The organism is Propioniferax innocua (assembly GCF_006716235.1).
GTDB lineage: Bacteria > Actinomycetota > Actinomycetes > Propionibacteriales > Propionibacteriaceae > Propioniferax > Propioniferax innocua.
Map to the genome: position 1 here is coordinate 1,323,189 of NZ_VFOR01000001.1, position 98,501 is coordinate 1,421,689.

Consider the following 98,501-nt stretch of genomic DNA (forward strand, 5'->3'; position numbering starts at 1 on the left):
CGACAAAGCCAAGAAGGCCGCTGAGGCCACCGAGAAGGACGTGGAGAAGTCCGTGAAGGCCGAAGAGACCCCTGACGCGACGCCCGATGCCTCGGAGACCCCGTCCGAGAAGGACAACGCGTCCAAGAAGGGTTCCTCGACCACGAAGAGAACCAAGAAGTCAGCGTCCAAGGACTCCGACAAGGAAGCTTCGGGCAAGGGGGCTTCGAGCAAGGAGTCCTCCAACAAGGGGGCTTCGGGCAAGGCGTCCTCCAACAAGGGGGCTTCGGGCAAGGCGTCGAAATCCTCCACGCGCCGGAAGTCCGAGAAGAAGGACACATCCGACACAGGCGACGAGGCCACAGCTCAGCTCCACGCCCCTGGATCCAACCGCTGGGTGGTCCCCACCTTCGTGACGCTGGCACTCCTCGGCGTCCTCTGGATGGTCGTGTTCTACATCAGCAGCACGGCCAACATCGACATCCCGGTGATGAGCGACATCGGCTACTGGAACCTCGCCATCGGCATGGGACTCCTCGCCGTCTCGCTCGGGCTCACCACGCAGTGGAAGTGACGCCGAACAGAACTGCAGGCCTGTATCGCGAACGGACCTGAGGGTTTGTGGCCGACATGGGCCACAAACCCTCAGGTCCGTGACGAAGGTCTCGGGCCGACCAGCCCTGTGCCAACCAGCCCCGCGCCAACCAGCCCAGGGCCGATCAGCTCTGCGGCTTGAGCAGCGGGAACAGGATCGTCTCGCGGATGCCTGCTCCGGTGAACAGCATCACCAGACGGTCCAGGCCCAGACCCATGCCGCCCATCGGCGGCGCACCGAACTCCAACGCGGCAAGGAAGTCCTCGTCGAGCTGCATGGCCTCGGGGTCGCCCGCCGCAGCCGCCAATGACTGCTCGGTGAGGCGTTCACGCTGGATCACCGGATCGATCAGCTCCGAGAAGCCCGTGCCGCGCTCCATGCCGCCGATGATGAGATCCCAGGCCTCGATCAGGCCCGGCTCACTGCGGTGCGGACGCGCCAGGGGCTGCGCAAGCGCCGGATAGTCACACACGAAGGTCGGCTGCACGAGCGTCGGCTCCACGATGTGCTCGAACAGCTCCATGGCCAGCTTGTGATCCACCCATTCGGGATCGACTTCCAGCTCATGGGCCCCGGCCAGTCGCTCGAGCACCTCACGCGGGGTGTCGATGCCGAGCTCCTCACCGGTGGCCTCCGACAGCGTGGGGTAGAACGGCGCCCAGCGCCATTCGCCGTCGAGATCGATCTCCTGGCCGTCCACCACGACCTGACGCGACCCCAGCGCGTCGGCGGCGTCCACGATGAGCTGTTGCGTCATGCGGGCGATCGTCGTCTGATCACCCCATGCCTCATAGGCCTCGAGCATCGTGAACTCCGGCGCATGCGAGGAGTCGACACCTTCATTGCGGAAGATGCGCCCGATCTCGTAGACCTTCTCGGCCCCGCCGATCATCGCCCGCTTCAGATAGAGCTCGAGGGCGATGCGAAGCGTCATCGGAATATCGAACGCGTTGAGATGGGTGTGGAAGGGACGCGCGGCCGCGCCCCCGTGGATCGCCTGCAGAACCGGCGTCTCGACCTCGAGGTAGCCGAGGCCGTGCAGCGTCTCACGCAGGGAACGGGTGATCGCGGCACGCGCCCGAACCATGTCGCGGGCTTCCTGACGCACCGCCAGATCTGCGTGGCGCTGACGCACCCGCGTCTCCTCCGAAAGGTCCGAGTGCAGGTTCGGCATGGGTCGCAGCGCCTTGGACGCCAGCACCCAGCTCGACGCCATGATCGACAGCTCGCCCCGCCGCGAGACGATCACCCGACCGGTGGCCGAGACGTGGTCACCGAGGTCGACATCCGCCTTCCAATCGGCCAGGCCCTGCTCACCCACCTCGGCCAGTGAGAGCATCACCTGCAAACGCTCACCACTGGACCCCTCGGTGAATCCGCTCTGAAGCGTGGCGAAACAGAGCTTCCCGGTGTTACGGATGAACACGACGCGGCCGGCCACCGAGACCACGTCCTGAGTCTCCTCACCGGTCTCCAAGTGGGAATACGCCTCGCGGACCTCGGCGAGCTCATGGGTGTGGGGCACCTCAACCGCATATGGTGCGATGCCCTTCTCGAGGAGTCGCTGCCGCTTCTCGCGGCGGATCTGCAGCTGTTCGGGCAGGTCGAGTTCGGAATCAGTCACGGCAGCAGGGTAGCCGCACGCACCGGTGGCTCCAGAACTCCGTCCACCCAGACAGCTCGAGGGGGCTGCACACACGGCCCGTCGCCAAGTAGTGTGACCCGCATGAGCTACGGACAGAACCCCTACGGCGACAACCAGCAGTACGGGCAGAACCCCTACCAGAGCCAGAACCCTTACGCCCAGCAGCAGGACCAGCAAGGCGGACAGAACCCGTACGCTCAGGGCGGCTTCGGGCCAGACGCCGGCCAGCAGAGCGCCAACCCCTACAGCCAGCCCAGCGCCTCACAGCCCATCGGCCAGCAGAGCGCCAACCCCTACAGCCAGCCCAGCGCCTCACAGCCCTTCGGCCAGCAGAGCGGCCAGGATGCCTTCGGCCAGCAGGGCGGCCAGGATGCCTTCGGCCAGCAGGGCGGCCAGGATGCCTTCGGCCAGCAGGGCGGCCAGGATCAGTTCGCACAGCAGCAGAACCCCTACGCCCAGCAGCAGGACCAGTTCGGTCAACAGCCCCAGCAGGATGCCTTCGGCCAGCAGGGCGGCCAGGACCAGTTCGCACAGCAGCAGAACCCCTACGCCCAGCAGGGCGGCCAGGATCAGTTCGCACAGCAGCAGAACCCCTACGCCCAGCAGCAGAATCCGTATGGTGAACAGCAGTACGGCCAGCAGGCCTCCGCTGCGGCTCCCGATATGAGCTGGCAGGAGATCCCCGATCACGGCATCAAGGTCTTCACCCTGGAGTCGATTCCCGGGGAGTCGGACATCACAGCCCTCGGCGAGGTCGTCGGTGTGGCGCAGCGTCCGCGTCACCGCAACGAGGAGACCCTGACCCGTGCTCATCAGGAGGCTGTTCAGGAGGCCGTCATCATGGCCAAGAACAGCAACGCCGACGCCATCATCGGTCTGCGCTACACCGAGGGCCCCGAGTCGGTCGTCGCCTACGGCACGGCTGTGACCCTCGGCTCATCGGCGTCATCCGATGAGGCCCCGGCCGACGTGAGCGTCGGGACCCCGGCCGCCGAGGCGGAGACCGCCAGCACCGAGCAGGGCGATTCATTCGCCTTCAGCAACGACCGCTCGCCGTTCGAGCAGCCGTCGCAGGAGACCGACTCGTTCGGGACCTCCCAGCAGGACGAGAACTCGTTCCAGTCCGGCTCCGCAGCGTCCGATCAGTTCGGTGCCGATTCATCGCAGAGCAGCGACGGTGGTTTCGGGGACCAGTCCTACGGCGATCAGTCGTACGGCTCACAGTCCTACGGTGACCCGAGCCAGCAGCAGGGTCAGGAAGCGTACGACAACCCGTACGAGCAGCAGAGCGGCGAGTGGCCGTTCCGCGGCAACTGAACCGGCCTCGGATCGCAGAACACAGGTCGGATCCCAGAACAACGGGCAGGGCGTGAGCCTCAGCGCAGGCTGAGGCTCACGCCCTCGTCGCTCACATGCCAGGAGACCGCCGAGAGGTCATCGACGACGAGGTCAGCGAAGGCGAGGGCGTCCCGCTGCGTGGTGGTCACCACCGCGAGGGTCGACGCTCCTGCAGCCTGGCCCGCACGGATGCCGCTGGTGGCGTCCTCCACCACCAGGGCGCGACGCGGGTCGATACCCAGACGTTCAGCAGCCAACAGGAAGGGCTCGGGGTCGGGCTTGCCATGCGTGACGTCCGACGCGGTCACCACCACATCCGGGGCCGGGATGCCCGATGCCGCGATGCGTCGCTCGGCCAGATCGCGAGTGCAGCTCGTGGCGATCGCCGTGACCGGCAGGGTTGCGAGCGCTTCGACCGCGCCGGGCAGTGCCACGATCCCCTCGACGTCATCCAGCTCGAGTTGGGTGACCCGAGCCAGCGATTCCTCATGCAGTTCGGGCGGCATCAACTTGGCCACGATGGAGCGGGCCGGCATCCCGTGGAAGTCTCCGAACTTCTCCTCCGGGATCTCATATTCCTCGGCCCATCTCGTCCATGACCGCACCACCGCCGGCGTGGAGTCGATGAGGGTGCCGTCCATGTCGAAGATGACACCTGAGAAACAACGATCGGTCAGCGCAGTCATGGCCCCCATTCTGGCAACTCGCCACGCCGGGCGCACATGGGAGCGAATCGGTAAAATCACGCAGGGCGGCTAGACTGCCACATTGGCCCTGCCCATTTGCTGGTGAATTCCCGGAGGATCTCCATGAGCGACACCTGGCCCGGACCTCATGACGGCACCGAGTCCACGGACTCCCCTGCCCTCGGCCGACGCGCCGCTGGGCCGTCACCGGACCGAGAGGAAACTCCCCCACCCCTCCGCAATGCCGCCGCCAACTCCTCCGGCTCGGCCTCATCGGCGGATGCCCAGGAGGCCGAGTCTTCGGCCAGGACCAGCCACGGGAGCTCCGGCGAAGCGTCGCCCTCGTCCACGGACGCGGAGCCAACCGGCGCGGAGCCGGCGAACGACTCCACGCAGCAGGCATCGACGCCTCCTCCGGCGCATGCCCTCCACAACAGTGAACCGACGCCGGCCCCGGGCTCACCGCTGACCCAACGCAAGGAACGTCCTCGCAATGACCAGCCGGTGGACCGCCGCTACGAGGCCAATGAGCTCATCGATCAGCTGACGCCCAGCAAGAAGCGCAAGTCCAGACGCGGCTGGCGCGCTCGCTTGGGCTTGAAGCCCTCGCAGAAGGAACTCGACGAGCTGCGCGATCTGCGTCTGGCGCAGACACCCTTCGACCTGCCGGTCACCATCATGGTCGCCAACCCGAAGGGTGGCGTCGGCAAGACGCCCACATCGCTGCTGCTGGCGGCCGCCTTCGGCGTCGCGCGTGGTGGCGGCGTCATGGCATGGGACAACAACGAGCTTCGCGGCACCATGCCGGACCGTTCAGAGTCTCCGCATCGACGCAACGTCCGCGATCTGTTGGCTGACATCCACATCCTGCGTCAACCCAGCTCGCAGTTCACCGATCTGGCTCACTTCATCAACCACCAGGCCGCCGGCACGTTCTACACGCTCGGATCGGCACAGAGCACCGGCCGCATGGTCTCCAAGCTCGATTTCGAGCTCGTGCACGAGCTGTTCCGACGCTACTTCCAGGTGATCGTGGTGGACACCGGCAACAACGAAGCCGCCCCCAACTGGATGGCTGCCGCCCAGGTGGCCGACTGCCTCGTGGTGCCGACCAAGTGGCGCAAGGACAGCCTCATTCCCGCCGCACGCATGCTCGAGGGCCTCCAGGATGTCAACCCCGGACTGCTGCGTCGCACCGTGATCGCCGCCACGAACGGGCCCTCCGACAGCCAGGCCGAGGTGAAGTCGAACGGTGCCTCCTGGTTCGGGTCCAGCCATCCGATCGTCGAGCTGCCCACCGATCCGCACATCGCCGAGGGTGGCGTCATCGACTACACGAAGCTGTTGCCGGCCACGCAGCGGGCCGCACTGCGTCTTGCCGCAGAGGTGGCCAGGCGCATCAACGAGGAGTGACCCCAACGGCGCCGACCATGCCGCACCACTCCGGCGGCCGCCGTGGCCCCGCCCGTGACGCTCGTGCGTCCCACCGGGCGGGGTTCGCTGCATTCTGAGCACCCCTGATGCGGAATCGACCGGCAGGCGAGGGAGTTCGTCCGCAGATGCAAGCGGAAATCGCCACCGGAAAGTGACGCTGTGACCCAATTGTTACTCGCCGGATCTCTTCCTAATTTGGTGGCAACGCAGTCCCTCCACCCCCCAGGAGATCCTCAATGACATCCAAGAAGCTGATCCTGACCGGCATCGCAGCCGTCACCGTGACCGCGACCGCCGCCATCGGCGTCCCTCTCGCCAGTGCCTCATCCGGGACCACCGGAACCTCCTACTCCTTCAACGGCACCTCGGTGAACATCCGCACCGCCCCCAACACCTCCAGCGACGTCGCGGGTTCCCTCCAGGATGAGGAATCGCGCGCCATCCACTGCTGGACGCACGGCGAGACGGCCGGTAACCCCCGTGGAGACCAGACCGACGTCTGGTTCCAGATCGACGCGGGCTACGTCTCCGGCGCCTTCTTCTTCCAGGACGACCTCGACGTCACCGTCCCGCAGTGCGAGGAGTCCGGTGGCGACCAGGGTGAGAACCTCCCGGGCGAGCCCGGCGTGTATGCAGGCGTGGAACTCGACGCCGAACAGGTCGGCAATGCCCGCACCATCATGTCGGTCGCCAAGGGTCATGGTTTCGGACGCGATGCCCAGATCATCGCGCTGATGACCGCCATGCAGGAGTCGCAGATGTACAACCTCGACTACGGCGACCGTGACTCCCAGGGCCTGTTCCAGCAGCGCCCGGAGACGGGCTGGGGCACCGTCGAACAGGTCAGGACGCCGGTCCTGGCCACCCGCGCCTTCTTCGGCGTCGCCGACCACACTTCGAACCCCGGCCTGCGGGACATCGAGGGGTGGGAGTCGATGCGCAAGACCGAGGCCGCACAGGCCGTCCAGCGTTCAGCCTTCCCCGAGGCCTACGCCAAGTGGGAGGAGATGGCCACCGCAGTGGTGGACGCCAACTCCGACGTTGAACCCCAGCAGTGAACATCTTCGGAATCGGAAACACGACCATGCGCAGAATGATCCGAAACTCCTTGATCGGCGCGACGGCTTCCCTCGCCCTCGCCCTTCCGGTGGCCCTGCCCGCGGCCATGCCCGGCTCGGTCCCCGTGGCCGCCGCCGCCGGCCAGAACATGGCCGAGGGCGCCCATGGCGCCGAGGTCTCCGCAGTGCAGGTGTTGTTGAACCGCCACGACGCCGGCCTCGAGGTTGACGGCCACTTCGGCCCGAAGACCACGGCCGCGGTGGTCGCCTTCCAGAAGACCCAGGGTCTCGAGGCCGACGGCATCGTCGGTCCCAGCACGGCAGCCGCTCTGGCTCCGAAGCTCCGGGCCGGTGACACCGGCCCTCAGGTCCAGGCGGCCCAGCTGGTGCTCCAGAGCCACGACAACGCCCTCGCCGTCGACGGCGTATTCGGTGACAAGACCGCAGCAGCGACCACGTCGTTCCAGAAGGCCCAGGGCCTCGAGGCCGACGGCATCATCGGACCGAAGACCTGGGCGGCCCTCCTCGGGATCGAGGCGGAGTCGGGTGACGACACCACCCCGCCCGAGGGCGTCGACACCTCCAGCCCCGACGCCTTCATCGCGTCGATCGCGCCATTGGCCCAAGAAGGACAGCGTCGTCATGGCGTTCCGGCATCGGTGGCGATGGCGCAGGCGATCATCGAATCCGGGTGGGGAACGTCGAGCCTGACCACCGAGGGCAACGCATTCTTCGGTATCAAGTGCAATGACTCCTCCGAATATGCCAACGGATGCCTCATCAAGGAGACCAAGGAGTTCGAGAACGGCCGCTGGATCACCATTCGGGATGGCTTCCAGACCTACCCCGATGCACAGTCCTCGTTCCTCGATCACGGCGATTTCCTGGCCCAGCGTGAGCACTACGCCCCCGCGTTCAACCATCAGGACGATCCCGATCAGTTCATTCGCGAGATCCACAAGGGCGGGTACGCCACCGCCCCCGACTACGCGGACAAGATCATCAACCTGATGCAGGAATACGACCTCTACCAGTACAACCTCTGACCCTGCTCCCACTTTTCGGTGAACCGCCTCGCCCGCACCCGGGCGAGGCGGTTCGTTGTTCACTGCCCCGATCCCGGCACAGGCAGGTCATGCAAGCTGGCAGGCCCACATCACCATCACGGTTTTGATAACGAAATGGTCACAGGTACGGTGGCTCGCCGCCGAGAGAAACGACGAGACCCACAGGAGAGCCATGCCCAAGTGCAGCAAGCCCTTGCTCCTCGGGAGCCTGGCCGCCGCCACTTTCGCGGCCACCACCGCGATCGGCATCCCTCAGGCCGCCGCCGCACCGGACAATCTCCCCGACGGATACACGGCTCCGGCCCAGGCGATCGATTCACACTCCAGCATCGAGCATGACGCGACCGACGACGTCGAACGCTGGATCGGCGAGGCCCGGCGGATCATGATCGAAGCCGGCATCGAGCCCCAGGACATCGACGCCAACGACCTGGCCATCATCGCGATGCACGAATCCAGCGGTGACCCCGACGCGGTGAACGACTGGGACAGCAACGCAGCCATGGGCACACCCTCCACCGGCCTGATGCAGACCATCCAACCGACCTTCGACGCCTACGCACTCGAGGGGCACACCGACATCCATGACCCGGTGGACAACATCATCGCCGCCTCCCGGTACGCGATCGACCGCTACGGCTCGGTGTCCGAGGCACCGGGCCCGGAGTCGGTCAACAAGGGCGGCGAGTACAAGCCCTACTGACCGACACCCTCACCGCGCTTCAGCCACGACGCGACGAGGCCGCCTCCCCTCACCGGGCGAGGCGGCCTCGTCGCATGCTTTCACTCGACAACACCCCAGGCAGCAGCCGACCACCGGCGTCAGGCCGGATCGATCGACACCTCGGGCACCCGGCGGGCCAGCTCCTCCAGAACCTCACGACGCGACTCGACATCCTTGCCGAGCAGCACCTCAACCTGATCGGCGATCAGTGACGCGCGATCCCGCGCCGGCGTGTAGATCCACTGACGCCCTTGGCGTTCACGAGAGACGATCCCCTTCTTCGCCAGCCTGTCCAGCACGGTCATGACCGTGGTGTAGGCGAGCTGTTTCTCCTCGAGGAGGACGTCCAGCACCTCACGCACGCTCATCGGTCGCATGGTCGCCCACAGCACGTCCATGACGCGCTGCTCCAGCTCGCCAAGTGTTGGCATGTCATCTCCCCTTCATCGTCGAACAGCATCTTACTACTACACGAGACGTAGACAACAAGAGCGAATCGGGTGCGAAGTACGACAATGGGTAGTAAGATGCGCGGCATGAGCGCCGAAACACTCGCCCGATGGCAATTCGGGGTCACGACGGTTTACCACTTCCTGTTCGTGCCCATCACGTTGGCACTGTCGTTCTTGGTGGCCATCCTCCAGACCATCTGGGTTCGGACCGGCCAGGAACGCTTCCTCAAACTCACGAAGTTCTACGGCAAGCTGTTCCTCATCAACTTCGCCATGGGTGTCGTCACCGGCATCGTGCAGGAGTTCCAGTTCGGCATGAACTGGTCCGAGTACTCTCGCTTCGTCGGCGACATCTTCGGCGCCCCACTGGCACTCGAGGCACTGCTGGCCTTCTTCCTCGAGTCCACCTTCCTCGGCCTGTGGATCTTCGGCTGGGACCGTCTGAACAAGAAGGTCCATCTGGCGACCATCTGGCTGGCCGCCATCGGCACCAACATCTCGGCCATCTTCATCCTCGCGGCCAACGCCTGGATGCAGAACCCGGTGGGCTTCCGGTTCAATCCCGAGACCAACCGCGCCGAGCTGACCAATTTCGCCGACGTCATGCTCAACCCGGTGTTCCTGGCCACATTCCCGCACCAGATCACCGCTTCATGGCTCGTCGCCGGCGCCCTCATGGCCGGCATCGCGGTCTGGCATCTGCACCGCATCAGCCGCCAGACCGGCGCGCGCAGCAACGCCGACCTCACCGGCGAGCACGCCACCAACGAGAAGGCCTTCCGCTTCGCCGCGGTCCTGGGCGCGGTCAGTCTGCTCGCGGGCGGCGTCGGCGTCATCGCCAGCGGCGACTTCCAGGCCAAGGTCATGTACGAGGCACAGCCCATGAAGATGGCCGCTGCCGAAGCCTCCTTCGATGACGACGCGGACTTCTCCATCCTCACGATCGGCGATCTGAATCAGGAGGAGGTCTTCTCCATCAAGATCCCCGGCCTGCTCGGCTTCATGGCCACCGGCGAGTGGGGCAAGCCCGTACCCGGCATCAACACCCTGCAGGAGCAGTACAGCGTCGAGCTCCGGCAGCAGCTGGAGAGCGAGTACGGCCCCCATGTGGCCGCAGCGATCCCCGATGACTACTCACCGAACCTGCCCATCTCGTACTGGACGTACCGCATCATGATGACGCTGGGCTTCATCGCGATGGCCGTGGCCGCCGTCATCTTGTTCGCACTGCGCAAGGGCCGCCTGCCGGTGAACAGGCTCTGGACCCCCCTGATGGTCGTCTTCCCGCTCATGCCACTGTTCGGCAACTCGTTCGGATGGATCTTCACCGAGATGGGACGCCAGCCCTGGCTCGTGTTCGGCGTGATGCCCACCGCCGCCGGCGTCTCCCCCGGCGTCTCCCCCGGCATGGTGCTGTTCTCGCTGATCCTGTTCACCCTCGTGTACGGAATCCTCGCGGTGATCGAAGTGGGACTGCTGCTCCTGTACATCAAGAAGGGGCTGCCCGAAGTCGAGGAACCCAAGGTGGTCACCGACGACGACGAACCCCTGTCGTTCGCTTACTGAGAGGCAATCATGGAACTGTCAACACTCTGGTTCATCTTGGTCGCCGTTCTCTGGATCGGCTACTTCGTCCTCGAGGGCTTCGACTTCGGCGTCGGCATGCTCGTCACCTTCCTCGGCAAGAAGGAGGACAACCGCCGTGTCATGATCAACACGATCGGCCCGCTGTGGGACGGCAACGAGGTCTGGCTGCTCACTGCCGGTGGCGCCACCTTCGCCGCCTTCCCCGAGTGGTACGCCACACTGTTCTCCGGCCTGTATCTGCCACTGTTCCTGGTGCTGCTGGCCCTCATCGTCCGCGGCGTCGCCTTCGAATACCGGCACAAGCGCCCTGGTCTGAGCTGGAAGCGCGGCTGGGACTGGTGCATCTTCGCCGGCTCCCTGGTGCCCGCCCTCGTGTTCGGCGTGGGCTTTGCGAACTTCGTCCGCGGCCTGCCGATCGAATCGCAGGAGGGGCGCCGCTGGGTCATGGACACCACCGTCGGGAACTTCTTCGGACTGTTCCTGCCGTACGCCCTCATCGGCGGCCTGCTGTTCGTGACGCTGTTCCTCATGCACGGCGGCATCTTCATCTCGCTGAAGACCAACGGTGGGATCCGCGAAACGGCCCGCAACCTCGCCGGAAAGATCGGCCTGGTCGTTCTGGCGCTCATGGCCGTCTTCATGATCTGGACCGCTGCGGTACACGGCACCGGTGCACTCACCTGGGTGGCCGCCGTGATCGCGATCATCGCTGTGGCGCTGGCATGGTTCGCCAACTCCAAGGCGCGTGAGGGGTGGGCCTTCACTGCCACGAGCCTGGCGATCCTCGGGATGATGGTGGCGCTGTTCACCTCGCTGTTCCCCTACGCCATCAAGGCGCTGGACCCGGCGCACCACATGCTGGCCAGCGACGCGGCCTCCAGCGCCCTGACCCTGAAGATCATGACGATCGCCTCGCTGGCAGCACTCCCGGTCGTCCTCGGCTACCAGGCATGGTCGTTCTGGGTCTTCCGCAAGCGCATCAGCGTCAAGAATCTGCCGGTGGAAACCCCGGAGACCAGCGACGCACACTGATGTGACCCACCGCCTCCACACCCGGGCCCGCGCGGCACTTGCCGTTCGGGCCCGGGCCGTTTTCGCACTACCGTCGGAACCGGAACAATTGAGCCGACGCCCACCCCGCGCAGCAATCCAGACAGAACAGCCCCCAGACAGAACAGCCCCCAGACAGGACAGAAGGACGCAGGATGCCTGGACCGATCGACCCCCGGTTGTGGAGCCGCGCATCGGCGACGAAGACGTACATGGTGGCCGGCGTCGCGGTCGGGACAGTCACCTCGGTCGTTCTGGTGGCTCAGGCGTGGCTGCTGGCCAAGCTCATCTCGACCGCATTCCACCTTCAGGGGCTCCCCGGTGATCTGAACGCCGTTCTTCCGGGTTCGGAGAACGCGGCCTATCCACTCGGCGGCCTTGCACCGTCACTCGGTGCGCTCGGCGGCATCATCGCAATACGTGCCGTGCTCATGTGGTTCAACTCGTGGCTCGCCCATCGTTCGGCCGCACGTGTGAAGTCACAGTTGCGCACCGACATCATCGCCGCGCGGCTCGCGTCCCCGCACGATGCGACCCTGACCACCGGCCAGCTCGTGCAGGTGGTCACCAAGGGACTGGACAACCTCGATGGTTATTTCGGCCGGTACCTGCCCCAGCTCGCCCTGGCCATCACCGTGCCCGCAGTCGTGGGGACCGCCATCCTGGTCACCGACTGGGAGTCGACACTGGTGGTGATCCTGACGCTTCCGTTGATCCCGCTGTTCATGATCCTCATCGGGCTCGCCACACAAGCCAAGATGGATCGTTCGTGGCGCACCCAGTCGCGGCTCGGCAATCACTTCAACGATCTCGTGGTGGGACTTCCCACGCTGCAGGCGTTCGGACGGGCCGCCGCGCAGCGCAAGGGACTCAAGATCAACGAAGGAAACCACCGGGCGCAGACGATGTCGACGCTGCGGGTCAGCTTCCTCAGCGGCGGCGTCCTCGAACTCGTCGCCACCTATTCGGTGGCACTCGTCGCGGTGCCGATCGGGCTGCAGCTGGCCTTCGGCCACATGGATCTGATGACGGGCCTGTTCGTGCTGATCCTCGTTCCCGAGGTATATCTGCCGGTGCGGCAGGTGGGCGTCCACTACCACGATTCGGTGGATGGCATCACCGCTGCCGAGGAGGCCTTCGCCGCGATCGACGCCGGATCCCACCCCGCATCACAGACGGACCCTGCCGACCCCTCACCGGCCAATCCCTCACCGGCAGGCATCATCTTCGACGCCGTGACCGTCGGTTACAGCGAGAACACGGTTCTCGACCGTCACAGCGAGAACACGGTTCTCGACCGTCACAGCGAGAACACGGTTCTCGACGAATTCTGTGAGCACATCGCCCCCGGCGAGGTCGTCGCCCTCGTGGGGCCGAGCGGCTGCGGGAAGTCCACCGCCCTGCACGTTCTCATGGGATTCCTGACCCCTGCGTCCGGGACGGTCCATGCCGGTGGAATGTCACTGGGGGACCCACGGTGGCGTCGGCAGTTCGCCTGGGTGGGCCAGACCCCCGGCATGATCAATGGGACCGTGGCCGACAACGTCCGGCTCGGGGACCCCGACGCCTCCGACGACGCTCTCCAGAACGCATTGCTGCGAGCCGGGGCCGGCGATATGGCGCTGGGGCATCACGTCGGTGATGGCGGCGAGGGCCTGTCGGCCGGTGAACGGCGGCGGGTGGCGATCGCGCGGGCGCTGTTGCGCGTCGACGCCGGGTCGGACTGGATGATTCTCGACGAACCCACCGCAGGTCTCGATGCCGACACCGAGGCTTCGGTGATCGAGACGCTGCGTGGCTCGGGCACCGGCGTCCTCGTCGTCACCCATCGCCCCGCCGTGATGGAGGCCGCCGATCGTGTCATCACGATGGAGCGTGCGGAGGACCGGATGTCGGAGGTGGCGCGATGACGGTCGCTGCTCCACGACGCAATCAGTGGCGCCTCGTGCGGGAGCTTTTCGATGATGTCCCGTGGTCACGCACATCTTTCGCCATGTCGGTGTTGTGCTCGGTGCTGGCCAGCTTCTCGGCAGTGGCGCTGATGGGCATTGCCGGTTGGCTCATCAATCGGGCCGCGGAGCAGCCACCGGTGATGCACCTGACAGCGGCCACGGTCCTGGTGCGGGCCTGTGGTCTTGGCCGCGGTGCCTTCCGCTACGTCGAGCGCCTGTTCAGCCATGACCTGGCGCTGCGACTGCAGTCGGTGCTGCGGCTGCGCACCTACGATGCATTGGCCCATACGACACTGCTGAGCCGCCGTCGTGGAGATCTGCTGGTCCGCATCGTCAGTGATGTGGAGGCCATCATGGACGTGGTGGTGCGCGTCCTGCTGCCCTTCGCGTCGGCGGGCATCGTGGTGATGGCCACCACCATCATCATCGCGACGATGTCCGTACCGATCGCCGCCGGGCTGTTCCTCAGCGCTCTCGCCGCCGGTGTTGCCGTCCCCCTGCTGGCCCGTACAGCCTCCCGAGCGGCAGATCGCGCGCTGATCCCGACCCGTGGCGAACTGGCCGGGATCGTCGCCGAGATCAACGACGCCGCCACCGATCTCGCCGCCTATGAGGACACCAGCCGCATCCGGGCCCTGCAGGAGGTCGACGAGCAGCTGCGCCGTGCCGAGGAACGCGCCGCTGCGGTGCGCGGGTTCGCCGCCGCAGCCCAGGTGGTGGCGGCCGGAGTGGCGGTGCTGTGGTCGCTGGGGTTCGGCATCGCCCAGGTGGAGGCGGGGACGCTGTCCCGCGTCGAACTCGCCGTGGTGGTGTTGACACCACTGGCGCTGCATGAAGTCCTGACCACATTGACCCAGGCCGCCCAGACCGGCACCCGCGCTGCGGCGGCTCTGGATCGCGTCGGCCAGATCCTCGATGCTCCCCCGCTCGGTCAGGGCGATGCCGTGGCGGGATCGCCGTCCGAGGACCCCGGCATCTCCGTGACCGATGCGAGTATCGGCTGGAGCCCAGACGAACCGGTTCGCACCGGTGTCGATGTGCACGTGGCCCCCGGCGAATGGGTGGCTCTCACCGGGCCGAGTGGCTGCGGCAAGACCACACTGGCTGCAACCATCATGGGGCTCATCCCGTCACTCGGCGGACACGTCGAGGTGCGCGGCACCGTGGGTTATCTGGCGCAGGATGCGCACGTGTTCAACACCTCGATCCGAGAGAACGTCCAGATCGGTGATCGTGACGCGACCGACGATCAGATCCTCGACGCCCTGAGCCGCGCGGGGCTCGCCACCCCGGCCGGGGTGCTCGATCGCATCGTCGGCGAGGAGGGATCGATGCTCTCCGGCGGTGAGGCCCGGCGTCTGGCAATCGCACGGCTGCTCGTGGGCGGGCGTCAGACCTGGATCCTGGATGAACCCACCGAACATCTGGACACCGAAACCGCCGCGGCCCTGCTGAACGATCTGCGAGAACTCACCGCGGACGCACCCGTGCTCGTCATCACGCACGATCCCGCCGTCATGCAGATCGCCTCGCGGCAGATCGCACTGGACGCCACGCCCGCCGGCGAGTGACCCGAACGGCTCAGGGCTTCACCCATCAACGATCATGACCGCCAACGTACGTGGCCGGGATTCGTATCATGAGCCCATGGCAGCCACCGTTCTGATCCTGGGCAGCACCGGCTTCATCGGTGCGCGGATCACCTCGCATCTGGCCCGCACCGACACGACCGTGACGGTGACACGTCGCCCCGCCGCGGGGGCCGGGCATGTCAACATCGTGCTTCCCGAATGGGTGGACGAGCCCGCATCAGTGGCGGAGGCCGTGGCCGAGCATCCGATCGACACCATCCTGGTGTCGGTGGGCGGATGGAGCGAGCCAGGTCCCCTCGCCCGGCTCGGTGGCCGTGACCTTCTGGAGTACACCTCCTCACATCTTCTTCCTCACCACGCCGCGCTGGTGATCGCCGACCTGCTCGGGCAGCGCCGTGGCCGCCCGGTGCATGTCATCTGCATCAACGGCGACGCGTCACGGCGCGTGGCCACACACAGCGGCCCGGTCTCGGTGATGGGCTCGGCGCTCACGATGCTGTGCGGCGTCGCAAGCGCGGAGGCGAACATCGATCCGACGCTGCCGCGCGTCACCGAAGTCGTCATCAACGGACCGATCGCCGAGGACGACCGCAATGAATCAGCAGACGCCCACGTGACCACCGAGCGCATCCTGCTGGCTGTGGATCACGTGCACAGACTGGGAGCGGATGCACCAGCGAGCATCGTGCTGGATCCTCAGTCACAGCCCTGAGTTTTCCCCGGAAGTACCCCACCGGGCCACTTCGTGGCACCGCATGCGGTAGAACTCCCCCATGGCCCTTCTCCAGCATGACCTTCTCATCATCGACCAGATCCGAAGTTTCCTCAGCAACGACTTCAGCATTCTCGACGCCCACGGTCAGCCTGCCGGTTACATCCGCACCGAGGGCAGCGGCCTGAACCGCTTCTTCATGGGCAACCGTCAGTTCACGGTGCTCGACGTCGACGGCACCCCCATGGTCCGACTCGACGATGTGGTCACCTTCGGGCGTGACCGCATGAACATCATGGCCCCCAACGGTCAGCCGCTCGCCGAGTTGGTTCGTCACTTCAGCTTCCTGCGGAGCAGGTTCACCATCACGCTCGCCGATGGGGCCGTGATGGAGATCGAGGGCAAGATGTTCGATCGGGAGTTCCAACTGGCCACGGCCCAGATGGGCGAGATCGCCCGTGTGACGCGCAGCTACTCCGGGATCGGTCAGGCTCTGCTGGGGCGCGAACGCTACGCCCTGCAGTTGGCCGGCTTCACCGAACCCTGGCTCCGAGCCACGATCATCGGCTGCGTCATTGCGATCGACCTGTGCCGCCAGAAGGACAGGAACAGCAGCTGACCTGTCCTGGAATCGAGAGGTCCATCGGCAGGAACGCAGCCGAACCAGACGGGCCCCGCCGCGCATCGTGCGCGACGGGGCCCGTCGGTATCAGTTCATGTCTGCGTCAGCAGGTCACTTGAGGACTTCGACCTTCACCTGGGCGACACCGGCGTTGGGGCTCGCGATCTTGGAGAACGATCCGCGCGAGAGGTCGATGCAGCGCCCCCCGACGTAAGGGCCGCGGTCGTTGATGCGCACCACCACAGACTTTCCGTTCGCCTGGTTGGTGACCTTCACCTTGGTGTTGAACGGCAGGGTCTTGTGGGCGGCGGTCATGGCATCGGGGTCGAACTGTTCACCGGTCGCCGTGATCTGGCCCTGCCAGTAGTTGGACGCTTCACAGGTCTCTACCTGGCCGGTTCCCGACAGGCCCGAGTCCGCCCCCGAGTCCTGGGACTTGGACCCGGCGTCGTTGCTGGAACCCGAATCTGCCGATTCGGTGTCCTTGGAACTCTCATCATCGGAGTCGTCACCGGAGGTGGCAGGCTTCTTCTCGCCCGTCCCCACCAGGACCACGCGGTCCTCCGGCTCCTCGACAACGGTGCGCTTGACGCGTTCCTTGCCGACCGACTTGCCGTTGACGAACTTCTCGACCCATTCCTCGACCGCGGTGCCGTCCTTGCCCTCGACCTCGACCTCTTCGGTCCCCTCCGGCAGGGAATCGGTCTTCTTGCGCACGGTCTCGTTGGGTATCGAGACGTCCTTCTTCGTGCGCTTCTCCTTGTGGTACTCGACCTCGACGGTCATACCCTCTTCGATCGACGCATCCCGCTCGGGCGTCACCTTGTCCTGGTCGGAGAGCTTGATCCCCTGCTCCTCGAGGGCCTCACCGACGGTCGACGCCGTGGTGACGCTCTCCTGCGCCGGATCATCACCCGAGACGACGGTGATGCGCTTGGCGCTGTTCACCTCCAGAGCGAGCCCTTCGCGACCGATCTTGGTCTCGTGAGGCTCGGAGACCTTCGACTCGGGGCGCACACCGAGTTCGTCCACGAAGTCGCCCACGGTGAGCGCCGTGGTCCACTTCTCCGACGAGTTGCCGTCGAGAGTCAACTTGACCGGACGGGCGAAGCTGACCGTCACATCCTGATCCGCGGTGAGCTTGGCTCCCATCGAGGGGCTCACGACGTCCCGGCCCGCCACTTCGATCTCATGGGCACGCAGCAGGCCGCCGACGGTGCCCTGATAGGTGCGGACGGTCCGGGGTGCGCCGTCGACGATGAGATCGACGTTCGTGGCCGACGCCTCGATGGCACCGAGAGTGCCACCTGATGCCAGAAGAGCACCGCCGGCGACGATGAGCGGAACGACCTTGCGCATGTGACTCCAACCATGGTGTGAGGGCCGCGGGATTCGTGGCTCGGGCCATCAGACCCAAACATCACGGAATGGTAACCGTACGCGCGTCACCTTCCAAACCCGCGGCCCACTGTGCACACACCGCGCCTGTGACTCGAGGGAGCCACGAGGCTCCCTGGACCAGGCGCCTCGGAGAGACTGGAGCCCCTCGGCTCAGGCGGGCTTGACGGTGTAGTCACCGGCCTCTGCGACAGCAGCCTCCACGACCGACAGATCGACGGGATTCTCGCTGGAGAAGGACATCGCGCCCGAAAGCTCGACCTTCACATCGCTGACACCCTCGATCTCGCCGACCTCCTCGGTGACCGCCTTGACGCAGTGCTCGCAGGTCATGCCGGTGACGGTGTAGTTGCTGATCATGTATACCCCTTGACACTTCGGTGACTCATATCTTGTCGATGCCACAGAGCCGCATCGATGCGCCGCCCCTGATCGGAGCGACACCTTCACCCAGGCTCTCCGGCGACGCTCGGACCATGACGCCCGAACGCCCGTCAACGATACCCCACCAGGGTATACCCTCGACGGGACGCACCCCCCAGACAGGCCATCCCATAGCGCGCTCCCACCCCCGTGGACAAGCTGGGGATAACTTCCGCCGAGGAACGCATGACACCGTCCCCACGGCGCTTCAACACCCCCATTCCCGCCCTCGATCCACTACCCACAGTGGTCTTATCCACTGCAAGAATCGGGCGTTTCCCCTAGTCAGAGCGGGGTTCTCGAGCTTTGGGCAAATCCATCCCCAGAGTTATCCCCACGTCTCCACCGATGCCGCCGCCATCACCCACAACCCATCCACATGCCCTGTGGATAACCCGGGTGGCGCGCGTCACGTTCTCGCAGTACGGTGCGGCCTTCATCCGGCCCGGGACGGATCCGAACAACCTCCGCCCGGCGGACAGGCGCTAGTGTGAGGCCGTGGATTTCGGAAGGGAGGCGACGTGACCGACAGATTCGACGAACCTCCCCCGCCGCCAGACGAAGGCGGCGGTTCACAACTCGACCGCACTCCTCCGCAGGACGTTCTGGCCGAGCAGTCGGTGCTCGGCGCGATGATGATGAGCAAGGACGCCATCGCCGACGTCGTGGAGATCGTGCGCGGCCGTGACTTCTACCTGCCCAAGCACGAGTTCGTGTACGACGCGATTCTCAGCGTCTACGGACGAGGCGACCCGGCCGACGCGATCACCGTGGCTGACGAGCTGGGCCGCACCGGGCAACTTCAGCGCGTCGGCGGCGCGCCCTACCTGCATGATCTGCTCTCGTCGGTCGCGATCGCAGCCAACGCCAGCTACTACGCCGAGATCGTCCGCGACAAAGCGATCCTGCGGCGTCTGGTGGAGGCGTCGGTGCAGATCGCACAGATGGGTTACGCCGGCGAGGGTGAGGTGAACGACATCGTCGACGCCGCCCAGGCTGCGGTGTATGGCGTCTCGGACGGCAAGGCGAACGAGGACTACGCACCACTGGCCGACCTCATGGAGGAGACCCTCGACGAGATCGAGGCCATCAGCGCCCAGGGCGGCGAGATGGTGGGCGTACCCACCGGATTCACCGATCTCGATGAACTCACCAATGGCCTGCACCCGGGACAGATGGTGATCCTCGCCGCCAGACCCGCGATGGGCAAATCAACCCTCGGGCTGGACATGGCCCGGTCGTGTTCGATCAAGAACAACATGGCGTCGGTGATCTTCTCGTTGGAGATGAGCAAGGTCGAGATCGTGATGCGTCTGGTCTCCGCCGAAGCGCAGATCCAGCTCTCGTCCCTTCGCAAGGGGTCGATGAACGAGGACGACTGGCAGCGTCTGGCCAACAAGATGGCCGACATCTCCAGCGCACCGCTGTTCATCGACGATTCGCCGAACCTGACGATGATGGAGATCCGCGCCAAGGCCCGCCGCCTGAAGCAGAAACACGACCTGCGCCTGATCGTCATCGACTACCTGCAGCTGATGACCTCGGGCAAGAAGGTCGAGTCGCGTCAGTTGGAGGTCTCGGAGTTCTCGCGTCAGATCAAGCTGCTGGCCAAGGAGCTCGGGGTGCCCGTGGTGGCTATGTCGCAGCTCAACCGTGGTCCCGAACAGCGCACCGACAAGAAACCGATGGTGTCCGATCTTCGCGAGTCGGGTTGCCTGACGGCATCCACGCGCATCCTCCGCGCGGACACGGGCGCGGAAACCACCATCGGAGAGATCTATAGTCAAGGCCTCCGCGACATTCCGGTCTGGTCGGTCGACGAGAACCATCGCGTGGTTCCCATGACGATGACACATGCGTTCTCCAGCGGCGTCAAGGACGTCTTCCGTATGCGCCTCGCCTCGGGCCGAGAGATCGAGGCGACCGCCAATCACAAGTTCCTCACCATCGACGGCTGGGTTCCGCTCGAAGATCTCGCTCCGGGACACCGGCTGGCAGTGCCCCGGCACGTGCCGGACCCGATCGCCACGAAGAGGGCCGACGATGACGAGGTGGCGCTACTCGCTCACATGATCGGCGATGGGTCATTCGTCAAGAAGCAGCCCATCCGTTACGCCAGTGTCGACGAAGCAAACCTGACACGTGTTGCCGAGGCCGCGTCGCGTCGTTTCGGCATCAACGCCAAGCGGGACGAACATTCGGCTGCGCGGGTGACCACGCTTCGGCTGCCCGCGCCCTTCCGCCTCACGCACGGTAAGCGCAACCCCATTGCGGCTTGGCTCGATGGATTGGGGCTCTTCGGGTTGCGTAGCCACGAGAAGTTCATCCCCGAGTGGGTCTTTGCACTACCCCTTGATCAAGTGCAGGACTTCATCGGCCACCTGTGGGCAACGGACGGTTCGGCCCGTTGGGACGAACAAGCCCGACAAGCGCGGATTTACTACGCCACCTCAAGTCGGCGACTCGCCGACGGTCTGTGCCAGCTCCTGCTGCGCTGTGGCATCGTCGCCAGAATCAAGATCGCACAGAAGAGCGGCTTCCGAGATGGCTATCACGTGCACATCTATGGGGCGGCGCAGCAACTCACCTTCTGCCGCACCATCCCTGTGTGGGGCGCTCGGGGCGTTTCTGCACGGCAGATGGTTCCACGGCTGGAAGCGATCAAGGGAAACACCAACGTGGACACCGTCCCTCGCGAAGTCTGGGCCTCTGTCAGGACCTCACTGACTGCGCAAGGCATGAGCCACCGAGCCTTCTCGGAGGCCTTGGGAACAGCCTTCTGCGGATCGGCGTTGTGGAAGCGCTCACCGAGCCGAGAGCGCTTGGGTCGTGTGGCGACCTTGCTGGAAGACCCCGATCTGCAAAAGCTGGCCGACAGCGACCTGCTGTGGGACTCGGTCGTTTCCATCGAGCCCCTGGGACAGCAGGAAGTGTTCGACGCAACGGTTCCGGGGACGCATTGCTTCGTGGCCAACGGCGTCGTGGCCCACAACAGCTTGGAACAGGACGCCGACATCGTGATCCTGCTGCACCGTGACGACGTGTACGACAAGGAATCGCCCCGCGCCGGCGAAGCCGACTTCATCATCGCCAAGAACCGCAACGGCCCGACGCGCACGGTGACCACGATCTTCCAGGGCCACTACTCACGGTTCGTGGATATGCAGCACTGACATCGAGTGACACTGATCAAACTTCCACCCATACTGACAAAAAGTGTCACTTCCCAGTGGATTGTCACCATGCGGTGGTCACTGGACGACTTGACTCGTGCGCTGGAGGCCATGCGCATCCGCCGAGGGACACCACCACGACCATTGAGGTGAAGCGCGCCTCCGGAGGCGTTCCGTCCATGCCGGAGACCTTGTGCGCGTTCGCCAACATGCCCGACGGCGGGACCATCATCTTGGGGGTCGACGAGGGAAATGGCCGCTTCGAGGTCACCGGACTGACAGATCTCGCAGCCATCGAGTCCGGCATCATCTCCCAAGCCCGGCAAGCGGTGACCCCGAGCCCCCAGCTTGTTCCCCAACAGTTCATCGTGAACGGGAAACAGCTACTGGTGCTCCACGTGGTCCCCTTGCCTGCAACAGACAGGCCAGCCACCGCCGACGGGGTCGCCTATCTTCGACAACCCGACGGCGACTGTCCCATGCACGAGCACGAACTCCGAATGCTGGAAGTGGCAAAGCTACATCTCGATGAGCAGGTCGAGTACGACCTTCGGGCCGCATCCGGGCTCGACATCGACGATCTGGTACCCGAACTCGTCGACCAGTACATTGCAACGGCCAGAAGCCGCGATGGTCGGCTACGCAATGACTCCCGGGAGCAGACCCTGCGCAACACCAGCGTGCTGACCCGAACCGGCGAACCCACATTGGCAGGCCTGTACGCACTGGGCGATTATCCCCAAGGTCGCTACCCAGCCCTGACCGTGACTGCGGCCGTCCAACTTCCAGGCGGGGAAGGGCAGCACCGAAACACGGTCTACCGCCGTGCACCATGGACCACAAACTGACGGGATACTTCCACTCGCGTCGGCAGTCTTCGTCAGTTCCGATTCCGAATCGCCATCTCAGCGCAGCTCTGGCTGTGAACCAACGGATCCATGGGAGCGAAAGCAGCCAGATGAGCCCAGATGGCAGAGTAGCCCCAAGTCATCCGAAAGCGAGGCCCCATGTCATCGTTGGGAAACCTGATCTGGAACATCGCCGACCAGCTGCGCGGGGTCTACAAGCCCGCGCAGTACGGTACGGCCACGCTGCCGTTCCTGATCCTGCGACGAATGGAGTGCGTCCTCGCCGACCACCGCGACGAGATCAACGCGATGGCCGCGAGCACACCAAACGACATGGTCCTCGCCGCGAAGCTCCGCAAGCAGTTCAACCTGCACTTCTGGAACCGCACGAACTACACGCTGAAGTCGCTGCTAGGCGATCCGGAGAATCTGGCCGAGAACCTCATCGATTACACCGCAGGTTTCTCCGCCAACGTCGCCGACATCTTCGACCGCTTCGGGTTCACCGAGACGGTCCACAAACTCGACGAGAAGGACCGGCTGTACCTGGTGGTCGGGCAGTTCACCGACATCGACCTGCATCCCAAGCGGGTCACCAACGCCGACATGGGGCAGGTGTTCGAGCATCTGATCTTCAAGTTCTCCACCGCAAGCAACGAGACCGCCGGTGAGCACTTCACCCCACGCGATGCAATCCGCCTGATCGTTGATCTCGTGCTGGCTCCCGATGACGAGATCCTCTCCGAAGCTGGCGTCGTGCGTTCGATCTACGATCCGACCGCCGGTACTGGCGGCATGTTGTCGGTGGCGGAGGAGGAGATCCTCGCCATGAACCCGAGAGCCCAGGTCACCTTGGCCGGGCAGGAGCTCAACGACGAGTCCTATGCGATCTGCAAGTCCGACATGATCGCCAAGGGCCACGCGGTGGACGCCATCCGCCTCGGCGACACGCTCTACGACGACAAGCACTACGACCAGACCTTCGACTACTGCCTGTCGAATCCGCCCTACGGCGGCGACTGGAAGGCGTCGCAAGCCGTGGTGCGCCGTGAGCACGAGATCGGCGGGGGCCGGTTCGACGCCGGGCTGCCGCGCATCAGCGATGGCCAGACGCTGTTCCTGCAGCACCTGATCTCCAAGCTGCGTCCGGCCAAGGCTGGGGCGAAGGACTCCGGGGGCCGGGCGGGCATCGTCCTCAACGGGTCGCCGCTGTTCACCGGTGGCGCGGGTTCGGGTGAGTCGGAGATCCGACGCTGGTTGATCGAGTCCGACCTCATCGACTGCATCGTCGCCCTGCCGACCAACATGTTCTACAACACCGGCATCGCGACGTATGTGTGGGTCCTCGACAATCACAAGCCCGAGGAACGACGCGGCAAGATCCAGCTCATCGACGCCACCGCGCGCTGGACCAAGATGCGCAAGAACCTCGGCTCCAAGAACCGTGAGATCGGCGACGCCGACCGCGACGCCATCGCAAACCTCTACGAGGGCTTCACCGAGACCGAGCACTGCAAGATCCTCGAACCCGCCGACTTCGGCTACTGGGAGATCACCGTCGAACAACCGTTGCGCCTGCGGTTCGCGCCCGATGCCGAATTGGTGGACGCCGCCTTGGCCGCGAAGGCGATCACCAAGCTCGATCAGGACGAACAGGGCAAGCTCCGCACTGCACTGGAATCGCTGATCGGCCAGACTTGGATGGACCGCGCCGAGTTCATCCAGGACCTCAAGAAGGCCGCCCGCGAGCGCGGAGTCGCCCCGAGCGCTGCGGTGGTGAAGGCGATCTGGCAGGCCATCGGGGTACATGACGATGACGCGGTGGTCTGCACCGACAACAAGGGCAACGTCGAACCGGACACCGATCTGCGCGACACCGAACTCGTGCCCTTCCGCGACGACATCGAGAGCTACTTCGAACGCGAAGTGCTCCCCCACGTGCCGGACGCCTGGATCGATGAGTCGAAGACGAAGATCGGGTACGAGATCCCGTTCACGCGGTTGTTCTACAAGTACGTCCCGCCGCGCCCCCTCGAGGAGATCGACGCCGACCTCGAACGGGTGACGGCCGAGATCATCGAACTGCTGCAGGACGTGGAGTCGTGAGCATCCAACAAGAAGACCTCCTCGGCGAGCGCCCACCGTCACACTGGGTCGTTACACGACTCGGACGTCTAGGCCGATGGGGCAAGGGATACGGCGGCTCCAAGAAAGACAACCAAGAATCGGGAATCCCCGTCGTTCGGTACGGCGACCTCTACACCACATTCCAGACCACCATCGAGCATCCGGTGGCCTATGTCAGTTCCGAAGATGCCGATCGTTACGCGCCGCTTCACCCCGGAACCTTAGTTTTCACTGCGTCCGGCGAGGACCCCGAAGAGATCGGCAAGGCCGCCGTCTCCATGCTGCCTGACCCAGCCGTCGTCGGTGGCGATGCCATCACTCTGGAACCGGACGGCGACGTGGACCCCCTGTTCCTGGCCTATGGAATACAAGCGCACCCTTTGAGGACTCACCGAGCCCTTCGCTCAACAGGGTTCACGGTGGTGCATATCAGCGCCGCCAAGTTGAAGACAATCCCTCTTGCGCTGCCGCCATTAGGAGAACAACGAGCAATCGCAGACTTCTTGAACCGCGAGACCGCAAAGATCGACGCGCTCATCGAGAAGCAGAACGAGCTGATCTCCCTGCTCCGTGAACGGCGAGGGGCAGCAGTGCAGCATCGACTGGACGTGTTCAGTGCTGAACACTCCACGATCGCTCTGGGATACGTGATTGGTTCCATCGATCAGGGAGCGAGTCCCTCTTGCGCAACATGGCCCGTGGCGAACCCCGCCACGGACTGGTGCGTCCTCAAGGTCGGATGTGTCAACTATGGCGTGTTCCGGCCGGACGAGAACAAGGCACTTCTGGACCTCGAATACGCCGATCCCAAGCACGCAGTCCAGGCTGGCGATGTGGTCGTTTCCCGCGGAAATACGCGCGAACTCGTTGGGAGTGCCGCGCATGTCCCAACGCATCTCCCGCGCGCATTGCTGAGTGATCTCCTTTATCGGGTTCGCACCCGGTCTGACCTTTACGATCCCCAGTTTCTGGCAACGGTGCTTGGAAGCCGCCATGCACGGGATCAGATCGAGCTCGAGGCTCGAGGGAGTAGCCACACAATGCCCAAGATCTCGCAAGCGGTCCTGCGGAAGCTGCAGGTTCCCCACATACCACTTGCCGAGCAACGTGCCTTGCAGACCAGCATCGCCGCTGAGACCGCCAAGATCGACGCCCTCATCGCCAAAGCCGAGGAGCACATCGCTCTCGCCCAAGAGCGTCGGGCGGCGCTCATCACCGCTGCGGTCACGGGCCAGCTCGACATCCCCGGAGAGACGAACTGACATGGCACGCGCACAGACGATCCAGATCTTCCTGCCGAGTGGAAACCCGCAAGGACTTCGGCAGGCCGAGATCACGACCCGCACGGTCCAGGTGTTCGACATCCCACGCGCGTCGCTGTCGGAGTTTCTCGCCATGGAACAGGCCCACCAGGTCGGGGTGTATTTCCTGTTCAGTGACACGTCCGACACTGACGAACGTGCCGAGTGCTACATCGGAGAGACCGACGACATCGGCAAGCGCTTGCGTCAGCACGAAAGCAAGAAGCTGTTCTGGACCCGGGCACTCGTGGCCATCTCCCTGACTGCCTCGTGGACGAAGACGCACGTGCGCTACTTCGAAGCCAAGGCGGTCCGCGTCGCGAAGGACAACGGACGCTATGCGGTGAAGAACGGCAACGACGGTTACGCCAACATGCACATGCCGCTGCCACTTCAGGCCGACTGTGATGAGTTCTTCGAAACGATTTCAGTGCTGACCGCGACCTTGGGATTTCCCATCCTGCGGCCGTTGAAGTCCAAGCAGGACACCCCGCACGCCAACATCCTCCACGTACGCGGTCTCAAGGACACCACCTCGGGCTCCTACTCCGACGAAGGGCTGACCGTCTTCGCAGGAACCCAGATCGTGCCGCAGAATGCCAAGTGGCGCCCCTATCCCGCCATCGCCGCCCAGCGGGAAGCCCTCCTGGACGATGGTGTACTCCAGCAGGACGAGTCCGGCGCCATCGTGTTCGCCAAGGACCACCTGTTCCCCACCCCCAGCGGAGCCGCCTGCGTGATCCGCGGACGCAGTGCCAACGGTTGGGAGCAGTGGCGGGATGGTCAGAACCAACGGCTGGATGCGATCGTGGATCGCACCGGTACTCAGGAGGAGGTGCCCTGATGACGAACCAGACGTGGGAATCGCAGTTCGAGACCGAGATCTGCGAACACCTCGCCGCACACGGGTGGCTCTACAGCCCCAATGACGACGGCTACGACCGCGAACTCGCCCTCTACCCCGCCGACCTGTTTGCTTGGCTCGAGGAAACCCAACCCGAACAACTCGCCAAGAAGATCAAGCCCACCCAGTCTGCCGAGGCGCAGGCCACCTCGCGTCGCGCTCTGCTCGAGCGTCTGGCGTTACTCCTCGACAAGGGCCAGGCTGGCACCGGCGGTTCCCTGCACCTGCTGCGCACCGGGTTCAAGGACACCCCCGCGTCGTTCCAACTCATGCAGAAGCAGCCCGAACAGGGCGTCAACCCCACCGTCAACGCCCGCTACAGCGCCAACCGGCTGCGGATCATGCGTCAGGTGCACTACTCCACCAAGCACAACAAGTCGATCGACCTGGTCGCGTTCGTCAACGGTGTCCCGGTCGCGACGTTCGAACTCAAGACCGATCACAAGCAGACCATCGGCGACGCGAAACGGCAGTACTGCCACGACCGCGACCCGGCCGGTGAACCGCTGCTCGGGTTCGGCACCCGTGCACTGGTGCACTTCGCCGTGAGCAACGACGAGGTCTGGATGACCACCAAGCTCGCCGGCTCCAAGACCCACTTTCTCCCGTTCAACCGCGGCCACGAGGGCCACGAGGGCAATGGCCCCGACGAGGACGGCGGCTCGGCCACCACCTACCTGTGGCGCGACGTGCTGCAACGCGACCAGTGGCTGGACATCCTCGGCAAGTTCATCCATTACGAGGAGAAGCGCAGCACCGACGACAAGGGCCGCGTCCGCACCTCGCACACCCTGATCTTCCCGCGGTTCCACCAGCTCGATGCAGTCACCAAGATCGTCCGCGACGCCCGCACCCACGGGGCCGGACAGCGCTACCTGATCCAGCATTCGGCCGGGTCTGGCAAGACACGCTCCATCGCGTGGTCGGCCCATCGACTCGCGACGCTGCACGACGACAACGACCAGAAGGTGTTCGACACCGTCATCGTCGTCACCGACCGCAACGTGCTCGACGAACAACTCCGCGAAGCCGTCAAACAGATCGAGAGCAAGTCGGGCGTCGTGGCCTCGATCTCCGCCAAGGAAGCCGCCAAGAAGTCGTTCGGCTCGAAGTCGGCCTATCTCTCCGAGGCACTGGCCAGCGGGAAGCTCATCATCGTGGTCACCATCCAGACCTTCCCATTCGTGTTGGAGGCCATCCAGGACGACGACGCCCTGGCCGGCCGCCGGTTCGCCGTGATCGCCGACGAGGCGCACTCGTCACAGACCGGCCAGACCGCCGCGAAGCTCAAGGCAGTGCTCTCGGAGCAGGAGGCAGCCGAGTTGGACGACGGCGGCAGCGTCGATGTGGAAGCGATGCTGGCAGCCGAGGCGAAGTCGCGGGCCGCCACGCCCAACATCTCGTTCCTAGCGTTCACCGCCACGCCGAAGTCGAAGACGATGGAGATGTTCGGCACTCCCGGCCCCGACGGCAAACCCGTGCCGTTCCACACGTACACGATGGCCCAGGCGATCGAGGAAGGATTCATCCTCGACGTACTGCAGAACTACACCACATACAAGACCGCCTACCAGTTGGCCCAGGCGTCGCAGGGTGGAGAGTTGGTGGACGAATCCACCGCCACCAAGGGCCTGATGCGATGGGTGAAGCTGCACCCGACGAACATCGCGCAAAAGGTCTCGTTAATCATCGAGCACTTCGACTCGAACGTGAAGCACCTGCTCGACGGACGAGCGAAGGCGATGGTGATCACCGACTCACGCAAGGCCGCCGTCCGCTACAAGCTCGCCATGGACGCGTACATCGCCAAGCGCGGATACACCGGCTACACCTCATTGGTCGCATTCTCCGGCGACGTCACCGACCTCGAATCCGGACCCGATCCGTTCACCGAGCACTCCCTCAACCCCGGCGTGAAGGACCTGCGCACGGGTTTCGAGGCAGACGAGTACCGCGTGATGATCGTCGCCAACAAGTTCCAGACCGGCTTCGACCAACCGCTGCTGTGCGCCATGTACGTCGACAAGCAGTTGGCCGGCGTCGCTGCGGTGCAGACGCTCTCCCGGCTCAACCGGGCCATGAAGGGCAAGGAGACGATGGTCGTCGACTTCGTCAATGACGAAGAGCAGATTCTGGCCGCGTTCCTGCCGTACTACGCCGAAGCCGAGATCGTCGCCACCACCGATCCCAATCTGCTCCACGACCTGCAGAGCAAACTCGACACCTCCGGGTATTACACCCCCGACGAGGTGGACGCGGTGGTCGATGCCGCGGTCCAGAAGAAGGGCAACGGAGCGATCTCCCACGCGCTCGGGCCGATCAAGCAGCGGTTCGTCGCCGCGTGGAACAGCGCACAGGCGAGCAAGGACACCAGCGCCATCGACGAGCTGGAACTGTTCCGCAAGGACGTTCGCACGTTCGTGAAGCTCCACGATTTCGTCTCCCAGATCCTCGATTTCGAAGACGTCGACGTCGAGAGGCACGCCATCTTCTTCCGCCTGCTGATCCCGCACCTGCGGACGCATTCGGTCACCGAGACCGTCGACCTCTCCGACGTCGAGCTGGTGCACATCAAGCAGAAGGAGACCGGCCAGCACACCCTCGACCTCTCCGAAGGCAAACCCGAGCCGCTCAAACCATCGGTGGCGGCGGGCTCCAAGCGTCGGCGTGACCCCAAGTTGGTTCTCATGGATGAACTCATCGACCGGCTCAACGCGCAGTTCGCCGGCGAGGACTTCCGCCCCGACCAGGTCACTTCGTGGGCCACCGCGCTGGTGCAGGCAATGGAAGCCGACGAAGACCTCCAGCAGCAGGCCTCGGCCAACAGTGAAGAGCAGTTCCTGACCTCGCAGAAGCTGAAGGACTCCCTCCTGATCGCGGTCTATGACACCAACCAGGCCCATTCCCGGATGACCGAGCTGTTCAACGAGGGCGGCCCGGTGGAAAGCGCGATGCTGGAGCTGCTCGGCAAGCTCGTGTACCGCGGGTTGCGCGGTGGGGACGCACAACAGGCCGTTGATGGTTCTGCCTTCGAGGTGGAGGACGCCGCCAGCCATGGAGACCGCGACACACCCAATTCTCGACAAGGGAAAGACTCTGCTGCCCTCAGCGAGCGGAACTCCTGATCGCGCATCATCGGCCCTTCTGGACCACAGTCACAAGTAACTCCAGTTACCAAGATGGGGGAGATTACCTGCCCCCGACCACACAGCTGCTTCCACGGGAAGAGCGAAGAGATCGTGCACGAGGAGAGTGCCCATGGAAGAGCCAAGCCCCGACACCACCCAATGGATTCGCGTCGCTCACTGACCCCCGACTAGAATTGACACCAGCGGTTCTTCAGGAGCCTGCCAAGGTTCACCAGCGGTGCTGCCACCGCCCTCCTTAAGTGGATCGGCCCTTGGAGGCTCCTGAAGAACCGCTGGTTTCCTTCCTCGGGCAACCGGGGCATGGAAACCACGGTTCATTCGTGACAGTCACATTGGTGGGACTCGACATGATCCCGAGCGGGACAGCGCAAGAGTCACTGTTCCGAATCTGATGCCAGACGCTGAGTAAGTACGCTGGCTCAGTGAGGTTGAATTGCCCATCTGGCCAGATCGCCGCCTTGAGAAATCCGCCGTAAAGATCTGCTGCCTGACTCTCCAGATACCGGTCGGCAGAGACCCAGCGCAAGCCCTTCTCGAGATGGTGCGGAACCTTCGGATCAGGGATGACCTGACGCAGAATGTATCCCTTGGTTGCCTCATGGTCGTGACGACGCACGTGCCCGAATCGCGTCCATAGCTGGGCGCCTTCGCCAGCCCAGTTGCGCCCAGCCCACAAGATCGACTTGTACATCTTGAGCGCAATGAAGTTGTAGAAGAGCGCTTGGTCGCCGTTGAACGCGTCGCGCTTGAGGTCCGCCTTCCTGCAGTAGACGTACATGACTCGCAGATTGGTCAAAGCACCGAGTCGCGCCGCCGCAAGCCGTCGGTGATCATGAGTCTTGACGTGCCTTTTCCATGACATCACCGTTCCCTCTGGAACCGAAAACAGCTCGCGTATGTCACGAACGACTTGTCGCAACTCTGCCGCGCCGTCGTCGTCCACCATGACTGCCGCCATGCCGAACACTGGGCTCGCTTTGGACGACAGCCCACGGTCACCCGTCTCGTCAACATAAGCGAAGATGCGTGGCTGTTTCGTGGCCATGCCCTGACGGTAGCGACTCGAACGGACACATGACCGCACCGCGACAATGCTCCACGCTTGTCAGCCCAAGCAAGTTCAGCCCGAGGCTGCCCTGATACGAGCAGCGAATGGCAGAGCGGCCCCATCCGGCGAAAGCGAGGTCCCATGTCATCGTTGGGAAACCTGATCTGAACCATTGCCGACCACCACGACGAGATCAACGCGATTTCCGCGAACCACCTGACGTCCACCGCTGGAGGGCCTAACGTGACCACCGTCGTTCACGAACCACCCCCGGTTCCGGGAGACACCGACTCGTCGGTTTCGGTGGCGCCCGGACCATGACGACGGAGCACCATCATGAGCCAAGACCCCGCATCGTTCACGGCACAGGACCTCACCAACCCCAGCCTTGACGCCCACACGCTGCGCAGCATCGCCATTGCACGGCCGGATCTGCACTTCGCGGTGCTTCAGCATCCGAATACACCTCCGCAGCTCGCTGAGGACATCCGACGCCTGTCAAGTTCGAATGGACGATCGCCGCAGCAGACCGGCGGACGGGCGATCGCACGCCTGCTTCTGCCGGGGCTGGCCTTCGCGGCATTGCTCGTGACCTTTGCTCCGGCCATGACAGCGACCAAGAGTGGGCTGTTCGACTCGACGACGACCTCGTTCGCACTCGGCGATCTGGGCTACGGCATGCCCCTGCGCGCAGGATGCGCGCTGGTCGTCATCTTGGGCCTCGCGGCCGCCGCCCGCCCCAAGGCTTGGCTATACAGCATTCTGTCGATCATCACGTTCCTGATCAGCCTCGCCCTAGGAGCGATCAGCTGGATGTTCATCGGCATGGATGGCCACTCCTCCGACGGCGTCACGATGAGCCTCGCCTACGGGCCCTTCGCCGCCATCACGCTCGCCGCAGCCATGATCGTCGCCGCATTCATCGGGTTGGGCCGGGTGAAGCAGTAGCGAACATTCCGAGGCCCTACCGCTCCTCCAGCGCCAGCCCCTTGTGCTCGGGCAGGAACCAACCGGCCACCATGGCGAGGGCGAACATCCCGCCGAACAGTCCGAACAAGATCCCCAGCCCCAGCGGGGCCACGAGCGGAACCACCATCGGTGCGACCATCGCCGCGATACGCCCGAACGCGGTGGCGGCTCCGGCCCCCGAAGCCCGTCCCGTGGTCGGGTAGGCCTCGGGCGTGATCGCATACACCGCGCCCCAGGCACCGAGGTTGAAGAAGCTCAGCAGGCATCCGAAGAACATCGCCACGCCGTACTGCCAAGCCCCGGAACCGGGAGCGATGCTGTCAGCGAGCTGACCGGCGAACCCAAACCCCACTGCGGCCAAAGCCGACCCGCCCAGGAACGAGACCAGCGTCGCCCGGCGCCCCCACACCTCGATGAGGATCGCTGCCACCAGATACCCCGGCAGCTGCGCGAGCGTCATGAACAAGGTGAACTCGAAACTCTTCACCACCGTCAGGCCGCCTTGATGCAGCAGCGTCGGGATCCAGATGAAGGCCCCGTAGTAGGCGAAGTTGACACCGAACCACACCAGCCAGAGCGCGATCGTGCGCTGACGAAAACGTGGCTCGAACAGTTCACGCCAACCGATACGTTCGGTTTCAGCTCCCTCGGAGCCGTTCTCGATCTTCAGGGGGCCGGGATCACCAGCACCGGCCCGGGCCTGAACTCCGGCAGCGCTCTCCCAGTCCGCGACGATCGCCTCGGCTTCCTCGTGTCGGCCCTTCGACTCCAGGAAGCGCACCGATTCGGGCACCTTCGCCCGGATCACCAGCGACCACAGCGCCGGGATGAGGCCGAAGGCCAACGCCCAACGCCAGCCGTTCTCCAGCGGCACGACGAAGTACCCGACGAGCGCGGCGCCGAGCCAACCCACGGCCCAGAACGACTCGAGCGCCACCACCACACGGCCACGGATCCGCTGCGGAGAGAACTCACTCACCAACGTCGATGCCACGGGCAGTTCACCGCCAAGTCCAAGGCCCACCACGAACCGCAACACGATGAGCGCCACCAGTCCCGTTGAGAGGGCCGAGAGCCCCGTGGCGATCCCGTAGACCAGCAAGGTCAGGGCAAAGACCCGGCGGCGACCGATCCGATCGGCGAGCAGCCCACCCAGCGAGGCGCCCAACGCCATGCCGATGAACCCCACCGATGCCAGCACGGATTGCTCAGCACCAGTGAGTGACCACTCCTTCGTCAGCGCCAGCATGATGTAGGCGATGAGCCCCACATCCATGGCATCCAGCGCCCAACCGACGCCCGAGGCGAACAGCATCGTGTTGTGTTTCCGCGTGTACGGCAGTCGGTCGAGCCGCTGGGTACGTGTGAGGTTGCTCTGCACGTTCGGATTTTAGGCGACGTTCAGCGAAGTGCAGCGTTTCATCCATGATCGACTCCCAGGGGGCGCTGATCATGGATGAAACGCTGCAATTGGCAGGCGGCCCTGCCAGACTGGGGCCATGAGCAACGAAGCTTTGGTCCAGGTCACCGTGGAAGGCGCCGTCGCCCGTGTCCACATGAACAACCCCAAGACCCGAAACGCCCTGTCGGTCGCGATGATGTCGGCTCTGATCGACGAATTCACCGCGATCGCCGAGCGCAGGGACGTACATGTGGCCGTCCTGTCATCTGAGGGACACGTGTTCAGTTCCGGGCACGACCTCAAGGAGCTCAATGGCGCGGACGAGGCCGCCCGCACCGAGATGTTCCGGGTCTGTTCGGAGCTGATGCTGCTCATCCAGGCCATTCCCCAGCCGGTGATCGCCCAGGTCCAGGGCGTGGCCACCGCGGCCGGATGCCAACTCGTCGCCACGTGCGACCTCGCCGTGGCCGGCTCATCGGCCCGCTTCGGCACCCCCGGCGTCCGCATCGGGCTGTTCTGCTCCACACCGATGGTGGCCCTGTCACGCGCAGTCCCCCGCAAGCAGGCCATGCGCATGCTGCTCACCGGAGATCTCATCGAAGCCGAGGATGCCCTCGCCCACGGGCTCGTCTCCGACGTCGTCCCCGACGACGAGTTGCCCGCCGCCACCGCCGAGCTTGCCGACAAGGTCGCCGCAGCATCCTCAGCCACCGTCGCACTGGGCAAGGCCGCCTTCTACGAGCAGATCCAACTCGCCACCGCCGATGCCTACACCCGCATGAGCGAAGTCATGGTCGCCAACGCCGGCATGCCCGACGCCCGCGAAGGCATCGACGCCTTCCTCGGCAAACGCACTCCCGTCTGGCAGCACCGCACCAAGTGAGTCCACCTGCAGGGCCCTGGCACACACCCCGCGACCCGACCACCAAGCGCCCCACCTCGGCGTTGGGCCATGCCTGCCCGCCCCACCTTGACGCTTCGCCGCATAGACACGGCACAACGCAGAGATGAAGCGCGCCAGGGGCCGCAAACCGCACCAATCACCCACCCATCGACGCCTGACCACCCCACCTTCGGCCCCACCTTGACGCTTCGCCGCACAGACACGGCACAACGCAGAGGTGGAGGCGACGCGGGCCAAGCAGAGGATTCGACGCGGCCGCTTGCCCAACAACTACGCCACGTCGTACAATCAAGGAACCACCAGAAGCACGGGTGTCACTGTTCGGCAGGCATCACCGGAAGCGGCGGAGTACTTCCGCCGTGCTCAACGAGGAGCTTTCCTGTGCCGCAGCCAACACCGCGCGTTGTTCGCGTTCTGAACAACAACGCCGTCCTCGCCCGAGGGGCCGAGGACGAGATGGTGCTGGTCGGACGTGGCATCGGGTTCGGTCGCAGCGAAGGCGACCCCATCCCCACCGAAGGTATCCAGAGCCGTTTTGTGGAGGTCGCACCCGAGCAGGTGCAGTTCCTTACGTGGGCCAGCTCCTTGGGCACCTCGGTGCTGGAGACCATTTCGGCAGCCGTCGATCTCGCGGCCGACCTGCTCGGCGAGCTCCACCCATCGGTCTATCTGCTGCTCGCCGACCACCTCGCGTTCGCCGTCCACCGGCTCGAACAGGGTCAGGCGATCCGCAATGAGCTGGTCAAGGAGATCCGTGCCTCCTTCCCCGACGAGTACGCCGCGGCCGAGGTCGTCGTCCATTATCTGAACGCCAACCTCTCGGTGACGATGCCCGTCGACGAAGCCGCCTTCGTCACCCTCCACCTCAATGGGGCCCGCACCGGGGCCACTGCCAAACAGCCCCTGCAGCGCGCCAATCTCCTGGCCGAACTCGTCGCCCTCGTCCACACCGAATTCGGAATCACCCCCGGCGCCGACGCCGACCCCACCACCAACGACCTGACCGTCGCCCTGGCCCAACTCATTCGCCGTATCGAGACCGGACGCTGGCGTCACAACAACGCCCTGCACGCGATCCACCGCGACCTCCCCTCCGAATGCGCGCTCGCTCGGCGTCTGATCACCCGCATCCTCCACACCGATGCCCTGCCGCAAACCGCCCGAGGCGAGGTGGCCTACACCGCCGTAGGGCTGCACGGCTGGAAACAAGACCACGCACACAGGCGTGCCTGAGAAAGGAAGAAACAGTGGGATCTCGCATCATGGAGGCGCTGCAGCGCCTCGGAAAGGCCCTGATGGGTGCGGTGGCAGTGCTGCCGGTCGCAGCCATTCTCATGGGCATCGGCTATTGGATCGACCCTGACGGCTGGGGCGCGAACAGCATCGTCGCGGCAGTACTCATCAAGTCGGGCTCGGCAGTGCTCGACAATCTCGGTTGGATCTTCGCGGTCGCCATTGCCTTCGGTCTGGCGAAGGACTCCAACGGCGCGGCAGCACTATCGGGTTTCATCGGTTTCGCCACGGTGAAGATGGTCGTCGGCCCCGAAACGGTGGCGGCGTACAAGGGCATCGAGGATCCCACCGCGCTCGAGGGTGACGCAGCCCTGTTGTGGGCGTCACAGGGTTGGGACGCCATCGACGACAAGAACGTGCTCATCGGCATCCTCGTCGGCGTCCTTGCCGCTTGGGTCTACAACAGATTCCACAACACCCGCCTGCCGGATGCACTGGCCTTCTTCTCCGGGCGCCGACTCGTCCCGATCCTGACCTCGGTGTTCTCCATCGCCCTCGCCGGTGCGATGTATGTGCTGTGGCCCCTGCTGTACACCGGGTTGTTCAACTTCGGTCAATGGATTCAGGGCATGGGTGCCGTCGGCGCGGGCCTGTACGGCTTCGTCAACCGCCTGCTCATCCCGACAGGTCTGCATCACGCGCTGAACTCCATCTTCTGGTTCGACGTGATCGGCATCGACGACATCGGCAAGTTCCTCGCCGGTGGCGCCACCATCGAGGCGGCCAAGGCGGCCACTGACGCGGCGTCGTGCCCCGGCGTCTGGGATGGCAGCACGTGTCAGGTCGTCGGTGAGGTGGGCCGCTACCAAGGTGGTTTCTTCCCGGTGATGATGTTCGGTCTCCCCGGCGCTGCGCTGGCCATGTTCCTGCGCGCCGATGCCAAGCGTCGCAAGACCATCGGCTCGCTCATGCTCGCCGGTGCCCTGGCCTCGTTCTTCACCGGTGTCACCGAGCCCCTGGAGTTCACCTTCATGTTCGTCGCACCGTTGCTGTACCTGGTGCACGCGATCCTGACCGGTCTGTCGATGTTCATCGCCTCGGCCTTCAACTGGACCGCAGGCTTCGGTTTCTCCGCCGGGTTCGTCGACATGGCGTTGTCATCCCAGAACCCGCTGGCCAACAAGTGGTACATGCTCGCCCTCGTGGGGCTCGCCTACTTCGCCCTGTACTTCGTGGTGTTCTACTTCCTGATCGGCAGGTTCAACCTGAAGACGCCTGGTCGCGGGGATGTCACCGATGAGGACGCCGACGCCACCCTCGACGCCGATGCCGATGTCATGGCCACCGCCGATCAGATCATCAAGGGCCTCGGTGGGACCGAGAACATCAAGCTCGTCGATTACTGCACCACGCGTCTGCGTTGCACCGTCGACGACTATGTGAAGGTGAAGGAGAGCGAGATCAAGAAGGCCGGCATCGCCGGCGTGATCCGGCCCTCGCAGACGTCGGTCCAGGTGGTCGTCGGGCCGCAGGTGCAGTTCGTGTACGACGCGGTCGCCGATCGGCTCAGGTCCAAGGACGTCGCCCTCGAGGGCGCCAAGGACGAGTGACACCGCCCACCCATCCACACGCGGCGTCCTTGGAGAGGGGCTCCGAGGACGCCGCCCCACACCCAAGGAGAATCATGTTCGGATTCGGCAAGAAGAAGACCAGCATCACCGCACCGCTGACGGGACGGGTGATTCCGGTCACCGAGGTGCCCGATCCGGTCTTCGCCCAGCGCATGCTCGGTGACGGGTTCGCGATCGAACCGGACGCCGACGCCGGGGTCGTGGAGGTCTGCGCTCCGACGGCCGGAAGATTGACCAAGGTCTTCGACACGCTGCACGCCTTCGCGCTGGTCGCCGAATCCGGGCTCGAGGTGTTCGTGCACATCGGCATGGACACCGTAGAGCTCAAGGGCGAGGGGTTCGAGAAACTGGCGTCCACCGGTGAGACCGTGACCGCCGGTCAGCCCATCGTCCGCGTCGACGTGTCCCGGATCCGCGAATCCGGGCGCGACCCGATCACCCCGGTGGTGTTCACCAAGTCCGCCCAAGTGGCTTCGCTCGACATCACTGAGGGGCCGGCACGCGGCGGCGACAAGGTCTGCACCCTCGCCCTCGCCTGAGCGCGCCACCCTGGCGTTGGGCCATGCCTGCCCCGCCCCACCTTGACGTTGTGCTGCGTAGACACGGCACAACGTCAAGGTGGAGCCGATGTGACGCGGGAACGCGGGAACGCGCCCCAAGGTGTCCTCGCGAAAGGCGACTACGCTGACGGCCATGCATCGCATCTTCACCATGAGCGTGGCGTCGGTCTACCCCCACTACGTGACGAAGGTCGAACGCAAGAGCCGGACGAAGGACGAGCTCGACACCGTCATCTGCTGGCTGACCGGCTTCGACCGGGTCACGTTGCAGCGTCACCTGGATTCCGGGACCACCTTCCAGGACTTCTTCGACGCCGCCTCCCTGCACCCGAACTCCGAGAAGATCACCGGCTCGGTGTGCGGGGTCAAGGTGCAGGAGGTCGAGGACCCTCTCATGCGGAGGATCCGTTACCTCGACAAGCTCGTGGACGAACTCGCCAAGGGGCGCCCCATGGAGAAGATCCTTCGGCCGTGATCCACCGCCGGTCCCCGATGACCGACACACGCCTCACCCCACACCCGAACCGAACACCGCCCGATGACCAACAACCGGATGTCATGATGGCCCGATGGCCAACAAACGGATCCGCATCATGACCTTCCCCGCGCATCCGGCGCAGGTGTTCCATGCGGCCCAACAGGCGATCGCGACGCATACCCGGCGTCCGGTGCAGACCGACGGGATCACCGTGCACGGGTCGGTCGCGGCCAATCTGTGGAGCTGGGGAGAGAATCTCTCGATCATGGTCGAACCGGATCCGGCAGGCGCCAAGGTCACCGCATCCAGTCGCTCCGCGTTGGCCACACAGATCGTCGACTACGGACGCCACCGCAAGAACGTGGACGCACTCCAGTGGCTCATGGAGCAGTCCCTGGAACGAGCGGCCCACGTGGTCAGCCCCGGTTGAGCCCCCTCGGCAGGGCTTCGAGCCGTGGCGAATGGGTCCCGCATGGGTCGGCGCAATAGGCTGCAGGCATGAACGCTGATCTCATCGCGCGGACGTTCGATGTGCTCCACCGGGCGGGTGCCGAGTTCGCACCGGGCCTCACCGATGACGAGTTCGAGCAACTCGAGAGCACTTTCAACTTCCGTTTCGCCCCCGATCACAGGGATTTCCTCGCAAGGGCGCTGCCCATCCGTGACCGCTGGGTGGATTGGCGCACCGACGACATGCGTTCGCTGCAGCGGTCGTTCGACTGGCCCATCGAGGGGATCATCTTCGACGTCCACGAGAACGCCTTCTGGCCCGGCGCATGGGGCGAGCGCCCAAGCGATGCCTGTTCGGCTGAAGAGGTGGCGCGTCGGGAACTCGCCTCATGGCCCACGCTGGTTCCCCTGTACGGGCACCGCTACATCGCGGCTGCCACTGCCGACGGTGCCAGCCCGGTGTTCTCGGCATACCAGTCCGACGTGATCCTGTACGGGGCCGATCTGCATGAATACGTGCTGAACGAGTTCCACCGAAACCAGTTCGAGGTGAATCAGCCCACGACGCGTATCCCGTTCTGGTCTGATCTCGCCGAAGGAGTCGAACCGTGCGCGAACTGACCATTGATGAACAGACGCCTCTTCGCATGGCCTCGTTGGGGGACAGCTTCACCGAGGGCGTCGGTGATGAGTACGCCGATGGCACAGCGCGGGGCTGGGCAGACCGCGTCGCACAGGGGTTGGCCGATGCCCATGGCACCGAGGTGCGCTTCGCCAACCTCGCCATCCGCGGACTGCTGCTGGAGCAGATCGTCACCACCCAGGTCGAGGCAGCACTGGCCCTCGACCCTGCGCCCACTTTGGTGACGTTCAACGGCGGCGGCAATGACATGCTGCGCCCACGTATGGACGCCGCACGGATGGTGGGGCTCATCACCGAAGCCTTGGACGCCTTCTCCACAGCGGGAATCCGCGTGGTGGCTCTGGCTGGCCCCGATCCCACCGGGGGACTTCCCCTCGGCCAGACCATCCGACGTCGGGGCGCCGAACTCACCGACGCGATGACGGCGCTCACCGCTGCCCGCGGCGTCGATTTCATCGATATCTTCCACGATTCGGAGATCCAACGCCCTCAGTACTGGGCCGAGGACAGGCTGCACATGGGCCCGGACGGGCATCGCCGCGTGGCCGATCTCGTTCTTCGGGCGTTCGGACGGGTCGAGACTCCCCATGCCCTTCCCGCGGGCGAACCGCCGCGGAAATCGGTGTCGGATCAACTCCGTTACGGGCGCTCCCATCTTCTGCCCTGGGTCGGCCGGAGGCTACGCGGACGTTCCTCTGCCGACGGCCGCATCGCCAAGCATCAGCAGTGGGCGACGCTGACGCCGCAGCAGTGAGCTGACCGGCGATGGGTCCGGACGCACCGCGCCTCAGGCGGTACGGCTCTCCGGTGCGGTGCGCAGCACGAGCAGCGCGACCACCTGGCAGATGACGAAGACCAGCATCAGCACCACCATGGGCACCGCACTCTGACCGTTTCCGATGCCGGTGAGCGGGGCCACTGCGGCCGCGAGGGTCATCTGTGACGCACCCATGAGCGCAGATCCTGCGCCGCGTCGACTCCCCGAGGCTTCCAATGCCACCGCCGACAGGTTGGGAAACAGGAAGCCGATGCACACCGTCAGGCAGAAGAATCCGATGATGACGGCCCAGCCGGCCACATCGAACACGAGCACCGCGAGCGTCAACCACAGCACCACCGCAGCCATCGCCGGCGTCGCCCGAGTGGCGATGTCCAGCGGTCTCATCCGTGCCACGAGTCGGGCATTGGTGAGGTTGGAGCCGAGGATCGCCAAGGAGTTCATCGTGAACACGATCGAGAACTGCTCCTCAGTCAGGCCGACGATGCGCTGCAGCACGAAGGGGCTCGCCGATACGTACGAGAACAGGATCCCGAAGCTCACGATGAACATCGCCACCGCAGCGGCATAGCCCCGGAATCGCAACAGGAACAGCATGTCGGAGATGGCCTTGCCGACGCCGCCGGTGATCCGTTCATGCGACGGGAGTGACTCGGGAATGATGATCCAGGCGGCCACCAACATGCCGACGCCAAGCAGCGCCAGGAACCAGAACACCGAGCGCCAGCCGAGCGTCGGCACCAGGAGCCCGCCCATGATCGGGGCGATCACCGGCGCAAGGGCTTGCACCGACATGAGCATCGAGAAGGCCCGCGCGACGCCGATGCCCTCGGCGAGGTCGGCGACGATCGCCCGCGAGAGCACCACCCCCGCCCCACCGAATGCTCCCTGCAGGATGCGCGCGACGATCAGCACCCAGATGCTGGGAGCCACGGCACACAGGGCGGACGCCACCGCTGCGCCCGCGAGCCCGACGAGGAGGACGCGGCGACGCCCGGTCTGATCCGACAACGGCCCCAGCACGAGCTGGCTGAGGCCGAGCGCGAGGAGGAAGCCGGTCAGGGTGAGTTGGGCCTGTGAGGCGGGAACGCCAAAATCGTGGGCGATGGCGGGCAGGCCGGGCAGGTAGGCGTCGATGGCGAAGGGGCCGAAGCCGCCGCAGAGGGCGAGCACGATCAGAAGCGGCGCCGCGAGTGCACCATCGGGTCGTTTCGCCTGACCGGCCATGTGGCTCCTCCTGTTCGCCCTCCCGAAAAACCGGAGGCATATGTTAAATTTCTATCTCTCCATCATCGTCAACGATGGAGAGCGACACCGAAGGGATGTCCTCCGCGATGACCAAACATGTGCCCGATCATGACGTGTGGCCCACCATCGTGCAGGAGGCCGAACGTGATGCCGCCGCCGAACCGACGCTGGGCGGTTTCCTGTTCGAGTCGGTCCTGCGCCATTCCTCCCTCATGGAGGCCCTCGGTACCCTACTCGCCCACAAGCTGGCCAACCCGGTGGTCTCATCGGTGACGCTGCGCGACCTCGCCTTCACCGCTTTCGAACGCGACCCGTTGATCGAGGAGTCGGTCATCGCCGACCTGCAGGCAACGATCACCCGTGACCCCGCAACCCTCGGCTACAGCCACCCGTTGCTGTACTTCAAGGGCTTCCATTCGGTCCAGGCCTTCCGCATCGCGCACCACTACTGGGTGACCGGACGCAAGACGCTGGCCCTGTTCATGCAGAGCAGGATCTCGGAGGTGTTCGCCGTGGACATCCATCCGGGTGCCCGCATCGGCCGCGGCATCATGTTCGACCACGCCACCAGCGTGGTGATCGGCGAGACCGCCGTGATCGAGGACGACTTCTCGATGCTGCACGAGGTGACGCTCGGTGGCACCGGCAAGGCCGGCGGTGACCGTCACCCCAAGATCGGGCGTGGCGTCATGATCGGTGCCGGTGCGAAGGTGCTCGGGAACATCCGCGTGGGCGAAGGCGCCAAGATCGGCGCGGGCTCGGTGGTCCTCAGCGATGTACCGCCCCGCACCACCGTGGCTGGCGTGCCGGCCAAGATCGTGAGCCACAACCATGAGCCCTTCCCCGCCCTCGAGATGGACCAGCGTTTCGGCCAAGCGGTCTGAGCACCTCAGCCGCGCTCCCGACGCCGTTCACACCGAGGGCCGGATCGACGTGGGCCTCAGCCGATCTCGGCGATGGCCTGGATCTCAACGAGGAACTGCGGACGCGCGAGCGCCGCGACGCCGACCACCGTGTGCGTCGGCAGCACCTCACCGGTGAAGTGACGCGCCCGAGCCGCCGAGACCACCGGGGCGTCGGCCACATCCACCAGATAGGTCGTGGTGGAGACGACATCATCGATGGTGCCGCCGGCCTCCTCGACCACTGCGGTGAGGTTCTGCATGACCTGCTCCACCTGCGCCTCGATGTCGCCCTCCCCCACGATGTTGGCGTCCGAATCGAAGGCGACCATGCCCGAGATGTGCAGGGTCGAACCACGCAGGACTCCGTACGAGTAGACCGTCCGTTCAGCTGGAGCGGCGGGAAGCTGGGCGGGCATGATGGCACGGGACTCGGTCATGGGCACTCCTTCGTGGGGATGGGACGCGGCGGACGCGACGTCACGGGGATTCTGACGTCCCCCATCCACCGGCACAACCCCTCTCACCGTGGAAGACACCACGCGCTACCTTGGTTTTGATTTCAACAACAACCGGAGGACGCCGAATCGTTGCCCACGGAAAGTCACGTGAAGGTCGAACCCAAGCGTCCGAACACCGAAAGAGGACTTCCATGAAGATCGGCATCATCAGCGGATCGGTACGCGAGGGACGCAGGAGCGACCTGATCGCCGCCTGGGTCGAGGAACAGGCCCGGAAGCGCACCGAGGCCGAGTTCGAGGTCATCACACTCGCGGATTTCGACGTTCCCGTGCTCACTTCCGTCACCATCCCGGGTGCCGCCGACAAGAAGTACGACGACGAGCGCGTGCAGAGGTGGAGCGACGCCATCGACGCCTGCGACGGCTTCATCTTCATCACCCCGGAGTACAACCACGGCGTTCCCGGCGGGCTGAAGAACGCGTTCGACTCCCTGGGGTCGGAGTGGGCGGGCAAGGCCGCCGCCCTCATCTCCTACGGCGCTGACGGAGGCATCCGCGCGGTGGAGCAGTGGCGTCAGATCATCCCCAATTTTCAGACCGTCGTGGTGCGCGCCCAGGTGTCCCTGAACCTGTTCACCGAGTTCGGCGACGACGGGCTCACCCTCGAGGATCGACGCGCCGACGAGCTGGGCACGCTGCTCGATCAGCTCATCGATCAGACACGACGCCAGCGCGGCTGAGCCGAGAGAACCGGGCGGGCCGGGACACAGCCTCAGGGGAACGGAATCCCCCAGGTGTTGCTCGCCTGCTTGAGCATCTCCAAGGACTGTTCGCCGATCTTCGTCTGCTCGGCCTCGCTGATGGCACCACCGGTCGGGAAATGGGCCTCCTGCAGCAGGAAGTATCCCTCCCCCTCGTGCTGGATGACGCTGTAGAGCACATCCCATGTGACGCCGGAAGCATCGGTGTGGACATAGCCGCAGGTGACCGCATCGATGCCGTCATCCCACAGGATCGGCTCGGCGCGCACCTCGTTCTCGACATTCACCTTCGCCATGGCCTGACGGTTGAAGGTGCCGCAGGTTGCGGCCGCTGCCGCACCGGGACGCCCATCGACGAGCTGGATGGCCGAGAGCGCCGAGGTGCCGGGGTGCTTGAACTCGAGGAAGATGTCACCACCGGGGTTCGTGGATTCATTGATGAGTTCCCAGCCCTCCGGGGTGTCGACGCTCGCTCCGTGACCCAGACTGTGCTCACCGGGATCGGCGTCAGGCACCTGTTGCGACTCGGGCGCCTGCGGCGTCGGCTCCGCGGATGTGACAGAAGCCGAGGGCGTGGTGGAGACCGAGGGTGTGGCGGTGGGACCGGTCATGGCAGGGCTGGGCGAGGACGTCATCTCGGCCCGAACCGACATCTGGCGCAGCCTGATGGTCGTCAGACCAGCGATGGTGATCACCACCAGGACCGCCACCAGAGCGATGACCAACCCGACCCCCGGCCCCTTGCGCCGTGGTGGACCGCCCGGCGGAAAACCGCCCTGCGAACCACCCGGTGGAAAACCGCCAGACGGGCCGAACGGGCCCTGACCACCGGGGGCGCCCCATTCCCCGCCCTGCGCCGCGGGATGTGGCGCAGGACCCTGTTGACCGAAACCGCTCACCGCACCTCCTCACCTGCCAGCAGCAGATTAACCCAGCCATGCCGGCACGGCGCGGTCCGCGAAAAGACGATGGTCAGGGGCGCCGGGCCGCAGCCAGGAAAACCGAATACGGACGATCGTGTTTGATGACCTCCGCACAGTCACGGAAGACGACGTCGACGAAACCGAGCTCCATGAGTTGACGTTTCAGACCTTCGCGGTCGAAGCCGCTGTGGCCGTGGAAGTCGCGCATCTGGGCATGGAAGGAGCCGTCCTCCCGATCCAGGTCGGCGATGAGGACGTGCCCGCCGGGAGAGGTCAGCTGCCAAAATGCCTCGAGGACCGTGCCGGTGTCAGCGATGTGGTGCAGGACCATGCTGGTGACCACGAGGTCGTAACGCTCCTTCGGAACCGGCCCGACCGTGAGGTCGAGATCGACCACGTCGGTGGTGTCCGGCAGGGTTCCCGCCTCGACCTTGGCGCGGATGACGTCACGCATCCCGGCGGAGGGCTCTGCGAGTGTCGCAGGTCCGACGCGGTCCCCGAGCATCTGCGTCACCAGGCCGGTCCCGGCTCCGTACTCGAAGACGGTTTCGACGCCCGTGGGGCGGACGATCTCACAGATGGCGTCGGCGATCTTCGAAGCCCGCGCTCGTTTGTCATCGTCATCCCACGTGGCGGCGGAGGTGTCGAAGAAGTCGGCATGGTGGGCCGGATCATGCGTGTGGTGCACGCTCTCGGGGTTCTCGCTGTCGGTCACGCGCCGATCCTAGAAGACCGGGAACCCACGTCCCGGACATCGGCTGCCCACCGCACCCATCCGCAGGAAGGTGCCCGTCATTCACGCCACCGAGCGCAGCGCGTGAAGCGTTTGGGCGCCGTAACCGCCGCCGAACAGGATCGCGTGCACCAACAGCGGCAGGAGTTGGTAGAGCGGGATCCGTTCCTGCCACCCCTCCGCCAGAGGAAGCGCTTCGTCATAGGAACCGATCTCTCGTTCGGTGAAGCCGCCGAACAGATGCATCATGGCGAGGTCGAGCTCACGGTGCCCCCATTGGGCCGCGGGGTCGATGAGCCAGCTGCGTCCCTGATGGTCATGCATGCGGTTTCCGGCCCAGAGGTCTCCATGGACGAGCGTCGGAGGCTCGTCGGGGCCGAGGTGGCGGGCCTCGAGGCGGTCGACGAGACGGAGGGCCTCGGCGTCGAGGCACCCCTCCTCCACGGCACGCCGGGCGAGCGGCCGGACCCGATTCTCGAGATAGGACTCCTCCCACGAGTCGACCACGGGCAGGTGCACCGGGCACAGGCCCAGGAATGCGCGCGGGTCGTCATCGACGCCGCCCCAGCCCTCATCGCGGGTGCGCGTGGTGGCGTGCAGTGCCGCGAGTTCGCGTCCGAACTCCTCCTCGTCGTGTCGCGTGACGCCCGGGCCCCCGGAGTCGATGCGCTCGATGGTCAGCGTCGCACCCTCGCATGAATACACCTGCGGCACGCGCGCCCCGGCGTCGCGGAGTGCTTCGAGCCCCGCGTGCTCGTAGGCGGCGGCGCGTGGTGACGGCGTCTGCTTCGTGAACGTCATGCACTCACGCTAACCACCCGCTCCACCTCTACCTCCTGCCGGGCAGACGCGGCACAACGTCGAGGTGGAGACGCAGATCAGCGTCCACGAAATCTTAATTCCGCAATCACGAAATAACTTCGTGCTGAAGGTCGGCCCGGGCGTCAAGAGACCATTGTTTCCGCGCCCACCTCTACCTTCTGCCGGGCAGACGCGGCACAACGTCGAGGTGGAGGCGGGGCAGCGTCAGGTCAGCCCGAGATGAACGCGACGGCGATCAGAGCGACGACGAGGGCCCCATCGCCGGCGACCTTCCACCACGGCGGCCCCGCCTGCTCGGCGCTTCCCCGCCCGGTTCCCGGGCCCCCAGTTCCCGAGCCGCCGGTTCCCGGGCCTCCAGTTCCCGAGCGCTCAGCCCCGACCCGCGCAGAACTCGGACCCTCATCACCCGGCCCCTGTGCCGCATGCCATGCAGCAATGCAGATCGCAGCCACGGCTGCCACCACCAACGCCCACCACACGAACCAGACCGCTGCGGGAATGACCCCGACGAGCCCCATCAGCGCGAGTATCCCGCCCAATCCGAGACCGCGGCCCAGAACCGCCTTCGGCGACTGACGAACGGAAACGAGCCGCCACGATCGCCACAGCACCGCCAGCGCGCACAGGGCCCCGATCACATACATGAACACGACCATCAGACCGCCACCTTCTGCTCGATGATGTCGAGGGCGAGGGCATCCAGGTCGGGGACGCTGTCGGCCAGGAGCACCACACCTCGCCCGTCATCGGTGTAGCCGTGGAACGAGGTGAAGCCGTGGCTCATCCCGTTGTGCCAGGTGAGCGTGCCGCCCGATTCGAGCGGGTCGGTGCTCCAACACACCCCCACGGTGCGCCCACCGTCCCTGCGCACCAGTGGATCGAGGCCACGGGAGCCCGGGTTGCTGCCGTCCATCATCGAGCGAAGGTTGCGTGCGAGATCAGCAGCGGTGGAACGCACCCCACCAGCGGGCGCCCACCCCTGCATCACCCATGGCTGGGCCGCCCGGCCCGCAGCGTCGTGACCACGCGGAGCGTCGGCGGGCAATCGGTCCTGCGTGAGGGGTGCCCAGGTGTTCGTCTGGTCGAGCCGCTCGGTGATCATCGCCAGATGCTCCACCCAGGGGATGCCGGTGGCCTTCGCCACCAGATGCGCGAGAACCGCCACGGACAGGTTGGAGTACGAGTGTTCGCCCGGGGTCTGGAGCTCCGCACCGAGGGCGATGTCGATCACCTCTTCCGAGGAGCCGCGGTAGGGGTCCTTACGCAGGAACGCTGCGGTCAGCGTCCGCATGATCTGACGCGGGTCGGTGCTGGGGAGCCCGGCGGTGTGCGAAGCGAGGTCGGCCAACGTGGTGTCGGCCAGGGCGCTCCCGGAAGCACGGGCTCCGAGGATGTCGGCCACGGTGGTGTCCAGAGTGACCGCTCCCATCTCAACGGCGTCCATGGTGGTGGCGGCGGTGAAGGTCTTCGAGATGGAGGCCACTTCGAACTCGGTGTGCTCATCGGCCCCGAAACCGGCGAACCGGGTACGGCCCGGCTCGAGGACCGCCACTGCGACATGGTGTCGACCACGCAGGTGCGGCCGCAGGGCGTCGGCGAGCGCACGGTCTCCGGTGGGCTCCCCCAACCCGATGTGACGCGGGCCATAGCCGACGCCGACGAGCCCGACGGCTGCGAGAGCGGGCCCGGCCGCGAGCAACACCGATCTGCGTGAGTGGCGCCGCGCCAACACCGTGTCCTGATCGCTCCGAAGGGGCCCCATCACGCCTCCTCGAACGCGATGATGATGGTCATCAACGGCACGATCCGCGAGACCGGAACCGCCCAGACACCCCGCTTCGGCGAGGCCACCCAACTGGCTGCCTGAAGCTGGTTCAGGTGGTGATACGCGACGCCGGTGGACGCCAGCTCCAACTCATCGACGAGTTGAGCGACGGTGTGCTCGGCGTCAAGCAGCAGACGCAGCATCGCCAACCGCACCGGGTGGCCCAGCGCGGCGACCCGCTCGGCACGGTCGGCCCAGTCGGCGTCGAGGATGTCGTCGGTGTGGCGATCCCACTGGTATTCCACGTGTCCGACGCCGATGTCCACCGAGCCGGTGTAGGCCACTGCCCCGGGCGACGGATACCGGCCCTTGAGGCGATTGAGCGCCCAGAAGGCATCGTGCATGTCGACGGTCGAAGGGTCCGCCGCGTGGGAACCGCTCCCCGGCATAGTGGCGGCAGACCACCGAGCCCTTCCCCTGCGTCGGGGCCCCGCCCCTTCGCCCTCTGGATCGACGCCGCTCCCGGTATCAGTATCAGTGCGGCCATCCGTGGGGGCGCCCCGGCGCCCCGCAGATCCCGCGCCCTCCATGAGCTCGACGAGGCGATCCATGCGTTGTTCGAGCGCCGTCAATCGCGCGTCGGCACTTGGCTCCCCCACACCAACCTCCACAATTTTACGATTTCCGTAATTCCGGAATTATTGTGTCAAGGGGGCCAGCAGGCGTCAAGAGACGCATTGTTTCCACTCCCACCTCTACCTTCTGCCGGGCAGACGCGGCACAACGTCGAGGTGGAAGCGGGGCAGCGTCAGCGCAGATCGGGCGGAAGCACCACTACGCCGTCAGCATCGACGACGACGAGGTCCCCCGGTGACACCCGACCACCTCCGACCACGATGGTCTGACCCACGACACCGCTGTCCTCCTTGCGGGATTTACGCGGCACGGCGGAAAGGGCCTTCACGCCGAGGTCGAGCGCGGCGAGGGCGTCGGTGTCGCGCACGGCGCCGGCGATGACGAGTCCGCTCCAGCCATTGGCGACCGCGAGCTCGCCGAGACGGTCACCGAGCAGAGCGTGCGTGATGGATTCGGCACCGTCGACGACCAGCACCCGTCCCTCGCCGGGCGCCTCCAGCTGGGAGCGCACGGTGGTGTTGTCATTGAAGCAACGGATCGTCTGGGCGGGACCATGGAAACTGGTGCGGCCGCCGAAGTCCCGCCACGGGAGGGCCAGCACTTCCAGGGCGTCGAGATGTTCGTCGTACAGATCGCATGTGGGTTGCATGACCACACGCTAGGGGACCATCCCGGACCCACACGCATGTATCAGCAACACGCATCGACGGCGCACGCCCGGCCGTCACACCATCTCAGGAAGCGGCGCCCTGCCACCCCGACATCAGAGCGGCTTCTTCTCCCCGGCCCGTACGGGCACCGAAATGGTGTTTCCTTCGCTGGGGCGCGGGCAGGTGCAGTGGTCGGTGAAGGCGAACCACATGTCGATGGTGCGGTTGAAATCGAGAATGACGCGGCCGTTCTCGTCGGGGTCATCGAATTTCAGTTGCCGCCAGGCAGGTGTCTCCTCACCATTGGTGGGGTCGTGGAACTCGACGCTGGCCCCGGCCTTGATCGTGGTGACCAGCAGCTTCTGCGGCTTCCCACCGGCGGTGAAGGTCACCTCGCCCAGGGCCTTGAGCCGCTGGCGCAGTTCGGGCCGGTGGGTTCCGACCTCCGTCATGGCGCCCTCCGGATAGGGATGGAACTTCCCTTCGATGACCCATGCCGGATCGTGGGGGTACGTCGGCACGCCGCGGAAGTTCTCGCGTTTCTCGGAGGTTTCGGCGCGTGCCCGGATGGCCAGACGCCCGCCCCGACGCAACAGTTCGATGTGCTGACCATCGGCCGTGGTGAGCCAATGGGCCCGGCCGGTCTCGGCGACGGTGAACTCGTCCGTGCCGTCGACCGGTTCACCATCACGCTCGAGTCCGTCGGCCGCCGCAGCGGTCACGTAGGCATTCTCACCATCGCTGTGCCATGTGCCGGGAAGTCCGGGGAGCGTCGCGTCGGATTCGGGCAGCCAGTCGAACCGGGTCAGGGTCAGCCATCCATAGGGCGACGCCAACTCGGCCTCGCGCGCCCTGCGAAACTCCTGCCACTCCGGCGGGCCATCGGGAACGGTGATCTCCTGCATGACGCGAGCCTAACGATGCATACCGCCCGTAGATAGGGTTGACCACCATGCCCGAAGGTCATGTGATCCATCGTCTCGCTGCTGCTCTCACCGGCCGGTTCGGCGGTCACACCGTGTCGGTGACCTCACCGCAGGGACGTTTCGCCGACGAAGCAGCGTTGCTCGACGGCACCGGCCTCCTCGAGTCCGAGGCGATCGGCAAGCATCTGTTCATCCGCTTCGACACGACCGAGCCGGCGTGGGTCCACATCCATCTCGGCCTCATCGGGAAACTCCGTCTGGCACCTGTTGCCCCGCCGCGGGGTGTGGTGCGTCTGCGGATCTCCGATGACGAACACGCAGCCGATCTCCACGGACCCCAGTGGTGCCGGGCGGTCAGTGTCGCGGTGCGCGACAAGGTCCTGACCGAGTCGGGCCCCGATCCCCTCCGTACCGATGCCGACCCCCAACAGGGATTCGAGCGCCTCCGCCGCTCCGGCAAATCCATCGCGGCGCTGCTGATGGACCAGCGCATCGCCGCGGGCGTCGGGAACATCTACCGGGCCGAGGTGCTGTTCCGACATGGCCTGCGGCCCGACACCCCCGGCAGGGAGGTCCGCCATCACACCTGGGACGTCATCTGGCACGACCTCGTCGATCTCATGGCCGACGGGGTCCGGGACGGGCGTATCGACACGGTGCGCCCCGAGCACTCCCCCGAGGCCCAACAGCGCCCTGCACGCGAGGACGCGCACGGCGGTGAGGTGTACGTGTATCGGCGCGAGGGGCAACCCTGTCTGGTGTGTGGCACGAACATCCGTGCCGGCGTCCTCGAAGGCCGGAACATGTACTGGTGCCCGCGCTGCCAACGGCGCAAGCACGCCCGCTGAGCCCTGATCGAGGGGGGTGACCGGCGGGTCGACGACAATGGCTCCATGGGGGAATGCTTGGGCCGGATGCCGCGCCACAGAACCAGACAGAGCCAGGGCTCAAGACAGGACAGGGTTTCAAGACGCCGTGCCATCACCTGGCGCCCCGGCTGGGACACCGCCGTCGCCGCGGTGACCCTGCTGGTGTTCTGGGGGTGTTACTGGGCCGGTACGACGCTGAACGAATGGTTCCTCGCCGTGGGCGTGGTCATCGTCGGAACGCTCATCCCGGCCATCGTGGTGTTCCGCCGTGGTGAGGGCTGGGCCGGTCTGGGTGTGCGCCGACGCTTCTGGGTCGTTGCGCTGATCGTCTCCGCCGTCCTGGGCATCGGCTCGGTCCCCTACCTTCTGCAACTGACCCAGGTACACGGTACGGCCGCCACTCCCCACCTGTTGGCGAACCTGTTGGTGCTGTGGGAACCCCTGTTCGTCTTCGGTTGGCTGTTCGGCCGATGGGAACGCGCGTTCGGCTGGCTGCCGGCCATCGTGCTCACCGCGGCGGGATTCGCCCTGCAGCATGTGGGCTCGGTGCCTCTCACCGCGGCTCTGGGTTTCGGCGGGTTCGCCATCGTCTATGCCGTCGCGTTCGCCACGGTCCGCAACCTGCTGATCCTGTGGCCCCTGTTCTATCCGGTGGGCAGCGCCATCGGCACCCTGCAAGCGGGGCATCCCATGGGTTGGCCCGACGTCCTCTGGGGCGCTGGTCTGATCGCCGTACAGGCCCTCGCCCTGGGGATGATTCGACGCTGGCCCGCCCGCCCCCGGGAACAAACCGCGCGCGGCACGTGTTGAACTGGGTGACGAGAACAGCACGACGAGGAACCACGAGGAGGAGTCATGGCCATTCATGACAACGGCCCCAAGCCGCACGCGTTCGACATCGAGGCCGAGACGCTCGCGAACGAGAACTACCGCACCACCGTCTGGACCGGCAAGTACCTTCAGGTGACGCTGATGACCATCCCTGTCGGCGGCTCGATCGGCCTGGAGGTTCACCCCGAGACCGACCAGTTCCTGCGCCTGGAGGCGGGCAAGGGCAAGTGCGTCATGGGTCCGGCCGAGGACAACCTCGATTTCCAGCAGGACGTGGAGGACGACTGGTCCATCCAGGTACCGGCCGGCATGTGGCACGACGTCATCAACACCGGTGACGAGCCGCTGAAGCTCTACACCGTCTACGCCCCGGTGCACCACGCCCAGGGAATCGTCCATCCGACCTTCGAGGACTCCGAGGCCGACGAGGAGTCGGGCAAGGACGTCCCACCGGAGTGGACCGTGCAGCCGGGCACCCAGCCCGCCGACGGCCACGCCTGAGCCACATCACGCAGAAACCAAAGCCATGACGCCCCGGCCGCACCGGGGCGTCGTGCGTTCCCGGGCGACGCCAGCCCGCGCAGAGGCCGACTACAGCACGCGATGACTACAGCACCCGATAGGTCGCATGCACAACACCGGCCTCGGTGCCGTGGGTGGCGCGTAGCTCCAAATGGACATCCCGGTCGGACGCCAGCAGCGGGATCCCGCCGCCCAACAGCACCGGCATCGTGGCGATCGTCAACTCGTCGACGAAGCCCCGCCGCAGAAATGCCGGCAACACCGTGGTTCCCTGCACGAACACCTCACGGGCCCGCACACGGTTCAGCCATGCGGCTGCCTCGTCGACACAGCGCACCACCGGAACTCCCTGCCCATCGGGCATCGAGGCGGACAGCACGACCGGCTCGGCGTCCCGACACCACAATCCCAACTCGTGACGCCGTTCGTAGCTGCCTCGCCCCATCACGACGTGGTCGATCACCGGATGGAACGTGCCCCATTCGTGCGCCGCGCGACTCCCCATCCCCGGTTCATGCCGACGGCCGAGCGCGGGTGGTTGTGTCCGCCACGACACATCGCCGTTGGTCCGCGCGACGTAACCGTCAGCGCTCACCATGACGTACGCGCGCCCCCGCCAGAACCTCATGCGCGCATCTCACCGTTCACAGGACGACGCGGACCTCCACCGCAACCTCATCGGCGAGCTTGAGTGCCCCCATCATCGCGCTGAACGGTTTGATGCCGAAGTGGCTCTGCGTGATGGTTCCGGTCAGCACATGGGCGTCGCCGTCGGCCCTGACGTCGAACGATTGCGGCGCCGTGGTGCCGTGGAGCGTCAGCTGCCCGTCGACGCGTCCCGCATCCCATGTGCCACCGATCGATGTGGAGACGTAGGTGAGCTGCGGATGGGTGGCGACACCGAGACTGTCGGCGGCATTCGCGATGATCTGCTCGTGGTCCTCCTCTGTGGTCGGCTTCGCTCCGCCGGAGGAGCTGACGACCCGCAAAGTGGTCAGGTCGGCCGTGACTCGCAGGGCGCACGCGTCAACGGTCTCGCCCGCGTCGAGCTTCGCTCTCCACGTGTCGACGCCGAGGGTGAGGTCATGGCCCATCCGGGCCATCGCTCCCCTGCAAGTTGTGTGCAGCCGCAGATCGCCCTGATCCGGCCCGATCTCATGGATGCCTGGAGTGATCGTCATGTCTCCAGTGTGCCGCGCCCGGCCCAACAACACACCGAACCTGTCATGCGGCGGCCCAGGTCGTCGGCAGGAGTCGGCCCCTGCGGCGATGACTCCTGCGGCGATGACTCCTGTGGCGACAGGGCCGGTCAGAAGATTTCAGCGAGGACTTCGGCAACACCATCGCGGTCACAGCTCCGCGCCGTTCGGTCGGCTACCGCATGCGCCTCGGGAACCGCATTGGCCATGGCATAGCCGACTCCCGCCCACATGAGCATGTCCACGTCATTCGCGGCGTCGCCGAAGGCCCAGACGCGGTCTCGTTCCACGCCGAGCCTCTCGCACAGCAGCGCCAGCCCCGAGGCCTTCGTGACGCCCGGCCCGGTGACCTCAATGAACGGCGCCCCCGAGGTGGTGATCTGGCATTCGGGAAGGTCGAGTGATTCGACGAGCTCGAACAGGGACTGCGCCCCCATACCGGGGTGCCGAAGGACGAGCTTCGAACAATCCTCGGCCATGATCCCGTCGAGGTCGACGATCTTCATCTCATCCATACGCCGGTGATGATCTGTGTATTCGGCGATCTCCACATAGTCGGGCTCGGCCCGGAACCACTCTCCGACAGGGCCGACGCAGGCGAACAGCACCTGGGCATTGGCCGCGCGCACTGTCTCGGCGATATCACGCACCGTGGCGGCTTCGAGAGGCTGTGTGAACAACACATCGCCGGTGCGCAGATCGACACCCAACGCCCCGTTGCTGCAGATCACCGGCCCCGAGATCCCGGCATGAGCGGCGATGACCCGGGCGCTCTTGAGCTGCCTGGCAGTCGCCGGAACCACCGGAACCCCGGCCGCGACGGTACGTGCGATCACCTCACGGGTCACATCACTGACGGTCTTGTCGGTGCGCAGGAGAGTGTTGTCCAGATCGGTCGCGATGAGCTCAGGGCGTTGCATACCCTCCATTGTCTCCGGTTGGCACCGGAAGGCAGGATGGCTGTGTGAGTCTTGATGAGATCGGTATGGGCGATGGCCCCGGCACCTCCGACACTCTGGGGAATCCCGGACACCGCCCCCGACGCCGAAAGTGGATGCGCATCATGCTCATCACCTCCGCACTCATCCTCGTGGCCGGGATCTTGTTCATCATCATCGCTCCACAGGTACAGAAGGCACACCTGAACCGGACCATGCCCAAACAGGCCCAGGCTGCTCGAGAAGAGGCCCTGCCCGCATTCGAGAACTCCCTCGGTGTCACGCGCGGACCGGTCGGCTCCATGCTCGACGACCAGCGTCCCAACAAATCGCTGACCTACTCCATGTGCTGGACCGAGCCAAAGGGCGTCCTGGCCGATTCCTTCCACTACAACTGCCAGTTCACGACACTCGATTTCTACGAGCTTCCCGACGACGTCGCCCTGACGCCCCAGGCTGGGCCCGCCGGAGACCCCCGCTACGGGCTCACCTACCCCGACGCACTGGCCAATGCCACCGGCAAGCCAGTGGCACCCAACCTGCCATCGATGATGTTCGTCACCGATCAGGCCGCCAACACCGACGAGGTCGCCGACAGCTGGATGCTCACCGAGTCCCTCCCCAGCCATGCCGCCAGCGATGCCTTCGACACCAAGGAACTCGTGGCCGGAGCTGCCTCTGAGCTCGACCCGGGCCGCAGCCACCTGGTGCTCCGCCACACCCAGCCCTACTTCGACCAGGACATCGGCTGCCGGGCCGGCGTCCCACTGTTCTGCAACTCACCCATGTGAACCAAGCGCCACAGCAGCCAACCTCACGCGCCGCAACGGCGACGCCCCGCGATGAACATCACCACCCCGGCCACAGCCATGACCACCGCGACCCCGGCGAAGGCGATGATCAGCGTCTGATCGGTGGGGAAGGACCGCCCGTCGATCAGGACGCTCCCCTGCACCATCAGCCCGGCATACAGCGAACCGGCCGCGCCCATCCCGACCATGCGTGACGTGGTGCCGACGCCCTGCACGGTGGAGGTCTCGCGTCGGGGCGCATGCGTCACCAACAACAGTGCGAGCCCGGACATCAGGATCGCCAGGCCGAACTGGACGAAGGCGTACCCGAGGATGATCTCGATCAGTTGCCCCCGGAAAACGATCCGGTAGGTGTACCCGAGCGCCACGATCAGCAGACCGGTGCCGAGCACCTTCTCGGTGCCGAACCGGCGACTCGCCCACGTGGTCGGACGGGGCGCCAGCAGCATCGCGGCGTTGCCACCGAGCAGACTGAGCCCGGCCACCAGCGTGTTGTGGTCCAGTCCGTACGGCAGGTCGCGCGGGGCCTGTACCTGCAGCACCGAGGTGAGCAGGCTCAGGAAGATCCCCAACCCGGTGATGAAGTTCAACAGATAGCCGAAGGCGACCCACGGCACCCGCGCGGTACGCAGATTGATGAGGGGATCCTTCGCGCGCCACTGACTGATGGCCCACGGCACCGCGACACCGACGCAGCCCAGCAACAGCCCCCACACCATCGGATGTCCCACCCCGATCCGGGGAGCCTCACTGATGGGAACCATCAACAACCCGAGGGCCAGGGCGAACCCGATGGCACCACCCACGTGGATGCGGCCATCGCGCCCGCCCGAATCCGCCGGAATCTTCACCCACACCAACACGAAGGCCAACAACCCCAGGCCCGCGGTGAACGCGAACACCGACCGCCACTCCCAGACCATGAGCAGAACGCCCGCCAGCGTCACCCCCAAGCCGCTGCCGATACCGAGCGTCGCGCTCAACAACGACGTGGCCCCGGGCACCCGATGGTTCGGCAGGACGCGTCGGGCGATGCCGATGCTGAGCGGCACCGAGCTGTTCGCCGCCCCCTGCAACACGCGCCCCACCAGCATGACCCCGAGATTCGGCGCCACCGCGCAGATCAGGGAACCGACCGTCAACGACGCCATGGCGCCCAACAGTGTCCGCTTGGGGCCGAAGACGTCCCCGAGTCGGCCGATGACGGGCGTCAGGACCGCCCCGGCGAGGGAGTTGACGAACACGATCCACGTGGCACTTCCCGCAGAGATCCCGAACTCGTCGGGGAACAGGGGCAGGACGGGCATGGCGAGGCTGTAGACCATCGACGCCGCGATCGCGGCGGTCATCAGCACTCCCAGCACCGACTCTCCTCCCCTCGCGACCCACGCCGCACCGCAATCCGGTGGCCTCCGGAGGCTAGCGCGCCCCGCGCCGGGCCGCGTCGGTCCCATGCCGATCCGTGAAACATGCAGTCCGGCAGCACCTCGTTCCTTGGCGCCCGGGACGCCAGTAGGCTGCAGACATGATGATCGCCGAGGACCTCCTGCTCCTCCTCACCGACGACGAGACCGGACGCATGACCGGGTCGTTCATCGACTACGCGCTCGCCGGTGCCGTCCTGGCCGATCTGGCACTGATGGGGCGCATCCGTCTCACCGAGAAGGGCGAGCAGGGCGTGCGCGCCAACCGCGTCATCGTGGTGGACGACTCCCCCACCGGCAACGACCTCCTCGACGACGCACTGCGGCGGCTCGGCGAGAACGCGCGGTTCCGTTCCTCGACGATCAGCCGCCTCTACCGTCACGTACGCAAGCCCCTGCAACAGCGTCTGGTGGACGCCGGAGTCCTGCGCCCCGAGCAACACAAATTCCTCGGCTTCCCCTACACCCGCTACATCCAGGTGGATCCCGGCCCCGAGCTCGACGCGCACGTCCGGCTGCACCGTGCTCTCGTCGACGGTGAGGCCCCCGATCCGTCCACGGCATCGCTCATCGGCGTCCTCTCCGCACTCAACATCACCCATCGGATCGTTCGACGCGGGGACCGTCGCGCCATGAAGAAACGTGCGAAGGAACTCCGCAAGCAGAACTGGGCGGCCGAGGCCGCTTACAAGGCGATCCAGTCAGCCAGGGCCGCGGCGTCCTCCAGCGCCGCCGGCGCCGCGAGTTGAGTAGGTTGGACCGATGCTGACGTTGCTCTCTCCCGCGAAATCGTTGGACTTCGAATCGGCGCTCGCCACCCGAAAGCATTCCGAGCCGCGCATGCTCGACGATTCGAACGAACTCATCGAGGCGCTGCGCACCAAATCGGTGGGCGACATCGCCAAGCTCATGAGCATCTCCGACGAACTCGCCGCCCTCAATGCGCAGCGCTACGCCGAGTTCCAGACCCCGTTCACCCCGCAGAACGCGCGAGCCGCCATCCTGGCGTTCAGTGGGGACGTCTATCAGGGCCTGGACGCCGCCGACCGGTTCGACGAACGCGACTTCACCGAGGCACAGAAGACCGTACGCATCCTCTCGGGCCTGTACGGGGTGTTGCGTCCGCTCGACCTGATGCAGCCCTATCGCCTGGAGATGGGAACGAAGCTGGCCACCGAGCACGGCAAGGACCTGTACGCCTTCTGGGGCAGCCGGATCACCGAGCTCCTGCGTCAGGATCTGGCCGACTCCCCCGGCGCCGACGCCGTGGTGAACCTCGCCTCCAACGAATACTTCGGCGCCGTACGGCCCGCCGAACTCGACGCCCCGGTGATCTCACCCCGCTTCGAGGACGAGAACGAGAAGGGTCAACGCAAGGTCATCTCGTTCTTCGCCAAGCGCGCCCGTGGCGCCATGGCCGCCTGGCTCGTGACGCATCGCGTGCGCAGGCTCTCGCAGCTGAAGGACTTCGGCGAGCTGGGGTACCGCCACGACGAGGCGTCCTCCACCAAGGACCAGCCCGTGTTCTTCCGAGCCTTCGCCGACAGGGTGTGATGCGGCGATGGTCCAGCCGACGGAGTCCCCATTCATCGCCGACGCGCTGGACCTCGCCCGGGAACGTGCAACCGAAGGTGTCACGGTCGCGGATCTGGCCGCCCATGTCGGTTACAGCCCGTTCCACTTCAGCCGACTGTTCTCCGCAGCCACCGGCATCTCCCCGGGCCACTTCGTGACCGCCCTGCAGATGGATGCCGCCAAGCGTCTGCTGTTGGACGGCGACGCTGCGGTGATCGATGTGGCCACCGCCGTGGGTTTCGATTCATTGTCGAGCTTCAGCCGACGCTTCAAGTCCACCGTGGGGGTGACCCCCGGTGGGCTGCGGCAACTCGCCGACCGTGTGGCCGACCGACCGCCCCGCCCCTTCCGGATCAGCGGCGATATCGACACGGAGGTAACAGTGCATCTGGACGTTCCCGCGGGAACGCGACCGCCGGGCGAGATGGCGCTGTGGGTCGGCTGGTATTCAGCACCGGTTCCGGTGGGGCTGCCCAACGCCGGTGCGCTGGTGACCGACGCCGATCATGTCGTCCTCCCGCTCTGCCCGGGCGCCCCCTGGCTCCTGGGATTCGCCGTCCCCACCCATGCCGGCCCCCGCGATCACCTGACGCCGACACGTCCCCTCGTCGCCCGGCTCCGTGAACCGATCACCGCCCCGGGACGCGCGACGCTGAGGTTCGCGCTCGCCGGACCGACCAGCCCACCCCTGCTCTCGGCCCTTCCATCCCTCTGCCGCACCTGACCTTCCCTACATCCGACGCAGGCCGCACGATCGGACAATCACCGACGCCGAGCAGTGCGTAGCGTCGACCACACCTGTACATCCACCAACAGACCAGGCCGACTTGACCGGCCAGATCAACCGGCCGGTGAGCCCCGGCCCACGCGAATCGCAGGAGGAGACATCATGACCAACACCCATCAGCCGGTCGGCACACCGGTGTGGCTCGATTTCGGGTCCAACGACTTCACCGCCAGCAATGCCTTCTACGCAGGACTGTTCGGCTGGGACTTCGAGGATTCCGGCCCGGAGTTCCACCATTACGCCATGATCCAGAACAACGGCGCCGTCATCGGTGGCGCCATGGACACCTCGGGCATGACCTGCCCCGAGGGCGGCGAGATCCCGAGCGTGTGGGACCTCTATCTCAGCGTCGACGATCTCGAAGTCCGACTCGACAAGGCCCGCGAGAACGGCGCGACCGTGATCGTCGAACCCGGTCAGGTTGGCGATGCCGGACGCTTCGCGATGGTGGTCGACCCATCCGGGACGCCGATCGGCATGTGGGAGCCGAACCAGCTCAGCGGCTACGACTTCACCGGAGCGCCCGGCTCACCGGTGTGGTTCGAGCTCATGACCTCCGACTTCGACCGGGCCGTAGATTTCTACACGAAGGTCTTCGACGCCGAGTTCGTTCCCATGCCCGAATCCGAAGGTTTCTACGTGACCAACGGCACCGGGGATGCCACCAAGTTCGGCGTCTGCAATGTGCTCATGTGGGGTGAGAACCCCGGTGCACCGACGCCGGGACGTCCCAACAACTACTGGCGCATCTACCTGAACATCGAGAGTCTCGATCCGGCGCTCGAGAAGGTGCGCGAACTCGGCGGGCAGGTGCTCGATGGGCCGGAGGAGTCCCCGTTCGGCCGGCTTGCGACGGTCGCCGACCCTCAGGGCGCGTTCTTCCAGCTGATCGCCACCAGTGAGGTCAGCGGAGCGTGAACCCGCGGCGTCGGGGGTTCACCTCGCCGTGGACTCCCGACGCTGTTCGGCGCGGATCTCGTTGAGTCGTTCCACGAGCTCGGGGTCCTGCCGCACCAACCACACCAGGCCGCAGTCCTGCGGTCCCGTTGCTCCCGGGTAGCAGAGGCTGCACGGATCTCCGGGGCGCACCGGGCACTTCGGCTCCACTCTGCTCATATGACCACTCTACATGTGTAACTAATTGGCCTCGTTCGACCGCGCACCCACCGTCCGCCCACCCCACCTCGACGTTGTGCCGCGCAGACACGGCACAACGTCAAGGTGGCAGCCCCGTGTCACCCACGTCTCGGCGCGGGTCTACCGTGGGGCCATGAAGTCAGTGGAGACACGTGTACCCGGGTTGGTTCTGGTCGATCACGAGATGCAGGTTCCACTGCGTCATGCAGATCCTGACGGTGAGCAGATCACCCTCTTCGCCCGCGAGGTCGCCCGTCACGACGGGCGCGATCTCCCCTTCCTGGTGTTCCTGCAGGGTGGCCCGGGCAACGAGGCGCCCCGACCCACCGGCGATCCGGCGTCACCGAGTTGGCTTCCCCGCGCTCTGCAGGACTTCCGCGTCCTCATGCTCGATCAACGTGGCACCGGGCAGTCGACGCCCATCGGCCCACACACCCTCGAGGGCCGCAGCGTCGAGGACGCCACCGAATACCTGACTCACTTCCGCGCCGACGCCATCGTCAAGGACTGCGAACTCATGCGCGAGGCCCTCGGTGTGGAGAAGTGGAGCCTGCTGGGCCAATCATTCGGCGGGTTCACCTCCATCCACTACCTCTCGGTGGCGCCCGAGGGTCTGGCGTCGGCGTACATCACCGGTGGGCTGACGCCGGTCGGGCACACCGCCGATGACATCTACCGCACCACCTTCGACATCATGCGGGAGCGCTCCGCCCGCTACTACGACCGATTTCCCGCCGACCGTGAGCGCATGCGTCGAATCATCGACCTGTGCGCAGCAGGTGAGATCCACACCCCCGCCGGCGACCGAGTGACGCCCGAGTGGTTCCGCACCATCGGTCTACGGCTCGGCGCTCTTCCCGGCGCGGAGGACATCCACTACCTCCTGCAGCGTGATCCGCGGTCGTCACAGTTCCGCCACGACCTGCGCGCCCTGCTCCCGTTCAGCGGACGCAACCCGCTGTACTACGTGCTGCACGAATCCTCGATGGCCGACGGTGTCGCGACGCAGTGGGCCGCCCACCGCGTCCAGCCCGACGACTTCACCGAAGACCTGACGCTCTTCACCGCCGAGCACGTCTACCCGTGGATGGCCGAGGTCGACTCGGAGTTGGCGCCCTATGCGGAGGTCGCCGCTGGTCTGGCGCAGCACTCCTGGCCGCAGTTGTACTTCCCCGAGCGCCTGGCGCAGAACACCGTGCCGGTGGCTGCGTCGGTGTACACCACCGATGCGTACGTACCACTGGAGATGTCGTTGGAGACCGCGGCGATGATCCAGGGGATCCGCCCGTGGATCACCAGTGAGTTCGAGCACAACGGGCTGCGCTCCCATGGCGGCAAAGTGCTGGATCGGCTGATCGCCCTGGCAGACGACGAGGTCGCCTGACCCTTTGGGCCAGCCCGGCCTCGACTCAGGCCTCCGGCCTCTCGCGGCGCAGGTGGTCGACCTCGTTCTGCAGGGAGTCGATCTTGACGTCCATCTTCTGCAGCATCTCCATCACGTCTTCCTCGCTGACGCCGCGGCGGGCCTCGTAGGCGTCCTCGAGGCTGGTGATGATGACGCCCACGACGAAGTTCACCACCACGTAGGTGGCACAGATGACGAAGGCGATCGTGTACCACAGCCCGTAGGGCGACGCGTCACGCAGATCGTGCAGGATGTCGTTCCATCCCTCCAGCGTGAGGAGTTCGAACAGGGTCAGCATGCCCTCGCCGATGTCTCCGAAGCGTTCGGGCACGGCGTCGGCGAACAGCAGGTAGCCCAGAACCGCGTAGATGTAGGTGCCGAGGGCGATGATGCTGCCCAGGCTGAAAGCCGGTGCGATCGCGCGTCGGATCCCCTCCATCAGCACCGCCACATCGGGCATGATCCGCAACAGACGTGCCACGCGGAGCAATCGCACCGCACGCAACACCGTCACGTGCTGGGCCATGTGCGGAAGTCCCGCGACCACCACCACGATGGTGTCGAACACATTCCACGGGTTCGCGAGGAAGCGTCGCGGGTTGAACCCGTACGCGGTGAAACGCACCAGCAGCTCGAGCCCGAAGAACACCACGATCGGCCAGTCCAAGACCTCGAGGACCTGTAGTGCGGAAGATCCCTCCTCCAGGTAGGTCTGGGCACCGATGGTCACCGCGTTCAGCACGATCACCGAGATGACGAGGATCTCGAACGCCCTGCTCTGACAGACTGCTATGGCCCTGCGCTGCCATGACGGCTGGGACGCGCGAAGCTCGGGAGCCACCGTGATCGATGCCGTCCACAGCTTGTCTGACCAGCCCATACCCTGCCTTCTTCGGATCGTCCACCCATTGCCCCATCCGGTTCCCTCTGGCGGGGCGCCCGCAGGTTACTCCTTGGGCGACGCCGAAATCACCCCGCCCCGTTCTCCACGCGCAGTGACGCGACCAGGTTGTCGATGAAGGCCTCACAGGCCATGAGTTGTTCCAGCGCGACTGACTCATCGGCGGTGTGCGCGTCAGCGATGTCACCGGGGCCGACGATGACGGCGTCCACACCGGACTCGGAGAACTGCCCGGCCTCGGTGGCGTAGGTGACCTTTTCATCCGATGGAATGCCACCGAGCTCGTGGGCCATGAGCGTGGCCGGCGAGCCGGGGGCCGTGTCGAGCCCCGGCACCGACGCCAGGACCTCGAAGGTGACCGACGCCGAGGCATCCTCGGCCTGCATCGCCTGTTCGATCTGTGATGCATGCCCGCGGATCTCATCGATGATGTCTTCCCGCGGCCCCTCCGCCGGAATGGAGCGCACGTCCACCAGCACGCGGCATTCCTCCGCGACGGTGTTGAACGCGATCCCGCCCCGCACGAGATTGGACCCACCGGTGGTGTGCGGGATGACGAACTCGTGGTCGAAGGGCCCCTCGGTGCGCCACCGATCGGCCCGCTCCCGAACCCGGGTGATGAACGAGGCCGCATGCTCCACTGCATTGACCGCTCGTGGCGACAACGACGAATGCGCAGCGACACCCCGGAAGGTGACCTCCATGCAGTTCACCGACTTGTGCCCCCGGATGACCTCCATCATCGATGGTTCCCCGATGAAGGCGATGCGCGGCGCGATCCCGAGGTCGGCGATCTCCTTCACCAACACATCCCCACCGCGGCACCCGACCTCCTCGTCGTAGGTGAGGGTCAGATGGATGGGCTCGGACAAAGGTGTTGCGGCCATATCGGCCAACCGGTCGACGCAGATGCCGATGAAGCCCTTCATATCGGCCGACCCGCGCCCGTACAACCGGCCATCCCGGATCTCCGGGGCGAACGGCTCGGAGGCCCACTCCTGGCCCTCGACGGGCACCACATCCGAATGCCCCGACAAAACGATGCCACCCGTGGTGGCCCCGTCATACGCCGGGACGGTCACCACGAGATTGGCCTTTCCCGGATCGGTGGCGTGGGGCAGCACATGATGGACCAGCCCGAGCCGTTCGGCTTCGGCCACGACCATGTCGATGACCGGACGGTTCGGATCACGACTCACCGTGTCCGCCTCGATCAAGCGGGTGATCCATGTCAGGGCGCGCGGAGTATCCATGCGGTCACACTACAGACGCGGCCACACTGCAGACGCAGCCATGTGGCCGGTGCGATCACGGGCCGGTCGTCAGTAACCGCGATCACTGAACGGCCCCCGTGGCGGACGCGGGGTCACCCCGGGGATGAACATGAACGCCCAGATCGACGCGATCACCGCCAGGGAGCCGGTCACCGCCGAGGCGGCCGCCAGCGTCGCGATGGCCGTCACCCCCGAGACCACGGCGGGAGCGAGCAGGCGGCCGAAGCCCTGCATGGCGTTCCAAGCCGCGAGATGACGGGTCCGGCCCTGCTCGGGCGATATGTCGATGCCGAGCGTCATGACGATTCCGGCCCCGAATCCGTTGCCGAGGGCGATCGCGATGGTGCTGGCGGTGAGGATCGCCGTGGCATGCTGCTCGGCCGGGATCATCCAGACAAGGACCGCGGTGAACACATAGGCCAGTCCCATCACCGCAAGGCAGGGCACGAGCACCGCGGCGCGTCCGAACTGATCCATCAGCGCCCCGGCCGGCAGGAACATGGCGATCTCGATCGCAGCACCCACGGCGAACACGAACGAGATCGTCGCGGCGTCGACGCCCATCGACGCACCCAACAACGGAATGATCAGCGGACGCGCCAACCTGCCGATGGTCAACGGAACCGTGGCCAGCCCGGCCTTGACGATCAACAGCACATCGACCGGTTGGGCGTCGGCGCCTCCGACGTCGGCGCGTTGCTGTGCCTCGTCACCGGGCAGCATGCCCCAGGCGACCAGGACGGTGGCGAGCGTCATACCGACCCCGTGGACCACATAGATCCACGGCAGGCCGCCGACGGCGATCGCCGCTCCACCCACAGCCGGACCCAGGATCTGCCCGATGCGGAACATGCCGCCGAAGATCGACATGCCACGGGCCCGATGCTGTGGCGGAAGATGTGCTCCCAGATAGGACTGCCGGCCGATGATCCAGAACTGGTCGGTGAGGCCAAGCACGGTCAGCACTCCGAGGAACGCCACCTGGTGGGTTGCGCCGGAAGGCCCGGCCAAGGCATCACGCACCAGGGCGAAGGCCCCCACAGCGGTGACGATCTGGATGAGCCCGGTGGCGATGATGGCTCGCCGCGAACCGACGCGGCCCATGAGGCGACCCACCGGGATCGGGCCCAGGACACCGAGCACTCCCCCGATCAGGGTGACCGCGGCTGCTTGGGAAACCGAGAAGCCGAGCTCCAAAGCGATCAGCGGGATGATCGGCAGCATGGCCGTCATGCCCATCGACTGAACCAGGGTGGGCAGGTAGACCGGGAGGATGAGCGGGCGAAGAACCTCGGATACCCTCAGCACCGCCCGTCCTCTCCATCGTCATCTCGCGAAAATCACGCGTGACTCCCCATTCTCCCAGCCGGGCAAACTCGCAGGGCCGAGCTCCGTGGCGGACAGCCCCTCAGCGCAGCCCCCTCGCGTCAGGAGGCAGCGCGGTTGAAGGGCCACGGTTCATCATCGGGGCACGCAGGTGGGGCTTACGCCTGGCGATGAGCCAGATCACCAGCGCCAACAGCGCCAGGACGGCGATCATCAGGAGCATGACGGGACTACCTGTCCCCATACTGCGATCCATGTCCAGGCTCTGGCCGAGGAGAATCGCCACCACCAGGGACACCAAGTTGTTGGCCACGTGGACCGCGATGGCCACTTCCAGGCCTCCTGTGACATGCACGATGAACGCCAGGATGATGCCGAAGGAGAAGTAGTAGAGGATCAGCCACGGGTCGGAGGCGAAGTGCATGGCCGCGAACAACGCCGAACTGACGACCATGGCGATCGGAACGCTGAACCGACTGCGGCGGCATGCGGCGGTCACCACACGCATGGCGAATCCGCGAAAGGCATATTCCTCACCGGCGGCCTGAAGCGGAATGAGGATCAGGGTGACAGCCAGATAGAGCACCGTCTCGGTGCTCGCGCGTGCCTCCCCCGCCTCGTCGGAGAGAAAAGTCGTTCCGCCCAGGTAGGCGGCGAAGAAAGCCAACAGCGGCAGGAACGAGAGCAGCAGCACCTTCCAACGGAACCGGCCCGCCACCGACGACAACGGTCTCACCCCATACAGCCATCGTTGGAGGAGCAAGGTCATCGGAATGTACAGCGCCAGGGAGAACAGGCTGACCCCCAGCAGCCCCGGCGACATGCCGACGTCGTCGAGCCCACGCTGCCCCAGCATCATCTCGATGACCACCACCGGGATCGAGAGGATGCCGCCCAGCACGAACATTCCCAAGGTGATCGACAGCAGGGAGACGAGCGTCTTCCACCACGCACGAGGCTCACCGGCGAGCGCCCAGAAGTACGGCACTGCCCCCAGGCGATGAGCCCCTCCACGTACAGGGAGCGGCGGCGCCGAATGATGCGCGCCGGTCGGGAGCGCGCTGTCTGGTGGATTCGGTGCCGACTGATTCGGCATGGGTGGCTGCGACACGGGCTGCTGCGACATGGGCACTCCTGTTCAGTTCATTTCCACGATATCGCCCAGCAACGCAGCATGACGGCGAACGCTCTGTTCCAGACGTGCCAGCGCCGGCGTGTCGGTGGACCACCGCTGGAAGTAAAGCTGGACGTGACTCTCCTCGATACCCGGCACCACGGCCAGGTCGGCGTCGGTCATGGCGAAACGTGCTCCGGCGAGCTGCAGCGTGGCCACCATCCCCCACCCCAGACCATCGGCTATCGCCCGCACGAAAGCCTCCGATGAGGGGATGGTGTGGTGCGGAGGGTCGATGTGTCCGAGCACGTCACGAAAGGCCGCCAACTGCTCGTGTTGCAGGTCGTCCTTGGGCGAGAACATCACCAGGGGGCAGCGTGCAAGATCGACGCCGCCGTCAGAGGTTCCGAACTCCTCCAACAGCGTCGGGGCGATCATCGGCCGGAACCTCATGGAGCCGAGCGGGACGATTCGACACCCGGCCACCGGTTTCGCCGAGGTGGTGATCGCCGAACTGACCTCGCCGGACTGCAGCAGGTGCCGCGAGTGGTCCTCGTCCTCCAGGTGCAGGTACAGCGAGACATCACGCCATGCATGGGCCTCGGCAAGGACCCCGGTGAACCACGTCGACACCGAGTCGGCGTTCACCGCGATGGCGAGTTCATGCGTGTCCTCGGGGCCCTGCCCCATTTCGGCCATTGCGCTCCGATGCAGTTCAAGCACCTGCCGGGCCAGGCGCAGCATCGGTTCGCCCGACTCGGTGATGTGGATGGGAACGGTGCGATGCACCAATACCTTGCCCACCTCGCGCTCCAATGCTCGGATGCGCTGACTCACTGCGGGCGCAGTGATGTGCAGCTCCTGCGCCGCCCTTTCGAACGTTCCCGATTCGACGACCTGTGCCAGCGTTCGCAACTGCCCCACATCCATAAAAGAATCTTAGGTTTCCAAAGAAACATTCGTTGGTCTTTTCGTGCGGGGATGGTTACGTTTTCACAACGTGGAGGTTTATCTGTCGGGCATCGTCACCGGGCTGGCGATCATCATGGCCATCGGGGCCCAGAACGCATACATCCTGCGTCAGGGCATCCGACGCGAGCACATCGGCGCAATCATCGCCGTGTGCCTTGTGAGCGACGTCCTGCTCATCAGCGCGGGCACCGCCGGCTTCGGCGTGCTCGTGGAGCGCCTGCCCTGGCTCGTCGACGTCATGAAGTGGGGTGGCATCGGCTACCTCGTCTGGTTCGCCATCACCTCATTCCGTTCAGCCGCCAAACAGGAATCGGTGAACCTCTCCGGAGACGGCAAGACGCTGCGCACCGCAGTGGTCACGACCCTGTCGCTGACGTTCCTGAACCCACAGGCCTACTTGGACACGATCGTGCTCCTCGGCGCCGTGGCCAACCAACACGGGGCCGAACGATGGGACTTCGCCGGCGGCGCCATGACCGCCTCGGTCATCTGGTTCCTCGGCTTCGGCCTGGGCGCCCGAGCCCTCGCACGCCCACTCAACCGCGCGTCGGTCTGGCGCAGCATCGATATCGGCGTCGGTGTCATCATGCTCGCCATTGCCGGAAAACTGCTGTTCGTCTGACGCGCGTCACCGCTCCGCGAGCGTCTGCCGCGCATACCAGGAGGCCACCTCGGCCCGGGACCGAAGTCCGAGTTTGCCCAAGATCCTGTGCACATGCCCTTCGGCCGTGCGCTGACTGATGAACAAGGTCTCGGCGATCTCCCTGTTCGACAGCCCCTCACCCAGGCACGCCAACACCTCCCGTTCACGCGGACTGAGCTCTCCCAGACCAGGCGGCATCGACGCATCGACGCCATCGACGAGAACAAGGACCTCCTGCACCGCCCGGCGGACCGGAATCGGACGCACCTGCTCGTCACGGGCCACCGGTCCGCACCGCGCATGTTCCTCCGCCACATGGGAGCCGAAGGCTGCCGGAGTCGTGCCGATGCGCTCCCAGACGCCGTCCAGCACCCGCTGCAGAGCTGCTGCCTTGGCGGCGTCGCCACGGGCCACCCGAACCCACACGAGCACCAGCGTCGACACCGCGACACAGATGCCATCAGCGAAACCGAGCTGCACCCCGATGGCACCGGCGACCGCACGTTCTGCCTCCACCAGCTCACCCCGGTGCCAGTGGGCCAAGCCTCGGATCCACAGGCCATAGGCCCGGTTCCAATGCTCCTCATGCTCTTCCGCCAACCGAATGAGCCGCTCGGTGGTCTCCAGCGACTCGGCGTGCATACCGGCGTAGGTCTGCGCCATGCCGAGCTGGAACATGGCCGACATCGCAAGCCCCTGCTCCCCCAGCTCCCGGCACATCTCGATGGCGGCCTCGTATTCGGGTACCGCCGCCGAGCAGTCGCCACCGAACATGTGCCCCAACGCTCCAACGAGCCGGTGACCGGCACGGGCGAGGGGATCTGTGGAGGGACCGGCAGCGGCCAGGTGCTCAAGCCCCGCCTCCAGGTCACCCTGCAACATGCACACCCAGGCCGCGACCCACTCCGCATTGGCCCGACGCTCCGGCGACAATGAGTTCGAGGCGAGCACCCGCTCGAACCACACCCGACCGTCGCTCAGGTGTCCGCCGCTGATCCAGTGGTAGAGCAACTGTGTGAGCAGATCTGCCGCCTGATCATGTTTGGCCGGTTCGGCCATCGCCCACCGCAGACCGGCCACGATGGTGCCGTGTTCCAGACGCCACGTCTCGAGCGCCTCGGCCTGCCCGGGCCCCACCCAGCCCTTCATCATCTCGCGGGTGGAGCGCAGCGTGAACGCCAACAGGTTGTCGCGGCACTGATCGGCCTCGCCATATTCCTCCAGCCGTTCAGCGCCGAAGTCACGAATGGTCATGAGCTGTCGATAACGGACACGGTCGCCATGCTCCACCTGCAGCAGCGATTTACAGACCAGCCCATCCAGCAGGTCGAGCACTGACTCGCGGTCGAGCTCACCGAACCCACAGATGTCCTCGGCCTGACGCAGCCGGAACGACCCGTTGAACACCGACAACCGAGCCCACATCTTCTGCTCGGCCGGAGTGCACCGTTCATGGCTCCATTCGACCATCGCGCGCAGTGTCTGGTGCCGTTTGGGACGCTCGGCACCACCCTTGGTGAGCAGCCCGAAACGTTCGTGCAGACGCTCGTTCAGCTCCGAGGCCGACAACACCGACATGCGAGCAGCCGCCAGCTCCAGCGCCAACGGATGCCCGTCGAGCCTCCAACAGATCTCGGAGACGTCATCCATATTGCTGCTGGAGATCTCGAAGTTCGAGTTGTACTGCCGGACCCGGCGTCGGAACAGAACACAGGCGTCCGCATCACGAACCTCCGCCAGCGAACTCCCCTCCGGGGGCAGCCCGAGCGGCGGGAGTTCGTGGATGTGCTCCTCACCCACCTCCAAGCGCACCGTGCTGGTGGCGAGGATCGATACCCCCGGGCACTGTTCCAGGATCGTCACGACCAGATCCACGACACCACCGAGCACGTGCTCACAGTTGTCGAGGATGATCGTCGAACACCCTTCACCCAGATGTCGCACCACACGTTCGGTGGCGGTACGTGTCGACTGTTCGGCGGCGTTCAACGTCGCCGCCACCAGAGGGGCCACACCATCGTCTGCCGTGATCCGAGAGAGATCGACCAGCGGGCAGCCCCATGAGTTCTGCAGATGCAGCGCGACCGCCGTCTTGCCCATGCCGCCCAGACCGACGATCGTCACCAGCCGATGCTGGTCCATCAGGGCCTCGATGGCGCCGATGTCAGCAGCCCTGCCCTGAAGCTCAGGCATCGAGACCTCCTCGTCGTCGCGGCGGTTCCTCGATCCTAGGGCTCACCTGCAGCGCGATCTCACCGTTCCGCAAGGCGGGCCACATGCCGCTGGTGGTACATGGGTGGCAGGCAGGCCGCGTCCACCAGGCGTCGCATCGCGTCCACATCTCCCATGGCTGCGGCGAAGGCCTCACCCATGGTGACGTCGTGCTCAGGGCTCCCCCGCAGCTCGAAGACATCCCCCGCACAGATCACCCCCGGCTCGACGACGCGCAGGTACGTGCCGGTGCGACCACGACCGGTGATGCGCCTGATCCAGCCGGGTTCACCGACCCAACCGGCGAAGGTGCGGCAGGGTGTACGGGGCACCGACACCTCCAGCAGCGCCGATCCGATGCGGACCTTCTGGTTGATGACCAGCGCCTCCAGATCGACGCCGATGGTCGTGAGATTCTCGCCGAACGCCCCATCGGCGAGTTCTCGGCCGAGCTCCGAACTCCAGTGGTCGAGCTCCTCACGGGCGTAGGCGTACACGGCCTTCTGCGCTCCGCCGTGATGTTTCGAATCCCCGACGGTGTCCCCACGCACACCCGAACCGTCGCCGTAGGACGGACCGGGCTCGAAGACCTCCAGCGAGGGAACCGGTTGTTTGTCGATACCGGACATCCGGTCCGCGCCGCCGGGATCACGGCGGGGAAGACCGACATTGGTGCTCAGGACGCGGGGCTGCATCCGCTCACGATAGCGTCAGCCGGCGGTCTTGACCGTGACCTCGGCGTCGGTCTTCCCCACCACTTCGTCCGCCGTCACGCCGGGGGCGAGTTCGACCAGATCGAAGCCGTTGCCGGTCACGTCGAGAACACCGAGATCGGTGATGACGCGCGTCACCACAGCCTGCCCCGTGAGCGGCAGGGTGCACTCGCGCACGAGTTTGGCGGCACCGTCACGGGACGTGTGGTCCATGAGCACCAGCACCTTGCGAGCACCATGGACAAGGTCCATCGCACCACCCATGCCCTTGACCATCTTCCCGGGAACCATCCAGTTGGCGAGGTCACCGTTGGCGGCCACCTGCATACCGCCCAACACGGCCACATCGAGATGGGCTCCACGGATCATCGCAAACGACAGGGATGAGCCGAAGAAACTCGCCCCTGGCATCGTGGTGACGGTTTCCTTGCCCGCGTTGATGAGGTCCGGATCCACTTCGTCGTCGTACGGGTAGGGGCCGACGCCCAGGATGCCGTTCTCCGAGTGCAGCACGATGCCGGCGTCGGCGTCGATGTGCCCCGGGATGAGGGTGGGCATGCCGATGCCGAGGTTCACGTACTGACCCGGCTTGAGTTCTGCGGCCGCGCGTCCGGCCATCTGGTCACGTGTCCATGCCATGGTTCAGGCCTCCTCGGGGCGGGTGGTGCGCTTCTCGATGTTCTTGTCCGCGGCCTGCTCCGGCGTCAGCGCGACCACACGATCGACGAAGATGCCCGGCAGATGGATGTCGTCCGGAGCGATCTCGCCTGCCTCGACGACCTTCTCGGCCTCGACGATCGTGATGCGCCCGCTCATGGCCGCTTCGGGGTTGAAGTTGCGTGCGGCCGCGTGGAAGCGGCAGTTGCCACGGGTGTCGACCACCGATGCCCGCACCAGCGCGAAGTCACTGACGATGCCTTCCTCCAGGACCATCTCACGGCCATCGAAGACGCGGGATTCCTTGGCTGGGGACTCCTCGACCACATTGCCATCGGCGTCATGACGCCAGGGCAGACCACCGTGCTGGATCGGCGTCCCCACCCCCGAAGGGGTGAAGAAGGCACCGACACCGGCACCGCCCGCGCGGAGGCGTTCGGCGAGGGTCCCCTGCGGCGTCAGCTCCACGGTCAGCTCGCCGGAGAGGTACTGGCGTGCGAACTCCTTGTTCTCCCCCACGTACGACGCGGTGATGCGGTCGATGCGGCCGCCCTCCAGCAGCAGCCCGAGGCCGGTGCCGTCGACACCGCAGTTGTTGGAGACGACCTTGAGCCCGTCGGCGCCCTGGGCGAGCAGGGCGTCGATGAGGACGCTGGGGATGCCGCAGAGCCCGAAACCACCAACGGCCACACGGGCCCCCGCCGGGATGTCCGCAACAGCCGCAGCGGCATCGGCCACGACCTTGCTGGGATTGTGGGCGGCGAACCCTGCGGCCTCACGCTGAGCCTGCGGGTGCTCACCCGAGACGGTGTCGCTCATGCTGCTCCTTCGAAGACGGACGACGGATGGCCCCACATTAGCAGCTCAGTTAGCAACGGGTAACTGGAAGGGGTGAGGGCTCGACATGTGCGCATCGAGACATGCGCGGCCTGGGCATATGCGTCCAGCCCTCACCCTGTCGCCATGGCACCGGGCACCCGGCAGAGCACCGGTCAGACGGTGACCAAGCCCTTCCAGGTGATGGGACCGGCGATGGCATCGGCATCGAAGTGCTGGAGCTCCTGGAACTCACGCACTGCCTGATCGGTGGCCGAGCCGAACACACCGTCGACCTCCAGCCGGGCACCATGCTTGTTGAGCAACTCCTGCAGACCGATGACGGCCGAGCCGCTGTCCCCCTGACGCACGACGACGATCAGGGCGGGCCAGGTCTCCTGCCCGACCGCCCCATCGACGCCCAGGCCATTCGCGGATTGGAATTCGAAGATCGCCTGCTCGGTGGCCGGGCCGAAGGAGGTGTCGGCCTCGAGCTGCCAGCCATGATGCTGGAGCAGACGTTGGACCGCGAGAACGGCGTTGCCGCTGTCACCACGCTTGGTGACAGGCCAGCTCATACCGGGATCCTCGGGCTGCTCCGGCTCGGGTGGGGGCGTCGGCGCGCCGCCACCGCCAGCCAGGGCGGCGTCGACATCGGCACGCAGCTGACCCAACGCCCCGTAGAAGGCACTGCCGGGGCAGGCGGTCGACGAACAGTCACGGTGACCGATGATGGCGCTGGAATCAAGCCCGTACTGACGGCAGAGGTAGGCGATGAGCTGGACGAGCGCCGCCCACTGTGCATCGGTGGGCAGTTCGCCCTCGTAGCGTCCCTCGTTCTCGATACCGATGGTCTCGCGGTTGCAGCCGGCGGCCTGGATGCCTTCGATGAAGTAGGAGCCGTCTTGAGCGGCAGCCAGGGAGCCGTGCCGCCCCTCCAGGACGTAGCCGCCGCGGCTCACCGAGAACTGCTGGCCGCTGTCGGCCCATCCGTTGTTGACGTGCCAGCTCTGGCAATCGCGGGCGATCTTGAACGCGGCTTCCTGCGAGTAGTCGGTGACATTCGGCGAATCCATGTGGTGCACCACGATCTTGGATGGCCGGTAGTTCAGCCGGTTGATGGCGATGTCACCGTTGGGCGCATTGGCGCCCCACTCCTCAGTGGAATAGATGCGCAGATCGTTGGCCGCTGCGGTGGGCAGGTTGAGCGCCGAGAGGCCGGCGACGCTCGCGGCTCCGATGCCGGCAGCGCCGAACAGGACGGCACGTCGGCTCAGGACCGTCCGGCCCAGGCTGCCACGCTGCGTGTTGTCACGGTTGAGGAACAAGGGTGCAGAACTCATGTCGATCTCCGGGGGGTGGGGGGTGTCTCGACCTGCCCGGGACGCTACGCATGCCCGCATGATGCGAACAGCCCTCAGCGGCTGGAAGTTTCCCCGGAGGTTTCCGCAGCTGCGGCGACGCCCGGTGCCCGATGGACGAGACGGCCCGCCACCTCCATAGGGAGATGACGGGCCGCAGCGCGGTGAGCACCGGGTGCTCACCGACGTGACTCAGGCGCCGGGGTTCTGGCTGACGATCGAGGTGCCCTCGACATAGTTGGTGCCGGCCTCGACGGTGTTGGGGGTCTCGAGCGAGACGTAGCCGTCGCAGGCGACGATGTTCCAGTGGAGGTGCGGTCCGGTCGACTGCCCGGTGGTACCGAGCTCACCCACGTACTGACCGGTCTGCACCCGGTCCCCGACCGAGACGCCGATGCTGTTCATGTGCGCGAGCTGCGTGCAGCGATTGTCGCCATGGTCGATGTAGACGGTGTTGCCGTACCCATCACCACGGTCGGACGCCACCTTGATGATTCCGGGACCGGTGGCCAGGAGCGGCGTTCCCAGCGGGAGCGCGAGGTCAACCGCATGGAAATTGTTCGCATTGTTGTGCGAGAAACTGCCGTAGGGCCCCTGGGTCACAGGAACCTCGGTGCCGTTGGCGAACGGCAGGTGGAACTGTCCATGGAACGGGTATTCACCTTCGCCCGCGCCGGGATCCTCTGGAGCCGGCTGTTCTGGGGCACCGCCCTCACCGCAGATGGGCAGCGTCGAGGAAGCGGTGGCGTCCAGCTCTGCGAACGCCTCGGACATGAAGCCTTCAGCCGTGCGCAGCCACCAGTCGGAGGTACGCCCGGCATCGTTGGTGTGCGAGGTGCCCTGCACCCAGCATTCGGCCTCGGTGCGGCCGCCATCGGCCACCGAAGCGAGGGCACGGGAGTCGGCTGACGCGCCCTCACGGACGTTGACCGAGCCGCCGAAACCGGTCGCCGTGACGCCGAACATCGGCGCGGCGGAATCGCCACAGGCCGTCATCTCGGGCTCCTGGTCCAGCCAAGCGCCGGCCACGAAACCGCCGCCACGCACGCCGTACCAGTTGCTGCTCGAACCGCGCGGCCCTTCGGCGGAGCTCCCCTCGGTCCGGCAGTGCAGTTCGATCACCGACTGATCGGGGAACATCGAGCGCACGGCAGCGTCGCCGTTGGCCTCGGAACGAACGTTGAGGTGGTAGCCCTCACCGACGGTGACGGTGGCCGGCACGGTCTCGGCGGCTGCTTCGGCCTGCGGCACCACGAGGGCAGCACCGCCCACGAAGGTGGCCAGACCGGCCGCTCCGATCGCGAACTTCTTCAGCATCTCTGGCTCCTGGGGTGTGGAGTCGGACCAGCATGGTGCGACGAATCTGATTGATCTGCCCCAGACGCTAGGGGTCCGGCCACACCGCAGCACAGCGAAGCGTCCGGGAACCTTCCCCGGAGGGTTCCGCCGAACCCGACTTGTCGCCACGTGCCCGGCTCACCGGGCCGGGCACGGCGTCAGAGTCAGAGTGCCCTGTCCCACAACATGGCCAACGGCTGTTCCGGGATGGTCAACGCTGCCCCATGGACAGCGGCGCAAAGAATCGTGCGGCCGCCCAGACCAACCACCAACATCCCGCTGTCCCTAGATGTACTGACCGGAGAGGTTGATCGACCCGTACTTAGTCAGCGCGGAAGGTGCGCCGGTAGTTCGTGGGAGTCACGTCGGTCTCTCGACGCAGGTGACGCCGTAGCGTGCTTGCTGTTCCCAAGCCGGTGCGCTGCGCAATGACGTCCATTGGCAGGCTGCTGTTTTCCAGTAGGCGTCGGGCAGCAAGAACCCGCTGGTGCAGGATCCATTGCAGAGGGGTCTGTCCCGTCTCAGCAACGAAGCGCCGCGCGAGCTGCCGTTCGGACAAGTGCGCATGGCGCGCCAGATCGGCGACGCTGAGCCTCTGCTCGAGGTGGTCCACGATCCAGTCGGTGAGCTCGGCGAAACCGTGTGTCGTGGGAGCTGCCGCTGGCTCGATGTATTGGGCCTGGCCGCCTGCTCGGTGGGGCGGTACCACCATGCGGCGGGCAATACGGGCGGCGACCCGCTCCCCAAGGTCCCTGCGCACCAGGTGCAGGCATAGGTCGATTCCGGCGGCCACGCCGGCACTGGTGGCGACCTGTCCGTGGTCCACGTAGAGCACATCGGGCTGCACCGTGATTTCGGGGTACAACCGCTGCAACTCCCCGGCGTCCTGCCAGTGCGTGGTGGCGGTCAGCCCGTCAAGGAGCCCGGTTGCAGCGAGGGCAAAGGCGCCAGTGCACACCGACGCGACTCTCGTGCCGCGCTGGTAGGCGTTGCGGAGCACCCTCAGCGTGTCGTCATGAGGACGGTGATGGGGCCGGTAGCCAGGGATGATGACCGTGCGGGCGTGGGCCAACGCATCCAGGTCATGGACGGCGCCGATGCTGAATCCGCTGGAGGTCATGACGTCATCACCGTCGGGCGCCGCCACCGCGAAGGTGTACTCCTCTTCGGCGGGATGCCCGAAGACCTGGGCAACCGTCGACAGGTCGAAGGCGACCACTCCGGGCAGGGCGAGGGCGACGACGTGGTGTGGCACGCACCGATCATGGCAGGAATTGCGCGCACTACGTCATTCCTGCCGCTCGCACTGGGCAAGGCGCCCCGGCAGGGTTGATGCCATGAGCAAGCGCATCGTGATCGACCTGTTCGACGGTACGGAGGAACTCGACGCCGTCGGCCCGTGGGAAGTGCTGTCGTACTGGACTCAGACATATCCGGCCGATGGTTGGCGGGTGGACCTGGCCACGGATGACGGCCAGCCCCGCCGCTGCGCCAAGGGACTCCAGGTGGTTCCCACCGCAGCCAAGGCAGCGGTGCCGCGCCCGGACCTCATCGTGGAGCCGGGAGGACGCGGCACCAGGGCACGCCTTGCGGACACTGACCACCTGCGGTGGCTGTGCGACGCCGCCGAGAGCGGTGCCCTGGTGAGCAGTGTCTGCGCCGGGGCCCTGATACTTGCCGCCGCAGGGCTCCTGCACGCACGCCCGGCTACCACGTACCACGCAAGGTTCGACGAGCTACTCGCCCTCGACCCGACCATCACGCCATGCCCCGACCAGCGCTGGGTCGACGATGGGCAGATCGTCACCGCGGCCGGCGTCTCGGCGGGCCTCGACATGGCCCTCCACCTCGTCGGTCGACTCGCCGGCCCCGGCCGCGCCCGACAGGTACAGGACGGCATCGAGTACCACCCGGCGCCGCCCACATGGTCAACGCCCACACACCACTGACACATCCCCTTCCCAGAGCAAGGAGCCATCACATGACCGAAACCCGTAAACCCACCCCGCCGTTCACCGCCGAAACCGCCGCCCTCAAGGTGCAGGCCGCCGAGGACGCGTGGAACACACGCGACCCCGAGAAGGTCGCGCAGGCCTACAGCGTCGACACCGTCTGGCGAAACCGTGACCAGACGATCACCGGCCGCGACCAGGTGATCGCCTTCCTCACCGACAAGTGGGATCGGGAACTCGGCTACCAACTCCGCAAGAACCTGTGGGCGTTCACCGACGACCAGATCGCCGTGCGATTCCAGTACGAATGGCACGACCATGACGGCCAGTGGTGGCGCTCCTACGGCAACGAACTGTGGCGCTTCGACGCGCACGGCTACATGACCCATCGCGAAGCCAGCATCAACGACCGTCCCATCAGCCAGGAGGAGCGACGCGTCACCCCAGGCCAGGGCGAGCTTCCCACCTGGTAACACCCCACCATCCCGCGACCGGATGCCCCTGTCTGTCGAGATGACGCGCGGTGCATGCCCCGGGGCTGGACCATCCGCGTAACAGCACCAACCAGCTGGCCGGCGACCGTAAGGTCGCCGGCCGCTTTCGCATCCGAAAGGCTCTACGTGTCCCACCCCAACGCCGCTCTCACGCCCCGGCACCGCCTGATCGTCGGCCGTCTCGTGGTCGACGATGGCTTCCCGATCAGCGAGGTCGCCGCCCGCTTCCAGGTCTCCTGGCCCACCGTGAAGCGCTGGGCCGACCGCTACCGCACCGGCCAGTCCATGCAGGACCGCTCCTCACGGCCCCGCCGGTCGCCGAACAAGACCAGCCACGCAACTGCGAAGCGCTGCATCCGGCTTCGCCTCCGACTGCGCGAAGGCCCGGTCCAGCTCGCCTGCCGGCTCGGGATCGCACCGTCCACGGTCCACCGGATCCTGGTCGACGCCCGGCTGAACCGGCTCTCCCACGTCGACCGCGCCACCGGGGAGCCCCTCCGCCGCTACGAGCACGACCACCCCGGCGCGATGCTCCACGTCGACGTGAAGAAGCTCGGCAACATCCCCGACGGTGGAGGCTGGCGCTACGTCGGCCGACAACAAGGCCACCGCAACCGAGCCGCCACACCCGACAAGCCCCGCAACAAGTGGCGGGATCCGCTCATGGGCAAGGCCTACGTCCACACCGTGATCGACGACCACTCCCGCGTCGCCTACGCCGAGATCCACGACGACGAAACCGCCCTCACCGCCACCGCCGTCCTCGTCAGGGCCGTCGAGTGGTTCAACGCCCGCGGGGTCACCGTCGAGCGGGCCCTGTCCGACAACGGCGGCGCCTACCGGTCACACCTGTGGCGAGACACCTGCGCAGAACTCGGCATCAGGCACAAGCGCACGAGGCCGTATCGGCCACAGACCAACGGGAAGATCGAGCGCTTCCACCGAACCCTGGCTGACGGCTGGGCCTATGCCCGCTGCTACACGTCCGAGACGGAACGACGCAGTGAGCTCGACAGCTGGCTGCACTACTACAACCACCACCGCCCGCACACGGCCTGCGGCAACCAGCCGCCGTTCTCACGATTGACCAACGTCCCCGATCAGTACACCTAGATGACCACTCCCAGTGCTCGCACACCGACCACGCGCGCGGTCACAGGCGCCCACGCAGCCAACGCACGACGCCGACGCCGACTGATCGCATGTCCGCACGCTCATCACACAGTGGAACCAGAAGCACCGACATCGGTGCACAGACCTCCACTGCAATAGAACGCCACTGCAGCAGACTGCCCCTGCATTCAAGCAGCGCCCCGGGCCCGAGCGATCCGCGCGAACATGTTCTGAGCATCGATCCTGAGGGTTTGTGACCGATGTCCGCCACAAACCCTCAGGTATACCGGGACTTGGCTATACCGGGGCTTGGCTATACCGGGACTTGGCTATACCGGGGCTTGGCGAGCCGAGGACTTGGCGACAAGTGGCGAAACAACAAAGTCCCGGGACATCCATCAACGATGTCCCGGGACTTCACAACATCGGCGTCAGAGAACTTCGACCTTCACCTGGGCGACGCCCGCGCTGGGGCTGGCGATTTGGGAGAACGAGCCGCGCGAGAGGTCGATGCAACGACCCCCGATGTAGGGCCCGCGGTCGTTGATCCGCACCACGACCGACTTGCCATTGGCCTTGTTGGTGACCCTCACCTTGGTGTTGAACGGAAGCGTCTTGTGGGCCGCTGTCATCGCGCTGAGGTCGAATCGCTCACCGCTGGCGGTCATCTGGCCCTGCCAGTAGTTCGACGCCTCACAGTGCTCCACGTGGCGCGGCTGCGCATTGGGGTCGCTCACCTTTCCGGTGCCGAAGTCGAAGTGCCGCTGGCCACCTTGGTAGTTCTGCTGGACATCCCCGCCCACACGGTATTCACCGCTCGTGGGGTAGCGCAGCGGGCCCCTCTCGTAGCCCTGCCGCCCGTAGGCATCAAGAAGCTTGCCCCGCATGGGATGCGCACCCGAGCCCGGCGACCAATACATCATGCCGCCCTGGAAACGCTGGCCGCAGCCACCGTCACGCAGCCCGCAGAACTCCGGGCCGGTCGGATACCCGAGAAAACTGCGCTCCCAGCCCAGACGCCCGAATCGACCGTCGATGCGCCCCCACGTGGCATGCGCACCGATCGCGGGGGTCCAGTAGACGTGTCCACCCTGGAAACGCTGCACACAGCCGCCGTTGGGCAGCCCACAGAACTCCCGGCTGCGCGGAAAGCCGAGCTTGCCGGTCTCCCAGCCAAGACGGCCGTAGCCGGCACCGATCGCACCCCAGGTGGCGTGCGCACCGGTCGACGGCGACCAGTACATGATGCCGCCCTGGAAACGCTGGAAGCAGCCGCCGCGGATGCCGCAGTCCTCATCGCTGGTGGGGTATCCGAGTCGACCGGTCTCCCAGCCGAGACGGCCCCACCCCTGACGGATCTCGCCCCGGACGAACTTCGCGCCGGTGGCCTGGCTCCAGTAGATACCGCCGTGCTCGAAACTTTGGAAGCAGCCACCCCCACGGATGCCGCAGGCGATGCCCATGGTCGGCTTGCCGAGCCAACCACGTTCCCCGCCCAGGACACGCCACCGCTGGGCGATCGGATGCTGTTCGCGTCGCTCCACGGTGGGGGTCGGCGACACGCTCTCGGGAGTGGCGTCCGGCGTGGCGGTGGTCGAACCGCCGCTCTCCAGATCGGCCGATCCGGTCGCCGAGGGCGACGGCTCGTCGACATTGGAGGATGGAGTGGCTCCCGGAACCACGGTGCCTTCGGCCCCGGGGGCCGATGAGGGTTCGGCCACACGGGACGTGGACGCGCCCGGCGTCGGCGTCGGTGTCGGCGTCGGTGTCGGCGCGGCCTGCGCCGACAGCGGCGAGATGACGACGAGGGCGAACGCGGCGATGGTCGCCGCAGCATGGGAGAGCGTGGGCACGGGGCCTCCGGGTCGAATGGTCAGAAAGGTCCGACGGATCAGGCCTCGACGGACCGGAAGATGATGACATGCTCATCGCCCGTGACCAAATCGTTGCCTGAACACGCCGCTGCGGTTCTTGCCTTTCGAAGACCCGCCCATCGAGCTACTGGCCCGCGATCAGGACGCCCCATCCTCCCCGGGCGACTCGCCATCGAGCGGCTGGAGCCGATCGGCCAGATCCTTGTGGGGGATGAAGACCGTCGCAACGAGGACGATGAACACCGTCGGGATCACCGCGAGGAACACACCATGGAGGGAGTCCGCGACACCCAGCCGAATCGCTTCAACGATCTGCGGCGGCACGCCCTCCAGCTGGGCGGGGTCCAGGACAGCACCGGCGTTCGACGCCTGCGGGCCCGCCCCTGCGGCGCCCGGCGGCAGGTGCCGCGCGATGGCGTCGGCCATACGCGTGCTCATCACCGCACCGAAGATCGTGATGCCGAGAGTGGACCCCACGTTGCGGAAGAACTGGGCCGCCGAGGTGACGACGCCGAGGTCGCGGCGGTCGGCGTCGTTCTGCACGAGCAGGACGAAAACCTGCATCAGCGAGCCGAGCCCCATACCGAACACCATCATGATCCCCGCAAGCGCCCACGGCCCGGTGGAAGGCGGCATCCAGGCCAGCAACCCGATACCCAGCAACATCACGCACGCCCCCACCAAGGTGAAGATGCGGTACCTGCCGGTCCGGGCGATCAAGTGCCCCACGACGATGGACATGGTGATCATCAACACCGACTGCGGCATCAGAACCAGCCCGGTGCCACCCGGCGTCAGACCGATGACACCCTGGACGAAGACCGGGACGTAGATCATGACGCCGAACATGCCCATCGAGACCGCGAGCGACGCCAGGTTGCCGAGCACGAACGTCCGCGAACGAAACAGGCGCAAGGGCAGCACGGGCTCGGCGGCCCGCGTCTCATTCATCACGAAGAGCGCGAGAACCACCGCGCCACCTGCGAACAGCCCGATGATCTGCGGCGAGCCCCACGCCCACGTGGCACCCCCCATGGAGGTGGCGAGGAGCACCATCGTCAGCGCACTCGGCAACAGGATGAAACCGGCCAGATCAAGCCGCGCCGGAGAGCCATGGTGCGGGACGTGGAGGAAACGCAGGATCGGGACCATCGCGACCAGGCCGATGGGAACGGCCAGGAAGAACAGGTAACGCCAACCCAGCCAGTCGGTCACGACGCCGCCGACAAGTGGCCCGATCACCGAGCAGACGCCGAACACCGCGCCCATGTAGCCCTGATATTTGCCGCGGTATCGCGCCGGAACGATATCGCCCACGATCGTCTGCGCCAGCGGCATGATCGTACCCATGCCCATGCCCTGGATCGCCCGGGCCATCACGAGCAGCCAGAACGAGTCGGCCAGCCCGCCAACGACAGCGCCAGCCATGAACACCATCAGCCCGGCGATGTAGAAGGGACGTCGGCCGTACATGTCCGAGAGCTTCCCCACCACCGGAACCGTCGCCGCCGAGGTGAGCATGGCTGCCGTGGCCACCCACGAGTAGTGCTCCATCCCGCCGAGTTCAGCGATGATCAACGGGATCGCGGGCCCCACCATCATCTGGCTCAATGCGGCGACGAACATGCCCAACAGCAGGCCCAGGAAGATCTTGCGCTCGGCCGGCGTCAGCCCCCGGTCAGGAGCAGGACCATCGGAAGCCACGGTCGACGGAACAGGCCGGCTCTCGCCGATGCCCGCCCGCTTCTCCGTGTTCACCTGCTCATCACTCACGGCACTCCATCCTGCACGCAACTTGCACTCTGTGCAAATTTTCATGCACTGCACTTTTCCTTTAGAATGCGGGATCGTGACCGGGCTGAGGGAACGAAAGAAGATCGAATGTCGTCTCGCGATTCAGCGAGCGGCCTTGGAGCTGGCGGTGGAACATGACGGGATGCATGACGTCCCGGTCGAGGCCATCGCCGAACATGCGGGCATATCCCCGCGCACCTTCTTCAACTACTTCCCCACCAAGGAATCGGCGATCTTCAATGCCTACATCGGACGCGCCGACGATCTGGTGCAGGCGATCACCGAATGGCCCGCCGATGATCCGATCGGCGATGACCCCGGCCGCATCATCGCCGAAGTGCTGCTGCAAAGCGTCCTCACCCTCGACGCCGAGACCAACCGCCTACTGCACATCACCCTGGGAAAGAACCCTGATCTGCTGGGGCTGTCCACCGGCAACATACTGGCCACCAATCGACTTCTGGCACAGGCCGCGGCCGACCGCATCGGCGCCACCGACATCCCGACGCGCCGACGCCTCGGCCAACTCACTGCCGCCCTTTCCGCCGTGATCCGCATGACGATGGGCTTCCACAGTCACCACGGCCTGCCGACCGACGATCTCGACTCAGCCCTGCGCGAGGCGACCGATGCCGTCCTCGTCGGGCTCGGAACCCGGCCGGGTCAGAAGCCGGACTGAAACTCCTCGATCCGGTCCAGCGCACGCCCCACGGCCTCGGCCCCGGCTGCCAGCGAGATCCGAATGAAACGATGCCCCTCCACATCGTCGAAGTCGATGCCGGGCGTCACAGCGACCCGCTGCTCATCGAGCAAGGCCGCACACCACGCGCGGGTGTCGGCATGTGGCCCCAGCGGCGGCTCGGCCCAGAAGTAGAAGGCCCCGTCGGCGGGCGCCACCGACGACCACCCCAACCTGCCCAGGCGGCTCAGCACCACATCGCGAGCCTCGGCGAAGGCCCGCACGGCGGCGTCCGCCTCAGCGAGGGATTCATCGGTGAAGGCAGCCAACGCGGCTTCCTGTGCCGTGGTCGGCGCACACAGGGCGAGGTTGCTGGTGAGCCCATGCACCGAGGGGCGCAGATCCGGCGGCACGAGCGCCCAGCCCAGACGCCATCCCGTCATCCCGAACAGCTTCGAGAACGATGAGACCACCACCGCATCACGGTTGTATGTCCAGGCACAGTCGCCGAAGCGGCCGTCGAACGTGATCCCGTGATAGATCTCATCGCTGATCAGACGCACACCGGCCTCCTGGCACCACTGCGCGATCGCCGCGAACTCCTCAGTGGTGTACATGGTGCCGGTGGGATTCGCAGGGGACGCCACCAGGAGCCCGGCCAGCGGGGCATCGGCGTGCGTGGCCCTGATGGCGTCGAGAGACGGCTGGAAACGCTCCCGCGGGCCGCAAGGGATCTCCACGACCTCACAGCCGACGGCGGTCAGCATGTTCCGATAGGCCGGGTAGCCGGGGCGAGCCAACGCCACCCGGTCACCGGGATCGAAGGCCGCGAGGAAGCATGTCGTCAAAGCCCCTGAAGCCCCGGTGTGGATGGTCACATCGACCGGGGACACCTGCAGGTCATAACGCCGCTGGTAGTGCTCGACCAGGCCGGCTCGCAGCGCCGGGGATCCGAGCGTCGCCCCATATCCCAGATCGGTGCCATCGGATTGCATTTCAGCGGCGCGACGCCGCACCGGCGTCGGTGCCCCCTGAGCCGGTTCACCGACACAGAGCGAGATCACCTCGATGCCCTGATGCCGCAGTTCCGCCACCTGGTCGAGGATGTGCATCACCTCGAAGCCCGGCAGGCGCCCCCGAGAACTGACCTTGGGCGACATCAGCCCGTGACCGCCGACGATTCGCGGAGCATCGAACGCCACGGACGGTGCAGCGAGTGGCGACGCCCTGTGATGTGGGTGACGTCGATGGCGACCAGGTGCGGCTTGTCGGAATCGAGCCACGGCCGCAGACCGGCCTGTTCGGCGCGTCCCGCATGCGATTCGGGAAGCTCGACCGCCAGACCGCGCACCACGACGCTGATGGCGGTCTCTGCCTCGAAGGCGTCCACCTCGAATGCCGCGGTTGCGTCGGACATGACCCCGGCGAACTTGCTGCCCTGCGCGGTGCGGAACAACAGTTGGCCGTCATCGACGCAGTAGTTGATCGGCACGATGTCGGCGCCACCATCAAGAACATAGGCGAGCCGCCCGAACTCATGCTGTTCCAGGAATGCCCAGCACTCGGCAGTACTCAGTTCGGCCACGATGCCCTCCTCGCTCATATCGCTCGGGGCGGGCCAGACGCCCCGATGCGCCTTCCGACGGCCACCCCGTCGGATCAACCATCCTACTCCCGACGCTCCCCCGCTCAACGCCACACGGTGATCGCGTCGTCATCTGGTCACGGAGACGCCTACCATGGGGAGGCCCCACTGACGCCGCGATGACCACGTGGCCATCACGTCCGTGGGCCGGATCGCAGGGAACAAGTACGGGGAGGATCCACATGCGTGCAGCGCTGCCGGGCGTGATCGCTGTGGCGATGCTGTTGACGGCATGCGCCAAGACCGAGCCCGAGGTCCCTCCTGTCGAACCAGCGGCGGAGGCTCTCGCCGATGCCCTGACCACCGGCGACTTCAGCCGCGTCAGGACCACCGGCGACGCCGCCGGGGACGCCGCCGAGATCCTCGAGGGGATGCATGGACTGCACCCCGAGGTGACGGTGGCGGACGTCCAACCGTATGAGACGTCGGCAACGGTCTCCCTCGACACCACGTGGCAGTTCTCCTCGCCGTGGAAGTACCGCACCCAGGCCACGCTGCAGCTCATCGACAACGAGTGGCGCGTCCTGTGGGATCCCAAGATCATCAACTCCTCCCTCGACGCCGAATCACGACTCGAGCGCACCTCCACCGACGCCACCCGGGGCAACATCCTCGGCACTGACGGCTACGGCCTCACCGTCACCGGACCGGCCCATTTCGTGGGCCTGAACACCGGCGATCCGAGCATCGATGTCAACGCTTCGGCCCGGCAGCTCGCCGAGCTGATGTCGGTGAATCCGGAGGAGTTCACCAAGGAGGCGAACGAGCGCAAGGGCGAGACCGTCATGCTCGGCACCGCCCGTGGTGACGCCCTGCCGCCCGAACTCGCGGAGATGCCCGGTGTGGTGTCCGATCCGGTGAACCTTCCGGTGGCCCCCGCGAACGGATCAACCCAGGCACTCGCCGGTCGCCTCGGCACGGCGACGCCCGACGAGGCGATGACGTCCTCGGGCAATGTCACCCCCGGCTCGGTGGTCGGCCGCTCGGGGCTGGAACGTGCCCGCGATGCCCATCTGCGCGGCCAGGGATCGACGCAGGTGTACCTCGTGCCCCGTACTCAAGCGGTCGGGCACGTGGATCCCGACAACAACGACCTGCTCGCCGATTACCCCGAGGCAGCAGGCCAGGACGTCCAGACCACCATCGACGGGAACATCCAAAAGGCCGTCGACAACGTCCTCACCGAGTTCGATCGCCCCACCTCGGTGGTCGCCGTCCGGCCCGGAACCGGCGAGATCCTCGCCGTCGGCGACAGCGAGGGCCCCGCGCGGGCGAACGGCGACTCACTCACCGAACCGTTCTCCCCCGAGGCCGCCGGTTCCCCCATCAGCGCACTGGCTCTCATCCGCAAGGGCGTCGACATGGAGGCGGAGGTCGAGTGCAAGGACGAGTTCAATGCCGAAGGCCGCACGATCGAAGAATCCGATCTCTCCCAATCCGCCAGTCAGACGACCCTCAAGCAGGCCATGGCCTACGGGTGCAACACTGCGGCCGCCTCACAGTTCGGCCGTGTCGACGGAGCGGCCATCAATGACGCTGCGGCCAGCCTTGGCGTCGGGGTCGACCACGACCTCGGTGTGCCCACCGACTTCGGCGATGTGGAGGTCGGACAAAGCGGAGGCGACGTCGCCGAAGCCCTCGCCGGACGCGGTGGACAGCTCCGTGTCACCCCACTGGGGATGGCATCGATGGCGGCGTCGATCAAAAGCGGACACATCATCGTGCCCTGGACGTTGGGGGACGCCAAGCCCACCCCAGACGGACAGCCTCCGCTGACCCCTCACGAATCCGAGCTTCTCCGTGAGTTGATGGAGGCCGGCGCCTCAGGTGCGGCGTCGGGAATCTCCGGTGCCGATGGCGCCCTCGTCGGCTTCGACGGCGAGCGCGCATGGGCCGTCGGCTACAACGAGGACGTCGCCTTCGCCGTGGTGACCCGCACCGACACCGCGTCGAGCCAGATGGCCCGCACCGCTGCGAACCAGATCACCCAGGCCGCCCAAGACGACGACGGGTCGTCCACCAGCGGAGAAACCGGAAGCTCCGGCAACTGACGCGCGTATGTACCCACTCCTCGCCGCGCTGCCATTACTGGCGGCGATCGCCGCGATGGTCGCGCGCTGGTCGGCCCCTCGTGCTGCGGCGGTGTCCCTGCTCACCGCCGCGGCACTGACGCTCACCGTTTTCAAGACGCCGCTCACCGAGCTTCGGCAAGCCGGTATCGACCTCGCACCGACGCTCACCGAAGTCTTGGTGATCCTGCTCGGCGGAGTGACCCTGTCACGACTACTGGATGCCAGTGGTGATCAACAGCGCATCGCCGAGTGGGTGGGGACCGTCTGCGCCGGGGAACATGACCGCGTGATCCTGCTCGTGGTGCTCGGGGTGACCCCGTTCGCCGAATCGGTCACAGGCTTCGGGCTGGGCGCTGTGGTGGCCATCCCACTGTTGCAGCATCTGGGCTTCAGCCGTGCCCGGTCGCTGGCGCTGGGCCTACTCGGGCTCTACCTGACCACATGGGGTGCCTTGGCCACCGGAACCCTGATCGCCGCGCATCTGGGTGGCGTCCACCCCTCCGATCTCGGGATGCGCTCTGCACTGTTCGCCGCTCCACTGACGCTCTTCGCCGCCCTGGTGGCACTGCGACTCGGAACCGGGCGCCGCCCTGGTCCGGGCAACCTCGTGCAGGCCCTGGTGTTGACGGTGGTGCAGTCCGGGACCTTGATCCTGTCGAGTTGGCTCCTCGGTCACACGCTCGGAGGTGCCCTCTCATCACTGGCGGTGATGACCACGTCGATGATCATGATGCGTTCCGGAGCCCGGCTGGATGCGATCACCCGTGGAGCCCTCACCCCCTACATGGTCCTGGTGACCGGCCTTGTCGTATCGACCCTGCTGGCGCGCACCTTGGGATGGACAGGTTGGGCGGCCCTGCCCACCCATGGCTCGCTCTGGCTGGTGGTCGCCAGCGTCGTGGCTGCCCTGCGGTTGCGTCGAGCGCGCGGCGACATCGCCCCCACCCTCCGTCGTGCGCTGGCGGCATGGCGTCCCGTGGGGCTCGGCACAGGAGGGTTCGTCATCCTCGGAACCCTGCTCACCGCAACCGGGATGAGCAGCGCGATCGGCTCGGCACTGTCGAACACCGGACCGCTGTTTCCCTTCGCCTCCGCCGCGCTCGCCGGCCTCAGTGGCCTCGTCACCGGAACGGTCGCCGGGTCCAACTCGATGCTCGCCGCCAGCCAAGCAGGGGCGGCCTCGGCGCTCGGAACATCACCCCTGAGCGCTCTGGCGACCCAGAACACCTTGTCGGGAGTCTTCACGATCCTCTCCCCCACCCGTGTCGCACTGGCCCGCGCTGTCGTGGGCGTCGATGCGTCCGATCATGTTCCCGAAACACATTTCCTCGGCTGGCTCGCCGCGCTGTGCGCACTCTCTGGTGCTTGGTTCACGCTGGTCGGCCACCTGTGGTGATCATCTCAGGTTTCACCACCGCTCGAGAGTGCGTCGCGGTGGCATTCGGGGTCGAACACGGTCTATATTGCTTGGCAAGCTTCCGTAGTTCGGTAAGCCCCCTGATGACACAGGCCCCCGGCCGGCGCTCATGCCCCGGGGGCCTGCTGTTTTCCTGAAACCTGCTGTTGCCTTGGGCGCTCCGGGCACTGCCCTGAGGAAGCACGAGCCGACCTGCGGCACAGGGCCCGGCCATGAGCGATAGCGTTGCGGCACCACCGTCCGCCAGATCGTGAACCAAGGAGGCTTCCATGCCCGAAGGCAAACCCGAAGTCGTGCCCGATGATGGGTTGACCACCCGCCAACGACGCAACCGGCAGCTCCTCATGATCCACACCGGCGCGGGCAAGGGGAAGTCGACCGCCGCGTTCGGTCTGGCACTGCGTGGATGGAATCAAGGCTGGAGCATCGGGGTCTTTCAGTTCGTGAAGTCCGCGAAATGGCGCATCGGCGAAGAGGCCGCGCTGAATGCTCTGGGGGAACTCCACGAATCCACCGGGCAGGGTGGCCCCGTCGAATGGCACAAGATGGGCTCGGGATGGTCCTGGAGCCGCAAGAGCGGCACCGAGGAGGACCACGCAGCCGACGCCGCCGAGGGGTGGGCCGAGATCAAACGCCGCCTGGCCGCCGAGACACACAGCCTCTACGTGCTCGACGAATTCACCTACCCGCTGAAGTGGGGTTGGATCGACATCACCGATGTCGTCCAGACGCTCCAGGAACGCCCCGGGTACCAGCACGTGGTGATCACCGGCCGCAATGCCCCGCCCGAGCTCACCGACGCCGCCGATCTGGTGACCGAGATGTCACTTGTGAAACACCCCTTCCAGAAGGGCCAGAAAGGCCAGAAGGGCATCGAGTGGTGACTCTCCTGCACCACCACGGAGACGATGACCTGGCCCCGGACCTGGTGGATCTGGCCGTCAACGTGCGAGACCAGCGTCCACCCCGGTGGTTGCTTGACGCGATCCTGGACGGAGCGCACAGGTGGGGCGCCTACCCCGACGCATCTCGAGCCCGCCGGACGATCGCAGAACACCATGGGCTCGACGAGGCCTCGGTGCTGCCGACCGCCGGAGGCGCGGAGGCCTTCACGCTCATCGCCCGCGCGGTCCCTGGACGCCGTCCGGTGGTGGTGCATCCACAGTTCACCGAACCCGAGGCCTCGATGCGCGCCGCCGGGCGCCCGGTGGAGCATGTGGTGCTGCGGGATTTCATACTCGACCCGGCACTCGTGCCGGACGATGCGGACCTGGTGTTCGTGGGCAACCCCACGAATCCGACCGGAGCTCTGCACCCGGCGTCGATGCTCGCCGCGCTGTGGCGCCCGGGGCGAACGATCGTGGTGGACGAGGCCTTCATGGATTTCGTCCCCGGCGAGCCGGAATCGGTGTTGGACAGCGATATGCGGGATCTGCTGGTGGTGCGCTCGTTGACGAAGATGTGGTCGATCGCCGGTCTGCGTGCCGGGTGGGTCGCCGGAGACCCGTCCCTGATCTCGGCGATGGAGGCGCAGCAGACCCACTGGTCGGTCTCGACTCCGGCGCTGACAGCCATGGAGGCGACGAGCACCCCGGCTGCCGCTCAAGAGGTGCGTGAAGCCGCCGAAGTGATCGGGCGGCACCGTGACCTGCTGGTGCGTGAGTTGGCCCGCATCGGGCTTCCCGTCGCCGGATCACCCAAGACCCCCTTCGTTCTGGTGGACACATCAGCCTGGACCGCGTCCGGGGATGCCCCCGATGCGGTACGTCTGAAGCTTCGCGAAGCCGGATTCGCCGCACGGCGTGGCGACACCTTCCGTGGGCTCGGGCCGCAGTGGATGCGCTTGGCGGTTCGCGGTGAACAGATCACTTCTGCACTCATCGCGGCATTGGAGGAGATCAGGTCGTGACCCCACTGAAGTGGGCGGTCGCGACTTTCACGGTGATCCCCGTGGGGAACTTCGATCCCGACCGCCGGGCCGCCGGAGCCGCCATGGCGCTGGCCCCACTGGCAGTGCTGCCGCTTGCCGTGACCGTGGTCGGCATGACATTTCTCCCGCTGCCGCCAACCGTTCTGGCCGTGCTCATCGTCGCGGCCCTGGCCATCGGCACGCGGGCAATGCACCTCGATGCCGTGGCCGATGTGGCCGATGCCCTCGGTGGTGGCTGGACCCCACAACGGGCGACCGAGATTCTGCATCGTGGAGACATGGGCCCCATGGGTGCAGTGGCGCTCGCGCTCTGTCTCATGGCACAGGTGGCTTCACTGGCCCACATCCTCCCAGGAGATTCCTGGGCAGCGGTGGGCGCGGCTGTACTCGTCTCACGGTGTGCTGTCGTGATCGTCTGCCGTCACGGTGTGCGGCCCATGCCAGCATCACGGCTGGGGGCTCTGGTGGCCGGGTCGGTCCACCCGGCGCTGGCCCTGGCCGTGCTCATGGCCGGCACGGCGCTTCTCGCTCTGGTGAACCCGTGGGCGGTTGTGGTCACCATCATGGCTTGGCTCGCCGTGGCGGGGCTCGTTGCCGTGACCTCGAGCCGGTTCGATGGGGTGAACGGCGATGTGATGGGCGCCGCCATCGAGCTGGCGTTCACCGTGCTGCTCGTGGGATGGACAGCCCTCTGAGCCGGTCGGCATCGCCCTGCTCGGGCCCTCCTGCGCATCATCATGTGTCCACAACCTCCCACTCGATCTCGAAGCCTCTTCGCAGAGCCCGACGACTCGGGCCCCCATGCGATGGCCCGAGAATCCACTGGTAGGAAATGGACAAGTCCGACCGGAAGGCCCCATGAAGATCCTCGTCACCGGAGGCGTGCGCAGCGGTAAATCCACGCATGCCGAAAACCTGCTCCCCACCGCCGAGCCCGTGCGTTACATCGCCCCGGGACAACCAGCCGATCCGGAGCGGGATCCCGAATGGGCCGCTCGGGTCGCTCTCCATCGGCGCCGCCGTCCGAAGGCCTGGAGAACCATCGAGACCTGTGATGTCGCTCCCCTGTTTCGCAGCGAGGGCCCGGTGCTGTTCGACTGTCTCGGCACATGGTTGACCACGACCCTCGACCGCCTCGACGCCTGGAACACACCGGAGGAAAGCTGGCGCTCGAAGCTCGAGGACCGCATCTTTGAGTTGGCAGATGCTTGGGCGGAGGGCCCAGCCACGGGAATCGTGGTGACGAACGAAGTGGGCTGGGGACTGGTCAGCGAGCATCGTTCGGGCCGGATCTTCGCCGACTGGCTGGGACGTGCCAATCAAACCGTCGCGACCGCCTCCGATGAGGTGCATCTCGTGGTCGCAGGCCGGGTGCTCACGCTGTGAGCCGCAGCATGGACAACGCAACAGCCCGCGCATGCGGTCTCGCACTGGGCCACACAGCCGATCTGCTCCTGGGTGATCCCCGGCGACACCATCCGGTCGCGTGGTTCGGCACCGTCGCAACCATGGTCGAGAACCGCTTCCATCGCGATGACCGCACGTGCGGTGCCGTGGCTGCGTTCTCTCTCATCGGGGCCAGTGCTCTGACCGGCGCCGCGCTGGACGCCGCCACCCGTGGACGACCGGTGGCCCGCATCGCAACCACGGCTCTGGCCACCTGGATCGTTCTGGGAGGCCGGAGCCTCGTGGCCGAGGGGAATGCGATCTCCGACCTCCTCACCGACGATGACCTGGCCGGTGCCCGCGTGCGCATCCGTAATCTCGTGGGCCGTGACCCCGACGACCTCGACGCCACCGAGCTCGCTCGTGCAGCGGTGGAGTCGATCGCCGAGAACACCTCCGATGCCGTCGTCGCTCCGCTGCTCTGGGGCGGAAGCGCCGGGATCGCCGGACTTCTGGGGCACCGTGCCAGCAACACCCTCGACGCCATGTGGGGGCATCGCTCCCCACGCCTCCTCCGGTTCGGTTGGGCCGCCGCTCGACTCGACGATGCCGCCAATCTCATCGGGTCGCGGCTCTGCGCCATCCTCACCACGGCCCTGGCCCCGATCGTCGGGGGGCGCCCCACGAGCGCACTCCGCGCCTGGCGCGAGGACGCCGCCAAGCACCCGAGCCCCAACGCCGGGCCGGTGGAAGCAGCCTTCGCCGGCGCCCTGGGTGTGCAGCTCGGAGGCTGCAACAGCTACGGCGGACGCGTGGACGATCGAGGCACCCTCGGCGACGGCCCACCGCCTTGCGTCGAGGATCTTGCTCGCGTCAACCGATTGGCCACCGCAGTCGGACTGGGCGCTCTCGTTATGGCCATGGCCATAACGTGGGGCCTTGCGGCCAGGTCCATACCGTCGGGCCTTGCGGCCAGGGGCCACACCGTTGTGTCACCCGCCGGCTGGACACGACCCAGAAAAAGTCTCAAAATGATAACGCTCCGCAGTTGGAACCGCTCGAACGGGCCACTACCCTGAGCGGGTCACCGTCGAAACAGGAACCAGGTTCACCTTGTCGCACTCACACTCCCATGGGGCTCCAGCACCACTCACCGCCGAGCAGCGCAATCGTCAACGTCGCGCGCTCATGATGATGGTGGTCTTCCTCGTTCCAGTGGCCGTGTTCACCATCGCCGGTCTGCTGTTCTATTGGCCCTCGAACTCCGAGGAACATGTGCGGACCGACCAATCCACGTTCTCGGTTCCAGGACTCGAGATCCCCACCGCCGTCGTCACCGAGGTCACCCAGGTCAACTGTGACGGCATCGCCGGGCAGAGCTCCGACCCCACACGTGAGCAGGTCTGCGGCAACGCCAAGGTGCGCATTCTCGAAGGCCCGGAGAAGGGTCAGGTCGTCGAAGACATCACCATGACCGCACCGGTGTACGCATCCGGCGTCACCGAGGGGACCAAGGTCACGGTCTTCCGCGTCCCCGTCGAAGGCGGTCCGCCGCAATATTCGTTCGCCGACTTCGAACGCACGACGCCGCTGGTCGTGCTCACCCTGATCTTCGCGGTCATTGTGGTGGTCATCGCACGATGGCGTGGTTTCGCCTCACTCCTGGGGCTGGCGTTCGCGGCGTTCATCATGGTCCAGTTCATGTTCCCGGCTCTGATCTCCGGCTCGAATCCACTGTGGATCGGCCTCATCGGCTCCTCCGCCATCATGTTCGTGGTGCTCTATCTGGCCCATGGATTCACGGCGAAGACGACCACGGCTCTACTGGGAACCCTGTTCGGTCTGTTCTTCAGCGCCGGGTTGGGTTTCGTGGCCACCAAGTGGGCGCACCTGAGTGGCGCCGGTGCCGAGGATGACGTCATCCTCTCCACCTCTGCACCCGATCTCCACCTCAGTTCAGTGGTCATCTGTGGTGTCATCATCGCCAGCCTCGGCGTGTTGAACGACATCACGATCACCCAGGCCTCCGCGGTCTGGGAGCTCGCCACCGACGGCAAACCCGACGCCAAGCGCCTGTACCGCCGGGCCATGCGGATCGGTCGCGACCACATCGCCTCCACGGTGTACACGATCGCCTTCGCCGCGACAGGTGCATCGCTCGCGGTGATGCTGCTGCTCTCGGTCTATCAGCGCCCGGTGTGGGAAGTGATCCAGACCGAGACCTTCGCCGCCGAGATCGTACGGACGCTCGTCGGCTCGATCGCTCTGATGCTGGCGGTTCCTGTCACCACGGCGATCGGCGTCGCCGCTGTGACGGCCACGAACCGTGACCGCCGGGAGATCGACATCGACAAGGCCGAGAACGCCCCCGGTGACGAACTCACCGATGTGTCTCGGAGCAACCGCCCGGCCCACTGACGCCTTGAGAAAACCGGCGATACCCACCGCCAGGGCAGAGCAGCGTCCACCAGCGCGGCGACATCACGCCACCTGACGCGGATAGCAACTGCCACCGACCGAGCGGCCGAGGTCTTCGCAGGCTCTCGTCGTGTCGGAACGGCCCGAGAATCCAGTGACGGCAAGAGCCCAGTAGCCACCATTGAGCCCCGCGATGGCGTCACTGTCGAGGACCTCGACGTGCCACGAACCGGAGAGGATCTCGGCTTCGATATTGGCTTCACGAAGGTCGTACTTGCGCTTGTCGAGGGAATCGAGAACGAGTATCCAACTGCCGGACGGGAGTGTCTCCACTGCCGGTTCGGGGCTCGGTGTGGGTGCCCCACTCGACGAAGATGTGGGTGAGGCCTCGGTGGGCTCGTCTGCGCCGACGGAGGCGCTCGGCTCGATGGACGGCGCCGCAGGTTCGGTCACAACGCCATCGGTGGGCTCATCCGCCGATTCACCGCCACGGGGAAGCAACAGCGCCAATGCCAGCACGATCACGAGGGCCCAGAGCCCCAGCACTCCGGCGATGATCAGCCCCTTGCCGCCCTTGGACTTCGAGGGCTCCTGGTCCTCGGGCGGTGGGGGCGGACCACCAGGTGACGGAAGCGGACCAGCAGGTGGCGGCTGCGCCGGTGGCTCATCCCCGGGAAAGAAGATGGCGGGTTGGTTCGCGGTGTCGGCGGAGTCGTGGGCACGAGGGGGAAGGTCAGGGTTGGGCAGTCCGGGGGCCGGTCGCTCCGAACCGGACTCGACCGGGCCAGAAGGGTTTTGACCAGGCCCATGGGAAGAGCCCTGGGAGCTGGGGGCCTGGGGGCCGAAAAGCCACTCGAACCCATCGGGCGGACCCTGCCCCTGTTGAGGTGGCTGACTGCTCATGCGCCACACTCTACGAAGAGTTCTCTGCCGGTGTTGGCCTGCGGTGCCAAACTCGTCCGGTACGAGAACTGCCCCCGCTCTGATGAGCGGGGGCAGTTCCTTCAGTGCAGACGCCAGGATCGGCGCCGCCGTCACATGGGGTCAGGCAAAGATCGACCCGGCCCACTCGGGGTGATCGATGAAGGGGTTGCGGTTGCCCTGCCAGTCCTGGATGACATCGTTGCGGTTCCGCTCGAAGTCATCAACCGGATCCTGGGCGTGCCACTCGAGGAGCACCGACTGCTTGCCCATGTAGGGGGCCTTTCCGTTGTCGACCTGATCGTTCAGCTCAAGGTCAGGCTCACCGTCGGTACCTTCGTAGCGCACGGCCATGTACATGATCATGCGCGCCACATCACCCTTGACCTCATCACGGGGCTCGAAGGAGTCCCCGTCGGTGAGGCAGTCCTCAGCTTCGTCCACCGGCTCGCCACCGTTGTCGAAGTCCTTGTTGGAGCGCGTCGAGTTCACCGTGGTGTCGGTGGGACGCAGGTGGTGGATGTCGGTGCCGGGCCCCATCGCGGTGCCGAAGTCACCGTGCGACTTCGCCCAGACATGCTCACGGTTCCAGTCATCGGCGCCGCCACCGTTGCTGCTGGCCGACTGCGAGCGTCCCGAGTAGAGGAGGAGGACATTGCCGGACTGGTTGGGGTCGGCATCGGTCTCCTTGAGGGCATCCCAGACCTCTTTGTAGCTGAGCTCGTTGTGCCCCGAGATGATCTGGTTCACAGCAGCCTTCAGCTCCGCCCCCTCCTTGCCGTTCGCTTCGGCCCAGTAACCGGTCGGATCCGATGTGGGGTCAGCAGTCGCGGTCGGCGTCGGCTCGGGCGTCTCACTCGGCTCCGGCGAGGTCGTCGGCGTCGGCTCAGCAGTCGCAGTCGGCGTCGGCTCGGGCGTCTCACTCGGCTCCGGCGAAGTCGTCGGCGTCGGCTGCGTCGAACCGTCCGAGACCTCAGTGGTGTTCTTGACGCCGGCATGGGCGAAGTAGGCGGTCAGGTCACCGGTGACGGTGACACGCTGACCCATGAGGCCGGGGTTGGAGGCCAGACCCCATTCGGCGCGCAGGCCCTTGGGGAGCTGGACGTAGAGCATGGAGTCGGTATCGGTGGCCTCTGCGTCGTCGGCGAGGGCAAAGGCGTAATCGTTGGAGAAGTTGTCGTGGACGACCGAATCGCTGGACTGTGGTTCACCGACGATATAGCCGGTCACACTGGCCTTCCCGGTGTTGTTCGCAATCGCTTCCTCGACGGAGAGAGTCTCGGCCGCATGTGCGGTTCCGAGCCCCACGGCGAGGAGCACCGTGCTGACGAGCGTCGCGAGCACGACGCGCAGGTGTGTCTTCATGATGCGTCCTGGGGGTTGGGGGTGCGGACAATCAGCACTCTAGGCACCTCGGTCCGACGCACGTAGGAGACGAACTCGGAAGCTTCCATGCCCTTACCCCGGAGACCTCCATCACCCAGAACAAGCAGACTTCAGGCTCGGCGCATGAGCAGCACCGAGCCTGAAGTCTGCGAGGCGGTCGAGCCCCCAGCTGTACTGGCCGGACACGTTGATCTACACACAAGCGCCTACTTGTTTCACAAATGAGTGCTTGTGTACTGTGTGGGCATGACCGTTTCATTGGATGTCGCCCTGCCGCGCACGGACCTGTCGGCGCGGGATCACGCGCGGATGCTTGCTCCGTTGTTGAAGCCTTTGTCAGACGAGAACAGACTGATGATCGTACTGACGCTTGCGGCGGGGGCGTGCTCGAACAAGAAGTTGCAGGAGGCCACCGGGTTGAGCCAGGCGCTGGTGAGCCACCATGTGGCGGCTTTGCGGGAAGCCCAGCTGATCAGTGTGCGAGCCGAGGGGCGGTCCAACATCTACGAGCTGTGTTGTGAGCAGTTGGCGGCGCCGGTGCAGTGGCTCGCTCACTTGGCGACTCTCACTCCAGAGGGCCAGAAGGCGTGTTGCACTGTCCCCACTGCGGACAACGAAGCATCGCCCGAGGGTGCTGCGCGGTGATTCATGCGGCACAGACCTTCGGGTTGATCTTGGTCGAGTTGCTCGTCCTGTTCTCGCTGATTTCGGTACTCGTCGCGCTGGCGAATCGGCGATTCGGGCCGGACCGGATCGAGAGCTGGATGGCCGATGGGCACCTTCCTGGCCCGGTCAAGGGGTTGCTGCTAGGGGCCATCACGCCGTTCTGCTCCTGTTCGACGCTGCCGGTGCTTGCTGGGATGTTGAAGTCGGGAGTGGCATTTCGGACGTCGATGACCTTCCTGATCTCGTCACCGTTACTGGATCCCATCATCGTGGCCGGGGTGGTGCTGCTGTTCGGCTGGCGTATCGCACTGGTCTACACGGCAGTCACCGCCGCATGGTCCCTGCTCGCCCCTGTCGTGTGGGAACGACTCGGTATGGCCAGCCAGATCAAGCGAGTCAAGGTCGTCGGCGACGACAGAACATCCCGTCCTTGGGCAGGACTGCGACATGAGATCCGACCAGCACTCGGCGAGGCCTGGTCCGATCTACGACCGTTGCTCGTCCCGATGGTGCTGGGCGTCTCGGTCGGCGCCTGCATCTACGGTTTGGTCCCCCAGGACCAACTCGTCGCGGTCGCCGGCGACGACAAGCCATGGGCCGTACCGTTGGCCGCCATCCTTGGCGTCCCGCTTTACGTGCGGATCGAGACAATGCTGCCGATTGGCCTGGCCCTCAGTTCGGCCGGGATGGGGCTCGGCGCCGTGTTCGCACTGATGATCGGCGGCGCCGGAGCCTCCATCCCCGAGGTTTCGATGCTCACCGCCATGTTTAAGCCCCGACTGGTGGTCACTTTCGTGGTCACTGTCATCGGTACGGCCATTGCCGCTGGCTATCTCATCCCACTGATCGCTTGACCCAACCACCACATTCCAACCTCACAAGGAGAACAAACAACCATGGGACTCAAGGACTTCTTCACCTCACGCAAGCAGGACAGCAACTGCTGCGGAGCCCAGATCGTCCCCGACGACGACCAGCCCCAGACCGAGCAGGGAACGCCTACCGAGACAACTACCTCTTCGGTGCCTAACAACGAGGACACGGACGACAACTGACAAACCGAACCGACGGGGGCTGCACCACAGGGCGCAGCCCCCATCACCGCCTCCACCACCCGCATCGGCTGCAGACCAACGGCAAGGCGGAACACTTCCACCGCACTCTGGCCGATGGCTGGACCTACGCACGCTGCCGCGCCTCCGAAGCCGAACGACGCGGCGAGCTGGGTGGCTGGCTGCACTACTACAACCTTCACAGACCCCACACGGCCTGCGGGAACCGGCCGCTCCTCTCGCGCTTGACCAGCATCCCCGGCCAGTACACCTGGCCCGAATCAGTCATCGAACATGCATCAGGCGTTGGCAGCCAGTTCGGTACCGGCTCCACGGCGTCGGATGGCAACCTCGGGAACCGAATCGTCATCGCCCGTCGCCGATTCGACCCCCTCGGGCTGCTGCCCCTCGATGACGAAGCCACCGTCGGCGATCATCTTGAGGTCTGCCTGCCCGTCCTGACCCTCGGAGGTGAGGTAGTCACCGAGGAAGATCGAGTTGGCGATCTCGAGGGCGAGCGGCTGCAGGCTCCGCAGGTGGTACTCGCGCCCGGCGGCGGCGCGCACCTCGGTGTCGGGGTTCACGAAGCGCACCATCGCAAGGATGCGGAGGCAGCGCTGCGGCGTCAGGTGCAGATGCCCCTCGAGCTCGGTGCCCTCGAACGGCAGCAGGAAGTTGACCGGGACCGAGTCGACACCGAGCTCCCGCAATGCGAAAGCGACCTCGACGAGCTGCTCGTCGGTCTCCCCCATGCCGGCGATGAGCCCCGAACACGGCGAAAGGCCACCAGCCTTGGCGGCACCGACAGTGTCGGCGCGATCAGCGAACGAGTGCGTCGAGCAGATCTCGTCGTAGTGCGTCTCTGCGGAGTTGAGGTTGTGGTTGTAGGCATCGACGCCGGCCTCCTGCAGCCGCTTGGCCTTCTCCTCGTCCACGAAGCCCAAGCAGGCGCACACTTCAACCTCGGGATGGTCCTGACCGATCTGCTCCACGATCCCAGCAACGCGATCCACGTCACGGTTCGAGGGGCCGCGGCCCGACGCCACGAGGCAGACCCGGCTGGCACCGGCGTCGACACCGGTGCGGATGGCCTCGGTGGCCTGTTCCGGCTTGAGCCAGCTGTACTTGAGCACCTCGG

General features: G+C 65.9%; 95 protein-coding genes and 1 pseudogene (1 of these 96 only partly in view). 55 read left to right on the forward strand and 41 right to left on the reverse strand.

Annotation, left to right across the window (positions count from 1 at the left end; translation table 11 throughout):
- Nucleotides 1-553, forward strand: partial view of a cell division protein CrgA gene (locus tag FB460_RS06240; RefSeq protein WP_246044256.1) — the 3' portion only. 5 nt of this gene lie to the left of the window's left edge; 553 of the gene's 558 nt are visible here — the last part of the coding sequence; its start codon lies beyond the left edge, outside the window; its stop codon occupies nt 551-553.
- A gap of 145 nt (nt 554-698) precedes the next feature.
- Here FB460_RS06240 and lysS read toward each other — a convergent pair whose 3' ends face one another.
- Nucleotides 699-2,165, reverse strand: a complete 1,467-nt coding sequence (gene lysS, locus FB460_RS06245; protein ID WP_211345896.1) for a lysine--tRNA ligase — start codon at nt 2,163-2,165, stop codon at nt 699-701.
- 135 nt (nt 2,166-2,300) lie between these two features.
- On the opposite strand from lysS, the gene FB460_RS06250 reads away from it, so the two are divergent.
- Entirely contained in the window at nt 2,301-3,536 is a 1,236-nt protein-coding gene (locus tag FB460_RS06250) for a heavy metal-binding domain-containing protein (protein WP_142093170.1), read from the forward strand.
- A 59-nt stretch (nt 3,537-3,595) separates the two neighbouring features.
- On the opposite strand, the gene FB460_RS06255 is transcribed toward FB460_RS06250, so the two are convergent.
- Nucleotides 3,596-4,243, reverse strand: a complete 648-nt coding sequence (locus FB460_RS06255) for an HAD-IA family hydrolase (RefSeq protein WP_142093171.1) — start codon at nt 4,241-4,243, stop codon at nt 3,596-3,598.
- A gap of 123 nt (nt 4,244-4,366) precedes the next feature.
- Between FB460_RS06255 and FB460_RS06260 the strand changes: the two genes are divergently transcribed.
- From FB460_RS06260 to FB460_RS06275, 4 genes are all read left to right on the forward strand, one after another.
- A complete protein-coding gene (locus tag FB460_RS06260) occupies nt 4,367-5,656 on the forward strand; it encodes a MinD/ParA family ATP-binding protein (RefSeq protein WP_142093172.1) in 1,290 nt (429 codons plus the stop codon).
- Nucleotides 5,657-5,913: 257 nt separating this feature from the next.
- Nucleotides 5,914-6,735, forward strand: coding sequence for an SH3 domain-containing protein (locus FB460_RS06265; protein WP_142093173.1), 822 nt, complete (start codon nt 5,914-5,916; stop codon nt 6,733-6,735).
- A gap of 35 nt (nt 6,736-6,770) precedes the next feature.
- The gene (locus FB460_RS06270) at nt 6,771-7,781 is read left to right on the forward strand and encodes a glucosaminidase domain-containing protein (protein ID WP_170209971.1); all 1,011 of its coding nucleotides are present in this window, start codon (nt 6,771-6,773) and stop codon (nt 7,779-7,781) included.
- A 193-nt stretch (nt 7,782-7,974) separates the two neighbouring features.
- Nucleotides 7,975-8,505, forward strand: coding sequence for a transglycosylase SLT domain-containing protein (locus FB460_RS06275; protein ID WP_142093175.1), 531 nt, complete (start codon nt 7,975-7,977; stop codon nt 8,503-8,505).
- A 119-nt stretch (nt 8,506-8,624) separates the two neighbouring features.
- Here FB460_RS06275 and FB460_RS06280 read toward each other — a convergent pair whose 3' ends face one another.
- Nucleotides 8,625-8,957: a BlaI/MecI/CopY family transcriptional regulator gene (locus tag FB460_RS06280; RefSeq protein ID WP_142093176.1), complete on the reverse strand. Its 333-nt coding sequence runs from the start codon at nt 8,955-8,957 to the stop codon at nt 8,625-8,627.
- A 105-nt stretch (nt 8,958-9,062) separates the two neighbouring features.
- Here FB460_RS06280 and FB460_RS06285 point away from each other — a divergent pair, with 105 nt between their 5' ends.
- The 6 genes from FB460_RS06285 to FB460_RS06310 all read left to right on the forward strand — a co-directional run bounded on the left by FB460_RS06285 (nt 9,063) and on the right by FB460_RS06310 (nt 16,490).
- The gene (locus tag FB460_RS06285) at nt 9,063-10,544 is read left to right on the forward strand and encodes a cytochrome ubiquinol oxidase subunit I (protein WP_142093177.1); all 1,482 of its coding nucleotides are present in this window, start codon (nt 9,063-9,065) and stop codon (nt 10,542-10,544) included.
- Nucleotides 10,545-10,553: 9 nt separating this feature from the next.
- Entirely contained in the window at nt 10,554-11,597 is a 1,044-nt protein-coding gene (gene cydB / locus FB460_RS06290) for a cytochrome d ubiquinol oxidase subunit II (protein ID WP_142093178.1), read from the forward strand.
- Between the two features lie 230 nt (nt 11,598-11,827).
- On the forward strand, nt 11,828-13,525 hold the full coding sequence (cydD, locus tag FB460_RS06295) for a thiol reductant ABC exporter subunit CydD (protein ID WP_246044305.1): 1,698 nt from the start codon (nt 11,828-11,830) through the stop codon (nt 13,523-13,525).
- Nucleotides 13,522-15,138 (forward strand): thiol reductant ABC exporter subunit CydC, encoded by a 1,617-nt coding sequence (gene cydC / locus FB460_RS06300; protein WP_142093180.1) that lies wholly within the window; start codon nt 13,522-13,524, stop codon nt 15,136-15,138. Before cydD ends, cydC begins: the two co-directional genes overlap by 4 nt.
- 76 nt (nt 15,139-15,214) lie before the next feature.
- A complete protein-coding gene (locus tag FB460_RS06305; RefSeq protein ID WP_142093181.1) occupies nt 15,215-15,871 on the forward strand; it encodes an NAD-dependent epimerase/dehydratase family protein in 657 nt (218 codons plus the stop codon).
- A 61-nt stretch (nt 15,872-15,932) separates the two neighbouring features.
- Nucleotides 15,933-16,490: an LURP-one-related/scramblase family protein gene (locus tag FB460_RS06310; RefSeq protein WP_142093182.1), complete on the forward strand. Its 558-nt coding sequence runs from the start codon at nt 15,933-15,935 to the stop codon at nt 16,488-16,490.
- A gap of 114 nt (nt 16,491-16,604) precedes the next feature.
- Here FB460_RS06310 and FB460_RS06315 read toward each other — a convergent pair whose 3' ends face one another.
- A complete protein-coding gene (locus tag FB460_RS06315) occupies nt 16,605-17,852 on the reverse strand; it encodes a septal ring lytic transglycosylase RlpA family protein (protein ID WP_142093183.1) in 1,248 nt (415 codons plus the stop codon).
- A gap of 192 nt (nt 17,853-18,044) precedes the next feature.
- On the reverse strand, nt 18,045-18,251 hold the full coding sequence (locus FB460_RS06320; protein WP_142093184.1) for a heavy-metal-associated domain-containing protein: 207 nt from the start codon (nt 18,249-18,251) through the stop codon (nt 18,045-18,047).
- A gap of 584 nt (nt 18,252-18,835) precedes the next feature.
- Here FB460_RS06320 and FB460_RS06325 point away from each other — a divergent pair.
- The 6 genes from FB460_RS06325 (at nt 18,836) to FB460_RS06350 (ending at nt 29,792) form a co-directional block, all read left to right on the forward strand.
- Nucleotides 18,836-21,487: a replicative DNA helicase gene (locus FB460_RS06325; RefSeq protein WP_142093185.1), complete on the forward strand. Its 2,652-nt coding sequence runs from the start codon at nt 18,836-18,838 to the stop codon at nt 21,485-21,487.
- A gap of 149 nt (nt 21,488-21,636) precedes the next feature.
- On the forward strand, nt 21,637-22,335 hold the full coding sequence (locus tag FB460_RS06330) for an AlbA family DNA-binding domain-containing protein (RefSeq protein ID WP_281281825.1): 699 nt from the start codon (nt 21,637-21,639) through the stop codon (nt 22,333-22,335).
- Between the two features lie 159 nt (nt 22,336-22,494).
- A complete protein-coding gene (locus tag FB460_RS06335) occupies nt 22,495-24,441 on the forward strand; it encodes a type I restriction-modification system subunit M (protein WP_142093187.1) in 1,947 nt (648 codons plus the stop codon).
- A complete protein-coding gene (locus FB460_RS06340) occupies nt 24,438-25,724 on the forward strand; it encodes a restriction endonuclease subunit S (RefSeq protein ID WP_142093188.1) in 1,287 nt (428 codons plus the stop codon). Before FB460_RS06335 ends, FB460_RS06340 begins: the two co-directional genes overlap by 4 nt.
- A gap of 1 nt (nt 25,725) precedes the next feature.
- Nucleotides 25,726-26,607, forward strand: coding sequence for a GIY-YIG nuclease family protein (locus FB460_RS06345; protein WP_170209972.1), 882 nt, complete (start codon nt 25,726-25,728; stop codon nt 26,605-26,607).
- A complete protein-coding gene (locus FB460_RS06350; protein ID WP_142093190.1) occupies nt 26,607-29,792 on the forward strand; it encodes a type I restriction endonuclease subunit R in 3,186 nt (1,061 codons plus the stop codon). The genes FB460_RS06345 and FB460_RS06350 overlap by 1 nt, the downstream gene beginning before the upstream one ends.
- Nucleotides 29,793-30,051: 259 nt before the next feature.
- Here FB460_RS06350 and FB460_RS06355 read toward each other — a convergent pair whose 3' ends face one another.
- Nucleotides 30,052-30,861, reverse strand: coding sequence for a DUF3800 domain-containing protein (locus FB460_RS06355; RefSeq protein WP_142093191.1), 810 nt, complete (start codon nt 30,859-30,861; stop codon nt 30,052-30,054).
- A 339-nt stretch (nt 30,862-31,200) separates the two neighbouring features.
- Here FB460_RS06355 and FB460_RS06360 point away from each other — a divergent pair, with 339 nt between their 5' ends.
- A complete protein-coding gene (locus tag FB460_RS06360; protein WP_142093192.1) occupies nt 31,201-31,812 on the forward strand; it encodes a variant leucine-rich repeat-containing protein in 612 nt (203 codons plus the stop codon).
- Nucleotides 31,813-31,828: 16 nt separating this feature from the next.
- Here FB460_RS06360 and FB460_RS06365 read toward each other — a convergent pair whose 3' ends face one another.
- The gene (locus FB460_RS06365; protein ID WP_246044257.1) at nt 31,829-33,214 is read right to left on the reverse strand and encodes an MFS transporter; all 1,386 of its coding nucleotides are present in this window, start codon (nt 33,212-33,214) and stop codon (nt 31,829-31,831) included.
- Nucleotides 33,215-33,332: 118 nt separating this feature from the next.
- On the opposite strand from FB460_RS06365, the gene FB460_RS06370 reads away from it, so the two are divergent.
- From FB460_RS06370 to FB460_RS06405, 8 genes are all read left to right on the forward strand, one after another.
- Nucleotides 33,333-34,118 carry an enoyl-CoA hydratase gene (locus FB460_RS06370; protein ID WP_142093193.1) on the forward strand — a complete coding sequence of 262 codons (786 nt, stop codon included), beginning with the start codon at nt 33,333-33,335 and terminating at the stop codon, nt 34,116-34,118.
- 402 nt (nt 34,119-34,520) lie between these two features.
- Nucleotides 34,521-35,372 carry a PRD domain-containing protein gene (locus tag FB460_RS06375; RefSeq protein ID WP_211345851.1) on the forward strand — a complete coding sequence of 284 codons (852 nt, stop codon included), beginning with the start codon at nt 34,521-34,523 and terminating at the stop codon, nt 35,370-35,372.
- Nucleotides 35,373-35,386: 14 nt separating this feature from the next.
- Complete coding sequence (nagE, locus tag FB460_RS06380) at nt 35,387-36,982, forward strand: N-acetylglucosamine-specific PTS transporter subunit IIBC (protein WP_211345852.1); 1,596 nt, start codon at nt 35,387-35,389, stop codon at nt 36,980-36,982.
- Nucleotides 36,983-37,056: 74 nt separating this feature from the next.
- Nucleotides 37,057-37,542 (forward strand): PTS sugar transporter subunit IIA, encoded by a 486-nt coding sequence (locus tag FB460_RS06385; RefSeq protein WP_142093195.1) that lies wholly within the window; start codon nt 37,057-37,059, stop codon nt 37,540-37,542.
- Between the two features lie 154 nt (nt 37,543-37,696).
- Nucleotides 37,697-38,038, forward strand: a complete 342-nt coding sequence (locus tag FB460_RS06390; protein ID WP_142093196.1) for a DUF2200 domain-containing protein — start codon at nt 37,697-37,699, stop codon at nt 38,036-38,038.
- Nucleotides 38,039-38,132: 94 nt separating this feature from the next.
- On the forward strand, nt 38,133-38,471 hold the full coding sequence (locus FB460_RS06395; protein ID WP_142093197.1) for a hypothetical protein: 339 nt from the start codon (nt 38,133-38,135) through the stop codon (nt 38,469-38,471).
- A 68-nt stretch (nt 38,472-38,539) separates the two neighbouring features.
- A complete protein-coding gene (locus tag FB460_RS06400; RefSeq protein ID WP_142093198.1) occupies nt 38,540-39,112 on the forward strand; it encodes a hypothetical protein in 573 nt (190 codons plus the stop codon).
- Complete coding sequence (locus tag FB460_RS06405) at nt 39,100-39,888, forward strand: SGNH/GDSL hydrolase family protein (protein WP_211345853.1); 789 nt, start codon at nt 39,100-39,102, stop codon at nt 39,886-39,888. The genes FB460_RS06400 and FB460_RS06405 overlap by 13 nt, the downstream gene beginning before the upstream one ends.
- A 33-nt stretch (nt 39,889-39,921) precedes the next feature.
- Here FB460_RS06405 and FB460_RS06410 read toward each other — a convergent pair whose 3' ends face one another.
- Entirely contained in the window at nt 39,922-41,139 is a 1,218-nt protein-coding gene (locus FB460_RS06410) for a multidrug effflux MFS transporter (protein WP_142093199.1), read from the reverse strand.
- A 74-nt stretch (nt 41,140-41,213) separates the two neighbouring features.
- Between FB460_RS06410 and cysE the strand changes: the two genes are divergently transcribed.
- Nucleotides 41,214-42,044, forward strand: a complete 831-nt coding sequence (cysE, locus tag FB460_RS06415) for a serine O-acetyltransferase (RefSeq protein ID WP_246044258.1) — start codon at nt 41,214-41,216, stop codon at nt 42,042-42,044.
- 56 nt (nt 42,045-42,100) lie between these two features.
- Here the strand turns inward: cysE and FB460_RS06420 are convergent, their stop codons facing one another.
- On the reverse strand, nt 42,101-42,502 hold the full coding sequence (locus tag FB460_RS06420) for a RidA family protein (protein WP_211345854.1): 402 nt from the start codon (nt 42,500-42,502) through the stop codon (nt 42,101-42,103).
- A gap of 212 nt (nt 42,503-42,714) precedes the next feature.
- Here FB460_RS06420 and FB460_RS06425 point away from each other — a divergent pair, with 212 nt between their 5' ends.
- Nucleotides 42,715-43,263, forward strand: coding sequence for an NADPH-dependent FMN reductase (locus FB460_RS06425; RefSeq protein WP_142093200.1), 549 nt, complete (start codon nt 42,715-42,717; stop codon nt 43,261-43,263).
- 32 nt (nt 43,264-43,295) lie between these two features.
- Here FB460_RS06425 and FB460_RS06430 read toward each other — a convergent pair whose 3' ends face one another.
- The 8 genes from FB460_RS06430 to FB460_RS06465 form a co-directional block, all read right to left on the reverse strand.
- Nucleotides 43,296-44,183 carry a hypothetical protein gene (locus FB460_RS06430; protein ID WP_142093201.1) on the reverse strand — a complete coding sequence of 296 codons (888 nt, stop codon included), beginning with the start codon at nt 44,181-44,183 and terminating at the stop codon, nt 43,296-43,298.
- Nucleotides 44,184-44,256: 73 nt separating this feature from the next.
- Nucleotides 44,257-44,922, reverse strand: coding sequence for a class I SAM-dependent methyltransferase (locus FB460_RS06435; protein ID WP_211345855.1), 666 nt, complete (start codon nt 44,920-44,922; stop codon nt 44,257-44,259).
- Between the two features lie 81 nt (nt 44,923-45,003).
- Nucleotides 45,004-45,741 carry a fructosamine kinase family protein gene (locus tag FB460_RS06440; protein WP_142093202.1) on the reverse strand — a complete coding sequence of 246 codons (738 nt, stop codon included), beginning with the start codon at nt 45,739-45,741 and terminating at the stop codon, nt 45,004-45,006.
- Nucleotides 45,742-45,971: 230 nt separating this feature from the next.
- On the reverse strand, nt 45,972-46,418 hold the full coding sequence (locus FB460_RS06445) for a hypothetical protein (RefSeq protein ID WP_142093203.1): 447 nt from the start codon (nt 46,416-46,418) through the stop codon (nt 45,972-45,974).
- Complete coding sequence (locus tag FB460_RS06450; RefSeq protein ID WP_170209973.1) at nt 46,418-47,524, reverse strand: serine hydrolase domain-containing protein; 1,107 nt, start codon at nt 47,522-47,524, stop codon at nt 46,418-46,420. Before FB460_RS06450 ends, FB460_RS06445 begins: the two co-directional genes overlap by 1 nt.
- Complete coding sequence (locus FB460_RS06455) at nt 47,524-47,931, reverse strand: ArsR/SmtB family transcription factor (protein ID WP_211345856.1); 408 nt, start codon at nt 47,929-47,931, stop codon at nt 47,524-47,526. The genes FB460_RS06450 and FB460_RS06455 overlap by 1 nt, the downstream gene beginning before the upstream one ends.
- Nucleotides 47,932-48,335: 404 nt before the next feature.
- Nucleotides 48,336-48,812, reverse strand: a complete 477-nt coding sequence (rraA, locus tag FB460_RS06460; RefSeq protein WP_142093205.1) for a ribonuclease E activity regulator RraA — start codon at nt 48,810-48,812, stop codon at nt 48,336-48,338.
- A 114-nt stretch (nt 48,813-48,926) separates the two neighbouring features.
- On the reverse strand, nt 48,927-49,718 hold the full coding sequence (locus FB460_RS06465) for a DUF1684 domain-containing protein (protein WP_142093206.1): 792 nt from the start codon (nt 49,716-49,718) through the stop codon (nt 48,927-48,929).
- A gap of 47 nt (nt 49,719-49,765) precedes the next feature.
- Between FB460_RS06465 and FB460_RS06470 the strand changes: the two genes are divergently transcribed.
- The 3 genes from FB460_RS06470 (at nt 49,766) to FB460_RS06480 (ending at nt 51,940) form a co-directional block, all read left to right on the forward strand.
- Nucleotides 49,766-50,587, forward strand: a complete 822-nt coding sequence (locus tag FB460_RS06470) for an Fpg/Nei family DNA glycosylase (RefSeq protein WP_142093207.1) — start codon at nt 49,766-49,768, stop codon at nt 50,585-50,587.
- Between the two features lie 171 nt (nt 50,588-50,758).
- On the forward strand, nt 50,759-51,418 hold the full coding sequence (locus tag FB460_RS06475) for a hypothetical protein (protein ID WP_142093208.1): 660 nt from the start codon (nt 50,759-50,761) through the stop codon (nt 51,416-51,418).
- A 45-nt stretch (nt 51,419-51,463) separates the two neighbouring features.
- On the forward strand, nt 51,464-51,940 hold the full coding sequence (locus tag FB460_RS06480) for a cupin domain-containing protein (RefSeq protein ID WP_142093209.1): 477 nt from the start codon (nt 51,464-51,466) through the stop codon (nt 51,938-51,940).
- Nucleotides 51,941-52,046: 106 nt separating this feature from the next.
- Here FB460_RS06480 and FB460_RS06485 read toward each other — a convergent pair whose 3' ends face one another.
- The 3 genes from FB460_RS06485 to FB460_RS06495 all read right to left on the reverse strand — a co-directional run bounded on the left by FB460_RS06485 (nt 52,047) and on the right by FB460_RS06495 (nt 54,080).
- Nucleotides 52,047-52,589 (reverse strand): dihydrofolate reductase family protein, encoded by a 543-nt coding sequence (locus FB460_RS06485; RefSeq protein WP_142093210.1) that lies wholly within the window; start codon nt 52,587-52,589, stop codon nt 52,047-52,049.
- A gap of 16 nt (nt 52,590-52,605) precedes the next feature.
- Nucleotides 52,606-53,142: a YceI family protein gene (locus FB460_RS06490; protein ID WP_142093211.1), complete on the reverse strand. Its 537-nt coding sequence runs from the start codon at nt 53,140-53,142 to the stop codon at nt 52,606-52,608.
- Nucleotides 53,143-53,270: 128 nt separating this feature from the next.
- Nucleotides 53,271-54,080 carry an HAD family hydrolase gene (locus FB460_RS06495; RefSeq protein WP_170209974.1) on the reverse strand — a complete coding sequence of 270 codons (810 nt, stop codon included), beginning with the start codon at nt 54,078-54,080 and terminating at the stop codon, nt 53,271-53,273.
- Between the two features lie 44 nt (nt 54,081-54,124).
- On the opposite strand from FB460_RS06495, the gene FB460_RS06500 reads away from it, so the two are divergent.
- A complete protein-coding gene (locus FB460_RS06500; RefSeq protein WP_142093213.1) occupies nt 54,125-54,889 on the forward strand; it encodes a hypothetical protein in 765 nt (254 codons plus the stop codon).
- 23 nt (nt 54,890-54,912) lie between these two features.
- On the opposite strand, the gene FB460_RS06505 is transcribed toward FB460_RS06500, so the two are convergent.
- Entirely contained in the window at nt 54,913-56,274 is a 1,362-nt protein-coding gene (locus FB460_RS06505) for an MFS transporter (RefSeq protein ID WP_170209975.1), read from the reverse strand.
- A 161-nt stretch (nt 56,275-56,435) separates the two neighbouring features.
- Here FB460_RS06505 and FB460_RS06510 point away from each other — a divergent pair, with 161 nt between their 5' ends.
- From FB460_RS06510 to FB460_RS06525, 4 genes are all read left to right on the forward strand, one after another.
- Nucleotides 56,436-57,083 (forward strand): GOLPH3/VPS74 family protein, encoded by a 648-nt coding sequence (locus tag FB460_RS06510; protein WP_142093215.1) that lies wholly within the window; start codon nt 56,436-56,438, stop codon nt 57,081-57,083.
- Nucleotides 57,084-57,096: 13 nt separating this feature from the next.
- A complete protein-coding gene (yaaA, locus tag FB460_RS06515; protein ID WP_142093216.1) occupies nt 57,097-57,888 on the forward strand; it encodes a peroxide stress protein YaaA in 792 nt (263 codons plus the stop codon).
- A gap of 7 nt (nt 57,889-57,895) precedes the next feature.
- Nucleotides 57,896-58,633, forward strand: coding sequence for a helix-turn-helix transcriptional regulator (locus tag FB460_RS06520; protein WP_142093217.1), 738 nt, complete (start codon nt 57,896-57,898; stop codon nt 58,631-58,633).
- Nucleotides 58,634-58,798: 165 nt separating this feature from the next.
- Complete coding sequence (locus FB460_RS06525) at nt 58,799-59,614, forward strand: VOC family protein (protein WP_142093218.1); 816 nt, start codon at nt 58,799-58,801, stop codon at nt 59,612-59,614.
- 18 nt (nt 59,615-59,632) lie between these two features.
- Here FB460_RS06525 and FB460_RS06530 read toward each other — a convergent pair whose 3' ends face one another.
- Nucleotides 59,633-59,812: a DUF6767 domain-containing protein gene (locus tag FB460_RS06530; RefSeq protein ID WP_142093219.1), complete on the reverse strand. Its 180-nt coding sequence runs from the start codon at nt 59,810-59,812 to the stop codon at nt 59,633-59,635.
- Nucleotides 59,813-59,966: 154 nt separating this feature from the next.
- Here FB460_RS06530 and FB460_RS06535 point away from each other — a divergent pair, with 154 nt between their 5' ends.
- Nucleotides 59,967-61,217: an alpha/beta fold hydrolase gene (locus FB460_RS06535; RefSeq protein ID WP_142093220.1), complete on the forward strand. Its 1,251-nt coding sequence runs from the start codon at nt 59,967-59,969 to the stop codon at nt 61,215-61,217.
- Between the two features lie 25 nt (nt 61,218-61,242).
- On the opposite strand, the gene FB460_RS06540 is transcribed toward FB460_RS06535, so the two are convergent.
- The 5 genes from FB460_RS06540 to FB460_RS06560 form a co-directional block, all read right to left on the reverse strand.
- Nucleotides 61,243-62,118 (reverse strand): ion transporter, encoded by an 876-nt coding sequence (locus tag FB460_RS06540; RefSeq protein WP_142093221.1) that lies wholly within the window; start codon nt 62,116-62,118, stop codon nt 61,243-61,245.
- Between the two features lie 89 nt (nt 62,119-62,207).
- On the reverse strand, nt 62,208-63,392 hold the full coding sequence (gene argE / locus FB460_RS06545; RefSeq protein WP_142093222.1) for an acetylornithine deacetylase: 1,185 nt from the start codon (nt 63,390-63,392) through the stop codon (nt 62,208-62,210).
- Nucleotides 63,393-63,461: 69 nt separating this feature from the next.
- On the reverse strand, nt 63,462-64,721 hold the full coding sequence (locus tag FB460_RS06550; protein WP_142093223.1) for an MFS transporter: 1,260 nt from the start codon (nt 64,719-64,721) through the stop codon (nt 63,462-63,464).
- A 100-nt stretch (nt 64,722-64,821) separates the two neighbouring features.
- Nucleotides 64,822-65,865 carry a CPBP family intramembrane glutamic endopeptidase gene (locus FB460_RS06555; protein WP_142093224.1) on the reverse strand — a complete coding sequence of 348 codons (1,044 nt, stop codon included), beginning with the start codon at nt 65,863-65,865 and terminating at the stop codon, nt 64,822-64,824.
- Nucleotides 65,866-65,877: 12 nt separating this feature from the next.
- Complete coding sequence (locus FB460_RS06560; protein ID WP_142093225.1) at nt 65,878-66,783, reverse strand: ArgP/LysG family DNA-binding transcriptional regulator; 906 nt, start codon at nt 66,781-66,783, stop codon at nt 65,878-65,880.
- A 70-nt stretch (nt 66,784-66,853) separates the two neighbouring features.
- On the opposite strand from FB460_RS06560, the gene FB460_RS06565 reads away from it, so the two are divergent.
- On the forward strand, nt 66,854-67,447 hold the full coding sequence (locus FB460_RS06565; protein ID WP_246044259.1) for a LysE/ArgO family amino acid transporter: 594 nt from the start codon (nt 66,854-66,856) through the stop codon (nt 67,445-67,447).
- 6 nt (nt 67,448-67,453) lie between these two features.
- On the opposite strand, the gene FB460_RS06570 is transcribed toward FB460_RS06565, so the two are convergent.
- The 7 genes from FB460_RS06570 to FB460_RS06600 form a co-directional block, all read right to left on the reverse strand.
- Nucleotides 67,454-69,661, reverse strand: a complete 2,208-nt coding sequence (locus FB460_RS06570; protein WP_142093226.1) for an ATP-binding protein — start codon at nt 69,659-69,661, stop codon at nt 67,454-67,456.
- A 59-nt stretch (nt 69,662-69,720) separates the two neighbouring features.
- A complete protein-coding gene (locus FB460_RS06575) occupies nt 69,721-70,374 on the reverse strand; it encodes an MOSC domain-containing protein (RefSeq protein ID WP_142093227.1) in 654 nt (217 codons plus the stop codon).
- 15 nt (nt 70,375-70,389) lie between these two features.
- A complete protein-coding gene (locus FB460_RS06580) occupies nt 70,390-71,031 on the reverse strand; it encodes a 3-oxoacid CoA-transferase subunit B (protein ID WP_142093228.1) in 642 nt (213 codons plus the stop codon).
- Nucleotides 71,032-71,034: 3 nt separating this feature from the next.
- The gene (locus tag FB460_RS06585; protein ID WP_142093229.1) at nt 71,035-71,868 is read right to left on the reverse strand and encodes a CoA transferase subunit A; all 834 of its coding nucleotides are present in this window, start codon (nt 71,866-71,868) and stop codon (nt 71,035-71,037) included.
- A gap of 173 nt (nt 71,869-72,041) precedes the next feature.
- Nucleotides 72,042-73,208 carry a peptidoglycan recognition protein family protein gene (locus FB460_RS06590; RefSeq protein ID WP_211345857.1) on the reverse strand — a complete coding sequence of 389 codons (1,167 nt, stop codon included), beginning with the start codon at nt 73,206-73,208 and terminating at the stop codon, nt 72,042-72,044.
- 210 nt (nt 73,209-73,418) lie between these two features.
- Nucleotides 73,419-74,543 (reverse strand): M23 family metallopeptidase, encoded by a 1,125-nt coding sequence (locus FB460_RS06595; RefSeq protein WP_142093230.1) that lies wholly within the window; start codon nt 74,541-74,543, stop codon nt 73,419-73,421.
- A gap of 343 nt (nt 74,544-74,886) precedes the next feature.
- Nucleotides 74,887-75,819, reverse strand: coding sequence for a GlxA family transcriptional regulator (locus tag FB460_RS06600; RefSeq protein WP_142093231.1), 933 nt, complete (start codon nt 75,817-75,819; stop codon nt 74,887-74,889).
- An 82-nt stretch (nt 75,820-75,901) separates the two neighbouring features.
- Between FB460_RS06600 and FB460_RS06605 the strand changes: the two genes are divergently transcribed.
- From FB460_RS06605 to FB460_RS06615, 3 genes are all read left to right on the forward strand, one after another.
- Nucleotides 75,902-76,513 carry a DJ-1/PfpI family protein gene (locus FB460_RS06605; RefSeq protein WP_142093232.1) on the forward strand — a complete coding sequence of 204 codons (612 nt, stop codon included), beginning with the start codon at nt 75,902-75,904 and terminating at the stop codon, nt 76,511-76,513.
- A 32-nt stretch (nt 76,514-76,545) separates the two neighbouring features.
- A complete protein-coding gene (locus tag FB460_RS06610) occupies nt 76,546-76,989 on the forward strand; it encodes a nuclear transport factor 2 family protein (protein ID WP_142093233.1) in 444 nt (147 codons plus the stop codon).
- Nucleotides 76,990-77,136: 147 nt separating this feature from the next.
- Nucleotides 77,137-78,123 carry an IS481 family transposase gene (locus FB460_RS06615; protein WP_142093234.1) on the forward strand — a complete coding sequence of 329 codons (987 nt, stop codon included), beginning with the start codon at nt 77,137-77,139 and terminating at the stop codon, nt 78,121-78,123.
- Between the two features lie 431 nt (nt 78,124-78,554).
- On the opposite strand, the gene FB460_RS06620 is transcribed toward FB460_RS06615, so the two are convergent.
- Both FB460_RS06620 and FB460_RS06625 read right to left on the reverse strand, forming a co-directional pair.
- A complete protein-coding gene (locus FB460_RS06620) occupies nt 78,555-79,976 on the reverse strand; it encodes a septal ring lytic transglycosylase RlpA family protein (protein ID WP_142093235.1) in 1,422 nt (473 codons plus the stop codon).
- Nucleotides 79,977-80,135: 159 nt separating this feature from the next.
- Complete coding sequence (locus tag FB460_RS06625; RefSeq protein WP_170209976.1) at nt 80,136-81,770, reverse strand: MDR family MFS transporter; 1,635 nt, start codon at nt 81,768-81,770, stop codon at nt 80,136-80,138.
- 76 nt (nt 81,771-81,846) lie between these two features.
- Between FB460_RS06625 and FB460_RS06630 the strand changes: the two genes are divergently transcribed.
- Nucleotides 81,847-82,470, forward strand: coding sequence for a TetR/AcrR family transcriptional regulator (locus FB460_RS06630; RefSeq protein ID WP_211345858.1), 624 nt, complete (start codon nt 81,847-81,849; stop codon nt 82,468-82,470).
- Here FB460_RS06630 and FB460_RS06635 read toward each other — a convergent pair.
- Together FB460_RS06635 and FB460_RS06640 are read right to left on the reverse strand one after the other, a co-directional pair.
- On the reverse strand, nt 82,455-83,630 hold the full coding sequence (locus tag FB460_RS06635) for a pyridoxal phosphate-dependent aminotransferase (protein ID WP_142093237.1): 1,176 nt from the start codon (nt 83,628-83,630) through the stop codon (nt 82,455-82,457). The two genes, FB460_RS06630 and FB460_RS06635, sit on opposite strands and share 16 nt — an antisense overlap.
- Nucleotides 83,630-84,055: a pyridoxamine 5'-phosphate oxidase family protein gene (locus FB460_RS06640; RefSeq protein WP_211345859.1), complete on the reverse strand. Its 426-nt coding sequence runs from the start codon at nt 84,053-84,055 to the stop codon at nt 83,630-83,632. The genes FB460_RS06635 and FB460_RS06640 overlap by 1 nt, the downstream gene beginning before the upstream one ends.
- Before the next feature lie 242 nt (nt 84,056-84,297).
- Here FB460_RS06640 and FB460_RS06645 point away from each other — a divergent pair, with 242 nt between their 5' ends.
- The 8 genes from FB460_RS06645 to FB460_RS06680 all read left to right on the forward strand — a co-directional run bounded on the left by FB460_RS06645 (nt 84,298) and on the right by FB460_RS06680 (nt 93,338).
- Complete coding sequence (locus FB460_RS06645) at nt 84,298-86,166, forward strand: penicillin-binding transpeptidase domain-containing protein (protein WP_170209977.1); 1,869 nt, start codon at nt 84,298-84,300, stop codon at nt 86,164-86,166.
- Nucleotides 86,167-86,173: 7 nt separating this feature from the next.
- Entirely contained in the window at nt 86,174-87,583 is a 1,410-nt protein-coding gene (locus FB460_RS06650; protein ID WP_142093240.1) for an L-lactate permease, read from the forward strand.
- 290 nt (nt 87,584-87,873) lie between these two features.
- Nucleotides 87,874-88,488, forward strand: a complete 615-nt coding sequence (gene cobO / locus FB460_RS06655; protein ID WP_142093241.1) for a cob(I)yrinic acid a,c-diamide adenosyltransferase — start codon at nt 87,874-87,876, stop codon at nt 88,486-88,488.
- Nucleotides 88,485-89,513, forward strand: a complete 1,029-nt coding sequence (cobC, locus tag FB460_RS06660) for an Rv2231c family histidinol phosphate aminotransferase CobC (protein ID WP_246044260.1) — start codon at nt 88,485-88,487, stop codon at nt 89,511-89,513. Before cobO ends, cobC begins: the two co-directional genes overlap by 4 nt.
- Nucleotides 89,510-90,229 carry an adenosylcobinamide-GDP ribazoletransferase gene (locus FB460_RS06665; protein WP_170209978.1) on the forward strand — a complete coding sequence of 240 codons (720 nt, stop codon included), beginning with the start codon at nt 89,510-89,512 and terminating at the stop codon, nt 90,227-90,229. Before cobC ends, FB460_RS06665 begins: the two co-directional genes overlap by 4 nt.
- A gap of 163 nt (nt 90,230-90,392) precedes the next feature.
- Nucleotides 90,393-90,920, forward strand: a complete 528-nt coding sequence (locus FB460_RS06670) for a bifunctional adenosylcobinamide kinase/adenosylcobinamide-phosphate guanylyltransferase (protein WP_142093244.1) — start codon at nt 90,393-90,395, stop codon at nt 90,918-90,920.
- A gap of 8 nt (nt 90,921-90,928) precedes the next feature.
- On the forward strand, nt 90,929-91,999 hold the full coding sequence (locus FB460_RS06675) for a cobalamin biosynthesis protein (RefSeq protein ID WP_142093245.1): 1,071 nt from the start codon (nt 90,929-90,931) through the stop codon (nt 91,997-91,999).
- Nucleotides 92,000-92,033: 34 nt separating this feature from the next.
- Nucleotides 92,034-93,338 (forward strand): YibE/F family protein, encoded by a 1,305-nt coding sequence (locus FB460_RS06680; protein WP_142093246.1) that lies wholly within the window; start codon nt 92,034-92,036, stop codon nt 93,336-93,338.
- A 63-nt stretch (nt 93,339-93,401) separates the two neighbouring features.
- Here the strand turns inward: FB460_RS06680 and FB460_RS06685 are convergent, their stop codons facing one another.
- The gene (locus FB460_RS06685) at nt 93,402-94,241 is read right to left on the reverse strand and encodes a hypothetical protein (RefSeq protein WP_142093247.1); all 840 of its coding nucleotides are present in this window, start codon (nt 94,239-94,241) and stop codon (nt 93,402-93,404) included.
- A gap of 141 nt (nt 94,242-94,382) precedes the next feature.
- Nucleotides 94,383-95,624: an endonuclease gene (locus tag FB460_RS06690; protein WP_142093248.1), complete on the reverse strand. Its 1,242-nt coding sequence runs from the start codon at nt 95,622-95,624 to the stop codon at nt 94,383-94,385.
- 267 nt (nt 95,625-95,891) lie between these two features.
- Between FB460_RS06690 and FB460_RS06695 the strand changes: the two genes are divergently transcribed.
- From FB460_RS06695 to FB460_RS06705, 4 genes and pseudogenes are all read left to right on the forward strand, one after another.
- Nucleotides 95,892-96,290 carry an ArsR/SmtB family transcription factor gene (locus FB460_RS06695; protein WP_142093249.1) on the forward strand — a complete coding sequence of 133 codons (399 nt, stop codon included), beginning with the start codon at nt 95,892-95,894 and terminating at the stop codon, nt 96,288-96,290.
- Nucleotides 96,287-97,165 (forward strand): permease, encoded by an 879-nt coding sequence (locus FB460_RS06700; protein ID WP_142093250.1) that lies wholly within the window; start codon nt 96,287-96,289, stop codon nt 97,163-97,165. Before FB460_RS06695 ends, FB460_RS06700 begins: the two co-directional genes overlap by 4 nt.
- A 42-nt stretch (nt 97,166-97,207) precedes the next feature.
- Nucleotides 97,208-97,366, forward strand: a complete 159-nt coding sequence (locus tag FB460_RS13030; RefSeq protein ID WP_170209872.1) for a hypothetical protein — start codon at nt 97,208-97,210, stop codon at nt 97,364-97,366.
- A gap of 59 nt (nt 97,367-97,425) precedes the next feature.
- A pseudogene (locus FB460_RS06705) lies at nt 97,426-97,632 on the forward strand (integrase core domain-containing protein); the annotation flags it as partial.
- A gap of 30 nt (nt 97,633-97,662) precedes the next feature.
- On the opposite strand, the gene bioB reads toward FB460_RS06705, so the two are convergent.
- Nucleotides 97,663-98,501 (reverse strand): biotin synthase BioB (bioB, locus tag FB460_RS06710; RefSeq protein ID WP_142093251.1); only part of this gene is annotated, 839 nt, incomplete at its 5' end.

Bases quoted from the DNA above. Each gene is read 5' to 3' on its own strand.
- FB460_RS06485 (WP_142093210.1), bottom strand. From the start codon at position 52,589: ATGAGGTTCTGGCGGGGGCGCGCGTACGTCATGGTGAGCGCTGACGGT.
- FB460_RS06675 (WP_142093245.1), top strand. From the start codon at position 90,929: ATGGACAACGCAACAGCCCGCGCATGCGGTCTCGCACTGGGCCACACA.
- FB460_RS06445 (WP_142093203.1), bottom strand. From the start codon at position 46,418: ATGGTCGTGTTCATGTATGTGATCGGGGCCCTGTGCGCGCTGGCGGTG.
- FB460_RS06355 (WP_142093191.1), bottom strand. From the start codon at position 30,861: ATGGCCACGAAACAGCCACGCATCTTCGCTTATGTTGACGAGACGGGT.
- FB460_RS06260 (WP_142093172.1), top strand. From the start codon at position 4,367: ATGAGCGACACCTGGCCCGGACCTCATGACGGCACCGAGTCCACGGAC.
- FB460_RS06350 (WP_142093190.1), top strand. From the start codon at position 26,607: ATGACGAACCAGACGTGGGAATCGCAGTTCGAGACCGAGATCTGCGAA.
- FB460_RS06440 (WP_142093202.1), bottom strand. From the start codon at position 45,741: ATGACGTTCACGAAGCAGACGCCGTCACCACGCGCCGCCGCCTACGAG.
- yaaA (WP_142093216.1), top strand. From the start codon at position 57,097: ATGCTGACGTTGCTCTCTCCCGCGAAATCGTTGGACTTCGAATCGGCG.
- FB460_RS06275 (WP_142093175.1), top strand. From the start codon at position 7,975: ATGCCCAAGTGCAGCAAGCCCTTGCTCCTCGGGAGCCTGGCCGCCGCC.
- FB460_RS06265 (WP_142093173.1), top strand. From the start codon at position 5,914: ATGACATCCAAGAAGCTGATCCTGACCGGCATCGCAGCCGTCACCGTG.
- FB460_RS06555 (WP_142093224.1), bottom strand. From the start codon at position 65,865: ATGTCGCAGCAGCCCGTGTCGCAGCCACCCATGCCGAATCAGTCGGCA.
- FB460_RS06320 (WP_142093184.1), bottom strand. From the start codon at position 18,251: ATGATCAGCAACTACACCGTCACCGGCATGACCTGCGAGCACTGCGTC.
- FB460_RS06465 (WP_142093206.1), bottom strand. From the start codon at position 49,718: ATGCAGGAGATCACCGTTCCCGATGGCCCGCCGGAGTGGCAGGAGTTT.
- FB460_RS06580 (WP_142093228.1), bottom strand. From the start codon at position 71,031: ATGGCATGGACACGTGACCAGATGGCCGGACGCGCGGCCGCAGAACTC.
- FB460_RS06595 (WP_142093230.1), bottom strand. From the start codon at position 74,543: ATGCTGAAGAAGTTCGCGATCGGAGCGGCCGGTCTGGCCACCTTCGTG.
- cysE (WP_246044258.1), top strand. From the start codon at position 41,214: ATGGAGAGCGACACCGAAGGGATGTCCTCCGCGATGACCAAACATGTG.
- FB460_RS06280 (WP_142093176.1), bottom strand. From the start codon at position 8,957: ATGCCAACACTTGGCGAGCTGGAGCAGCGCGTCATGGACGTGCTGTGG.
- FB460_RS06635 (WP_142093237.1), bottom strand. From the start codon at position 83,630: ATGTCGCCCAAGGTCAGTTCTCGGGGGCGCCTGCCGGGCTTCGAGGTG.
- FB460_RS06470 (WP_142093207.1), top strand. From the start codon at position 49,766: ATGCCCGAAGGTCATGTGATCCATCGTCTCGCTGCTGCTCTCACCGGC.
- FB460_RS06425 (WP_142093200.1), top strand. From the start codon at position 42,715: ATGAAGATCGGCATCATCAGCGGATCGGTACGCGAGGGACGCAGGAGC.
- FB460_RS06530 (WP_142093219.1), bottom strand. From the start codon at position 59,812: ATGAGCAGAGTGGAGCCGAAGTGCCCGGTGCGCCCCGGAGATCCGTGC.
- FB460_RS06305 (WP_142093181.1), top strand. From the start codon at position 15,215: ATGGCAGCCACCGTTCTGATCCTGGGCAGCACCGGCTTCATCGGTGCG.
- FB460_RS06420 (WP_211345854.1), bottom strand. From the start codon at position 42,502: ATGACCGAGTCCCGTGCCATCATGCCCGCCCAGCTTCCCGCCGCTCCA.
- FB460_RS06645 (WP_170209977.1), top strand. From the start codon at position 84,298: ATGCGTGCAGCGCTGCCGGGCGTGATCGCTGTGGCGATGCTGTTGACG.
- cydD (WP_246044305.1), top strand. From the start codon at position 11,828: ATGGTGGCCGGCGTCGCGGTCGGGACAGTCACCTCGGTCGTTCTGGTG.
- FB460_RS06575 (WP_142093227.1), bottom strand. From the start codon at position 70,374: ATGCAGCCCCGCGTCCTGAGCACCAATGTCGGTCTTCCCCGCCGTGAT.
- FB460_RS06455 (WP_211345856.1), bottom strand. From the start codon at position 47,931: ATGCACGATGCCTTCTGGGCGCTCAATCGCCTCAAGGGCCGGTATCCG.
- FB460_RS06370 (WP_142093193.1), top strand. From the start codon at position 33,333: ATGAGCAACGAAGCTTTGGTCCAGGTCACCGTGGAAGGCGCCGTCGCC.
- FB460_RS06610 (WP_142093233.1), top strand. From the start codon at position 76,546: ATGACCGAAACCCGTAAACCCACCCCGCCGTTCACCGCCGAAACCGCC.
- FB460_RS06310 (WP_142093182.1), top strand. From the start codon at position 15,933: ATGGCCCTTCTCCAGCATGACCTTCTCATCATCGACCAGATCCGAAGT.
- FB460_RS06390 (WP_142093196.1), top strand. From the start codon at position 37,697: ATGCATCGCATCTTCACCATGAGCGTGGCGTCGGTCTACCCCCACTAC.
- FB460_RS06590 (WP_211345857.1), bottom strand. From the start codon at position 73,208: ATGAGTTCTGCACCCTTGTTCCTCAACCGTGACAACACGCAGCGTGGC.
- FB460_RS06605 (WP_142093232.1), top strand. From the start codon at position 75,902: ATGAGCAAGCGCATCGTGATCGACCTGTTCGACGGTACGGAGGAACTC.
- cydC (WP_142093180.1), top strand. From the start codon at position 13,522: ATGACGGTCGCTGCTCCACGACGCAATCAGTGGCGCCTCGTGCGGGAG.
- FB460_RS06360 (WP_142093192.1), top strand. From the start codon at position 31,201: ATGAGCCAAGACCCCGCATCGTTCACGGCACAGGACCTCACCAACCCC.
- FB460_RS06400 (WP_142093198.1), top strand. From the start codon at position 38,540: ATGAACGCTGATCTCATCGCGCGGACGTTCGATGTGCTCCACCGGGCG.
- FB460_RS06650 (WP_142093240.1), top strand. From the start codon at position 86,174: ATGTACCCACTCCTCGCCGCGCTGCCATTACTGGCGGCGATCGCCGCG.
- FB460_RS06270 (WP_170209971.1), top strand. From the start codon at position 6,771: ATGATCCGAAACTCCTTGATCGGCGCGACGGCTTCCCTCGCCCTCGCC.
- FB460_RS06520 (WP_142093217.1), top strand. From the start codon at position 57,896: ATGGTCCAGCCGACGGAGTCCCCATTCATCGCCGACGCGCTGGACCTC.
- FB460_RS06255 (WP_142093171.1), bottom strand. From the start codon at position 4,243: ATGACTGCGCTGACCGATCGTTGTTTCTCAGGTGTCATCTTCGACATG.
- FB460_RS06510 (WP_142093215.1), top strand. From the start codon at position 56,436: ATGATGATCGCCGAGGACCTCCTGCTCCTCCTCACCGACGACGAGACC.
- FB460_RS06540 (WP_142093221.1), bottom strand. From the start codon at position 62,118: ATGGGCTGGTCAGACAAGCTGTGGACGGCATCGATCACGGTGGCTCCC.
- FB460_RS06335 (WP_142093187.1), top strand. From the start codon at position 22,495: ATGTCATCGTTGGGAAACCTGATCTGGAACATCGCCGACCAGCTGCGC.
- FB460_RS06535 (WP_142093220.1), top strand. From the start codon at position 59,967: ATGAAGTCAGTGGAGACACGTGTACCCGGGTTGGTTCTGGTCGATCAC.
- FB460_RS06525 (WP_142093218.1), top strand. From the start codon at position 58,799: ATGACCAACACCCATCAGCCGGTCGGCACACCGGTGTGGCTCGATTTC.
- FB460_RS13030 (WP_170209872.1), top strand. From the start codon at position 97,208: ATGGGACTCAAGGACTTCTTCACCTCACGCAAGCAGGACAGCAACTGC.
- FB460_RS06285 (WP_142093177.1), top strand. From the start codon at position 9,063: ATGAGCGCCGAAACACTCGCCCGATGGCAATTCGGGGTCACGACGGTT.
- FB460_RS06560 (WP_142093225.1), bottom strand. From the start codon at position 66,783: ATGGATGTGGGGCAGTTGCGAACGCTGGCACAGGTCGTCGAATCGGGA.
- FB460_RS06490 (WP_142093211.1), bottom strand. From the start codon at position 53,142: ATGACGATCACTCCAGGCATCCATGAGATCGGGCCGGATCAGGGCGAT.
- argE (WP_142093222.1), bottom strand. From the start codon at position 63,392: ATGGATACTCCGCGCGCCCTGACATGGATCACCCGCTTGATCGAGGCG.
- FB460_RS06410 (WP_142093199.1), bottom strand. From the start codon at position 41,139: ATGGCCGGTCAGGCGAAACGACCCGATGGTGCACTCGCGGCGCCGCTT.
- FB460_RS06450 (WP_170209973.1), bottom strand. From the start codon at position 47,524: ATGGGGCCCCTTCGGAGCGATCAGGACACGGTGTTGGCGCGGCGCCAC.
- cydB (WP_142093178.1), top strand. From the start codon at position 10,554: ATGGAACTGTCAACACTCTGGTTCATCTTGGTCGCCGTTCTCTGGATC.
- FB460_RS06685 (WP_142093247.1), bottom strand. From the start codon at position 94,241: ATGAGCAGTCAGCCACCTCAACAGGGGCAGGGTCCGCCCGATGGGTTC.
- FB460_RS06345 (WP_170209972.1), top strand. From the start codon at position 25,726: ATGGCACGCGCACAGACGATCCAGATCTTCCTGCCGAGTGGAAACCCG.
- FB460_RS06385 (WP_142093195.1), top strand. From the start codon at position 37,057: ATGTTCGGATTCGGCAAGAAGAAGACCAGCATCACCGCACCGCTGACG.
- FB460_RS06585 (WP_142093229.1), bottom strand. From the start codon at position 71,868: ATGAGCGACACCGTCTCGGGTGAGCACCCGCAGGCTCAGCGTGAGGCC.
- FB460_RS06570 (WP_142093226.1), bottom strand. From the start codon at position 69,661: ATGCCTGAGCTTCAGGGCAGGGCTGCTGACATCGGCGCCATCGAGGCC.
- FB460_RS06495 (WP_170209974.1), bottom strand. From the start codon at position 54,080: ATGCAACGCCCTGAGCTCATCGCGACCGATCTGGACAACACTCTCCTG.
- FB460_RS06690 (WP_142093248.1), bottom strand. From the start codon at position 95,624: ATGAAGACACACCTGCGCGTCGTGCTCGCGACGCTCGTCAGCACGGTG.
- FB460_RS06695 (WP_142093249.1), top strand. From the start codon at position 95,892: ATGACCGTTTCATTGGATGTCGCCCTGCCGCGCACGGACCTGTCGGCG.
- FB460_RS06670 (WP_142093244.1), top strand. From the start codon at position 90,393: ATGAAGATCCTCGTCACCGGAGGCGTGCGCAGCGGTAAATCCACGCAT.
- cobO (WP_142093241.1), top strand. From the start codon at position 87,874: ATGCCCGAAGGCAAACCCGAAGTCGTGCCCGATGATGGGTTGACCACC.
- FB460_RS06395 (WP_142093197.1), top strand. From the start codon at position 38,133: ATGGCCAACAAACGGATCCGCATCATGACCTTCCCCGCGCATCCGGCG.
- FB460_RS06315 (WP_142093183.1), bottom strand. From the start codon at position 17,852: ATGCGCAAGGTCGTTCCGCTCATCGTCGCCGGCGGTGCTCTTCTGGCA.
- FB460_RS06480 (WP_142093209.1), top strand. From the start codon at position 51,464: ATGGCCATTCATGACAACGGCCCCAAGCCGCACGCGTTCGACATCGAG.
- rraA (WP_142093205.1), bottom strand. From the start codon at position 48,812: ATGCAACCCACATGCGATCTGTACGACGAACATCTCGACGCCCTGGAA.
- FB460_RS06250 (WP_142093170.1), top strand. From the start codon at position 2,301: ATGAGCTACGGACAGAACCCCTACGGCGACAACCAGCAGTACGGGCAG.